Genomic DNA, 115,343 nt, shown 5'->3' with positions numbered 1-115,343 from the left:
AATTCCGGCGCTACCGCAGTGGTGGAAGGCGTGGGAGACCACGGATGCGAGTATATGACCGGAGGCCGTGTCGTCCTGCTGGGACCGACTGGAAAGAATTTTGCGGCGGGCATGAGCGGCGGAATCGCCTATGTTCTGGATGAGAAACGGGATTTGTATAAGAGACTGAATAAAGAAATGGTTTCTTTTGAGGAAGTGACGAATAAATACGATGTTCTGGAGCTGAAGGAAATGATAAAGGAACATGTGGCTTACACCAATTCGGAAAGAGGAAAAGAGATTCTCGACAACTTTGGTGAGTATCTGCCGAAATTCAAGAAGATCATGCCTCACGATTACCGCCGTATGATGAATACCATTGTCCAGATGGAGGAGAAAGGCTTAAGCAGCGAACAGGCACAGATTGAAGCATTTTATGCGAATACGAAGAAGTGAGCCGAAAGGAGGAAAAGCATGGGAAAGCCAACAGGATTTTTAGAATATGACAGAGAGACAGGAAGGGCGGCAGATCCCAAGAACCGGATTAAGCATTATGACGAATTCCACTTTCCGCTCTCGGAAAAGGAACAGAAATGCCAGGGGGCCCGCTGTATGGACTGCGGCGTGCCGTTCTGCCAGTCGGGAATGATGATGGGGGGAATGGTTTCTGGCTGCCCCTTAAACAATCTGATTCCGGAGTGGAACGATCTGGTCTATACGGGAACATGGGATCAGGCCTATAACCGCTTAAAAAAGACCAACAGTTTTCCGGAGTTCACCTCCCGGGTATGCCCCGCGCCATGTGAGGCGGCCTGTACCTGCGGATTAAACGGAACTCCGGTCGCTATCAAGGAAAATGAGGGAGCCATAATACGGCGGGCGTATGAAACGGGGATTGCCGGCCCTAACCCGCCGAAGATCAGAACCGGGAAACGGGTGGCAGTCATCGGCTCCGGCCCGGCCGGTTTAGCGGCCGCGGACCAGTTAAATAAGCGGGGCCACAGCGTAACGGTATTCGAGCGGGAAGACCGCGTCGGGGGCCTGCTGATGTACGGTATCCCCAATATGAAGCTGGAAAAATGGGTGATCGACCGCAAGGTGGATGTGATGAAAGAGGAAGGAATCTCTTTTGTCACGGGAGCCGATGTGGGGAGGAACCACAAGGCAAAGGATATCCTAAAGGATTTTGACCGCGTGATACTGGCCTGCGGCGCGTCCAATCCCCGCGACATTAAAGTGCCGGGAAGAGATTCGGAGGGAATTTATTTTGCAGTGGATTTCCTTAAATCCACCACGAAGAGCCTGCTGAATTCCAACTTAAAGGATCAGTCGTACCTGTCGGCCAAAGGAAAGCACGTGCTTGTCATCGGAGGCGGCGATACGGGAAATGACTGTGTGGGAACCGCCATCCGCCATGGCTGCGCATCGGTTCTTCAGCTGGAAATGATGCCGAAGCTTCCGGAAAAGAGGACGCCCGACAACAGCTGGCCGGAATGGCCCCGTGTTGCGAAGACGGATTACGGCCAGGAGGAGGCCATCGCCGTGTTTGGCACCGATCCGAGAATGTACCAGGCGACAGTGAAGGAGTTTGTTAAGGATAAGAATGGCAGAGTGGCGAAAGCCGTGCTCCTGTCACTGGAGCCGAAAAAGGATGAAAAGTCGGGCCGGATCATAATGGAACCGGTAGCCGGAAGCGAGAAGGAGGTAGCTGCCGAGCTGGTACTGATTGCCGCCGGATTTTTAGGGAGTCAGAGCTATGTGGCGGATGCCTTCGGCGTGAAGCTGAACGCAAGGACCAATGTGGAGACTGAGGCTGGAAAGTATAAGACGAACGCCCGGCACGTGTTTACCGCGGGAGATATGCGGAGAGGCCAGTCGCTGGTGGTCTGGGCCATCCGGGAAGGGAGAGAAGCGGCGAAGGAGGTTGATGAGAGCTTGATGGGGTATACGCTGCTGGAGTAAATGGCGAGGGGGTACGCCACCTTCCCCTTCCCACCCACAGCTTCCCGGCGGGGCGGCGGCTGTGTACTGGTGGCCGGGAGGGAGAGAGTACCGAAATAGGGGCGGTGGGGGAAGGTGGGATTACCAGGTGGCGCGGTGGAGTTTGGCGGGATCCCAGGGGGCGGCTTTTTCGGGTGAGGTGGTTGAGGGCGCAGGGTGACCAAGGGCTATGACGGTGATGGGGGATACCTTGGGTGGGAGGTTTAGGGTCTGTGTCAGCAGCTTTTGCCATGGGGAGTGGGGGAGAACTCCGCACCAGACTGCGCCAAGGGCCAGGCTGTGGGCGCAGAGAAGAATGTTCTGGGTGGCGGCGGCACAGGCTTCGCAGAGGAAATCGTTAGTTCCTTCTATATTATGGTCGCCGCAGACGACGATTCCACAGGCGGCTCCGGCCAGCATACGGGCGTGTGGATTGGCGTCGGAGAGTTCGGCGAGGAGGTTCCGGTCTTCCAGGAGAAGGAAGTGCCAGGGCCTTTTGTTTTTTGCACTGGGCGCGCACATTCCGGCGTACAGGAGTGTGTTTAGAGCATCAGGGGTTATGGGAGCATCCGTGTAATGGCGTACGCTTGTACGGGTTTTAACTGCGGTGATGGTGTCCATGGCGCATGAGGAAAGGGAAGGGCTGGGAGCGGCCGGGCTGCCTGATGGCTGGGCCGGGGCGTCGAGGGACATTGTGACAGAGACGGGCAGGGGAAGGCCGCAAAAACCGAGGGATTTTTGCAGAGCTTTGTCGATAAGCATAATGTAACAGCCGCTGCCGCGGGAGAGGAGCCTGCTCCGGTAAGGGATTCCGTTTATGGTTCCCTGGACGTAAATGGTGCCTTTGGGCTGCTGGAAAATCTCTCTGGCAGAGAACGGCAGGGGCAGATAAGTGAGTCTGCCGGCGGTGTCTTTGAGGATTTCTGCATGGAAGGTTTGCATAATGTTCTCCTTATTAAAAGTATCCGGCTTTTGCCTGGCAAAAACCGGATAGGTGAAATGGTTATTTTATTGGTTCAGGGCATGGCAGGCGCGGAGCAGGGCTTCAGGACTGCCGCCGCGGATAGCCGGGATGATCTGCTTAAGCTGGTCGTGAGGTAAATCCCACCAGCGGACAGCCTCCAGCTGGGTGATGATGTCCTGGCTGTAACGCTTCCTGATTGGCTTTGCCGGGATCCCGCCTGCGATGGTATAGGGTTCCACGTCTTTGGTTACGACAGCTCTCGCTCCGATGATTGCTCCGTCGCCGATTTTGACGCCGGACATAATGACAGCCTCGTAACCGATCCAGACATCATTTCCAATGATGATATCGCCCTTGTTGTCCCATGATTCTGTGACTTCCGAGATGGGAGTGCCCCATTCTTCAAAGAATAAGGGGAACGGATACGTGGACAGGGACGTCATCGTGTGATTTGCACTTGTAAATATAAATCTGGCTCCACAGGCAATGGAACAGAAGCTTCCGATGACCAGGCGGTCTCTGTTGATCGGGTAGTGGTAGAGTACGTTGTTCTTTTCGAAATCGACCGGATCGTTTACGAAATCGTTGTACATCGTATAGGCACCGACGGAAATATTGGGATCTTTGATGACCGCGTTTAAATAAACGGTCTGCCGGTCTCCTGTTCTTGGATATATGGTTTGTGCCGGAATAGACATTGTGATTCCTCCTTTATGGATCTGGTGTTTTGGTGTCCCTCTGCTATTCCGGCCGCTGCAATGCATCGTTTCATCTGTGTGGACAGCCTCCTTTTCTTTTAGAGCCTGCTCTGGTGTCAGGCAATGCTTTCCTTTATTTTAAGCGATGAGGGGGGAACTGTCAAATCCATGTTGGGGGAAAATAATAGCGGGAAATCTTTATTTTTCTAAAGATTTCCCGCTATTATTTTCCGGCCTTTATGCCGGGAACCGCGGTCTGTGGTATGAAACGAGTGGAGCTTATACGTTGAAACGGAATAGGACAACGTCCCCGTCTTTTACGACGTATTCTTTTCCTTCCATTCTGACAAGGCCTTTTTCTTTGGCGGCCGTATAGGTGCCGCAGTCGAGAAGATCCTGGTAGTTTACAACCTCGGCCTTGATGAAGCCGCGCTCGAAGTCGGAGTGGATCTTGCCGGCAGCCTGAGGCGCCTTGGTTCCTACTTTAATGGTCCAGGCTCTCGTCTCTGTGGGGCCTGCTGTTAAATAGCTGATGAGGCCCAGGAGGTGGTAACTGGCGGCGATCAGTTTTTCGAGACCGGACTCTGTGAGGCCTAAGTCCTCTAAGAACATCTTGCGCTCGTCTTCCTCCAGTTCGGCGATCTCCTGCTCGATCTGGGCACAGATGACGAAGACTTCGCTGCCGTTTTCTGCGGCGAAGCTGCGGACTTCTTTTACATATTCATTGGAAGCGCCGTCGTCAGCCAGGTCGTCTTCGCTTACGTTGGCGGCGAAGATAACCGGCTTGTAGGTGAGAAGATTTAAGGTGGAAACGAATTCCTGAGCATCGTCATCTTCAAACTCCATGCTGCGGGCCAGCTTGCCATCCTCTAAGTGAGCCTTCACTGCCTTTAAGATATCCAGCTCTTTTGCGAGAGATTTGTCGTTAAAGGCACTCTTTGCCGTCTTGGAGATTCGTCTCTCCAGAATCTCTAAATCGGAGAAGATAAGCTCTAAATCGATGGTTTCAATATCTCTTAAAGGATTCACGCTGCCATCCACATGGATGACATTGCCGTCCTCGAAGCAGCGGACAACGTGAACGATGGCGTCCACTTCTCTGATGTTGGAAAGGAACTGGTTACCAAGGCCTTCACCCTTGGAAGCGCCTTTCACGAGCCCTGCGATGTCCACGAATTCGATGACTGCGGGCGTGATCTTTGCTGAGTCATAGAGCGCAGCCAGCTTTCCGAGACGTACATCCGGCACGGGAACCACGCCTACGTTTGGATCAATCGTACAGAACGGATAGTTGGCCGATTCTGCGCCGGCCTTTGTAAGAGAGTTGAATAATGTGCTTTTACCCACATTCGGCAGTCCGACAATACCTAATTTCATAATTCATTACCTTCCTCTATTTTATTAAACATTTTTAAGGTTGATTTTTTCCTGCAACTAATATAGAATAGCATATTATCCATAAAAATAAAAGAGTCAAACTGAACTCACGCCAGTTTTTGTCGAATTATGGTCGAATATGTCGGGCGAATATGTTTGATTTTTGGCATATCACGGGGTAAAATAAAGAAAACATGAAAGGAGAAAACAATGGCAAATACGGCAGATATTAGTTTTGTGCATTTGGGTATTACGATTGACCATTTGCAGAACAGTATCTCGATATTTGGATTCCGCATAGCGTTTTACGGGATTATCATAGGAATTGGAATACTGGCTGGTCTCTGGGTTGCGACGAGCGACGCGAAAAGGAGGGGACAGGACCCGGATATTTATCTGGATTTTGCTCTGTATGGAATTATCTTTTCTATTATAGGAGCTCGTATCTATTATGTCATTTTTGACTGGGAGAATTACAGGGACAACCTGATTTCAATTTTAAACTTAAGGGCAGGCGGACTGGCCATATACGGCGGCGTGATTGCCGCGGTCATAACGCTGACTGTTTATACAAGGAAGAAAAAGCTTTCTTTCTTTTCAATGGCTGACAGCGGCTGCCTTGGACTGATAACCGGACAGATTATAGGAAGATGGGGAAACTTCTTTAACTGTGAGGCGTTTGGCGGATACACGGACAGCCTTTTTGCCATGAGAATCAGAAGAGCGCTGGTCAACGAGAGCATGATATCTCAGGACCTATTAAACCACCTGATTGTGAAGGACGGTGTCGAGTATATACAGGTGCATCCGACCTTCCTCTATGAATCAGTCTGGAATTTAGGCGTGTTAGTATTCATGCTATGGTATCGCAAACGTAAGAAGTTTAATGGGGAAATGCTTCTTATTTACCTGCTGGGATATGGTCTGGGGAGAGTCTGGATCGAAGGGCTCAGGACGGACCAGCTTATATTCTTTAACACAGGAATTGCAGTATCTCAGGCATTGTCATTGGTATTAGTAGTGATATCAGCTCTGGTGCTCATCTGGAAACACAGACAGATACGATTAAAGAGCAAAGGAGAAGACTGATATGATTTCAAAAGAAGAGTTGATCTGTAAGATTGAAGAGGCAAGAGATAAATTAAACAGAAGTATAGACACCGAGCAGGACAGCAGCACTGTTTATAAGAGAAGTGTAGAGCTGGATCAACTGATAGAACAATATATAGTAGCCGGGTATTAGAGACACGGCATATTTAGAGGCGGTAACGAAACCATTCGTTGCCGCCTTATTTTTTTATTCTTTTTTAGAAAATATCCTTGCTATTTCCTTACAAATGTACTAAAATTAATCTACAAGTGGTGGAAAGTGGTACAAAGTGGTAGAGAATGGAGGAAGAGTGGTGTAAACTCTCTCTCTGACGTACAAGCAGGTGATTAGTATGTTCATGGGCGAATACAATCATACAGTCGATGCAAAAGGGCGTTTGATCGTCCCATCGAAGTTCAGAGAACAGCTTGGTGAAGAGTTCGTCGTGACGAAGGGCTTGGATGGCTGTTTATTTGTGTATGATAACGAAGAATGGAAAGCCCTCGAAGAAAAATTGAAAAGCCTGCCGCTGACCAACACAAACGCCAGAAAGTTTAACAGATTCTTTCTGGCAGGTGCATCTTCCTGTGAAGTGGACAAACAGGGAAGAATTCTTCTTCCGGCTGTGCTCCGTGAATTCGCAGGCATCGAAAAAGATGCAGTGCTTGTGGGTGTAGGAAGCCGCATTGAAATCTGGAGCAAGGATGCGTGGACAGCAGCCAATACATACGATGATATGGAAGAAATCGCTGAGAATATGGAAGGACTTGGAATATGATGTTTGAACACAAGTCAGTGCTGCTTTACGAAACCATTGACAGCCTGAATGTAAAACCAGATGGAATTTATGTGGATGGAACGCTTGGGGGCGGCGGACATGCTTTGGAAGTATGCAGACGCCTCGGGGAATACGGAAGATTAATCGGAATTGACCAGGATGCAGACGCCATCGCGGCGGCATCGGAACGGCTTCGTGACTATGAAGACAGAGTTACGATCGTGAGAAGCAATTACGAAGAGATACAATCGGTACTAAAGGATTTAGGAATCGAAAAGGCAGACGGCATTTATCTGGACCTTGGAGTATCCTCTTATCAGCTGGACACACCGGAACGGGGATTCACCTACCGGGAGGACGACGCTCCGCTGGATATGAGGATGGATCAGAGAAACACACAGACGGCCGCCGATATTGTGAATACGTACAGCGAGTTTGATTTATACAGAATTATCCGTGATTACGGAGAGGATAAGTTCGCAAAGAATATCGCAAAGCATATCGTGAGGGCCAGAGAGACAAAACGGATTGAGACAACAGGAGAATTGACAGAGATTATTAAGGAAGCGGTTCCTGCGAAAGTTCGCGCAGTGGGCGGCCATCCTTCGAAGAAGACATTCCAGGCAATTCGGATTGAACTGAATCAGGAGCTGGAGGTCTTAAATAATTCTATTGATACGATGATCGACTTATTGAAACCGGGTGGAAGGCTGGCTGTTATCACCTTTCATTCGCTGGAAGACCGGATCGTAAAGATTCGCTTCCGCAATAATGAGAATCCCTGTACGTGTCCGCCGGATTTTCCAGTCTGTGTCTGCGGCAAAGTCAGCAAAGGCCGGGTAATCACCAGAAAACCGGTTGTACCGTCAGAAGAAGAGACCTGCGGGAACAAGAGATCGAAGAGTTCGAAACTTCGAGTATTTGAGCGGAATTAAAAAGGGAGGAAAAGAGCATGGCTGCTAGAAAGAATGTGCATTCTTACCGTAGTGCTGCCTACGTACAGGGGAATACTGTCCGTAAGCTGGAACCTGCACGCGTACCGGTAAGACGTTCACCAGATGAAGTACGCCGTCCGGCAGTGAACCACAGAGTCAGACGGAATCGTGAAAAAGCCTTACAGATGGATTTGCCTTATGTTATTATGCTGACCATCGCAGCAGTCTGTACGCTCTGTTTATGTGTAAATTATCTCCATCTTCAGTCTTCCATCACGACGAGAATTCATACGATCGAGAGCCTGGAGTCGGAGCTGGAGATGTTAAAGACTGAAAACGATGCCCTGCAGACGAATATTAATACTTCCGTTGATTTGGATCATGTGTACAAGGTTGCTACAGAGGAACTTGGCATGGTCTACGCTAATAAGAATCAGATTCTTCAGTATGATAAGACGGAAAGTGAGTATGTAAGGCAGAATGAAGACATCCCGAAACACTAACAGGCAGAAAAATAGAAAAACCAAGATATTTCCAAGATATATGCAGGAAAAGCTGGCGATTACCGTCCTGGTAGTTACGCTGGCTTTGTTTGCATTGGTTATGGTCCTGTACGATTTAATGACCAATAAAAAGGACGATTTTAATCAGATTGTGCTGTCGCAGCAGGAGTACGACAGCCGTACCATACCATTCCGGCGGGGCGATATTCTGGACCGCAACGGAACGTATCTGGCGACGAGTGAAAAAGTGTATAATTTGATCCTGGATCCCAAGCAGATTATGTCGGATTCCAACGCCTACTTAGAGGCATCAGTGAACGCTCTGGTAGACTGCTTCGGTTATGACCGGACGGAGATGATGAATCTGATCAACGAGAAAAAGGACAAGTACTATATCCGTTACGCCAAGCAGCTGACTTACGACCAGAAAGAAAACTTCGAGAAATATAAGGAAGAAAAACGGGAAGAGTTTAAGAAGGCTGGAGAGGGAAAGGGCATCCGCGGCATCTGGTTTGAGGATGAGTATAAGAGAATTTACCCGTATAACTCCGTGGGCTGCAATGTGATCGGCTTTGCCAGAGACGACGGCATGGATGGAAGCGGCGGCATTGAGCAGTACTATAATTCCACGCTGATGGGAACCAACGGCAGGGAGTACGGCTATTTAAATGACGACTCCAACCTGGAGCGTGTGATCAAGCCGGCATCCAACGGCAATACGGTCGTATCCACCATCGATACAAACGTTCAGAAGATCGTTGAGAAATATATCACGGAGTGGGAGCAGGAGGTCGGAAGCAAGCGGGTGGGCGTCATCGTCATGGATCCCAATAATGGCGAGGTCCTGGCCATGGCCAATGATAAGACCTTTGATTTAAACAATCCGAGGCAGCTCCGCCCGGAGTACACCGATGATGTGGTGAAGCAGCTTGGCATTCAGGAAGCCATAGACGATTACCACAGAAAGAATAAGGACGCGGAGCCTCTGACGGAGGCCAACGTTTATGCCCACTATTCCAATGATGAGATCATGTCCTTCGGAAAACAGGTGGCGTGGAATCAGACATGGCGTAATTTCTGCATCAGCGACGGCTTCGAACCTGGTTCTACCGCCAAGATATTCACCGTGGCGGCGGGCCTGGAGGAAGGCTCCATCACAGGTAATGAGACGTATACGTGTAACGGAAAGCTGGAGATCGGCGGATGGCCGATCAGCTGTGTAAACCGGTACGGTCACGGCGATCTGACGGTGGAGCAGGGCCTTATGAAATCGTGTAACGTCGTTATGATGCACATTGCCCAGAAAGTAGGAAAACAGAAATTCTATAAATACCAGCAGCAGTTTGGCTTCGGTTCCAAAACCGGAATCGATCTTCCTGGCGAGGCGGACAACAAGACGCTTATGTACAACGCGGAGACAGCCGATCCGGCTTCCCTCGCAACCAATGCCTTCGGCCAGAACTTTAACTGTTCCATGATCCAGATGGCGGCGGCGTACTGTTCCGTCATAAACGGCGGCTCCTACTACGAGCCCCATGTGGTGAAACAGATATTAAACGAGCAGGGATCTATTGTGAAGAAGATGGATCCGGTTCTGGTCCGCGAGACTGTTTCGGAATCTACCACGAAGTTTATCAACGAAGCGCTCTATAAGACGGTAAACGCCCAGGGCGGTACCGGATCTGCCGCTAAGGTAGAGGGTTATAAAATCGCGGGTAAAACAGGAACGGCCGAGAAGGTCGGACGTGACAAGAAAAACTACGTCGTATCCTTCTGTGGCTATGCGCCCGCCGATAATCCACAGGTTCTCGTATATGTGGTAGTGGACGAGCCGCACGTAGAGGAACAGGCTCACAGCACGTATGCCAGCGGAATCTTTCAGAAAATTATGACTGAGATTCTTCCTTATTTAAATATATTCCCGGATACAGATATCACGCCGTCACTTCCGGAAGGCGGACAGGCAGAACTGCCTTCAGAGGAGGGGATCAGCAGTTCCACAGAGGGTTCCACGGAAGAAGGAACAGAAGAAAGCACGGCAGTGGGTACACTGGAAAATGGAGAGACAATTCCGCCGGAGGCTCTCGATCCTTCGGAAGAAGCGGTAATCGGTCCGAGCGAGGAGGAAGGCTACGGTCTGCCGGGCGCGCTGCCTGGACAGACGAATCCGGCACGGATCCCGACGACCGCCTCCTCGTCCACAGAAGCTTCCGAAACGGAGACAAAGGAAGAATAAAAGCGCAGGAATTTCATATACTGTAACAATGATGACGGTGGAGCAGCGTATGAATTCTAATAAAACACATCACAGAGAGAAGATAGCCATCCTGTTTTTCCTGTTATTTCTTGCCATGACAGGACTAATGGGGCGGCTGTTTTTTCTTATGATTTTCAGATCCGCCCATTACAGTGCCATGGCGGAGGACTTGCATGAAAGAGAGAGAACGATCAAAGCGGCCAGAGGCAATATCGTTGATGCTAATGGAACCGTCATCGCCACCAACAGGACCGTCTGTACCATTTCGGTCATCCATAATCAGATAGAGGAACCGGATCAGGTGGTGGCAGTTTTAAGCAAAGAATTGGGAATCGAGGAAGATTCTGTCAGAAAAAAGGTAGAAAAATACAGTTCCAGGGAGATTATTAAGACCAATGTGGACAAAGCCCTGGGGGACCAGATCAGGACGTACCATCTGGCCGGGGTGAAGGTGGATGAGGACTACAAACGGTACTATCCCTACGACAGCCTGGCATCCAAGGTGCTGGGATTTACAGGAGGGGATAACCAGGGAATCATAGGTCTGGAGGTCAAGTACGAGGATTACTTAAAGGGGATGAACGGGAAGATTCTGACCATGTCTGACGCGGCGGGTATTGAGATTGAAAATGCGGCTGAGGACCGGATCGAGCCCATCGCCGGGCAGGATCTGCATGTGAGTCTGGACGTAAATATCCAGAAGTACTGCGAGCAGGCGGCGTACCAGGTGATGGAGAAGAAGGGCGCGAAGCGGGTCTCCATCATTGTCATGAACCCGCAGAACGGAGAGATCATGGCTATGGTAAGCGCTCCGGAATTCAACCTAAACGACCCGTTCACGCTTCCGGAGGACCCGGGAGATGTGAGTGCCAAGGAGAAGCAGGAGCTGTTGAACCAGATGTGGCGTAATCCCTGCATCAACGATACTTACGAGCCCGGCTCCACGTTTAAGATCGTGACGGCCGCCGCGGGGCTGGAAGCGGGAGTGGTGAATCTGGAAGACCATTTCTCCTGTCCCGGATTCCGGATCGTGGAGGACAGGAAGATCCGGTGTCACAAGGTGGGGGGGCATGGTTCCGAGACATTTCTGCAGGGAATGATGAACTCCTGCAACCCGGTTCTGATTGATGTAGGCCAGCGCCTGGGAGTGGATAATTACTACAAGTATTTTGAACAGTTTGGACTGAAGGGAAAGACGGGGATCGATCTGCCCGGCGAGGCCGCCACCATTATGCATAAGAAAGAGAATATGGGGCTGGTGGAGCTGGCCACAGTCTCCTTCGGCCAGTCCTTCCAGATTACTCCCATGCAGCTGATTACCACGGCTTCGGCCATTGTAAACGGCGGCAATCGGGTGACGCCCCACTTTGGTGTGGGTGCCGTCAGCGCCGACGGCGAGGTGATTCACAACTTTACCTATCCGGTGAAGGAAGGGATCGTCTCTGCGGAAACGAGCGAAACCATGCGCTATATTCTGGAAAAGGTCGTCTCCGAGGGCAGCGGAAAAAAGGCGTATCTGGAGGGATACCGCATCGGCGGAAAAACGGCCACTTCGGAAAAACTTCCGAGGAGCTTAAAGAAGTACATTTCGTCTTTTATCGGCTTTGCACCGGCGGATAATCCGTCCGTAATTGCCCTGATTACCATCGATGAACCGCAGGGAATCTACTACGGCGGAACCATCGCGGCGCCTGTCATTGCTGATATTTTTAAGAATATTCTGCCTTATCTGGGAATTGAAGCAACAGAGGAAAAAACTGTTTCCTCGTTTCGATTCTATAGTTGATTATTCAGGAAAAAAGACGTATACTACTAACTGTGCTACATTCCGCCGAGCAAAGCGAGGGGGATTAACCGCTGTCGAAAGTACGAATACATAAAATATTGAGGTGTGACATGATTAACGAGACGATACTGGCGATTATCATAGCGTTTGCCATAAGCGCGATACTGTGCCCTATAGTAATACCATTTCTCCACAGATTAAAATTTGGTCAGCAGGTCCGGGAAGAGGGACCGGAAAGCCATTTGAAAAAGCAGGGCACTCCCACTATGGGCGGTCTGATCATATTGACCAGCATTATCATTACTTCTCTGTTCTACGTGAAGGATTATCCGAAGATCATACCGATTCTGTTCATGACCGTTGGTTTTGGTATCGTAGGTTTTTTGGATGATTATATTAAGATCGTCATGAAACGCTCCGAAGGGCTTAAGCCTTTACAGAAGATAATCGGACAGTTTATCATTACGGGCGTCTTTGCATACTACCTTCTCAATTCCAGGGCAGTGGGAACGAGCATGCTGATTCCATTTACCGGAGGCTTCGAAAATGGCCTCTATATCGATCTTGGTATATTCTTCGTGCCGTTTCTGTTCTTTGTTGTGCTGGGAACCGACAACGGTGTGAACTTCACCGATGGACTCGATGGACTCTGCACCAGCGTGACTATCCTGGTGGCCACCTTCTTAACCGTGGTGGCCCTGGGAGAGAAGATGGGGATCAGCCCGATCACAGGCGCGGTCGTAGGCAGCCTGCTGGGCTTCCTGCTGTTTAACGTCTACCCGGCCAGAGTGTTTATGGGAGACACCGGTTCCCTGGCGCTTGGCGGTTTCGTGGCGTCCAGCGCCTATATGATGCAGATGCCGATCTTTATCGCGATCATTGGATTTATTTATCTGGTGGAAGTTCTGTCAGATATTATACAAATTACGTATTTTAGAAAAACAGGCGGAAAGAGATTCTTTAAGATGGCGCCGATCCATCACCATTTTGAGATGTGCGGCTGGTCCGAGACCAGGGTTGTTGCCGTTTTCTCTATTGTGACGGCGATTCTCTGCCTGCTGGCATACCTTGGACTGTAAAGAAGGAGAGTAACCTATGAGTCAGAAAATATTAGTTGCAGGGAGCGGAAAGAGTGGAATTGCCGCTTCCAGAATGGCACTCGATACAGAACACGAAGTGATTCTCTACGACAGCAATGAGGCGCTTGACGCGGAGGCGGTCCGGGGACAGTTTAAAGAGGACGAGACAATTGAAGTGCTCCTTGGAGAGCTGACGAAGGAGGCGTTAAAGGACGTGGAGCTCTGCGTTATCAGTCCTGGTATCCCGCTTGATGCCCCGTTTGTCGAGGTGCTGAAGGCCTGCGAGGTCCCGATCTGGAGTGAGATCCAGCTTGCGTACCATTATGCCAGGGGAAAGCTGGCAGCCATAACGGGGACAAACGGAAAGACGACGACGACCTCTCTGGTCGGGGAGATCATGAGCGCGTACTATAAAGAGGTGTTTGTAGTAGGAAATATCGGAACACCGTATACGTCCACCGCGCTCCGCACGACAGACCAGTCTTATACGGTCGCGGAGATCAGCAGCTTTCAGCTGGAGACCATCACAGATTTTAAACCCGACGTGAGCGCGATCCTGAATATTACGCCGGACCATTTAAACCGCCATAAGACGATGGACTGCTACATAGATGTAAAGAAAGGGATTGCAAAGAATCAGACGAAGGAGGATGCCTGCATCCTCAATTACGACGATCCGGTTCTGCGGCGATTCGGAGAGACTGTGACCCCGCGCGTCATCTATTTCAGCAGCAGGGAGCTTCTCTCTGAGGGCATCTGCCTGGATGGCGATATGATTGTAAGGAACCACGACGGCGTGCGCATGGAGATCATAAATATCCATGACATGAATCTGCTGGGCCGCCACAACCACGAAAACGTCATGGCGGCAGCTGCCATAACCATGGAACTGGGAGTGCCGCTTGAGACGATACAGAGCGTGATCAGGGACTTTAAGGCGGTGGAACACCGGATCGAGTTCGTGGCAGAGAAGGCGGGGGTGAAGTACTATAACGATTCCAAGGGAACGAATCCCGACGCGGCGATCCAGGCGGTTAATGCCATGCCTGGCCCCACGATCTTAATCGCGGGAGGCTACGATAAGAATTCCGAGTATGACGAATGGATCAGATCCTTCGGCAAAAAGGTGAGATACATGGTCCTTTTAGGCCAGACGAGAGAGAAAATCGCCGAATGTGCCGCAAGACACGGCTTCACCAATGTCATGTATGCGGAAGACATGCAGGAGGCGGTCAGAGTTTGCGCATCCTATGCGAATGCCGGAGAATACGTGTTGTTGTCACCCGCCTGCGCCAGCTGGGGGATGTTTAACAATTACGAGGAACGGGGTGATGTTTTCAAGGAGTGCGTGCGCAGTCTGTAACAGGATGCGGCTATCGCTCACTAAAGTTTTGGCGAGGAGGAATGAGATGGCGGAAAACAGGCCTAACAAAAAGAAAAACAAACCGCGCCGTTTTTATGATTACAGCCTGCTGTTTACGGTGATATTTTTGACCGTGTTCGGTCTGGTTATGATATACAGTTCCAGCTCCTACGCTGCCCAGATAAAGTATGATGATGCGGCCTATTTTATGATGAGACAGGCGAAGATTGCACTGGCCGGCTTTGTCATTATGCTGATTATCTCTAAGATGGATTACCACTGGTACGCAAGATTTGCCGTTCTGGCCTACGTCCTTTCCTATGTGCTGATGATTGCCACTGCACTGTTCGGTATCGAGAGAAACGGTAAGAAGCGCTGGCTCGGAGTGGGCGGTGCCTCCATTCAGCCAACAGAGTTTGTAAAGATCGCCCTGATCGTCATGCTGGCATCCATGATCGTACAGATGGGCAAAAATATCAACGAAAAGAGAGGCGTGCTGCTGGTGATTGTCACCACGCTGCCTATCGCCGGAATTGTAGCAGCCAACAACTTAAGTTCCGGTATTATCATTGCAGGAATCGCGTTTGTCATGCTGTTTGTGGCATGTAAGAAAAAATGGCCGTTTTTTGCCTGCGGATTCGCGGGCGTGGGGGTGCTGGCGTTTGCCGGTCCCATTGCAACCGCCCTGGAGAAGATCGGTCTTTTAAAGGAGTATCAGTTAAGCCGTATCTTCGTCTGGCTGGAGCCGGAGAAATACCCGTCCACCGGCGGCTATCAGGTGCTTCAGGGGTTATACGCCATCGGTTCCGGCGGACTGGTGGGAAGAGGCTTAGGGGAGAGTATCCAGAAGATGGGATTCGTACCCGAGGCGCAGAATGATATGATTTTCTCCATCATCTGTGAGGAATTGGGGCTCTTCGGAGCCGTGTCGGTGATCCTGATTTTTTTGTTCATGATCTACCGTTTTATGCTGATTGCAGACAACGCGCCGGATTTATTCGGTGCCCTGCTGGTCGTAGGTGTCATGGGGCACATTGCGATCCAGGTTATCTTAAATATCGCCGTAGTTACCAACACCATTCCCAACACCGGAATCACGCTTCCCTTTATCAGCTATGGAGGTACGTCGGTTTTGTTCCTGATGATGGAAATGGGCATGGTTTTGAGCGTTTCCAATCAGATACGTCTGGAAAAATGATAACCTTTTTCCCGCTTTTTACATAGGATAGTATATAAGAAGCCACGGGAGGTATCGGATTGTCGGTCATAGAAGTCCAGGGGCTTACGCCCTTAGAAGGTGAGATAAAGATCCAGGGTTCCAAGAATGCCGTTCTGCCTATGATGGCGGCGGCAATTCTTCATAAAGGCACGACAGTGATAGAAAATGTCCCCAGGATACAGGATGTGTTCTGTATGCTGGGGATACTTGACAGTATCGGCTGTAAATGCCGTTTGGAAGGAAACCGGCTGAAGATTGATGCATCCGTAGTTACAGAGACGGAAATACCGAAAGAGTTTGTGAAGAGTATGCGCTCCTCGATCATTGTTTCAGGGCCGCTGTTAGGACGGATGAAGAGAGCCGTTACCAGTTTTCCCGGCGGCTGCTCTATCGGGGAAAGACCCATTGACCTGCATTTGACGGCGCTTGACGCGCTGGGGGCCCGGGTAGAAGAGGATGGAGAGGAGCTTTTAGTCACTGCCAATGAACTGACGGGAGCCGATATCTACTTCCCGTTTCCCAGCGTGGGAGCGACCGAGAATGCCCTCATGGCCGCCGTTCTGGCGGATGGCGTGACAGTGATTCACGGCGCTGCCAGGGAGCCCGAGATCGAAGAACTGTGCCTGTTTTTAATCGGCATGGGAGCCAGGATCCACGGGGTGGGAAGTTCAACACTGGTTATTGAAGGGGTACTTAGCCTGCATGATTCCATATTTACCGTAACCGGCGACAGGATTGTGGCCGGCACTTATCTTTGTGCGGCCATGGCCGCGGAGGGCTGTGTGACCCTGACGGGAATCCGGCCATCCCATATGGAGGCGGTGCTGCGCTGTGCGGAGGAGATGGGAGCCGCCATACAGAGGTATGACGACCGAATTTCCGTGACCATGACAGGGCGCCCGGCAGAGTATTCGGTTGTGACGGGTCCTTATCCGCAGTTTCCGACGGATTTACAGTCGCCAATGATGGCGGTGATGGCCGCCGCTGAGGGAACCGGCCGTATGGAAGAAACTGTATTTGAGGGAAGATTTGGCACTGTAAAAGAATTGCAGAAACTTGGCGCAGATATTATAATAGAGGATAACAGGGCAGAGATCCGCGGGCTGTACCCTTTAACGGGCGCAGTCGTGAGGGCCAGGGATTTACGCGGCGGCGCCGCACTGGTGGTCGCGGGTCTGGCCTCCCGTGGTGTGACACAGATTACAGACTGCAGCCACATCGAGCGGGGGTATGAAGATATCTGCCGGGACTTAAAGAGCCTTGGCGCTGTGATTAGAGGAATGGAATGATAAGACCAGAAAAAAGCAAACGAAGAATCGTAATCGGAATTGTGGCGGCGGTTATCGTCTTACTGGCGGTAATCTTAATGTCCATCCGGATTACAGAGATTACAGTAACGGGGAATAAACAGTATACCGCCGATGAACTGCGCGGTCTGCTGTTTCAGGATAAGTGGGACCGGAATACGATTTACTGCTTTTACAAAGATCATTTTAAGGAACATGAACAGATTCCGTTTGTAGAAGACTATAAAATCGTATTCCAGAGTCCGACGAGGGTGGAAATCATCGTTTACGAGAAAAGCGTGGTCGGATACGTCTCCTATATGGGAAGTTATATGTATTTCGACAAGGATGGTATCATCGTGGAGAGCTCCAGCAATAAGCTCCCGGGAATTCCATGGGTAACAGGACTGAGGTTCGGGCATATCGCCCTGCATCAGCCCCTTCCCGTGGAAAACACCAGGATCTTCGATGAGATCCTGAATCTGACGCAGCTATTGTCGACGCATGAGATTACGGTGGACAGGATCCAGTACGATACTCACGGCAACGCCAGTTTAATCCTGGGGGACATCACCGTTTATCTCGGAAGCAACGACCAGATGAACGGCAAGATTTCCGAGCTGAAGGATCAGCTTCCCGTGCTGACCGGCCTTGCTGGGACTCTGTATCTCGATACATATGACGAGGCTGAGACGGCCACATCGTACCGGTTTGTAAAAAATAAATAAAATTTCCATTCAGAACTTATAATTTTGTTGAAAAAGTGGTTGATATTTTCGGTAAAATCAAATATTATATTAGATAGGTCTATAGAGTAAGCTGTTTATGGTTAAAGGAGGATATAATCTTGTTAGAGATTAAGATAAATGAGGCGGATAATGCTGCAAGAATTCTGGTAATTGGTGTGGGCGGTGCCGGAAACAACGCAGTAAACCGTATGATTGATGAGAGTATCGCCGGTGTAGAATTCATCGGAATTAATACAGACAAGCAGGCACTTCAGTTTTGCAAGGCCCCTACGGCTATGCAGATCGGAGAGAAACTGACAAAGGGACTCGGAGCAGGCGCTAAGCCTGAGATCGGAGAGAAGGCTGCCGAGGAGAGTTCTGAGGAACTGGCTCAGGCCATGAAGGGCGCGGACATGGTGTTCGTTACCTGTGGTATGGGCGGTGGAACAGGAACCGGTGCGGCTCCCGTTGTTGCCAAGATTGCAAAAGATATGGGGATTCTGACAGTCGGTGTTGTCACAAAGCCGTTCCGCTTTGAGGCAAAGACACGTATGTCGAATGCGATCGCAGGTATCGAGCGCTTAAAAGAGAGCGTTGATACCTTAATTGTGATTCCCAACGACCGTCTGCTTGAGATTGTGGACAGGCGTACCACCATGCCGGATGCGTTAAAGAAGGCGGATGAAGTCCTTCAGCAGGCAGTACAGGGCATTACAGACTTAATCAACGTTCCAGGTCTGATTAACCTGGATTTCGCCGATGTTCAGACCGTCATGACGGACAAGGGCATCGCACATATCGGTATAGGCAAGGCAAAGGGCGACGAGAAGGCTCTCGATGCTGTGAAGCAGGCCGTATCCAGTCCGCTGCTGGAAACCACTATCGAGGGTGCCTCCCACGTTATCATCAATATTTCCGGCGATATCAGCCTGATCGAGGCCAACGAAGCGGCCAGCTACGTTCAGGAGATGGCAGGAGACGAAGCCAACATCATCTTCGGCGCCATGTATGACGAGACTGCTCAGGATGAAGCCAGCATTACTGTTATTGCCACCGGCCTCGATATGGGGAATGAGACTCCTGTCGGCAAGGTCATGACAAGCTTCGGCGGCAGTGCAACCGGCTATACGAGACCGCAGAAACCGACAGCACAGCCGGCGCAGAACCAGAATCCTAACCCGAATCAGGAAGCTGCGGCAACCGCGCCTGCTTACAATCCGAATTATAACCCGAACTACGGCAATCCAAACTATGGAAACCAGGGATACAATCCAAACTACAACAAGCCAAATTATGGCGGACAGGCCGGTGCACCAGGTGCTTCCCAGGGTGCCGGACAGCCTTACAGACCAACCGTAAACAGAGAAGTTCAGATCAATATTCCGGATTTCTTAAAGAACAAGAGATAAGATGCTGTGCTGCGCCGCGTCGTAACACAGGATTAAAAAATGGGGGGGGGGCTGCAGATGGCCTTAGCAAAGCGCTAGGACTACCTGCAGCACCCCTTGTTTTAAACGGAGGAGATACTTTATGTCGGAAGAAAAGAAAAACCAGGGTGAAGACTGGGAGATGTCGGAAGAGTATTATAAGAGCGGGGAAGGGGAGAAAGAGCTGTCCCTGGAAGACTTTATTACCGAAGAGGATTTGCAGACGGATGGGATGAAGCTTCAGTCCAATCACGACGAGCTCTTAAAGAAGACGGCGGAGGATGTGCACCGTGTGATGGAGCTGACTTTGCAGGGAAACAACATCGAGAAGATTTCGGAAATGACAGGGCTGGATAGTCAGTATGTATACAATATCCTGGTCTGCGCGCAGGGCTTCCGCGAGGACGATGAGATCGCGGTGGCTCATCTCGTGCTTGGATAGTATCGCTTTGTGTGAGTTTTATAATACGACGGAGAAAGAGGGGGAAAGTGCGATGATGAAGAAGATGTGCCCGGTCTGTGACCTTCCTGTAAACGCGGGGAATTACTGTCCGCGCTGCAGAAGGGTGATCAGGAATCCCTATACGCAGAACGTGGATTACTATCTCAATGAGAGACATCCGGAGTATGAGACGGAGTGCGGCTTCCATAATCCATATCTGGAGGCGGATCACCACGAGGAAAGTGGTAATCCTGCCAGAACGGCTTATGGCAGTTCGGCTGGCCGTCCGGTTCAAGGCCGTCCGGCCCAGGGGCGCCCGGTTCAAGGTGGTCCGGTTCAAGGCGGTACAGCTCCCAATAAGCCTGTTCAGAGGCCTTTTTCGGGCGCAGCAGCTTCCGGTGGAGGACGGACGCCAGGAACGGCGTCGAAGCAGGGACAGACAAGAACATCAGAGCAGGCAGGAACGGGCAGTATAAGCGGATCATACGGGAAACCGGCAGTAGGTTCCGGGGCGTACCGTACAGCCACAGGCGGTTATGGAGCGGGAAGCCGTCCAACAGGAACCGGAAGTATGAAGCCGGAGGGGAAGAAAAGCAACGCAGGAAAAACCGTTCTGATTATGGCTGCTGTCGGTCTTGTCACCATTGCCATGGTTGCCTTTACAAACTTGGAAGGCTACTTAAGTGATTATCTCAAAGGAGCTGCGGAGACGACGGAGGCATATAATTATGACTATGAATCTGATTTTACGGAGCTGGATGATGAGGACGTGATAGAAGCGGGCGAACCGTGTATGGCTTACTACCATTTTCCGGCGGATGGCGTTTATGTGAGTGAGCAGCTGCTGGCTGCTGTCGAGAGTTCTGACTTTGGCTATAAACTTGATTCCGACGAACTCTATACGGATAATTACTTATATTACGATACGTCTTATTTTGAAAGCATTAGAAGCCTCTATCTGGAGGATAACCTGAGTGAAACGCGGGACGACGAATACACAGACCAGTATCTCGATGTGAACTATGACACTGCGACCAATGAACTTCATGATTATACATCCAGACTTTACAGCAGCGAAGCCTCACTGGCCTTTCTGGAGCGTTTCCTGACTGCGACAGAGGAGAGCAGCGGAATTGCGACGGAAGACCGGAAGGCCGATGAGATTATGGAGGAAGCCAGAGATATTGTGAAGCAGGAGCAGAGCAGCTATATCTATGAAGGGCTGTTTGTCATCGAAATTTACAGATATGAGGGGGAAGAAGCCCTTTATGTCTATGCATCGTATAACGATCCTGAGTTGGGTTCAGAGTTGTAGGTAAGGGGGATCGGAACTGTAACTTGGGAAGATATGGTGTCAGGAATGATATGATATTTTCTTGACAATGTAACCGGATTGTGATATAGTATCATCAATCGTAAGAGGGAGTAGCTTCCAGCCCCGGGGCTGGATAAGATTGCGTCAGAACGATAAAGGAACCTTTATCCGCATACTTATGAAATGTGCAAGACTTTTATTGATAACCAGATGGCTGTCAGTAAAGGTCTTTTTTTATTACATAGGAAAGCTTGCTTTATGGGACTTCATAGTCTGCATAAAGGAAACGCGGCCGCGTTTTCCGTGCCCTTTACGAGAGAAACCAGAAAAACGACAGAAAGAAAGGCGGAGAAAATATGGAAACATTTGATCCCAGCAAGAAACCAAAGTTGAATAAGATTACAGGTCTGCTCAAGAAATCAGGAGTGATAGCGGTCTTGGTGATAGCGATTCCTGTCATAGGGATTGGCTCTGTTTATAACATTCAGGAACAGGAGCAGGCGGTGCTTACAACCCTCGGATCGGCGAAGACGGTCGCGGAGCCCGGGCTGCATTTTAAGATTCCGTTTATTCAGCGGGTACAGAAGGTGAATACCACCATACAGGGCGTGGCTATCGGTTACGATCCATCGGATAACCAGTCGGAGGAAGCGGACTCTCTGATGATTACCAGTGATTACAATTTTGTAAATGTGGACTTCTTCGTGGAATATAAGGTAGTGGATCCGGTGAAGGCCGTGTATGCGTCTCAGGACCCATTCACCATTTTGCAGAATATCAGCAGAAGCTGTATCCGTACCGTTATCGGAAGCTACGATGTGGATTCGGTGCTGACGACCGGAAAAAATGAGATACAGTCCAGGGTGAAAGAGATGATTATGAATAAGCTGGAACAGCATGATGTGGGACTTTCCGTGGTGAACGTCACAATCCAGGATTCCGAACCGCCGACAGCGGAGGTGATGGAGGCGTTTAAAGCCGTGGAGACCGCCAAACAGGGCAAGGAAACAGCGATTAATAATGCAAACAAGTACCGCAATGAAAAGCTTCCGGAGGCTACGGCGCAGATGGATAAGATTTTGCAGGAGGCAGAGTCCTCAAAGGTGCAGCGAGTCAACGAGGCTAACGCGGAGGTGGCGAAGTTCAACGCCATGTACGAGGAATACAGCAAAAATCCGGAAGTGACAAGAAAGCGCATGTTCTATGAGGCTATGGAGGATGTGCTGCCGGGAATGAAGGTGATCATCGACGGTACCGGCAAGACGGATACGATCCTGCCTTTAGACAGCTTTACGGGCACAGCAGGAGCTGCAGCGTCCCAGAGTGCGGGAAATAACGCGACGGGACAGAATTCACTGGGAAACAGTGCAGGAGAACGTACAGGAAATGATGGAAAAAGCGGCATGAAGCAGGGCGGTTCGGGAACTCAGAGCACGGGAAGCCAGACAGATCATGGGGCAGAGGAGGCAGCAGAATGAAAAAAACATTGAAAAAAGTGACAGGAACTATTGCAGGACTGGCCGTCATTATAGTATTATTAGGTTCAGTTGTAGTAACGAATGAAAATGAGTATAAGCTGATCCGGCAGTTCGGCCGGGTGGAGCGGATCATTGATACCGCGGGAGTTACACTGAAGCTTCCATTTATTCAGACAGCGGACACGCTGCCGAAGCAGATCCTCTTGTACGATCTGGCGGCGTCTGACGTGATTACCATGGATAAGAAGACCATGTTAAGCGACAGTTATGTGCTGTGGCGCATTACGGATCCGCTCAAATTTGCGCAGACGCTGAATTCTTCCGTAGCGAACGCGGAGGGGAGAATCGATACAGTGGTTTATAACTCCGTTAAAAATGTGATCAGCAGCATGAGCCAGAATGAGGTAATCAGCGGCCGGGATGGAGAACTGTCCCAGGCCATTATGACAAACGTCGGCGACAGCATGGCTGAATACGGAATCCAGCTTCTGGCCGTAGAGACAAAGCGGCTGGACCTGCCTGCCGATAATAAGGCGGCGGTTTATGAGCGTATGATTTCAGAGCGCGACAAGATCGCAGCGACCTATACCGCAGAAGGCCAGGCCGAGGCTCAGAAGATCAGAAATACAACAGACCGCGAAATCGCCATCAGCATTTCCGATGCGAAAGCACAGGCGGCGGCCATTACGGCGGATGGTGAGGCCGAGTACATGAGAATTATGGCGGAGGCGTACCGCGATCCGCAGAAGGCTGATTTTTATTCCTACACCAGGTCGCTGGAAGCGGCGCGGGCTTCTCTAAAGGGAGACAGTAATACGCTGATTCTGCCCGCAGATTCGCCGATCGCCCGAATTTTTATGGGGCAGTAAGGGCGGATATTACGAAAGACAGGAGATTTACGATATGAAGATCAAAGACATACTGGGGCAGGGAAAGCCCACGTTATCCTTCGAGGTGTTTCCTCCGAAGACGGAAGATAAGTACGAGTCCGTAGAAAAGGCAGCGGCTGAGATTGCAAAGCTGAATCCGGCCTTTATGAGTGTGACGTACGGAGCAGGAGGCGGTACGAGCCAGTATACGGTGGACATCGCCTCCACCCTGCATCATGAGTACCAGGTGACGGCGCTGGCCCACCTTACGTGTGTCTCCTCCACAAGAGAAAAGGTGCACGAGGTGCTGGAAGAGTTAAAGGCCGCGGGAATTGAGAATGTCCTTGCTCTGCGCGGTGATATCCCGAAGGAAGGGCCTGTGGCATCGGATTACCGTTTTGCCTCGGAGCTGATCCGGGAGATCAAGGCCTGCGGCGATTTCTGCATTGGAGCGGCCTGTTATCCGGAGGGCCATGTGGAATCGGTCAGCAAAACCATCGATATGGACTATCTGAAGCAGAAGGTGGAAGCCGGATGTGACTTTGTGACTACCCAGATGTTCTTTGACAATAATATCTTATATAATTATCTGTACCGGATCCGGGAGAAAGGGATTACGGTGCCTGTCGTGGCGGGAATTATGCCGGTGACGAATGTAAAGCAGATCATCCGCAGCTGCCAGCTCTCAGGAACGTATTTGCCGTCACGGTTTAAATCGATTGTGGACCGGTTCGGAGATAATCCTGCGGCCATGAAACAGGCGGGGATCGCCTATGCTACGGAGCAGATTATCGATCTCATTGCCAATGGAGTGGACGCGATTCACGTGTATTCCATGAATAAACCGGATGTGGCGGCAAAAATAAAGGAGAACCTGTCGGAAATTCTGTAATGGATTGGTGCAGGTCCCGGTGAGAAGTGGAGTGATATGCATGGAAATTAACCGGAGAGAGATTCGAAGGTATCTGGGATATGGCAGACAGGAAGCGGATGAGAAGGTTTCGAAGCTGATTGAAGAATGTGTGGAGGAGCTGGAGGCGGCAGCGTCGCCGAAAAGTATATACAGAGTATACCCTTTCGTGCCTTTGCCGGAGGAAGAACTGGATTTTACGGTGTTTCGGACGAAGAGCCGGAGCCTCAGCCGTAATTTGAAGGACTGCGAACAGGTCATTTTATTTGCCGCTACCCTTGGGACGGAGGTGGATTCCCTGATTCGTAAGTACACGAAGCTTCAGATGAGCAAGGCAGTGACAATGCAGGCTGCGGCCACCGCCATGATTGAATCGTACTGTGACGAGGTGAATACGGCACTGAAAGAGTCCTTTGAGAAAAAAGGGCTCTATCTGCGGCCCAGGTTCAGCCCCGGATACGGAGATTTTCCCCTGGAATGCCAGAGGGATATCATCTCCGTTTTAGAGACGGCCAAGAGGATTGGAATTATGCTTACAGACAGCCTTTTGATGACTCCTTCCAAATCCGTGACCGCGGTGATGGGAGTGAGCCCGAAGCCTCATCGCTGTGAGGTGAGGGGCTGTGAATTATGTTCGAAAACAGACTGCGCGTACAGGAGAGGATAAGGGATATGACAGAGTTAATGGAAGAAATCAGGAAGAGAATCGTATTTTTCGACGGCGGCACGGGAAGCCTTCTGCAGGCTAATGGACTGAAGCCGGGAGAACTGCCGGAGACGTGGAATATCCTTCAACCGGAGATTGTGACAAAGCTGCATTACGATTATCTGGAGGCGGGAGCCGACATCATCAAGACGAATACCTTTGGTGCCAACGGGCTGAAATTTAACAATTCCAGTGAATATGGGCTGGACGGGATTGTGACAGCGGCCATGGAAAATGCGAAGAATGCTGTCGGGAAAGCCGGAAAAAAGAGCTTTATCGCTCTTGATATCGGACCTACGGGAAAGCTTTTGAAGCCGCTTGGTGACTTGGGATTCGAGGAGGCGTACGGGCTGTTCTCTGACGTCGTTAAAATCGGTGCGCGCGAGGGTGCTGATCTTGTTTTGATAGAAACTATGAGCGACAGCTATGAGGTAAAGGCGGCCGTTCTGGCTGCTAAGGAAAACTGTGATCTTCCTGTCTTCGCTACGATGATTTTTGACAGCAAGGGCAATCTTCTAACGGGAGGAACCGTGGAATCCACAGTGGCTCTGCTGGAGGGCCTGGGCGTGGACGCTCTGGGAATCAACTGTGGTCTGGGTCCGCTTCAGATAAAGGGGATCCTGGCGGATATCATGAAGGCAGCATCCGTCCCGGTGATTGTTAATCCAAACGCCGGACTTCCGAGGAGTGAAGGCGGTAAGACCGTCTATGATATCGATGCGGATGAGTTTGCAGAGACCATGAGAGAGATCGTGGAGATGGGAGCCTGTGTCGTGGGCGGCTGCTGCGGGACGACGCCGGAGCATATCAGGAAGACGGTTGCGCTCTGTAAGGATTTTCCGGCACGTATGCCGGAGAAAAAGGACCGGACGGTCATTTCTTCTTATGCGCAGGCGGTTGTGATTGACAAAAATCCTGTGATTATTGGCGAGCGCATCAACCCGACGGGAAAGTCAAAGTTTAAACAGGCGCTGCGGGATCACAATCTGGAGTATATTCTGCGCGAAGGCGTGACGCAGCAGGACAACGGCGCCCACGTGCTTGACGTGAACGTGGGCCTGCCGGAGATCGACGAGACTGCCGTGATGGAGGAAGTGGTGCAGGAGCTGCAGAGTATCATCGATCTTCCGCTTCAGATTGATACTTCCAATATTCAGGCCATGGAGCGGGCTATGCGCGTCTATAACGGCAAGCCGCTGATTAACTCTGTCAATGGGAAGAGGGAAGTGATGGAGGCGGTCTTTCCGTTGGTGAAGCGGTACGGCGGCGTAGTGGTTGCTCTGGCGCTGGACGAGGACGGGATTCCTGAGACTGCCGACGGACGGTTGAAGGTGGCGGAAAAGATCTATGCGAAGGCGGCGGAGTATGGGATTGAGAAAAAAGATATCATCATCGATGCGCTCTGCATGACGGTCAGTTCCGACAGCAAAGGCGCGATTACCACGCTGGAGACGGTGCGGCGGGTGCGGGATGAGCTGGGAGGAAAGACGATTCTCGGTGTCTCCAACATTTCCTTTGGGCTTCCGCAGCGGGAGATCGTCAATGCGGCATTTTTCACCATGGCGCTTCAGAATGGGCTGAACGCGGCGATTATCAATCCTAATTCTGAGGCTATGATGCGCTCGTATTACAGCTTCCGGGTGCTGGCGGATTTAGATCCACAGTGCAGTGAGTATATAAGCGTCTACAGCGGGCAGGTGGCGACGCTGGGGCAGACGGTACGTCAGGGCAGCGGAGCCGGGAAAATGGATGGGAGCGGCACTGCACTGACGGCCTCCCTTGCTGAGAGCATTGAGAGAGGCTTGAAGGAGAGCGCGCACCAGGCGGTTACGGAGCGTTTGAAGACGTCGGAGCCCCTTGTTATTATCAATGATGAGATGATTCCGGCTTTAGACCGTGTTGGAAAAGGATTTGAGAAGGGCACGGTGTTCCTTCCGCAGCTTTTGATGAGCGCGGAGGCGGCTAAGGCGGCTTTTGAAGTCATCAAGGAGCAGATGGCGAAGTCGGGGAAGGAACAGGAAAAGAAAGAGCGGATTATCCTGGCTACGGTGAAGGGGGATATCCATGATATTGGAAAGAATATCGTTAAGGTGCTTCTGGAGAATTATGGGTATGATGTGATTGATTTAGGCAAGGATGTGCCTCCAGAGCTGGTGGTGGAGACGGCGGTTGAAAAAGAGGTAAAGCTGGTGGGACTCAGCGCGCTTATGACGACTACGGTGCCGAGTATGGAAGAGACCATCAGACAGCTCCGAGTGGCGGCTCCCTGGACGAAGGTGATGGTGGGAGGCGCTGTGCTGACGGAGGAGTACGCGAGGACGATCGGGGCGGACCGGTATTGCAGGGATGCGATGGCGTCGGTGAATTATGCGGAGGAGTTGTTTGTGGGGGTGTAGTTGGCAGCTGGGAGCGGGAAGAGATTAGCAGCAAAAAGAACAGTTGTATTCAAAAACAGCTGTTCTTTTTTTGTCCCATATAATATTATGATTTCAATCCTCGATTCTCTGCTTATATAAGAGAATCGCCGTATGTTAGTTTAACACAAAAATAAAAAAAAATCAAAACTTCCATAATATTATATGTGAATAATATAATAATAAATATTGACAATAATTAATATAAGAACTATAATGAAATTATTAAAAATGTACAATATAAGAAAAAGGAGTATAATATGGGAAAAGGAGATACGCTTAATAGAAAAGAAAAAGTGGTAAAAAATATTAGAGAAAACTATCAGTCTTTAGAAGGAATGATCTCAAAACAACTTTTCATGGGAAATGATTTGCACGGCCCAACGACAGGAACATTTCGAGAGGAGATTTGGGCTGAGTTGTTTGCCCAGATGTTGCCTAAGAAGTTTGTCATAGAGCAATCCGCATTCATTATTGATTCGAAAGATGGGATATCCAAAGAAATAGATTTAGTGATCATGGATGAAATGTATACCCCTTATATATTTCACTATGGCAAATTAAAGTTTATACCGATAGAAGCAGTCGCTGCAGTAGTAGAATGTAAGAGTCAGAGTATAGATCCTGAATCAATAAAAAAATGGGGAGATGAACTGAGTAAATTATATACTGCTACTGAATCTGTTGCTCGTTTAGCGACACAGATTACAACAGGCCCGACCCTTACGCAGATGTCTACGAGACCGATAAGAATATTGTGCGCTTTGGATCAGAGTATCCCGAGGGAAATTGAAAGTATTTTTGACTTTGTATTGTTGGCGGCGAATAAGAGTAATAATATCGAAAACACATATATTAAGGTGACGTCCAATACAACATTTGATAATTTGTATAAATGGTTTAAGGACTTGAATTTTTATGGATTTAGTGAAGAGAAAATGGATCAATATATTGAGAATAACAAAAATAAAATTGATAAAGCTGCATTGGAAAAAATAAAGATGGAAGAATATCAGGTATTGGACAAGGATAAGAAGCCGATATCACTTATGACGTTTAATTTTCAGTTAAACCAACTGCTTATGTTAATCAATAATCCTATGTTGTTCCCCCATCGGGCATATGTAGGGCTATTTAACGAGGATTAGGGAGGAAAATAATGGCAGATAGGATTGTTACGCTATCCATAGATAAAGTTCAAACATTTTTGTTTGATACCATTCATGAACATACGCAAAAGAGTCAGATGAACAGCGGCACATTAAACAGTATTATTTCTTCGTCCAGGATTATATCTGAGAATTTTTTTCGAAAAGTAGGATTGAGCGGGGCTGAAGGAATCTTTTCCGGTAAAGTAAAGGAAATCTTATTACAATGCTCGGGCGTTTGTATTTTTACGACGGAGCTGGAAGATGAAGAGATAAAGGAATGTTTGAAAGAACTGTTTACGTATTATTATAAAGAATACAGCGGTAAGCTCTTAATAAAATATTTGAGTTTTGAGTATAAACTTTCTTCTGATCGTGATAAATTGCAGATGATTAAAAAATGCAAGAAACTGCTAAAAGGAAAAGGCTGTTTGAATGAAGTAATAAGAGAAAACTGCCAGATAATCTTCGAACCTCAGACCAGTGCAGATATAAGCATATGGATTGAGGGAAAAGAATATCCGATGTTTGAAGAAAATATTAATAAACTTTATTCAGAGAGCTTATTGGATAATGAACGATACTTTCGCATAGCTGTTATAAAAGCGGATTTGGACGGAATGGGTCAATTATTTGAAAGAATAAGCGATTTTAAGCATTATAGGACTATTAGTGAAATTCTTTCGAGATACATATGTCTGGATTCTTTGGCGGATAAAACGGAAAAATTTAAGAAAAATGATGGCAGTTTTAAACTGTATCCGTTGTATATTGCAGGTGATGATATTTTATTCGCAGTCCCGGCTCCCTACATAATGGATGGCGTTAATTTGTGCAAAGCTATCTTGAGAGAGATAAATGAAAAAATAGATGAGTTGGGAATCGAGACTGCTGGCAATGAAAAGCTTTTCATATCAATGAGTATTGGAATTGATTTTACCTTTAACAGAGAGCCGATTCGATATTATTATGAGCGCGTGCAGAGACAGCTGGATTTTGCGAAAACGGCAGATTTCACAGATATGGATCAATTACAGCCATATATTCGTATTTGCCTGAATGAATATGTATTTTTTGATTCCATTGATAAAGAGGCAAAACCGCAATCATGGTCCCACTTTATTCATGACCTTAAAATCTTGAAGAGTGCAGAAAGTGAAGGCTTTAAAGTCCATCACTTTTTATATGGCTTATTAAACAAAATTACAGATTCAGAGGTCAGAAAAAACAGGGTAAAATATAGCAATGCAGTCTTTTATCATTTCATTCCGTCTTATTTCGAAAGCAAGACAAAATTGGGTATATGTGAATTACTGCTGATTGATATGCTGTTGAAGCAGACGTTGGAAAAAGAAGGAAGGAGTCAGTTTATTAGATTTTATGATAAAGACGGTAAAGTAAAGGAAAAATTCGAAAAGTATATCCGGTTACTGCTCCTTTTTTCAGATGAACGTTATCAAATGACTGATCATTTATCCGACACCAAAGGAATTACGTTTGATGACAATGAGATAAAAAGGATCAGAACGAGTGTATTTAACAGGGGACTGCGATATCTGTATCAAGAGAATCTTTTGAAAGCTGTTTCAGATAAAGCAGATGATTTTAGAAAAGTTAAAAATATGCGGAAACTATTTGTAGTTGATACAAAATATAAGAATTCCAAAGGCAGAGATGTGCAGGTATATCAGACACTGCGCCTGTCGAAATCACTTCTTCATCGAATGAAATCAGTGGGAGTGAATCCGAAGGTGAATGCGGAAATGATAATGCTAAATATCGGTGAAACCAGGGAAAAGTATGAGCAGTTAGCGGATGAACGCAGAATTGGCTGTAAGCCGCCGCCATCTTTATATTTTGATGAAAAAAGCTTTTTAAAATTAGCGTATTCAACAAAATTGTGGAATGAAGACTATATTGACACACTGTTGATTTTTAATGTTCTTAATGAACGGTTAATAAAATATAAAACGCTATATTCTGTAAAAGGGAAAAATAACGGAGGAAAAAGAGCGTATGGAAAGAATTGATATAAGAATAACAACAAAAACAAACCTGTTTATCGGCGATACACCATCGACCTTTGAGATCGGTGGGATTGATGCAGTAACAAAAACAAATTATCAGGGCTTTCCAATGATTCCGGCTTCTTCATTTAAAGGAGTTTTAAAGAGAATTATGCGGGATATGGAAGCTTCTGGTAATCCGCAGGCTAAGAATATAGAAAACGTGTACAGAAAGTACTTGAGTAAGCTTTGCCAGGAAAACGAGGAGCGAATGAAAACACTGAATAATAACATAGAGGAAGAACGGATTGCCAGAATGGCAGAACGTTTCAAGAAGGCGATAGAAGACGCTTCCGTGGAGTATTTATTTGGAATCATGGGTTTTAATGATACTCCGAAACTAATCTTTCAGGATTTTATTCCGGTAGAAGAGATGGCACAGGAAAACTATTTCTCAATTGATTCCAAAAATACGATTATTGATTCTGCCTTAGATAATAGCTTGAGATCACTTCCGCGAATTTATAAAACCGTCAGACCAGGAATTGTTTTTAGCGGAAATATTTTAACTCACCGTATGGAACTCCTGGAAACAGATGAGGTTGAAGAATTTATAAAAAGTGCGGTCTTAGAGTTTAATGATGGTATTTACCGGTTGGGAAATTCAGGGAGCCGGGGCTATGGCAGGATTGAGACTGAGATTGTTTAGGGGGACTTTCATATATGGCTGACATAGAGGTATATAGAGTTAAGATGGATTTATCCGGGGAACTTACTCAAATTCCAGATTCTCAAAAGCTTTTTGGAGCTTTGATTTATATGTATGCAGAATATACAAATAATGATTTGGCATCTGAGTTTGTTTCAAAAGTAAAAGAGAAGAAGTTTTATTTTGCACTTTCTGATTTGCTGCCAGATAATTATTTGCCGGTTCCACAAGCATTTTTATTGGATAAGCTGGCGGCAAGCAGAGAAAAATTGGACAAAAAAGTATATAAAGAATTGAAAAAGCGGCGCTATATAGAGAAAGAATATTTACTGGATACGATGCAGAAACGAGCAGGGGCAGAAAGGGCCTATCCATATATAACGATTAAGGATTCTCAGCAGATTCATGCTTCTATTGATAGTCTAAACTATGGACTGGCGGGTTTGGACCCTAATGTATACTCGGTTCCGCAAATCAGGGCAGTGAAGATTGAACAGGACGGAGATAAATCAGGGAGCCTGGTGAAGAAGTTTGAATTTTACCTGGCTGTTGAAGCGTGTGAAGAGGTATCCGTTTTTTTACAGATTTTGCAATTGGCCCGGCAAAATAAGAGACCATTTTTCTTAGGACCGCGTGCTTCACAAGGTTTAAATATATTTTATGTGGGAGAAATATTTTATAAATCCTGTTTCTACCATCAGACTGGAAAGCATTATTTGAATCTGGGAATGCTGCTGCCGGACAAAATTGATTATCAGGAGTCCAGTTTACAACTCTTTACTTCGGAACGGCGTCCCTATAATAAGCGTGAAGGATGGGATAATTCTTACCGAAGCAGGTTCATCAGTTTTATTCAGGCTGGAAGCGTTATTGACGTAGAAGAAAGCATATACGAGGCAGGACGTTCCATTTGCAATCCTGAAGATGAAAAAACTATTATTTTCGGCAATTCTTTTATGTATCCGATGGAAGGAGAAGGAAGTGGTGTATACGAAAAATATTGAGAAATATTATTGTAAACTGAAAACGCGTTCAACAGTAGCTCTTTCCCCCAGAGGACAGAATGGTTACTATGAAGGGTTACAGTTCAATTGGGCGGATTTTGGTAAAGAAGGTGAGGTAAAAAACTTTAATATTATCTATCCATTTTATCAGTATGGCTGTTATAAGAATTATGATCCTGAGCATACACAGTACTATATACCGGGATCTTCTGTAAAAGGTGCCATTGGTTCCAGTGAGTTGGGAATAGACGATATGGTGGTAAATTATAAGGATATCGAATTAAAAAAACTTTACAAATTGCAGCATCGGCCACCGATGGGGAAAGAGAATGAAAACAATAAGAAAGTAAAGCTGGAAGAGTTTTTCCCAAAGTTATCAGTCGAGATGCTGAAGGAAGGCGTAACACTAATTGGTGATGCTTTTTGCAGGGAGGATCCTGAGCATTTTTTGTTGAATACCAGACGGAATACGGATAAAAAATTGTTGCAATTGTATACAACATTAGATGAAATTATTGAGAATGGTTTGATTGATGCAGAAGGGGAGGATAGTAGCAAAACAAAAGAGAGATTAGAGAATGTAAGAAAAAATATACAAAATACGAAATATGAAGCTCAATATTTAGAAAGCAATGCCGCCTTTATCTTTTTAGGTGGTTTTAAGGGGCTGCTGCTATCAAAGATTTATGCGGAAACGGAGACGTTAAATGGTGGTATCTACATTGATCGAAAAAATGAATTGCCACACGGCCTTGTAAAGATTTCATTGGAACGGAGGTAAGATGACGGATCAGCGGAATGCTCATTTTTCACTTGTCTATACACCGCTTTTGATACAGTTAAAGTGTCATGAAACGGCTTTGTTACCAGAATATTTAGGATCAACGCTGCACGGAATTATGGGCTGGGCCCTATTATCTCATAAAGAGGTGTATCGCTATTTATTTGAAAATCGCAGCTTTGGAGGTGCGAAGCAGGATATTATAAATCCTTATATTATTGAACCGCCGAGATATCATGGAATATATAGGGTTGGAGATGAGCTGTGCTTTCAATTTGTACTGTTGGGGGATGCTGTTCAGTATTGCACGACGGTGGTAAAAATTTTGTCCAAGATCCGATGGTTTAGAGTGGGGGCGGAGAGAAAACTTTTTGAATTGTCAGAGATACGGCACGGTCAGACACTTCAACTGATCTGGAAGAATGGTGAGACAGAATGGAAACATGCGGTAAGTCAATTGGTTCCAGGTACATTTCAGAATAAAAGTACATATTGTTCAATCCATTTTTTAACGCCATTAAGGATAAGACGTAACGGCAACCTGTTATTAGATATTGATTTTCCAACTATTATGAGAAATATAACGAGAAGAATGAGCGAGTTAACTGAACGGTATGGGGGATATGTGGATTTAGAGGAGATTGATACATTACAATGCCTTATGGAAATGGTGCAGGAAGTATCATCGGGGTTATATTTGAATAAAATAGACAGATATTCAACAAGAAGAAATGTGAAAATGGATTTAAGCGGATTAATGGGAGCCATGACTTTTAAAGGAGAATTATCGGCATTTACTTCATGGCTGAATGCGGCATCAATTTTACATATAGGCAGGAATACTACGTTTGGGTGTGGTAAGATTGATGTCGTGTTTGGAGCTATGGAAAAATCCTAAAATGAGATTGATTTACAGCAGGTGCGAATGTCAAGTGACCATGAAAATACTGGGGGATTCGCACCTGGAAAGATGTGAAAGTGATGATAAATAATGTCAAAATTTAATTGTTTTGTCGGAGATAACGTGTTAGAATAGAAATGTAGTGGATTTTTAGTTATGTTGATGCAAAATATGCTGTTGATTTTGTGCATAATTGCGGTCGCCACTTATGTAGTGGCGTGGATTGAAATTTCGTGGTTGTGTTCCCGGCCTCGTCCGTGGCCGTCGCCACTTATGTAGTGGCGTGGATTGAAATTGCTGTGCCAGAAAGTAAGCACACGGTGCCAGAGGTCGCCACTTATGTAGTGGCGTGGATTGAAATTTCGTCAAATCCCTGTGTCATTGCCTATTCCTCCCGTCGCCACTTATGTAGTGGCGTGGATTGAAATCTAAACCATACCCAATAGCCCTTGCCTGATCTGGTGTCGCCACTTATGTAGTGGCGTGGATTGAAATTCTGCACAACTTATAAAATTAATATTACCAATAGTCGCCACTTATGTAGTGGCGTGGATTGAAATATGATTAAGATATTCGAAGATGGGAAGAAGAGGGTGTCGCCACTTATGTAGTGGCGTGGATTGAAATATTTAAATAGTGATTTAGGTGGGAAGGCCGATATCGTCGCCACTTATGTAGTGGCGTGGATTGAAATAATTACGTCACCCGGAATGATACCAAGGATACATGTCGCCACTTATGTAGTGGCGTGGATTGAAATTCTGTACTCGTGTCATGTGATCTTGATATCATGTGTCGCCACTTATGTAGTGGCGTGGATTGAAATCCAATGACATCTTATGCGGGACAGTGGCAAAAAGGTCGCCACTTATGTAGTGGCGTGGATTGAAATCGATCCGTGCCACCTGCTCACCGACGGGATACGGGTCGCCACTTATGTAGTGGCGTGGATTGAAATCCTGGGAGTTGCAGCTCCTGGGGTTTCGTATTCTGTCGCCACTTATGTAGTGGCGTGGATTGAAATTCGTCATGGGTTTCTGATCCTGATACGGTCAACACGTCGCCACTTATGTAGTGGCGTGGATTGAAATACCCTCGCCAACGACTTCCCCAAACTTGATATTTTGTCGCCACTTATGTAGTGGCGTGGATTGAAATAATACTGCCTTTGTGGCAGGATATGGAGTGATCCGTCGCCACTTATGTAGTGGCGTGGATTGAAATAGTTGAAAACGGAGCGAGCCGGATTTACTGCATGTCGCCACTTATGTAGTGGCGTGGATTGAAATGAAGCTTGTAATTGAGGAAGGGAATGCGGTCAGGGTCGCCACTTATGTAGTGGCGTGGATTGAAATCCGTCTCTCCTGAAGATTGCATACCAGCGCTTCCGCGTCGCCACTTATGTAGTGGCGTGGATTGAAATCAGATATAGATCTGGACAGAGCAAAGTGAGCGGTTGTCGCCACTTATGTAGTGGCGTGGATTGAAATGTTCCTTGCAATCTGTAATGCCTGCAAATCGGTAGTCGCCACTTATGTAGTGGCGTGGATTGAAATCAGTTATAGATAACCCAGTCATACCGCTCTGTATGTCGCCACTTATGTAGTGGCGTGGATTGAAATACCAGCAGTCCAACAAACGATATCACCGTTTTTGTCGCCACTTATGTAGTGGCGTGGATTGAAATTTGAAAATCTGCCCACGTATCATATTCACATCTACGTCGCCACTTATGTAGTGGCGTGGATTGAAATCATGTAACCGGAACATTTCCAACCATCACCGTAAGTCGCCACTTATGTAGTGGCGTTAATTGCAATTTGGATTAACTTGGTACTAGGAGCAGCAATATCTGTCGCTTCAACTACAGCAGTAAAATTTTAATAAAAAGGAGGGTATTATATCTGATCATTGCATGATAGTCATTACAGATATGTGTAGATTGAAATAGTATAAGCACAGTTATTCGATTCAAAAGTTTCTAGTGCCTCGAAAGTCCGAAGACGGATTGAAATGATGAATAAAGGCTCAATATACGGTGAATGTCTAACACTAATACTGATCCAGTAATACGATTTATCATGTTATCAACTAACCAATAGTGCCATTTTTAAACTGAATATTTTCCAATAAAGGAGGTATCCCATGTACCTTGCCCATATAAGCCAAGACAAGACTCGCAAACAATCTGTCAATGCCCACTGCCATGGAACCGCCAAGCTTGCAGGCGATTTCGCCTCCGCCTTTAATTGCAGAGAATGGGGATTTGGCTGTGGCCTGATCCACGATATCGGAAAATATTCCGACAAGTTCCAAAAACGTCTTCAAGGTGGAAGTATCACGGACCATGCGACTGCAGGGGCACAGGAACTATATAAAAGAAAGAATATCTATGCGGCATATTGCATTTCCGGCCATCACTCGGGGTTGTTAAATGGCGGCACCCGTGCGGACTGTGCTGGAGAAGCTACCCTCATGGGACGGCTGAAGAAAGGTCTTGAAGATTACCATGCTTTTGAGAAAGAGATAGAGATTCCGGCGTTTCCGGTGCCTGCCTTGCAGCCTTTAGGAGAATTTGGCTTTACCGCTTCATTTTTTATCCGTATGCTGTTTTCGTGTCTGGTGGATGGGGATTATCTGGATACAGAAAGCTTCATGGCTGAAAATCCAGTACCACGTGGGACGTATGATACCATGGCGGATTTATTCCAGCGTGTACAGGATTCTATATCGCCCTGGCTGACCAATACCGACAGAAATACGGTTAATGGAAGACGAACAGAGATATTGAAGGCATGTTTGGAAACGGGAAAGGAGCCATCAGGACTTTTTCAGTTAACCGTACCTACCGGCGGGGGCAAGACGGTTTCTTCCCTGGCATTTGCCCTTCAACATGCCATAAAGTATGAAAAACAGCATATCATATATGTGATTCCATACACGAGTATCATTGAGCAGAATGCGGCAGTCTTTAAACACATTCTGGGGCCTGATAATGTATTGGAAGATCATTGCAATGTGGTGTTTGAAAGTGAAGAGGAACTGATGCAGTCCCAGCTGGCTGCAGAAAATTGGGACAAGCCTGTGATTGTAACAACCAATGTTCAATTCTTTGAATCATTATTTTCAAATAAAACATCAAAATGCAGAAAGCTTCATAATATCGCCAACAGCGTGATTATTTTTGATGAGGCGCAGATGCTGCCGGTGAGATATTTGCAGCCGTGTATACGGGCGATTACAGAGCTGATTGTTAATTATCGTTGCAGTTCCGTGCTGTGTACCGCAACGCAGCCGTCGTTACAGCAATTTTTCCCGGAGACGATGAAATGCAAAGAGATTTGCCCGGATGTGAGAGGACAGTATGAGTTCTTTAAGCGAACGGATATTCAGGAAATAGGAAAAATTTCGGAAGAAGAGCTGGCATCTCTTTTGAGACAGGAAAATCAGGTGCTTTGTATATTAAACAGCAGGCGACAGGTGCAGCGCGTTTATGAGGCTGTAAAAGGAGAGGGGACGTATCATCTATCTACGCTGATGTATCCGGAGCATCGAAAAAAGCTTTTACAGGAAATAAGGGATCGCTTAATCGATGGAAAGGCGTGCAGGCTGATTGCTACCAGCCTTGTCGAAGCAGGAGTGGATTTTGATTTCCAAACGGTGTACAGGGAACTGGCTGGCATTGACTCTGTTATTCAGGCGGCGGGAAGATGTAACCGTGAGGGGAAAAGAAGCAGAGAAGAATGTCATACGATGGTGTTCACTCTGGGTAAGACAGAGGGGATTCATCTCCCGGCAGAATTAAAGCAGCCTATTGCCGCCGCGGAGCAGACGGCAGAGAAATATGATGACATTGCGTCACTGGAGGCAATTCATGAGTATTTCAAACGCCTGTATTATTATAAAGGCGACAGGGGATTAGATGTAAAGGGGATCGTGGATCAATTAGAAAAGGGCGGGCGTACCGGCCTGTTTCCTTTTGCAGATGTTGCAAAAGCGTTTTGCTTAATAGAAGATGGCAGCACAAAGACGATTTTGGTTGATAGGGAACCGGAAGCACAGGATATTGTTGCGCGAATACGCCGTGGGGAACATTCCCGCCAGCTTGTCCGGGAGGCGGGTCATTACTGTGTGAATGTATATGAACAGGATTTTGAAAAATTAAACGGTGCAGGTAAATTGGAAGCGCTTGATTTAAAGTTCTATCGTTTGAGAAATTCAGATCAGTATACAGAGGAAATGGGTCTGGTTCTGAATGTTGAAAGAGGGGAGGCGGTTTTCTTATAATTTTGAAAATAGGAGAACGCGATTGGAAGGAGGACAAACATGAGCCGTGGTGTACGGGTACGGGTTTGGGGAGATTTGGCCCTTTTTACCCGGCCGGAGATGAAAGTAGAACGATGCAGTTACGATGTGATCACGCCTTCGGCAGCGAGAGGGATATTGGAAGCAGTCTACTGGCATCCCGGAATGAAATGGGTCGTTGACAGGATTTATGTGAAAAATCTAATTCGGTTTACCAGCATACGCCGAAACGAGGTGAAAAGTAAGGTTTCAGCCAGCAGTGCTTTAACAGTAATGAACGGAGGAAATAAGCCGCTGTTTATCAGCAGCCGCCAGGAGATCGTACAGAGGGCAGCAATTTTGCTTCGGGATGTAGACTATGTTATCGAGGCACATTTTGACATGACAGAACATGCCAGCGATGAGGATAATCCGGGGAAATTCAAAGATATTATCATGCGGAGGCTGAGACGGGGAGAATGTTACCATACGCCGTACTTCGGCTGCCGGGAATTTCCTGCTAAAATTGAACTCTGTGAGGACGATACTGTGGCGACGGAATATCAGGGCGTGGAAAAGGATTTAGGTTATATGCTCTATGATTTTGATTATACCAATCCGGAAGATATACAGCCAATGTTTTTCCGGGCTGTATTAAAGGACGGAGTGTTGGATGTTCGGGATCAGGAGGTGGTGCGATGATCCTGCAGTCTTTGGTAACATATTATGAGAGTTTGGAGCAAAAGGGGAAAATAACCAGTCCGGGCTGGTGTTCGGCAAAGGTGTCTTTTGGTTTGGAGCTTTCGGAAGAAGGAGAGCTGATCCGTGTTATTCCTCTGAAAGAATCTGTTGAGAGGGGGAAGAAGACGGTCGAAGTGCCTGCGATCAGAAGGGTTCCGCAGATGGTAGCCCGTTCTTCTGGGGTTTCGGCCAACTTCCTCTGTGATAATTCCAGTTATCTGCTTGGAATTGATAATAAAGGAAAGCCGGAACGTTCTCTGGAGTGTTTTGAGGCGGCAAAAGAGAAACATCTGGAGATTCTGGAAGATGTGGACAGCAGGGCAGCCAGGGCGGTGACTCTATATTTTAAAACCTGGAAGCCGGAAAAAGCCATGGGACATGCTGCGCTGTCGGAGGTATTGGAAGAAATTCTGGCAGGGGGGAATTTGATTTTCTTTGTTGGAGACGAGTTTGTTCAGGAGGACCCTGCTATCAAAGCGGCCTGGGAAACATACAGCCAGCAGCCAGGAGAAGGAACGGAAGGAATCTGCCTTGTGACAGGAAAACAGGCAGAGATTGCGAGGATTCATGGAACAATAAAAGGCGTACCAGGCGCCCAGTCCAGCGGGGCCGCATTGGTATCGTTTAATGCACCGGCTTTTGAATCGTATGGAAAAGAGCAGAGTTATAATGCGCCGGTCAGTACGTATGCAGCTTATGCGTATACGACAGCTTTAAATTATCTTCTTTCGGATCGGGATCATATGACTTTGATTGGAGATACGGCGGTTGTCTATTGGGCGGAAGATGGAGAAGAGGCGTATAACCGGACATTTTCTTTTATGATGGAGCCGACGGCAGATAATCAGGAGATTGTAGACGGGGTGTTCAAAAACCTGGCGGCAGGCAAGGCGGTGGATGTAGATGATGTGGAAGAAAGCCTCTCCATGGACCAGAAATTCTATATACTGGGACTGTCTCCGAATGCGGCCAGGCTGTCGGTACGATTTTTCTATCAGGACAGCTTTGGAAATATTTTGCGGCATGTGAAAGATCATTACGACAGGCTGCGTATTGTGAGGCCGGCAGGCGACCGTATGGAGTATCTGGGAGTATGGAGACTGCTGTCTGAGACGGTGAACAAGAAGTCAAAGGATAAGAAACCGGCTCCCAATATGGCGGGAAGTCTGTATCGGGCTGTTATTTCGGGAAGCAATTACCCGGAAAGCATGTATCAGGCAGTGATCGGAAGAATACGGTCGGAACAGGATGACAGCGACAGCCACAGTTATAAAATTACGCGGGGAAGAGCCGCCATGATCAAGGCGTTTCTGTTAAAAAACAGAGGAGGCAGTGAGGAGGAAATTACCATGGAACTGAATGATAACAGCAATGATGTTGCATATATACTGGGTCAGGAATTTGCTGTGCTGGAGGCCATACAGGAGGATGCCAATCCAGGAATTAATGCGACCATTAAAGATAAGTACTTTAATTCTGCGTGTGCAACTCCGGCATCCATCTTTCCGATTTTGTTTAAACTGAAAAACAGTCATTTACGGAAGATGAATCAAAAAGGCAAGGAAATTTACTATGAAAAAATGCTTGGAGCCCTTCAGAGTAAGATAACGGAAGTACCGAAACGGTTGAATTTAGATGCCCAGGGCAGGTTTATATTGGGATATTATCATCAGACCCAGAAAAGATATGAGAAAAAGTCAAAGGAGGAAGTGTAAGATGGCAGATGTAATCAAAAACCGGTATGAGTTTGTAATCTTATTTGATGTAGAAAATGGGAATCCCAATGGTGACCCTGATGCGGGAAATCTTCCCAGAATTGATCCGGAAAGTGGTTATGGAATCGTGACGGATGTATGCTTAAAGCGCAAGATTCGCAATTACGTGGAGACCGTGAAGGAGGACAGCGAAGGCTATCAAATATACATTAAAGAAGATGTTCCCTTAAACAGAAGCGATAATACTGCCTATGAATACCTGGGGACTGATGATAAGGGAATAAAAGATTTAAAGAAGAAAGATCCGGAGGTGGATCGGAAGATTTGTGATTTCATGTGCCGTAATTTTTTTGATATCCGTACGTTTGGCGCGGTGATGACAACCTTTGTAAAGGCTGCGTTGAACTGCGGACAGGTTCGGGGACCGGTGCAGCTGGGATTTTCCAGAAGCATTGATCCGATTGTCAGTCAGGAAGTGACGATTACCAGAGTAGCGATTACCACGGAAAAAGATGCCGAAATGAAGAGTACGGAAATGGGACGAAAGAATATTGTACCCTATGCGTTGTATCGGACGGAAGGATACATATCGGCGAACTTAGCGAGAAAGGTCACCGGTTTTTCAGAAGAGGATCTGGAACTTCTGTGGGAAGCAATTATCAATATGTTTGAAATCGATCATTCTGCGGCCAGAGGAAAGATGGCTGTTCGGGAACTGATTGTCTTTAAACACAGCAAAGAGTTAGGCGACTGCCCGGCTTATAAGCTGTTTGATGCGATAGAGGTGAAGAAACATGACGATGTGGATTATCCCAGAAAATACAGCGATTATACGATTACCATCCATGAGGAGCAGATCCCGGAAACAGTAGAAGTCTTAAGGAAAATATAATGGACTATAAGGAAGAGGATTATCTGATGCTTTCAGGAATCCAGCATTTTGCATTTTGCAGGAGACAGTGGGCACTTATTCACATTGAACAGCAGTGGCAGGAGAATGAGAGAACGGTGGAAGGGGAACTGCTCCATGAACGTGCCCATGATACCTGGGCCACGGAGAAGCGGTCTGATGTGATTATCAGCCGGGGATTGCCGGTGCAGTCCAGAATGATGGGGATATCCGGGAGTTGTGATATTGTAGAGTTTCACAGAGCGGAGGAGGGCGTTCCGCTTTACGGGCACAGGGGACTATTTCGGGTTTACCCGATCGAGTATAAGAGAGGAAAGCCGAAAGATATTCCCATCGATATGTTACAGCTTACCGCGCAGGCCATGTGTCTGGAGGAAATGCTTTCTGCGGAAATAACGGAAGGCGCCATTTATTACGGTGAAATACGGCACAGAGAGAAGGTTTTGTTCACAGAGGATTTGAGAACTCAGGTAAGGAAGTATTTTCAGGAAATGCATCAGCTTTTTGATAAGCAATATACCCCTAAGGTAAAATGGTCCAAAAGCTGTAACGCCTGTTCTTTGAAGGATATTTGTATGCCGAAGCTGGGGAAAATTCCTTCTGTGAAAGAATATGTGCGTGAGAAAATTATGGAGGAGGAAACGCCTTGAAAAAACTGTTAAATACTTTGTACGTGACTTCTCCGGATAGTTATCTCTCATTGGATGGCGAAAATGTAGTGATTCTGGATAAAGAGCAGGAGTTGGGGCGGATTCCCCTGCATAATCTGGAATCGATTGTCTGCTTTGGCTACAAAGGGGTCAGCCCGGCCCTTATGGGCGGCTGCGCGATGCGTGATATTTCTCTGTGTTTTATGACACCTCAGGGGAAATTCCTGGCGAGAGTAACCGGCAGTGTCAGGGGAAATGTTGTTTTACGAAAGAAGCAGTACGAAGCTTCTGAAAATGCTGATTTTAGCCTGGGAGTGGCAAAGAATTGTATTCTTGGTAAGATTTATAATGGGAAATGGGTTCTGGAGCGCGCCACTCGGGATCATGGATTACAGGTCGATGTGGAGGCGCTTAAGCGTGCATCTGCATTTATGCAGCAGTCATTAAACTATGTTTTGGAGTGTACGGACATGGCTCAGCTTAGGGGATATGAAGGAGAAGCGGCCAGTGTTTACTTTAGAGTCTTTGACCAATTGATCTTACAGCAGAAAAAAGATTTTAAGTTCTCCGGGAGAAATAAACGGCCGCCGTTAGACAATGTAAATGCCATGCTGTCATTTGTATATACTCTTTTAACAAATATGGTGGCTTCTGCGCTGGAAACGGTTGGGCTTGATCCCTATGTGGGCTTCATGCATACGGATCGGCCAGGGAGGGCGTCGCTGGCTCTTGACCTGATCGAAGAACTCCGTCCAGTGCTCGCAGATCGTTTTGTATTAGGGCTGATCAATCGAAAAATGGTTAGCGGTAAAGATTTTTCTAAGAAGGAAGATGGCGCTGTTATTATGACGGACCAGGCCAGAAAGCAACTACTGACAGAGTGGCAAAACAGAAAAAAGGAAGTTATCACACATCCTTATTTAGGTGAAAAGGTGGAGTGGGGGATGATTCCGTTTGTTCAGGCAATGCTGCTGGCACGATATTTAAGAGGGGATTTGGATGAGTATCCGCCATTTTTCTGGAAGTAGGAGGCGTTTTTCAAGATGTTAGTGCTGATTACCTATGATGTAAATACCGAGACCGCTGAGGGGAAAACAAGGTTGCGTAAAGTTGCAAAGCAATGTGTAAACTATGGTACCAGGGTACAAAATTCAGTTTTTGAATGTATTGTGGATAATGCCCAGTGCGTGATGTTAAAAGCGGTGTTGAAAGATCTGATTGATGTGAATGTTGACAGTCTGAGGTTTTATTATTTGGGTAACAAACATGACACGAAGGTGGAACATTTTGGTGTAGAGAAGGGAGTAAATGTAGAAAAACCTCTTATCTTTTAGAAGCGAATTTATGGTGCGAACCGGAAGTGATCATAAATTCCCTGGGAGGTTCGCACCGGAAATTTTGCAGTTGTGCAGGGAGTATTGGGAAATTGGTTATATTGAATTGATGAAAAGTGTGCAAAATGTATATAATTATTGATGGTTGTATGGTATAATATGTGCGGATTTGCAGTCTCCGCTAGCGATAGCGGAGTGGATTGAAATACAATCAGGGCAATGCTTGCCACAGCCATGTCCGTCTCCGCTAGCGATAGCGGAGTGGATTGAAATCGTAATCACAGCTAACGTACCGCTCATCTGTCCAGTCTCCGCTAGCGATAGCGGAGTGGATTGAAATTCTGCGTTGGAAACAGCTATTGACTGGAAGGAAGGTCTCCGCTAGCGATAGCGGAGTGGATTGAAATCAGCGTTGCATTTACCGGGACGTAAACGCCAATCAGTCTCCGCTAGCGATAGCGGAGTGGATTGAAATATATGGACTGGAGAGAAAACCGGCAACTCATGCAGGTCTCCGCTAGCGATAGCGGAGTGGATTGAAATTTTTGGTGTCTCAGCCTCCCATTCCGGGAGCGGCGTCTCCGCTAGCGATAGCGGAGTGGATTGAAATATCAGGATATGGCAGGCGTTGATGCAGGCCGATAGTCTCCGCTAGCGATAGCGGAGTGGATTGAAATTATCGTCTGTTTGATATCTGCCATATTCCCCGGTAGTCTCCGCTAGCGATAGCGGAGTGGATTGAAATGAACCAGTAACCGAGCACCGGCCGGTTGCCTGGGTCTCCGCTAGCGATAGCGGAGTGGATTGAAATAGTAGCAACAAAGCCGACGGGAGAACCATTTCCGTCTCCGCTAGCGATAGCGGAGTGGATTGAAATTCCCGGCTCCCTTGCCGCGGCATATACCATACCGTCTCCGCTAGCGATAGCGGAGTGGATTGAAATAAATCCTGCGCAAGGTCCTGCGTGTTATGCCAGGTCTCCGCTAGCGATAGCGGAGTGGATTGAAATAATTCATATTCCTGTCGATTTCTACACGCCTTACGTCTCCGCTAGCGATAGCGGAGTGGATTGAAATATTTAAGGGATCATAAGTTTTAATTGGTGTAATAAGTCTCCGCTAGCGATAGCGGAGTGGATTGAAATTCGAATACACTGACATCGAAGGAAAGCTTAATCAGTCTCCGCTAGCGATAGCGGAGTGGATTGAAATTCCAGTTTGATGTTTACGATGTCCGGATCAGACTGTCTCCGCTAGCGATAGCGGAGTGGATTGAAATCCCTCGACAGTCAGGCAGTTGCTCCCGGTTCCGTAGTCTCCGCTAGCGATAGCGGAGTGGATTGAAATTCCGTTTGAGCCTCCAGTAAGATTTAAGCCACGGGTCTCCGCTAGCGATAGCGGAGTGGATTGAAATTATGTGCGAAATAAGGTCTATTAACCAAACAAAGTCTCCGCTAGCGATAGCGGAGTGGATTGAAATGGGCCGGTACAAGTAGACGATCCGAACGGTGATGTCTCCGCTAGCGATAGCGGAGTGGATTGAAATATAAAATATATTGACAATAGCTAAGAAATCTAAGTCTCCGCTAGCGATAGCGGAGTGGATTGAAATAATTTAGAATATGCCAGTGCTACTGGCGAAGAATGTCTCCGCTAGCGATAGCGGAGTGGATTGAAATACCGAGAAGGAGGAGCCCAGTGTGGCAGGATATGAGTCTCCGCTAGCGATAGCGGAGTGGATTGAAATACGACAGCCGGCGCGGTAAAGACCGGTGAGGTCGAGTCTCCGCTAGCGATAGCGGAGTGGATTGAAATACATTGTAAGTCCCACGCGGGTAAGGCTTATGTGTCTCCGCTAGCGATAGCGGAGTGGATTGAAATCAGCGGAGTTCCCCCTCCGTCCGCCCGACCACAGTCTCCGCTAGCGATAGCGGAGTGGATTGAAATCATTATTTTTTGTCTTTATACTTGTTTGCGGTAAGTCTCCGCTAGTGATAGCGGAGTGGATTGAAATACACCCGCAGCCATGAATATCTCAGCTTTGTAGACGCTTCCGCCATCGCTAGCTGTGTGTTTTAAAATCGTAAGATTATTGCAGAAATAAACCGTTGAGGGGACTCCATCAGTAATAGCAGAGTATATTAAATTTATGCAAAAAATCAGTTTACAGACGATAAAAGTAAATAGATAGGTTAAGGAGAGCAAAGAGTGAAGTACATTTTTATACATGGACTTGGACAGGGGCCAGATAGTTGGAATAAAACAGTTTCTAGCATGAGAGAACAGGAAGAGATTCAATGTCTGAACGTATTTGCATTTAAAGAGGGATCAGAGATTTCATACAGAAAAGTATATAAGGCTTTTTCGACATATTGTAAGTCTATAAAAACGGAGTTTGGGCTTTGTGGTCTTTCTTTGGGCGCTGTGATTGCGTTAAATTATGTGGTGGAGCATCCGGGAAGGGTAAAGTCGCTGGTCTTGATAGGGGGACAGTGCGTGATGCCGAAGGGGCTTTTAAGATTGCAGAATATGATATTTCGGTTGATGCCGAATGGTATTTTTAAGAAAATGGGGGTAGGTAAGAGAGAACTGATTCAGTTGACAAAATCTATGATGGCATTGGATTTCAAAGAAGATTTGGATAAAGTGGATTGCAGGACGCTGATCGTTTGCGGGGAGAAGGATCGGGCGAACAGAGGGGCGGCTGAAATGATGGCAGAGAAGATTCATGGGGCGAGAATAGAGATATTGGAAGGCTGCGGGCACGAAGTGAATGTGGAGGCGCCGGAAAAACTGGCTGAAATTCTTGAGGCGTTTTACGAAGAAAAGTAGGATGGGAACCTGACAGGAACCGTGGTGTATGGACAACAACGAGCAGGTGGTGAAAGACCGTGGTATACTGACATCCGGGAGCATAAAAAGTCAGGATGAATCTGCGATGACAGGATAGAATAGGGCTATACGGAAGGAGATGAGAGGATGAACTGGATCAGCGGCTTGCAGAAGGCGATTGACTATATTGAGAGTCATCTGACAGAAGAACTGGAAGCGGCGGATATTGCGGCACAGGCAAATTATTCACCGTACCATTTTCAGCGGGTATTTGGAATTTTGTGCGGATACTCTCTGGGGGAATATATCAGGATGAGGCGGCTCACACTTGCCGGTAGTGAACCAGTACAGCGTTGCATAAGTTCCAGTGAATTCTGCACTCGCTATTCACGTCAGGATCACGCCCACGAAGCTAGACGTAGGGTCCGCTACGCCGTCGCTTCGCGGACGCGCTCCTGACGCAAATATCAAGCACATAATTCACCGAAACTTACGCAATGCTGTACTGGCGTCTACTGATATAAAGGTGATTGATGCGGCTCTTAAGTATGGCTATGATTCGCCGGAGAGTTTTGGAAGAGCGTTTTCGCGTTTTCATGGGATAACGCCAGTACAGGCCAAATCGGGCAGAGCAAAGTTAAAATCCTTTTCACGCCTTTCTGTAAAAATTATTTTAGACGGAGGCAGTACCATGAAGTACAGAATTGAAAAGATGGGTGAGTTAGAGGTTATCGTAAAAAAGATAAATTTTCCTGTGATTTGGAGACCAGCAACAGGCAGCTGCCAGAGTTTTAGGGAGAGTGCTGGAGAGATAAGACTATGCTTGAGCTGTTTGAACGTATACGGCAAATAATTAGTACCGTGCTAGTTTTATTTATCCATGAGATAATAACTCCAGAAAACTACAAGTTTTTTAAAGGAGCTATCTTATGGATAAGATCACCCATCAGATCCGTGCAGAGCACTGGACCAAAGTCCTAAATGAATGTATAAACAGCGGTATGTCCAAAACTGCTTGGTGCAGAGTCAATGGGATTTCAGAAAAGCAGTTATTCTACTGGCAGAGGATTCTGCGCAGGGAGGCTTTCGAGAATTCCAAGGCCTCATTACCGACAACCGCCGCATCACACCCGTCGCTGGTGCCAACGACTCAGGGGACGGTCTCTTTTACCGAAATCAAACTCCCTTCATCTCCCCGGAGCGCGAATCCGGTTTTCCATCCGGATCTCGTGATTCGAAAAGGGGAGATTATCCTGGAAATATCGAATTCCGCTTCGTATGCTCTCCTTTCCCGGATCGGAGGGTTCCTGAATGCTGAATAATGCTGCCGGATTCCAAAAGATTTATATCGCTGCCGGATTTACAGATTTACGGCGCGGGATCGATGGTTTGGCTTCCATTGTCAAATTTAACTTCCAGCTTAATCCGTATGAAAAGGACATTCTTTTTCTCTTCTGCGGTAGACGCAATGACCGCATAAAAGGGCTTGTATGGGAAGGTGATGGATTTCTTCTCCTTTACAAAAGGCTGGAGCTTGGCGGTTTCAGCTGGCCCCGTACAAAAGAAGAGGCACTGGAGATCACCCCGGAACAATATCAGGCATTGATGCAGGGGCTGGAGATTGTCTCCAAACATCCGATCCAAGAAGTGCAGCCACAGGATCTTCTGTAAAGCATTGTGCAAAACGGAGAAAACAAAAAATCGTTCCACCGTTGCAGCCTCGGGCAAATCGGCAGTTATCCACAACCAGGCTTTAATGCATTCATTCAATGATGGAGTGCCTGTCTGCAGCAGGCTGCTGTGTGGATAAGTACTCTAAAAAGCTAAAAAACTCTTAGTTTTTCGGCTTTTTAGAGTGTTTATCCTATGGTGAAAATGACGGGGCCTGTTTTTGTGTAGCTCGCTTTTTCTTTTGTTTTGCGGTACAATCGCTACAGGAAAACAAAGGAGCACCGAACATGTCAACGAATTACTCACCAGACGAACTGAACCGTTTCAGCAAAGAAACGCTCGTGGCAGTGATCCTGTCCATGCAGGATCAACTGAGCCAGCTAAATGCAAACATGGAGCGCCTGATCGAGCAGATCGCTGACGCGAACAATAAACGCTATGGGCGTTCTTCTGAAAAACTGGATGTCATTGCAGGACAGCTTGAGCTGGAACTCATCTTTAACGAAGCGGAAGTTCTGACAGAAACGCTTTATGTTGTTGAACCCGCCGAGGAGGATGTGATCCAGGTCAGAAGTAGGAAACGGAAAGGGAAACGCGAGGAAGATCTAAAGGATCTTCCGGTTGAAGTGGTCTCTCATACCCTTTCGGAAGAAAAACTGCGGGAACTCTTTGGAGACAACGGATGGAAACAGCTTCCGGATGAAGTCTATAAAAGAGTGCGTGTCCAGCTAGCCGTGTACACAGTCGAAGAGCATCATGTGGCTGTCTATGCCGGCAGGGACAATCAGACCATCGTCAAGGCGGATCGTCCAAAAGACCTGCTCCGCAACAGCATCCTGACTCCAACCCTTGCGGCAAGTATCATGAATGCCAAGTATGTAAATGGACTTCCTTTATATCGAATCAGTCAGGAATTCCTGCGGAATGATATCCACATCTCCAAGCAGGTGATGGCGAACTGGATGATCCAGTGTGCGGACCGGTATCTGGGGATTCTTTATGACTACCTGCATAAAGAATTGTACCGTTTCCATGTGCTGCAAGCCGATGAGACACCCGTTATGGTATCAAAAGACGGACGCCCCGCAAACAGCAAGAGCTATATGTGGATCTACCGTACCGGCAAGGTATACCAAGACACGCCGATCATCCTGTATGAATATCAGCGTACCCGGAAAGCAGACCATCCGAGAGAATTCCTGAAAGATTTTGCAGGTGTGGTTGTCTGTGATGGCTATTGCGCTTATAGGAAGCTGGACCGTGAAAATCCGGATATTATTTTTGCAGGGTGCTGGACACATGCGAGACGATATTTCTCAGACGCATTAAAAGCGCTCCCGAAAGCGGCACAAAAAGCCGCGAACGATACGGTTGCGTATGAAGCCCTGAAGCGGATCGGCGCCATCTACCATCTGGACAACCAGTTATCTGATCTGAAACCAGATGAACGGAAGAAACAGCGGCAGATGACGGTCAAACCTCTGACAGAGGCTTTCTTTGCATGGGCAAAAGAGATTCAGTCATCCGGACGTCTTTCCAAAGGGAAAACACTGGAAGGAATCAACTACTGTATCAATCAGGAAGAAGCACTGAACGTGTTCCTGAATGACGGTGAAGTTCCGCTAGATAACAACGTAACAGAAGGAGCACTCCGCAGTTTCTGCCTGCACAAACATGCATGGAAGCTGATTGATAGCATAGATGGCGCAAAATCCAGTGCGATCATCTACAGCATAACGGAAACAGCAAAGGAGAACCACCTGAATCCGTTCCGTTATCTGACGCACATCCTGACCGTATTGAAGGACCATCAAGATGACACGGATTACCGCTTTATTGAGGAACTGCTTCCATGGTCCGATCAGTTACCGGAAATCTGTCGGAGCAAATCTAAAACAACGAATCTGTAAACCGGACCGCCGGAAATGGCGGTCAAAAAATGGAACAGTACGCATGGTTTGCTGTATACGACCAATGGTTGACAGTGTGTGGAAATAGAGATAACGGAGGACACAATGTGGTGGGATAATGACTATACTTTTCATGGCAAGACAGACAGTTATGAATTAATGTTCAATTCGCCGTTTGCAGGTAAAGAAAATGTAGCTTCTTTTAGTAAAGATAAAATGAATGAACTCAAACAATATATTGAGCAGTTAGACCAGAAGCACCAAGTGGGCCTTGTTAAAGAGGATGATTTGACTTCGTATAATAACCCAGATTTCCTGTGGTTATCTTACGAGTTGAATCGGATGAGGTTAAGGTATAATACTTCTCAAAGAAATCCGTATACAAGAGAAGTCTTGCCGGGGCACAGCCAGATTCCGTATGTACATATCTGTCTGAATGCTTTGGCGATGTCTGTATCTTCGCTATATCCGAAATCCACATTGAATGAATACAAATCAAGTTTAAAAGAACATTATGTTGTAGAGTTTGAACTTCCGTTTCTGAAGAAATATATGGAATTCTTAAGCGGCTTGTTTGATGACAATCCGCAGATAATAGATAAGAACAAAAGAGTTGTGTATCAGTTCAAGGCTCCAATTTATAGAAAAAGTCCATTTGCGGCTATGTTCGATTACAGACATGAGATTCCTGCAGTTATTTTTCACCAGTCAGTGTTGATGCTGTTATTGCATGAATTAGCACATATCGGCAATGGACATCTTAAACTCATTGCTAGTGACAATGCCTACGGGTTATCGCAGGATGTTCTTCGCGGATGTGAGAACGATGCGGATTGTACGGCGCTGTGCTGGCTGCTTGGCAGCAGAATATTAGATGTTGAGGGAACCTGCTTGGAAATTTCAGCAGATGATTATATAAAGGAACTCGCCTTAGCTATTTGTTCTGTATATATGTTGCTTTCATGGTCTTATGATAAGGATCATAGAAAGTGGAATGTAGAATCAATAAATAAAAAAGCTCATTTTCCCGCTTCAGTTCGTGCGTATAATATGCTTAATCTTGCGTACTCAAGATTGCTAAAAATCGGTGAATGGTGTGAACGGGATGGCATTGTCACATCGGATAAAGTGAAGATTGACAAGGCCTTTACAGAAAAAGCTTTTTCTCTTGGTATGGAAATGATAAGAGCATTTGATAGAACTTTCTTTATGAAACACGCCCATACAGAAGAAGTCTGTGAGCTTTTTGATAAAGGTGAAGCCAGGGAAGTGTACCAGATGGTGGTGCAGGAACAATCTGAAGGAAGTGTGGATGTCGGCATTGCAGACACATTCTATATGATTGGCTGCACGAAAGAAGCCCAGGCAGAATTGAAAAAGATTCATGAATTATGGCCGGAAGTTCGAAGCAGATTACAGAAGGTAAATCCATATTGCCAGTTGGCCGCAGTAGAGCCTTGGAATGAACTGCCGGAGCAATTGATAATATAATGTATATAAGAAACTGATAAATACATTCACGGTGAATTCGTTGAAAATCAATGGGCATCCTGTCTGATGCCTGCTTTGCCCTACCCGGATAGAGGAGCGCTTCCAATGTTTCGTTGGATGTATCCTCGCCGACCGGCCAGTTGATGCTAAGCGCTTTAGCCAGGTTCAACACTTTCTGCACCGTGCTTTTTGAAGGGAGTTTGATTTCGGTAAAAGAGACCGTCCCCTGAGTCGTTGGCACCAGCGACGGGGGTGATGCGGCGGTTGTCGGTAATGAGGCCTTGGAATTCTCGAAAGCCTCCCTGCGCAGAATCCTCTGCCAGTAGAATAACTGCTTTTCTGAAATCCCATTGGCTCTGCACCAGGCAGTTTTGGACATACCGCTGTTTATGCATTCATTTAGGACTTTGGTCCAGTGCTCTGCACGGATCTGATGGGTGATCTTATCCATAAGATAGCTCCTTTAAAAAACTTGTAGTTTTCTGGAGTTATTATCTCATGGATAAATACAACTAGCACGGTACTAATTATTTGCCGTATACGTTTGAACGGAATCCGAAGGAAGGGATCTTTGGAGATGCACTGCTTGGGCTTTGCCTGAGTGAAAATCCGCAAACGAACGAATTTGTCTATGCGATCGGCATGATGTATGATGGAGGAACGGTTGCAGAAGAATTAAGCGTGGAGAAGATTCCGGCACACACCTGGGCGGTCTTTGAATGTGTTGGTCCTATTCCCGGCGCTTTTCAGGAAATGCAGCATACGGTCTATTCTGAATTCTTCCCCAGCAGCGAATACCAGCCCTGCAGCGGACTTGATATTCAGGTTTATCCGGCGGGAGATATGCAGTCGGATAAGTATGTGTGCCAGCTATGGATTCCAATTGAGAAGAATTCATAAAATGGCTGTAATTTTGGTAAACAGTGGAAGCCAACGGAAATTAGGAGAAAAACAGGATGATTCATCTCAGCAAAGAGGAGTTGACAGAGACGCTTTTTGTGATCGCCTCGATTGTGGGGAGGTGCGAGAATGCACAGACTAAATTCAGAGAAGGCACCTCTCAGCATACGCTTCTGAAAAACAGAATAAGGGCGCTTTATCTCTCAAAAGAACTGGTTGATACAGAACTTTTGCGAATGGGGGAGCGACAATCCGCGGTGAGTTGTGAAGAGACGGGGAAATACAAAGCACTGGACAATTGCGAAATATTGGGAGAAAGCTCTTTAATGGAGGAACTGAAATCAACGGTTCCTCCAATTGTTTCCATCATCAGTAAATGTGAGAAGGCCCAGTCGAAATACGAGAAGGGGACGGCACAGTTTAGGCGGTACGCAAAGATAATCCATGCAATGAAGATCTCAAAGGCTTTATTGGAGGACCGGCTGGAGACTTCAGCCGTGTCGGAGACTTCAGCCATGCCGAAGAATTCAGCCGAGCGAAAGTAAAAAATTTACAGGTTTTATAAAATTATCTCCGTTGAAGATTGTCCCTCCTCTTACTTATAATAGACTTATCAGGCAGTAAGAAGTTTTGACATAAGGAAGCTATGAAAGCTGGAGTGTGTTTGAAAATTCATATCCGCCATCTGCAGGCACCACTTCGCGGTTTATTTGGCCCCAATTTGGTCAGCGTAGCCCACTACGCTTCCTTCATGGGGACCAAATCTCCCACAAAGTGTAACGCAAAGCTGACGATAAGAAATTCTCAAACACGCTCCAGGGTAAGGGGACAAGCAACAGATCAAGAGGACAAACGAGAGGGAGGTTTTACAATGAAGAAGAGATGGATTACTCTGACGCTGACGGCGGCCGTCATGGCGGGACTTTGCGGTTGTGCGGGGAACAGCGGCACTTCCGGAGCGGGTGACACGGCCGGAGCGAAAACGGAGGCGGAGACGGCTACCGCGAAAGCAGAGACCGTGGCACAGACAGCCAAAGAGGAGAAGAAGGACGAGATAACGCTGCAGTTCTGGGAGATGAACTACGGAAGCGACGACGCTTACTTAGAGACCTGCGAAAAACTGATTGCACAGTATGAGAGCGAGAATCCAGGCGTGAATATCGAGGTTACGGTACAGCCGTGGGATAATTATTACCAGCTGTTTTTAACCGCAGTCAGCTCTAATGCGGCGCCGGACGTGGCCAGTGTGGCTCTGGATCTTCCGGATATGTACGCCAGAATGGGCGAGGCTCTGGAACTTAATGACGTAGTGGCGGAGTGGAAACAGGATGGAACCATTGATGACTATGGGGAAGCCACAATGAAATCATTTACTTACGACGGAGATCAGATCGCAGTTCCTTATATGGTGGGATACAGAGGAATCTTTTACCGCAGCGATTATTTAAAGGAGTGCGGAATCGAAAAGGTTCCGGAGACCTGGGATGAACTGCTGGCGGCGTGTGAGAAGATCAAAGAGGTTCGCCCGGATCTGACTCCTCTGGATTTCGCGGGAGCCGACATGGGACTGTGGCACTATTTCATGTGCTTCGCCATGAGTAATGACGCCGGAATCGTGAAGGAGGACGGTACGCCGGGAAGTACGGATGACAGATATAAGGCGGCCATCGATCTGTTTAAAACATTCAAGGAAAAAGGCTATGTGGCTGACGGTGTTCTGGGACATAAATCGGCGGATGCGGAGAAACTGTATTACAGCGGCAAGTCCGTGTTCTGGTTTACCAGCTTCCCGGCTTCCATCTTTGACTATCCGGAGATTCTGGAAAATACCGAGGTTTACAGCGCATTTAAGGGACCGGACGGAACCGCGGTCAGAACCTCCAGCTTTAGTGACGCTCTAATGGCATTCTCACAGACAAAGCACCCGGAGGAAGCGAAGAAGTTTGTAAAATGGTGGGCAGAGAACTGCAGCGCTTTATATACCGAAGGCGGATGCTGGGCTTATCCGGCGAAGAAATCCTTCTTCAGCGGTGAGACCTTTAACAACAAGGTTGCCCAGGGCGTGTTAAATAAGATCGTGCCGACCGCAGTACCGTGTACCTGGCCGATCGAGAACATTTTCCCGGGATTCTCTCAGGTAAATGGAGAGCAGACGATGAATTACAGCGCACAGGAGGCGCTTAATGGTAAGGTGGATACCGATGAAATCGCCAGAATTCAGGCAGAAAAGATCCAGGAAGCAATCGACATCGCAACAGAAGAGTAGTGACCAGAGAGGTCCGGCTTTTATAAAAGGCCGGACCTTCATTAAAAAAGGAGGGACTGCTGATGGAGAAAAACCGGAGAAGGTTTGGCCTTAAAATGCTGGTCATGCCGACGATCATTCTGTTGCTGGTCAGCTTTTATCCGCTGTTTAACAGCATTTATTTAAGTGTTACCAATACGAATATTTTAAAGAAAGGACAGACGGTCCGGTTTACGGGCGCTGCCAATTTTATCAAGCTGTTTTCGGACAGGACCATGGGGCCGTCCCTGGTGTATTCCCTGGAATATGCGTTTATCTGTGTGGCCGCCAGCTACGTGCTGGGACTCTTTCTGGCCGTTCTGCTGAATCAGAAGATTAAGGGAAGAGCGCTGTTTCGCGGTCTGATTTTGATTCCATGGGCGATACCGACCGTAGTCGCTACGGCGAACTGGCTGTGGATCTTAAATGACCAGTCGGGAATCGTAAATGTGATTCTGCAGAGACTGCATCTGACGGATGGGCCGATTCTGTTCTTTGCGGATCAGAGGATGGCGCGGATCACATGCATCGTGGTGGGAACGTGGAAATCGTATCCGTTTATGTGTATGTCGCTGCTGGCCGGGCTCCAGGGCGTTCCGGAGGATGTCTACGAATCGGCCAGGATGGACGGGGCCACGGGAATCAAGACATTTTTCTATATTACATTGCCGATGATCCGGAACGTGAGTATGGTGGTCGTGACTCTGATGTTCATCTGGGGCTTTAACAATTTTGATATTATCTATCTTCTGACGCAGGGCGGGCCGCTGGAGGCGACCTTTACGCTTCCGATCTATACATATAATACCGCGTTCTACCGGGGACAGATGGGGTATGCATCCGCCATTTCCATGATGACTCTTGTGATTCTTCTGTTCTTCTGCGCAGTTTACATGAAAATGCAGAAGGGAAAGGATGATGTATGAAAAATAAAAAGGGGATCATCTATGCGCTTCTGATCTTTTTCTGCGCGGCCGCCAATTTACCGGTTCTGTCCATGATTGGAACCGCGCTAAAACCGAGATCCGAGACGCTGTCAACCGTCTCGCTGTTCACGCTGCATCCCACGCTGGATAACTTTATCCATGTGCTTACCAGGACCTCTTTTGCACAGTCTCTCGTCAACACGATCTTCGTGGCGCTGATCGTGACGGCGCTGTGTGTGGCATTTTCTACGATGGCCGGTTTCGGACTGTCACGGTGCCGCGGCGTGCTTTTTGACGGGTATACAATGTTTCTAATTATCCTTCAGATGCTGCCGGCCATGCTGATTATGATTCCGCTGTATGTGACTCTCAGCCGGTTTCATCTGGTGGATACCCATTTCAGCCTTATCCTCATCTATACGGCCATCAATCTGCCGTTCGGTATCTGGACCCTGAAAGGGTTTTTCGATGATATTCCGACGGAGCTGGATGAGGCTGCCATGATCGACGGATGCAGCCGCTTTCAGGCGTATTGGAGGATCATCCTCCCGTTTTCCCTGCCTGGAGTGGCGTCGGTGGGAGTGTTTACTCTGATGAATGTGTGGAATGAGTATACGATCGCCAGTATTTTTATCCAGGATAAGAATCTGCGGACGCTGTCAGTGGGAATCCGGCAGTTTATGATGCAGAATACGACAGACTGGGCTTCCATGAGCGCGGCGGCAACCATCGCGGTTCTTCCGGTGTTCGTCATGATTATATTTGCACAGAAGTATTTGGTGGGCGGATTGACTTCCGGTTCCGTGAAAGGATGAGCAGATGAGAGAAAGTGTACTGATTTTGTGCCGCAATGAACGGGAAACGATCCTCTACGCGGCGGAGGAACTAAAACGTTATTTAAGCCTGGCCGGCGTGTCCGCCTGGACCTCGGTGCAGGAGACGCACAGCCCGTATATGAAGATACTGGAGCTGGCAGTGACACCGGAGGAGTTTTGGGGAAAGGAAGGGCAGTGTCTGGAGCGTTCTCCTCATTCCAGCCAGCGGGATACAGCGGAAAGTTCCTCTCACTCCGTTCGGCGGAATGCAGCGGAGAGTCCCTCTCATTCCGTTCGGCGGAATGCAGCGGAGACTCCCCCTCATTCCGTTCGGCGGAATGTAGACGCCTACGCCATCACAGTAACGGATCTCGGGGGATCCATAAAGGGGTCCAATAACCGCAGCGTGCTGCTGGGGGCCTACCGGTATTTAAAAGAGCTGGGCTTTGCATTTCTGAGGCCGGACCGGGAGGGGGAACGGATTCCGGCATCGGTGGGGCCCCACACGGTAAATATCAGGGAGGAGGCTTCCAGCCGGTACCGCGGAATCTGTATTGAGGGCGCTGTGTCATTTGAAAATATTATGCGCTTTGTGACCTGGCTTCCGAAGGCGGGCTTTAACACGTATTTCACACAATTTAAGATTCCCTATGAGTTTTTCAAGACGTGGTACCTCCATACAAATAATCCGTATTACGAGAAGGAACCGGTTCCCTCGGAAGAAGAGGTGGACGCATTTGTGAAAGAAATTCTCGTGCCCCATATAAAGAAGCTGGGGCTGATCTGGCAGGCGGGAGGCCACGGCTTTACGACGGGAGCGGCGGGGCTGCCCGGTACGGGATGGGATCCTATGGCGGAGGAGAAGGTGCCGGAGGAGCGCAGGGAGTATCTGGCGATGATAGACGGGAAGAGGGGACTGTTTCATGGCGTTCCCCTGAACACCAGCCTATGCTGCTCCAACCCGCTGGTGAGAGAATTGCTGGTTCGGGAGATCCTTCATTACATTCACGGGAATCCTCAGCTGGACATGGTCCATGTGTGGCTTGCCGATGACGGAAACAACAGCTGTGAATGCGGGGCGTGCGCAGCGAAACGGCCTTCTGACTGGTATATTGAGATTTTAAATCAGGTGGATGAGGCACTTTCAAAGGAAGGCAGTCCGGTTAAGGTGGTATTTCTGGCGTACTTTGATCTGTTGTGGCCGCCTGTCAGCGCGAAGCTTCTAAATCCGGAGCGATTTGTGTTCATGTTTGCGCCGATTACCCGATCCTACCGGGCACCGCTTCCGGTGGAAGAGACGCCGCTGATTCCGCCTTATAAACGGAATCAGTGCAGATTTCCGGTAAATGCGGGGGAAAATATGCATTACTGCAGTGCATGGAAACAGTTTTTTCCGGGGGACAGCTTTCTATATGATTATCACTATATGTGGAATCAGTTCCGGGACTGGGGAGATTACGGATCGGCGGAAATCCTATGGGAGGACCTGGTGAACCTGGAAGAGGCGGGCTTTGAAGGGTATGTGAGCTGTCAGCAGACCAGGGTATTTGCGCCTACGGGCTTTGGAATGTATGTGATGGCTGAAACGCTATGGAACAGGAGCTGTACCTTTGAAATGCTGGCGCGGAAGTATTTCCGCATGATTTACGGTGATCAGGCCGAGGCGGTGTTTTCCTACTGTAAGGAGCTCTCTGCACTGTCGTATATGGAGCAGCCGGAGAACGATAATCCGGGAGTGTGCGCGGAGGCTGTGGAAAAGCTGAAAGCGGCGGCCGATTTAATCAGAACTTACCGGCCTCTTTTTGAGAAGAATTTTGGGGATGAGAAGATACAGGACCGGCTGGCCTGGAAATATCTGTTATATTCCGGCAGAGCTGCCGAAATGTACATAAGTATGCTAAAATACAGGAGACTGGGAGCAGAGGATCGGGTTTCGGAGGAATACCGGAAGCTGAAAGAGTATCTGTGCAGGACGGAGGAAGAATGGCAGGAAGGCTTTGACGTCTACTGGTTTGTGAAGGACAGAGACAAAAAGTTCCTGGCCTCTGATACGTAAGAAAAGGGAGGGATCGTGCTTGGGGGATAGGAGAAAGCGAATCCCCGCGCTTCTCAGAAGAATTGGCTTGAAGAGAAGGCTGTTTATCGGTTTTGTGATCGTTTCACTTCTGCCGATGGCGGTGCTGGGGGTCATCATGGGCGTCAGGCTTTACCATACGATTATGGACAATTACGAGGAACAGTCCATACAGGCGCTGGGGACGATCCAGTACCGGATCGGAATCGTGACCGGAGCCAAGGAGGAGAGAATCAATGCGTTTGCCTCTGACGCTGATGTGGTCAAAAGTGTGCGCAAGCTGAATATGGATATCAGCCTTCTCGACCGGACTGCTCTGACAAGAGATCTGCAGGGCAGGCTGCTGGCTGAATTAAGCCAGATTAAGGGCGGTGTGCGCGCGGAAATCCTGGACCGGAACGGGGAGTACGTTACAGGGATTTTCGACGACCGCTATACGGCGCTCTCCGGCGAGGCGAGAGCCAGGGCGAAGGAGAGTCCGGACCGGCTGCATCTGTGGCACGGAACGGAGCAGGAGGGGGAAGAGATTATCGTTTTCTCCAGGCAGATTATTAATTATTTCAATGGAAGGACCACGGGATGGGTGCTTCTCTATGTGGGGACGGATGAGCTGAAGGAAGAGATGAAGACGGTGCAGACCGATGCGGTTATCGCCGTTTACGATGAGGAGGGCGGTCTGATCTGTTCCGGAGCGGGAAATGGGAGTATTGCCGATATTGCGGATGGAGATTTAAATGAGGCCGGATTCCGGGTATCGGGCTACCGGGATTCCGAGGATATGTGGAAGGCGGACTGGAAGCTGGAATCGGGCCGGTATCAGGTGCTTTTTCAGAATATGGCCGGTACCGGATGGGAGATTGCCATTTTTAAGGATTACCATGAACTGGTCCGGTCATTTGCCGGAATCGGGATTCTGGCTGCCGTTATCTGTCTGGTGAGCATGGGCATCATTATCTATCTGTCGCTTTTGATCACCAGGACCGTGGCGGAACCGGTACAGAACATCGCCGAGAGCATGAAGATCTTCAGCCAGGGAAACTTAAGCGTCAGGGTGACGGATGACGCGGCGGATGAGATCGGGATGCTGGGAAATGAATTTAATTCCATGAGCAATAACATCGAGCGTCTGACTCACGAGGTATATGAGGCCCGCATCAAGGAGAAGGAGGCGGGCCTAAGAGCCCTCGAGGCGCAGATCAATCCCCATTTCCTGTACAATACCCTCGATATGATTAACTGGATGTCATACCGCTCATCCAATCAGGATATCTGTAAGATTGTGAAGTCACTTTCCGACTTTTTTAAGCTGAGCTTAAACCATGGGAAGGAGCTTTACACAGTGGGGGACGAGGTTCGCCATATACAGAGCTATGTCACCATTGAACAGTATAAGAAGGCGGAAATTGATTTTGAGATTCATGTGGACGAGGAATTGAAGCCGTGCGTCTGCCCGAAGCTGATCGTACAGCCGCTGGTGGAAAACGCCATCCTTCACGGGATCGAGCCGAAACGGGGGCCGGGAACGATCATCATTTCCTTTGTCCGCCGGGAAAATGACATCGTGATCACGGTGAAAGACGATGGCGTGGGGCTGTGCGTGAAGCAGAGAGAAGGCGCCCGCTATCATCACGGCGGATATGGGCTGCAGAATATTAATGAACGGCTCGCCATGCTATACGGAAAGAAGTACTATGTGACAGTGAAAGAGAGAAAGGGAGGCGGCGTGATTTCCAGTGTCGTCATTCCCCTGATCGGATTGGAAGGTTTGGACGATGTATCTGATGATTGTAGAGGATGAAAAATTTATCCGTGACGGTATTCTGTATCTCTTATCCGAGGTACCGGGCATTACGGAAATCGACACGGCCTGCGACGGGGAGGATGCCTGGAGTATGATAACGGATTCAAGGCGGTTTCCCGATATCGTTCTGACGGATATCCGTATGCCTGGCATGGATGGGCTGGAGCTGAGCGATAAGATCCGGGAGCATTCCTCCGCCTCCAAAATCATTTTTATCAGTGGATATGAGGATTTTGCCTATGCGAAAAAGGCCATTTCCCTTGGGGCCAGCGGGTATGTGACGAAGCCGGTCGCCCAGGATGAGCTGCTGGAGCTGATTAACCGCGTGATGATACAGATCAGAAAGGAAGAGCAGTTTGACAGGCAGCAGGAGATATCGTGTTTTCATGAGAAACAGTCGGATGCGCTGCTGGGAGATATCTTAAGCCAGATAAGAGATAACCCGGGCGGCGTGTCCTTAAAGGCGCTGTCGGAGAGCTGGGGCGTGTCCCCGTCCTATATCAGCATTCTCTTCAAGGATAAGACCGGCCATAACTTTAAGGATTATCTGCTGGACTGCAGAATGAAGCGGGCGAAGGAGCTTTTGGCGGCGGGAAGCCAGGCTGCTGAGATCTGCGAGAACTTAGGATACAGCGATTACGATTATTTCAGCAAAAGCTATAAGAAGTATTATGGCGAGTCGCCGGCGGAATACCGGAAAAGGATTCATTTATAGGCTGCGTTTTCCGTGCCTCTGCGAAGATAACCGCAGGGGCATTTAAACTTGCAACAGACAGACATGTTGTGCTATAATGGGGAAAGCTTAATACATTGGAGGTATTACAACATGAAAAAGATTATTTTGACGGGGGACCGGCCAACGGGTAAACTTCATATAGGCCATTATGTGGGCTCCTTAAAACGCAGGGTGGAGCTGCAGAATTCCGGTGAGTTTGATGAGATATTTATCATGATCGCCGACGCGCAGGCTTTGACTGATAATGCGGACAACCCGGAGAAGGTGCGTCAGAATATTATTGAGGTGGCTCTGGATTATCTGTCCTGCGGCCTTGACCCTGCAAAATCGACTCTGTTTATACAGTCACAGATTCCGGAACTGACGGAGCTGTCCTTTTATTATATGAATCTGGTTACCGTTGCCAGGCTTCAGAGAAACCCGACTGTGAAGTCGGAGATCGCCATGAGGAATTTTGAAGCCAGCATCCCGGTAGGCTTTTTTACGTATCCCATCAGCCAGGCGGCGGATATCACGGCATTTAAAGCGACTACCGTGCCGGTAGGCGAGGACCAGGAGCCGATGATCGAACAGACGAGAGAGATCGTCAGAAAGTTTAACTCTGTCTATGGGGACGCTCTGGTGGAGCCGGAGATTCTGCTTCCTGACAACCAGGCCTGCTTAAGACTTCCGGGAACCGACGGAAAGGCGAAGATGAGCAAGTCTCTGGGCAACTGCATCTATTTATCCGATACCGAGGCCGATGTGAAGAAGAAGGTCATGAGCATGTATACCGATCCGAACCACATTCAGGTTTCCGATCCGGGACAGATCGAGGGCAATACGGTCTTTACGTATCTGGATGCTTTCTGTAAGGCAGATGCGTTTGAGAAGTATCTTCCGGATTACAAGAACCTGGATGAGCTGAAGGATCACTACAAACGCGGCGGACTGGGCGACGTGAAGGTGAAGAAGTTCTTAAACAGCGTTCTTCAGGAGGAGCTGACCCCGATCCGTGCCAGAAGAAAAGAGTACGAGGCCAACATTCCTTTTGTCTATCAGATATTAAAGGAAGGCAGCGAGAAGGCGGAGCGCGTGGCGGCGGATACGCTGGCCGGCGTGAAAAGGGCCATGAAGATCAACTATTTTGATGATATGGAACTGATTGCCGCACAGGCGGAGAAGTATAAGAATCAGGAGTCATAATGTGGGAAGAAGTTCAACCGTTTTATAAAATGCGGCAGCGTTTTTATAAGGCGGTTGAATTATTTTAGGAAAGAAAGGAAGTAAAACAATGAAAAATGTGATATCGCTTCGTGAGGTAGTGGACTGTGATGCGTTTTTGAAGGAGAAGTGCTTAAATTTCAGGATTCATCTGCGGGATGCGTGCGGAAAACAGTCCTGTTGGATTGAGCCTTTGAGTGAGTGTGGATGTGACGGACAGTACGAGGAGCTGTACGCGGCTTTGGAGGAATTCTTTGGAAAACTGCGTTACAAGCTGGAGTACAGCGACGATAAGCTGAGTTTCTGGCTTTTCAATGAATAGGAGCAGCAGGCCATGAAATCGCGTTATAAGGGAATTGTGTTTATCGTATGCTCGGCGTTCTGCTTCGCGCTGATGAATCTGTTTGTCAGGCTGTCGGGAGATCTGCCGTCCATTCAGAAAAGTTTTTTCCGGAATCTGGTGGCATTTTTCTTTGCACTCATTCTGATGAAACGGGATCACGTGGGCTTTTCCGGTAAGAAGGAGAATCTGTGGCAGCTGATTCTGCGTTCCACGTTCGGTACCATCGGAATTCTCTGTAATTTTTATGCGGTGGATCATCTGGTGCTGGCAGACGCCTCCATGCTTAACAAGATGTCGCCGTTTTTTGCGATTCTGTTCAGCTTTCTGATTTTAAAGGAAAAGGTAAAGCCGGCTCAGGCAGTCATCGTGGCGGGCGCATTTGCCGGAAGCCTCTTTATCATCAAGCCGTCTCCTCTCAACATGGAGCTTGTACCGGCTCTGATCGGGCTGCTGGGAGGCATGAGTGCGGGAGCCGCCTATACCTTTGTGCGGTCGCTGGGGATCCGTGGGGAGAAGGGGCCGTTTATCGTCTGTTTCTTCTCCGGATTCTCCTGTCTGGTGACGCTTCCCTACCTTCTGGTGCGGTTCCATGGGATGACGTGGGCACAGCTGGGATTTCTGCTGCTGGCAGGCCTTGCGGCGGCGGGCGGCCAGTTTGCGATTACCGCGGCGTACTGTCATGCCCCGGCCAGGGAGATCTCGGTCTACGATTATTCCCAGATTATCTTTTCCGCCGTACTGGGCTTTGTTATATTCGGCCAGGTACCGGACCGGTTCAGCGTGTTGGGGTATGTGATGATCTGCGTGATGGCGGTGGTGATGTTTCTTTATAACAACAGACGGACGCAGGCGCACACCTGACGCAGATATCAAGCTTCCGCATTGCCATAGCTTTATTCGGCACTGCGAATGAGGGGAGCGTACACGGCAAAGATTCAGGATGAGGTAAACCGGATTTTCCCCAATCTCTTCCACCGCGTTTTCAACGTCACTCTTCAGGCTGTCCAGGTAATCTGCTTTAGGGACAACTCCAAAGAGCGTATCCGCCGTTTCTCCGTAAAGGGTGATGCCAGCCTTCCTGATTATGGTGAAATGAATATCCTTTATCCCTATGTGTTCGCGCTGCAGAATGGGACGGAATTGGATTATGGAGCTGTTCAGGCAAGGCAATTCGATGCGAAGTGTCCGGATGGCGGAAGAGTGTGCGTTCATGGAGAGGTAGTGGAGTAAGGCGGTATAGGAAGCTCATCATTGATTTTACAATAGAAAATATATCCAAATTTCAGCATAATAAAACGATAATAATAATCAATACTGATTATTGACTTTTCCAATTCCTGGATGCTATAATGTTTTTGTAAGTTAGATGCAACTAACTTATAATTTCCCTATAAATGAACCATATTACTTATGGATAAATTGGCAGAAAGGAGACATAAAAATTATGTCATTAATTGGAAAAGAAATCGGAGAGTTTAAAGTACAGAGTTTTGTAAATAATGAATTTAAAGAGGTAACGAAGGAGGATGTGCTGGGAAAATGGGCTGTATTTTTCTTCTATCCTGCGGATTTTACCTTTGTGTGCCCGACGGAGCTTGAGGATCTGGCGGACAAGTATGAGGACTTCAAGAAGATCGGATGCGAGATTTACAGCGTCTCCTGCGATACTCATTTCGTGCATAAGGCATGGCATGACGTTTCGAAGACCATTAAGAAGATTCAGTATCCGATGCTGGCGGATCCGACCGGCACACTGGCCCGTGACTTCGATGTGATGATCGAAGAGAATGGCCTGGCGGAGCGCGGTTCCTTTATTATCAATCCGGAAGGCAAAATCGTGGCCTATGAAGTGATCGCCGGAAATGTGGGCAGAAATGCCGATGAGCTCTTCCGCAGAGTGCAGGCTTCCCAGTTTGTGGCGGAGCATGGCGACGAGGTTTGCCCGGCTAAATGGAAACCGGGTGCTGAGACGTTAAAGCCAAGCCTGAACCTGGTTGGGCTTCTGTAATATGACTGGGCAGTATGACGTCATCGTCGTGGGAGCGGGGCCGGCCGGATTATCGGCCGCCCTCTACGCGGCGAGGGCAAAATACCGGGTCCTCGTCCTGGAAAAGGAGAAAATGGGAGGACAGATTACCATTACATCGGAGATCGTCAATTATCCCGGCGTGGAGAAGACGAACGGCACCGAGCTGACGGAACAGATGAGAAGACAGGCGGAAGCCTTTGGCGCAGAATTTGCCATGGCGGAGGTTAAGGGGATCGATCTGGCCGGGGAGATCAAGACGGTGAAGACTGACAAGGGAGAGTACCAGGCTCCCGGCATCGTTCTGGCGGTGGGAGCCAATCCCAGAAAGCTGGGTTTTGCGGGCGAACGGGAATATCAGGGGCGCGGCGTTGCCTACTGTGCTACCTGTGACGGCGAATTTTTTACGGGAATGGATGTCTTCGTCATCGGCGGAGGATTTGCGGCGGCGGAAGAGGCCGTATTCCTGACGAAGTACGCAAGAAAGGTTACGATCATCGTCCGTGAGGAAGATTTCACCTGTGCGAAGGCCGTAGCGGACAAGGCGAAAAATCATGAGAAGATCGAGGTACACTACGAAACGGAGATTTTAGAGGCGGCCGGAGACGGACTGCTTCGTCGCGTTCGTTTTAAGGACAACGCATCCGGGAAGGAGTGGAGTTACGAAGCACCGGAAGGAACCTCCTTCGGGATTTTTGTATTTGCCGGATACGTCCCGGATACGAAATGGCTGAAGGGTCTGGTGGAGCTGGATGGACAGGGCTATATCATCACCGACCGGGACCAGAAGACGAGTGTGGATGGCGTCTACGCGGCCGGGGATGTCTGCGTAAAGAATTTGCGTCAGGTGGTGACCGCTGTCTCGGATGGAGCCGTGGCCGCGACTTCCCTGGAACGGTACGTTTCGGAGATATACGAAAAAACGGAGCTGGCCGGATGGAAAGCGGATATAGAAGAAAAGCGGACAAAGAATGTGGAACATGCCTCGGTTTCTGGCTTAAACGATGGTGTATTGATTACCAGGGAGATGAAATCCCAGCTTGCGGACTTATTTTCCGGGCTTCAGAATAGAATAGTCGTTGAGGGTGTCCTCGACGGCAGTCCCATGGCGGATGAAATGGAGCAGTTTCTTGAAGAACTCGGCGATATTTCGGATATGGTGGAATGCAGATCCCGCCGTGAATCGGATAAGGGCAAAGAGGATGAAGAGTATCCGGTGCTCCGCATCATAAAGGAGAACGGAGATGAGACCGGGATTCGCTTCTATGCGGTTCCGGGCGGCCATGAGTTCAATTCCTTTGTTCTCGCAATCTATAACGCGGCCGGGCCGGGGCAGCCGATTACGGACGAAGAGAGAACCCGGATCGGGAAGCTGAAGGGACCGGTGAATATAAAGATTGCGGTTTCCCTGTCCTGTACCATGTGTCCGGCTACGGTTATGGCGGCGGGCAGAATCGCCGCGGAACATGGTGGTGTGGAGGCGTGGGCCTACGATCTGGCCCATTATCCGGAGATGAAAGAAAAGTATCAGATTATGAGTGTGCCGTGTACGATCATCAATGACAGGAAGGTGGTATTCGGCAGAAAAACAGTGGATGATCTGCTGACGGTTCTGGAGGAATCCTAAAAGGAACGGGCAGATGAAAGGAGAATGAATATGGACTATCTGGAAATAGAAAAGGTTATCGGACGGGAAATCATTGACTCAAGGGGAAATCCTACCGTGGAGGCAGAGGTATGGCTCGCTGACGGAACCATCGGAAGAGGCGCGGCGCCGAGCGGTGCGTCTACCGGTGAATTTGAGGCTCTGGAGCTGAGAGATAAAGATAAGAAACGTTTTGGCGGAAAAGGCGTGAGGAAGGCTGTGGAAAATATTAATACGGTCATATCCGGTGTCCTGACAGGCATGGATGCGTCGGATATTTACGCGGTCGATCACGCCATGATCCAGGCGGACGGAACGAAGGACAAATCAAAGCTGGGCGCCAACAGCATTCTGGCGGTCTCCATCGCCTGCGCGCGGGCCGGGTCCATATCCATGGGAATCCCGTTATACCGTTTTCTGGGCGGAATCTCAGGAAACAGGCTTCCTGTGCCGATGATGAATATCTTAAACGGCGGCGCTCATGCGGCGAATACCGTTGATGTACAGGAATTCATGATTATGCCGGTCGGCGCTCCCACATTCCGTGAGGGACTCCGCTGGTGTACCGAGGTATTCCACTGTCTGGCGTCTATTTTAAAAGAGAAAGGCCTGGCTACCTCTGTCGGTGACGAGGGTGGTTTCGCTCCGGACTTAGGAAGTGACGAGGAAGCCATCGAGCTGATCTTAGAGGCGGTAAAACGCGCCGGGTATGAACCGGGACACGATTTCGTTCTGGCTATGGATGCGGCTTCTAGTGAGTGGAAGAGCGGAAAAAAGGGCGAATACCTGCTTCCGAAATGCAAGAAGCATTTTACTTCGGAGGAACTGATCGGACACTGGAAACAGCTCTGTGAGAAGTACCCGATCTGGTCCATCGAGGACGCTCTCGACGAGGAGGACTGGGAAGGCTGGAAGAAGCTGACGGCCTCTCTGGGCAGCAAAGTACAGCTGGTCGGCGACGACCTTTTCGTAACCAATACAGAGAGACTGAAGAAGGGAATCGATTCCGGATGCGGCAATTCCATTCTGATCAAGTTAAATCAGATCGGCTCCGTGTCGGAGACGTTAGAGGCCATCAAGATGGCTCATAAGGCTGGATATACGGCGATCGCTTCCCATCGTTCGGGTGAGACGGAGGACACGACCATTGCAGACCTTGCGGTGGCTCTTAATACGTGCCAGATTAAGACAGGCGCGCCCAGCAGAAGTGAGCGTGTGGCAAAGTATAACCAGCTTCTCAGAATTGAGGAAGAGCTGGGCGAGACGGCTGTTTACCCTGGAAGAAATGCATTCTGCATCAAACGGTAAAATGCGGTCAGTAAATTAGAAAATAAAGAGAACGGCTGACAGAAGACATCTCCTGATTCCGATAAGACGGAATGGAAGAGGCGGCTTCTGCCTGCCGTTCTTTTTATGGATCGTCCTGATGAATGCGGCTGAGTGAAGGCTGCATCTGCATTTCAATGTGACATTTGCCGCAGACTATGGTAAAATGAAAGGAAAATTGGTTGAAATACAGAAGTTGGAGGCACTATGGTCTGGATTTATCGCGCTTTTTTTGAACCGGGGACAGGGGGCAATAAGAGGGAGACTGAGCATGAGCAGGGACTTTTGCTCCTGCGGAGAGCCTTAAGGGAACAGTATGGGATTGATTGTGGTGATAGCCGGAAACCGGATCTGATGGAGGGAGCGCACGGAAAGCCATACTTAAGGGAGTATCCGCAGATTCAGTTCAATATCAGCCACTGTATGGGACTGGCCGTGCTTGCCGTCGGGGATTGCTCCGTGGGAATCGACGTGGAATATGTGCGGCCGTACCGGGAGCCGCTTTTAAAGAGAGTGCTTTCTGAGGCGGAGCTCCGACAGATGGAGGCAGTGGGAGAAGCCGGGCGGGAGGAGCTGTTCTTCCGGTTCTGGACTCTGAAGGAAAGCTACGTGAAGGCTGTGGGATGCGGTATTACTGTGCCTCTGCAGGACATTTCCTTTCAACTTGGTGATGACGGGGGAATTACATGTGAAAAGACCGGATGGAAGTTCCGTCAGTGGATTCTGGCAGGGGGGTATGTGTTATCGGCCTGTGTATCGGGGGCTGGGGAAATTCGTCTGGCAGAACAGGAGGAACGGCCTTGAACGGTGAGAAAAAGGACTTGCGTTACAGCAGAACGGACAGGCTCCTGCAGGAGGCATTTTTAGAGCTTTTGAAGGTCAAATCCGTCGATCGGATTACGATCAGGGATTTGACGGAACGGGCGGGGATCAACCGCTGTACGTTCTACCACCATTACCAGGATGTCTATGATCTGCTGGAACAGATCGAGGATGGGGTCATGGAGCACGTGCTGGAAATGATGCGGGGCTTCCATCCGAACCGGGAAGAGGATGTCAGCCGCCGTTATTTTGAGTGTTTCTGTCAGTATATCTATGAAAACCGGACCGTATACTGCGTGCTGACCAATGGTCAGGAGAGCCGGTTCATCAAAAAGCTCCTGAAAATGATCTCGGAATACATGGCGGGATTATCCGGGAAGGAGAATGACGGTGACAAGCTGAGCCGTGAGTATGCGGTTGCCTATTCCATCGGAGGTGTGGTGGGCGTCCTGCATAAGTGGATGAAAGAGGATTTTGAAAGCCCTCCCGAGGTGGTGGCCGGATTTATCAGCAGCGTATTTCTAAATGGGATGAAGGGTATTCTGTGAGAATAGTAGAAGTCAGGAAAGAAGAGGTTTCGGGAATGATACTCCCGAAACCTCTTCTTTCAAGTATCTGCATTCACTCATACGCTGCAGAAGCGTTTGTCTTTTGTGACACGGCGTAATGTTCGATATAGTGCAGTGCATCTCCTACCGTTGTAATCTCAAGTAAATCACTGATGTCCATCTCAATCTGAAAGTGCTCTTCGATGTCTCCGATCATCGCTATAAAATCCAGAGAGTCAAATTCTAAGTCTTCAACGAAGCGGGAATCTCTGGTGATGGATTCCGGGCTGACATCCACATACTGGGTGACGAGTTCCTTTAACTGCTTATACATATTCATTCCTCCCTGATCCGCCGCCGGAAACTGTCCGATGGTTTGAATTTGAGTCCAAGTTTAAGCAGATTTCCTTCAAATATCAAGCAACAGATTGGAAAAACTGTTGCTTAAACAACAGTTTTTGGAAAGTGTTGCATATTGTCTCCCCAGAAAATGATCCTGACGTAGAATAAAGAGTCCGGTTCCCCTGTGTTTCATTCCTATTGACTGAGTACCTCTGCGTTGATGCCCATAATTCTCAGATGTCCGTCTTCCGCTAAGGAAAAGAAGAGACCGGGTGATCCGGATTCGCTGCCTACGAAGATGCCTGCCTGTGACGGTGTCAGACGATCGGGATCGGCACCGGCGACCGCCTGAAGCATGGCGTCTGTAAAAATGTCGTCCTTCTGGGCCTTCAGACCGGCGGCATCCATGACATCCAGCCCCTCCGTGTTGGCTTCTGTCGTCACGTAAACGGGATAGGCGCAGAGCCGGGTCAGCGCTTCGATATCGCGCTCTGAGAAAATATGCTGAATCTGTTTGGCAAAGCCTTTATAGTCCGATTCTTCCAGGGACGCGGCCTGGCTGCCGGGGACTTCGGTATTTGCGTCTGCTTGGCGGGGGCTGTCGGAGTCTATGCTGTCGGAGTCATCGCTGCTGGAACTGCCGCTGCCAGAGCTGCCGCCGCCGGAGCTGCCGCTGTCGGACTCTCCGGACCTCTCCTCGGACTGATTCTCCGCAGACATGCGCTGAGTCATCAGCTGTATCTTTTCGGCGGAAGCACTGCCGTTTCCGGCCTTCTTCACTTCCGACTCCCTTAGATCGATCGTCACCTCATCTCCGGCCAGCAGATCTCCCAGTTTTATCTCCGTCAGTTCTTCTGTGTCGACGCCGTAATAGTATAACTGGGCGTGGGAGCAGTCGATAAAGCAGCGTTCCCCGAACAGGGAATCGCCGCTTGCGCCGCCATTATCCGCATCCTTCACGTAAAGTCCGTTCCGGCCTTCATCGGTTTCCAGAACAATGGCATTATTGCCGAGATAGAGCGGGTCTTCTTTAGGCTGGCAGCCCGTCAGGCACAGCAGGGCCGCGGCGGCCGCAGCGGCAGTCAGTAAACGGATATTTATCATGGGGCAGATTCTCCTTTGTAATGACAGGTTTGATCAGTTTATCTGATCCGTTACCTTCATTTTAAGGTCTGTCCATACCGATGTCAACCGAAGGTTTTCGGGAGGACTGTTTTAATGGGAACCGGCTCTCTGAGATCATGAGTCCGGCCAGCGTCAGCACGATTCCGCATATGGACTGCCAGGTGATGACCTCGTGCAGGAAGATTAAGGAAGTGACCACCGTAATCACCGGAACCGCGTAAATGTAGACGCTTGTCTTTACGGAGCCCAGTGCCCGTACCGCGAAGTTCCAGGTGACAAAGCAGAGCGCGGAAGCGCCGAATCCCAGGAAGAGAATATTGAGCGCGTTCTGCATCAGCATGAAACGGGCCGGAGCGATCCGGAAAGGCAGGAAGAACAGCGCCGGGACCATGAAGAGGAGGCCGTAGAAAAAGGTTCTGCGGGTGCTCTCGATGGTTCCGTACCCATAGCTTCCGATCTTTTTCGTGAGTATGGAGTAGGCCGCCCAGGTGATGGCCGCCGCCAGGGCCAGGAAATCTCCTTTGGGGCTCAGCTGTACGCCGGTATCCTTTTGGAAGCTTAAGAGGGAGATTCCAAGCATGGCCGCCGCGAAGCCGGTTAAGAAACGGCGCCCGGGCTTTTCTCCCTTCATGAACAGCCAGTCGAAGAGGCTGGTGAAGAACGGGGCCACGGAGATGATAATGCTTACGTTGGCTGCCTGGGTCAGGGTCAGCGCGAAATTTTCCATGAGGAAATAGAGGGTGACGCCGCAGAGGCCGGCCGCTGCGAAGAGCAGCTCCACTTTTCTGTCTCCGGTATGGAGGAGGCGGGGGGCTGCGATCCACAGCGCTGCGTATCCGATAAAAAAACGGAAAAACAGGATTTCCAGCGGTGTAAAGGATACGAGCAGAACCTTGGTTGAGATAAAGGTGGTTCCCCAGATGAAGATGGTGACGGCGGCCGCAAGATGGCCCGTCATGTTAGACTTTTCTGACATTTGTTTATTCCTCCGTGCCGGCGGTGGTGTCCCTGCCGGATTCTGTAAATATTTTCTGATACTGCTTCGGAGTCAGCCCTGTGAAATCCTTAAAAAAACGGGTGAAATGACTCTGGTCGGTGAAACCGGCCCTGGCGGCCGCGTCGATGGGAGGTACCGCCTGCTCTAACAGCTTCTTCGCCTCTTCTAAGCGGATGGACTGGAGATAGCGGTACGGGGATACTCCCGTCTGCTTTGTAAAGGTATGGAGCAGCCACGATTTGCTCAGATGAATCTGTTCGGTCAGCTCTTCCAGCGTGATATTTTCGGAATAGTGTTCCTTTAGATATTCACACGTATCGGCGATGGCGCTGTCCAAAAAGACTCCGTTATGCTCTTCGTAAGGAGCGCTGTGCTCCTTAAGGATCTGCTCCAGCAGGAAAAAGAATGCTTCCTCTTTTTCAAAGGGGGACGCGTCGGTTACAATGGCATTGTAGACGTCGGCCAGCGATGTGGTGATATCGCTGTGATAGACTACATTTACGGTGAATTGTGGGACAAATTCTTTTCCCGTGATGTCGGCGGCCGCTTTTTTCATGACAGGCACGGGTATGTTTAACGCCCTGTAGTCCAGCAGCTCTCCGTTCATGGGAGAACAGAAGTGGTTGTCTTTGGGATTAAAGAGAATTAAATCCCCCCTCGACAGATCGTACTCGGATCCGCGGCACCACAGATGGCGGCAGCCGCCTTCTATAAAGCCGATGACGTAGCATTCGTGAAAATGATTGGGGAATTTCTGTACGATACCGCTTAGCTGGTATGCCTCGATACCGAGACAGCTGTCATAGAATATATGGCGTTGTTCCTGAGATGTTGTCATGCGTGCTCCTTTCAAACTTTTTTGATTTTATCACAATAAAGTAAAAAAGTCTTGTATGATGTTGCAAATCGAGGAGCCAAAATTCCTTAACTTTACAGGTTTACTTATGAAATCCTGAAAAACTGGAAAGAATTCTTAGAAAGACAGTGACAAAAGATTGAAAATTTGAGAGTAAACGGTAATATGGAGGAACTGCACATGAAGACAATGACAGATAATTTTATGATTTCTTTTTTACAGCGATTTGACGAGCACCCGTTTGATGTGAAGCTCCATGGGAAAACCCATCATATCGGAAATGGAAATCCGACCTTTGTGGTGGATTTAAAAGAGGATATCGAGGGGAAAGAGCTTTTGACGAGCACTTCCCTGGCGCTGGGCGAGGCTTATATGAAGGGAAATTTAGAGGTGGAGGGGGATTTGTTCGAGGCTCTGGACTCATTTTTGGGACAGATGGACCGATTTTCCACAGACCGGTCCAAATTAAAGAAGCTGATGTTTACATCCCAGTCAAAGAAGAATCAGGAGAAGGAAGTCACCTCCCATTATGACATCGGCAATGATTTTTACAGCCTGTGGCTGGATGAGACCATGAGCTATTCCTGCGGTTACTTTAAACATGAGAGCGACACCTTATACGAGGCGCAGTGCAATAAAGTGGAGCGTATCCTGGAAAAACTCTGTTTAAAGAAGGACATGACCCTGCTCGATATCGGATGCGGCTGGGGGTATCTGCTGATCCGGGCTGCGAAGGAGTACGGTGTAAAGGGGCTTGGAATCACCTTAAGCCACGAACAGCAGAAGGAATTCGAAGAGCGGATCGAAAAAGAGGGATTGACGGGACAGATTGAAGTAGCGCGGATGGATTACCGCGAGCTTGAGAAGAGCGGCAGACAGTTCGACCGGGTGGTCAGCGTCGGGATGCTGGAGCACGTGGGGCGGGCTAATTACGAGCTGTTCGTAAAAAATGTGGATTCCGTGTTAAAGCCGGGCGGGCTCCTTCTGCTTCATTATATCAGCGCGCTCAAAGAGTATCCGGGGGACCCGTGGATCAAGAAATATATCTTTCCGGGCGGCATGGTGCCGAGCCTTCGGGAAATAATCCATTTATTCGGTGACTACCGGTTCTACACCCTGGATGTGGAAAGCTTAAGACGCCACTACTATAAGACCCTGCGCTGCTGGGAACAAAACTTCAGCGGCCACAGGCAGGAGGTGGAGGAGAAGATGGGGACTGAGTTCGCGAGAATGTGGGAACTCTATTTAAGCTCCTGTGCCGCGACCTTCCACAACGGTATCATTGACCTTCATCAGATCCTTGTCTCCAAGGGTGTAAACAACGAGTTGCCCATGACGAGATGGTATTAACTGGAAATGAGGAATTCTCTCAAAAAAGTGGTTGCATTTTTAGTTGGCATATGCTAATATATATGCAGTTAGCAAACACTAACTACATGTGAATATTCTATACTGTGAGCACTTAGTGAGGTTTTTCACGAACTTAGTGCGAGCCATACCTGAGTACTTAACGAGGTTTTTCACGAGTTTAGTACGAACGTATACATTAACCCTCTGGGTTTTCCTTCATTGACCCGTGAAGGAATCATGACTCCTATGAGAACCGCCCCTGTTACCGCATGACAGAGGCGGTTTTTCATTTCGCGGGAAAGTTTGTACTATGAAACAAAAAGCCCTCACCAATGCTGTTAATAATATGGATTCCGCATATAAAAAGTTCTTTAAAGAACATACAGGATTGGATTTTGAGAGTGGGAAGGTCAAACTGCCTAAACTAAAGGAAGTAAAAGCAAAACTGCACAGGAGATTTGGGGGGGCAGATAAAATCAGCGACAGTTTCCCAGGTGCCGAGAGGCAAATAATATATTAGCGGAAGGGTTACGGCAAATAGCGTAAAACAAACAAAAATAGGGCAGGAACTGCCCGAATTAACGCTTGTGGAGATCGTAAGCTGCGAGAGTGCTGTGTGCCAGTGGCAAACATTTAGCACGGACCAAAACGGAGTGTAGATTGATGAGGCAAGAAGTCCATTAGCTTTAGACAATGGATAGTTCACTCTTGTGTATTGATATGCAGAAGAAATAATGATAAAATAGTGAATCAGTATGAGAAAGCAGGAATTGATTGCAGATATTCAGAAAGGAATGGCCAGAAAGGATAGAACCAGAAAGGATGGAATACAGATGAAAAAGGTACTGATGATGATTCAGGAATCGTGCCCTTACTGCCGGCAGGCATTGCGCATGATGGATGAACTGAAAGCGGAGCGACCGGAGTTTAAGGCAGTCGAGGTGAAAATTGTGGATGAGAACAGGGAGAAGGCGTTTGCAGATTCCCTGGACTACTGGTATGTACCGACGTATTTCGTGGATGGAGTAAAGATGCATGAGGGTGTGCCGACCGTGGACAAAGTGCGGAAGGTTTATGAGAGGGCGCTTGACCTGTGAGAGGAGGCCGGGAAGCGGGGAAATTTGCTGCTGACTGAGCGATCGTATGGTATGATTCCCGTGGACATCGAGTGACTGGATAGAAAGGTACATAATTGTGACGTTATATGAGTAAAGGGAAGAAAAACTGGCTGATGATCCTGATTTACGCGGGACTCATTGCTATGTGCCTCGGCATCGTCTGGTTTGTGGGAAAGATCTCCTCGCCGACAAAACCGGGCAGAGAAAGCAGCAGCGAGACGACGATGGTGCAGACCGAAGAATCGCAGGAAGAGGAACGTGAAGAGGAGGAGAGCGAGAGCGCGGAGGCGACGCCATCGGAGGCGGAGAAACAGGAAGAAAGCAGGCATCAGGAGGAAAACGGGAGATGGTACGGCGGCCGTACAGAGACGGACCGGCCGGAGATGGAGGAAGAATTGCCGGTGGAAGAGTATCGGCCGCCTTCCATAGTAACGGTCTCTGATATCCATTATTTCGCCCCATCCATGACCGATTACGGCGAGGCGTTCGACGAGATGGTGAAGCGGGACGATGGAAAGCTGGTTCCTTATATTTCCCAGCTGATGGATGTGTTTACGGAAGAGATGACGGAGACCCAGCCCGATGCCGTGATTCTGAGCGGTGATTTAACATTGAACGGTGAGAAGGGGGCTCATGAGGCGCTTGCGGAAAAGCTGAAAGTGCTTGCGGACCAGGGCGTGCGGGTCCTCGTGATTCCGGGAAATCACGATATCAATAATCCCAACGCTGCCTCCTATTTCGGAGCGGTGAGGGAGGTGGCGGAATCGGTCAGCGCGGAGGAATTCCTGGACATTTACCATGAATTCGGATACGACCAGGCGATCAGCAGAGATGGGACCTCCTTAAGCTATATCTGTGAACTTGACGAGAAAAACTGGCTGATGATGCTGGATTCCGCCCAGTATGAGCCGGTGAACCTGGTAGGAGGAAGAATACGGAGCACCACCGTCAAATGGATGGAGGAGCAGTTGGAAGCGGCGAAGGAACTGGGGATCTCAGTAATTCCCATTGCCCATCACAACCTGCTGAAGGAGAGTATTCTGTATCCTGTGGACTGCACCCTGGAAAACAGCGATGAGGTTATAAAACTGCTGGAACGATACCGTGTGCCGGTCTTTATCAGCGGACACCTGCATCTGCAGCGGACCAAGAAATACAAGCCTGAGCCGGGGGAACCGGAGGATGCCTACCATATCAGTGAGATCGTGGCAGATTCCTTTGCCATTCCGCCCTGCCAGTACGGAATCCTGTCATGGGGAGACGGCGGGCAGCTTCGCTATACGACGAAGGAAGCGGATGTGGAGCGTTACGCGGCGGCTCACGGCCTGACCGATGAAAACCTGCTGAATTTTAAGGAGTACGGAAACGATTTCCTGGTGGGTGTGATAAGCCAGCAGATCTATAAGAAGATGAGCAGTCTGCCGGAGGAGCTTATGCGTAAGATGGCGGAGCTGTACGGCCAGCTGAACCGTGATTACTGCGCCGGGACGCCCATCGACGTGAAAGAGATAAAATCAGATGAGGCATTCCGCTTATGGGAGCGTAACCTTCCGGACAGCCGGATGTTCGAGGAGATCGACGATATCCTGCGCGATACCAGGAAGGACCACAATACGTGGGATTTCCCGGGAGAGTGGTAAAAACTTCCTTTACAAATTATTTCATATCGTGCTATAATGATGAAATAAAATTACATGCGTGACAGGAACGGAGGAAGAGGAACCATGCAGGATCATATCAACGTTTCAGGAGTCCTGTGTTCTTCTTACGATACCTTTTTTGAGGCGGAAAAGAAGATTGCAGATTATATACTGGAGCACAAAAGTGAAATCATCGATATGACTGTCGCGGAGCTGGCTTTGGCAAGTGGAACCAGCGACGCGACGGTATCGCGTTTTTGCAGGCGCTGCGGATTTAACGGTTTTCATCATTTAAAGATTACTCTGGCGAAGGAGGTGGCGGAGGAACGCGGGAAATCCGTGGAGGTATCCAACGATATCAGCCGCGATAATATTGCGCAGTCCCTCCAGAATATCCTGGCCAACAAGGCGGCGGAGCTGACACAGACGGTGTCCATGATGGACCCGGTTCAACTGGGAAAGATTCTGGAATTGATTGAACATGCCCGCACGGTGCAGCTGGTGGCTGTGGGGAATACGATTCCGGTTGCCTTAGACGGCGCCTTCAAGTTCAATCAGCTGGGCATTCAGGCGGTATCAGGTACGATCTGGGAGACACAGATGGCGTTTACCTGCAATATGGGGCCGGAAGATGTGGTGATCATCATATCCAACTCCGGTTTTTCCAAACGGCTGATGACGCTCACCGCGGTGGCGAAGGAGAATCACTGCAAGATGATTGCGATCACCAACAACGCCGCCTCGCCGCTGGGGCAGGCCAGCGATTACCACATCACAACGGCGACCAGGGAGAAGCTGCTTTTGGGTGAGTTCTGCTTCTCACGGGTATCGGCCACTATGGTGGTCGAGATTCTCTATCTGTTCCTGGCTGTGAGCAAGAAGGATTCATACGACCATATCCGACGCCATGAGATCGCGATTTCCGAGGACAAGAATAACTGATCCGGCGGAAGCTGCGGGGAAGAGTATAGGAAAATGAATATGGAAATAAAAGAGTTTTACAGCTTGGAGGATAAAGCGTACTGGTTAAGCCAGATCAGGAAAAGCGACTGGCGGGCAGGACAATATCTGCATGATTTGTTGAGTGAAGATCGGTTAAAGGAGTTGTGCGGGGAGACGACGAGAGTATTTCTTTTGACGGATAACCGGCAGCTGGTATCATTCTGTACGCTGGCGGAGGTGGACGATGTGAGAAACACGGACCTTAGTCCATGGATCGGTTTCGTATATACGTTTCCTCAATACAGAGGGCACCGGTATATGGGAATTCTGCTGGAGTATGCATGTGAAGCAGCAAAAAATGATGGAGTGGGTCAGATTTATATTTCTACCGGCGAAACGGGATTATACGAAAAATATGGATATACCTTCTATCAGCTGATGAAGGACGAGAATGAAGAGGATTCCAGGGTATATAAAAGAGAGACTAAGTGAGAATTTCTCTTTCCAGCAAGCATTAAAAACAGGAGTGAGTGTCAGGGAGTATACGGTGAACATGCCGTACCGGACATTGGTTCCTGTTTTTTTGTGTGGCTCTCTTTACTTGCCTTCCCTGTAATTAAGGAAAATAGTTTTCGTGGAAGGAAAATATTATTTTTATGAAAGGAAAATATCGTTCTCATGAAAGGAAAATATCGTCCTCATAAAATGAAACAAACGATGATGCATGAAATCAGCAATTATTGGAAAAATACATAGTAAAAAAGTACAAAAAACATGCGGGGAAACAGGGAAAATGGACTGGGGATTTATGGAAATTGACGAAACTCTACAAGAAATAATATTTCTTGAAAAAATGTATTGACGAAAATGATAAATCATAATATAGTATAGCAGAGGGAAGAAATAAAATTTTATAATAACGAGGAGAGGTGACATATGATTTACACGGTGACATTTAATCCGGCTTTGGATTATGTAGTAAAAGTAAATCACTTCACGCTGGGAATGGTCAACAGAACCGTGCAGGAAGACATTTATTATGGGGGCAAGGGCATTAATGTATCGGCGGTACTGAAGACACTGGGCTTTGGGAGTACCGCGCTCGGGTTTGTGGCCGGATTTACGGGAGACGAGATTGAACGGGGAGTGAAAAATCTGGGATTCCAGTCCGATTTTATCCGGGTGGAGAACGGTATGTCCAGAATCAACGTAAAGCTTAGATCGGAAGAGGAATCGGAGATCAACGGCACTGGTCCGGAGATTACCGGAGCGGATGTGGAAAAGCTTTTTGAAAAGCTTGAGAAGCTTAAGGCAGACGATGTCTTAGTCCTGTCGGGAAGCATCCCGCATTCCATCGACGACGGAATCTATGAACGGATCATGGGGCGGTTAGACGGAAGGGGCATCCGCATCGTGGTGGATGCGACGAAGGATTTGCTGATGAATGTCCTTCCCTATCATCCATTTATGATTAAACCGAATAACCATGAGCTGGGAGAGATGTTCGGTACGGTGCCAAAGGATGAGGAGGAAATCGTATATTACGCCAGACAGCTGCAGGAAAAGGGCGCGGTGAATGTGCTGGTCTCCATGGCGGGGGATGGAGCCGTCTTAATTGCTGAAAACGGAGCGGTATTTTCCATGGGAGTGCCAAAGGGAACGGTGAAGAATTCTGTGGGCGCCGGGGATTCCATGGTTGCGGGATTCATCGCCGGATATCTGGAAAATGGAAATTACGAGCACGCTTTAAGGCTTGGAAGTGCCTGCGGAAGCGCCAGCGCATTTTCCGAGGGGCTGGCCTGTAAGGAAGATATTATGAAACTTTATGAGGAATTACGATAGGAGGGGTTCTGAGATGAGAATAACGGAATTATTGAAAAAAGAAAGCATCGAGCTCGGTGTAAAAGTCTCTGGCAAGGAAGAGGCCATTGATAAGCTGATTGGTCTGATGGCGGCCGGCGGAAGGCTGAACGACAAAGCCGGCTATAAAGAAGGCATTCTGGCCCGCGAGGCGCTGGGAAGCACTGCGGTAGGGGAGGGGATCGCGATTCCTCACGCCAAGGTGGCCGCGGTTAAGGAACCGGGACTGGCAGCCATGGTGGTGCCTGATGGCGTGGATTACGAAGCGTTTGACGGTTCGCTGGCCAATTTAATCTTCATGATTGCGGCGCCTGAGGGCGAAGCGGATGTTCATCTGGAAGCGCTGTCCCGTCTGTCCACGCTTCTTATGGATCCCGACTTTAAGAATGATTTGATCCATGCGGAGTCAAAAGAAGAATTTTTACAGCTGATCGACGACAAGGAATCCGAGCGCTATGAGAAGAAAGTGCGGAAAGAGGAGAAAAAAGCGGAGTATGCGGCGCCTAAGGTCCAGGAGCCTTTAAAGAGCGCAGCCGGATACCGTGTCCTTGCAGTGACCGCGTGTCCTACCGGCATCGCCCACACCTTTATGGCGGCTGAGAATCTGGAGCAGCTGGGAAAGAAGCTTGGCATTCCTGTCAAATCGGAGACTAACGGAGCCGAGGGTGCGGCCAACGTTCTGACAAAGGAAGAGATCGCCGCTGCCGACGGAATCATCATCGCGGCAGACAAGAATGTGGATATGGCCCGTTTCGATGGTAAACACGTAGTGAAGGCCTCTGTCTCCGACGGAATTCAAAAAGGTGAGGAACTGATTAAAAAGGCTGTGAGCGGCGAAGCTCCTGTCTACCACCATACAGGTGCCGCTGCTTCAGAGGAGGGCGGAGAGAGCGAGGGTATCGGCCACACCATTTATAAGCATCTGATGAACGGCGTCTCTCATATGCTTCCGTTCGTGATCGGCGGCGGACTTTTAATCGCTCTGGCCTTCCTGTTCGATGATTATTCCATCAATCCGGCTAATTTCGGTAAAAATACACCGATAGCGGCCTATTTAAAGACGATCGGCGAGCAGGCATTTGGTATGATGCTTCCGGTTTTGGCCGGTTATATCGCCATGAGTATCGCGGACCGTCCCGGTCTGGCGGTCGGTTTCGTAGGTGGTATGGTGGCAAAGATGGGAGCCACGTTTATGAATCCCGCAGGCGGGGACGTGAACTCAGGATTTTTAGGCGCGCTTCTGGCTGGTTTTATCGGCGGTTATATTGTTGTCCTGTTAAAGAAAGTATTTAAAAAGCTTCCGAAATCTCTGGAAGGCATCAAACCGGTTCTCTTATATCCGCTGCTGGGCATTTTCCTGGTCGCGGTGGCAACAACATTTATCAATCCGTTCGTCGGTGCGATCAATGACGGTCTGACCCATTTCTTAAACGGCATGGGCGGCACCAGCAAGGTGATCCTCGGAGCCGTTGTCGGCGGCATGATGTCCGTAGATATGGGCGGCCCGGTCAATAAGGCGGCATACGTGTTCGGCACGGCGCAGCTGGCGGAAGGAAACTTCGATATTATGGCCGCAGTTATGGCGGGCGGCATGGTTCCTCCCATTGCGATCGCATTGTGCAGCACATTCTTTAAAAAGAAATTTACGGAAAAGGAACGCCAGTCCGGTCTGGTAAACTATATCATGGGCCTGTCCTTTATATCCGAGGGCGCCATACCGTTTGCGGCATCAGATCCGCTGCGCGTGATTCCGTCCTGTATCATCGGTTCGGCCGTGGCAGGCGGGCTTTCCATGGCACTGAACTGCACGCTGCGCGCACCTCACGGCGGTATCTTTGTACTTCCGACGATCGGAAATCCGTTCGGCTATCTTGCCGCGGTTGTGATCGGATCGGTGGTCGGCTGTGTGATACTGGCGGCGCTTAAGAAGAATAAGGCTGGAGAAGAATAAGCCTGGTAAAAAATCGAAAAGGGAAAGATCAGTTGGGGAAAATACTGGTTTTTCCCTTTTCCCGTGCCATTTTGCCGGCAGGATGGTATAATTGACAGAAAAAGAGAGAAAACGGTTCTTTCACATCAGGAGGGAATCGTGTGGGAAGGCAGGAGGAAGATGGCTGAATTCGAAGAAAACGGAAGCATAATCAGATATGCGAGGCTGGAATGCCTTATGGTCGGAGGAACGGGATCAGAGGTGATGAAGCAGTACGGGAGCGGGTCCATTTGCAGCTTAAAGCAGTCCATCACAGGCAGTCCTTACTGGTTTTTCTGGTGGGATTAGGCGGAGAAAGGAAATGAGAGAATGCTAACAATAAAGCGAGTGAGCCTGGATATCCCGAGGGGACGCCGGATTCTGGCGGTCAGCGATATCCACGGCCATGTTCATTTTTTGAAAAAAGTGCTGGAAAAGGCGGGGTTCTGTGAGGATGACGAGCTGATAATCGATGGTGATATCATTGAAAAGGGACCGTATTCCTTAGAAACGCTCCGTTATGTCATGGAGCTTGATAAAAAAACTAACGTCCATGTGATTTCGGGGAATGTGGATTCATGGCAGCTGGAGCTGATTGGAAGCTGCGAACCAGAGCGGACAAGGGCACTGGCGGAATTTATCCGAACGGCAAAGAAACGATGGGGAGGAAGTCTTTTTCTGGATTTCTGTGAGGAAATGGGGATCGGGCATCCGCAGTCGGAAGCGGAGACAGCTGCTGCCAGGGAAAAGGTGATAGTCCACGGGCAGGCGGAACTGAAATTTTTATCAGAGCTGCCTTCCATTGTGGAAGCGGGCAATTTTATCTTTGTTCACAGCGGCCTTCCTGAGCGGTGGGAAGAGATGGATGGGCAGGAGGCCACTCCGGTTCTGAAGTTCGATGACTTTCGAAACAGGGGCGGAAGCTTCGACCGGTGCGTGGTGGCAGGCCATTGGCCTGTCTGTCTTTACCGCCATGAGGTGGCGGAATTCAACCCGTTTTTTGACCGGAACAAGAATATCATCAGCATCGACGGGGGCTGCGGACTGAAGCGGGATGGACAGCTTAACTGCCTGATCATTCCGGAGGCAGAGGGGACCATGGAAGAAGTCAGCTGGACCTCCTACGGGGGATTTCCGGAAATGACGGCTGTCGACAGCCAGCAGGAGAGGAAGGCCCGGATATCGGTCCAGTACACGGACAACCGTGTGGAACTTCTGCCGGGGCAGAGTCCGGGTGCGGGGCTGGTGCGCCTTCGCCACCTGACCACGGATACCGTGCTTGTCGTACCGGAAGACTATTTATATGAGCGGGATGGGACGCTCCGGTGTGACGATTTCTGCGACTATCATATGGAAGTAAAGGCAGGAGAGCGGGTGGAACTGGTGGAAACTGGCGCCATGGGAAGCCTCATTAAGAAGAACGGGGTCAGCAGCTGGTACCACGGAAGGCTGAAGCCGGTATAGAATAGGGGAGTAAACAATATGAGAGAAGCTGGTAAGAATCAAAGGGAAGGCGAAACCACGATCGATGAAACCACGATCAACGAAAACAGGGTACTGTCCGGCGCTCCTGTGATGGAAAGGGAGGTAACCGCACTTCTGGAAGAGATATCCTCGTGCCCGGAAACGGCAGCGGTGGCGGTTGGCGGCTCCAGGGCCACGGGAAAGGCCGACAAGAAGTCGGATTACGATATCTATGTGTATGTGGAAATGGAGATATCAAAAGAGCGGCGCAAGAGTATACTGGAAAAGTACTGCGGCGTCATGGAGATTGGGAATCACTATTGGGAGTCAGAGGACAACTGCACGCTGAACAATGGTGTGGACATCGATATTATTTATCGGAAGCTTCAGGATTTCGAGGGAGATGTGGCAGCGGTTGTGGAGCAGAACCGGGCTTCCAACGGCTATACTACCTGTATGTGGCATAATCTTGCCACGTGCAGGATCCTGTATGACAGGGGCGGAGCACTGGAAGCTATGAAGAAGCGCTTTGATGTCCCTTATCCGGAGGCGTTGAGGGCTGAAATCATTCGGAAGAACAGAGCCCTGCTAAGCGGCGTACTCCCGTCTTACGATGCACAGATACGGAAGGCAGCGTCCAGGAGAGACCTTGTCAGCATCAATCACAGGACAACGGAATTTCTGGCCAGCTACTTCGATATTATTTTTGCCATGAACAGGCAGACCCATCCGGGGGAGAAACGGCTGGTGAGTCTCTGCAAAGACAGATGCGAAAATTTGCCGGACCGGTTTGAGGAAAATCTGAACCATTTATTTTCCGTTATGTACGATCCTGATGGGGCTGTCAATGATGTGATCGCCTGTATGTTGATAGAACTGGACCAGGCTTTGCTGAAGGCAGAAAATGGGAAGACGTATATATAGACCACAGACGAATCCGGGAAATTTAAAAATCCCGGGCGGCGCTGAATGCATGCCCGGGATTATACGTTCCTGTGTTCTTTCTGGTGTGTTCCATCTATTTTTAATTAAGAGGTGAATTCCTTCATTTCTTCGATCTCTTTTTCCTGAGCACCGATGATGTTCTGGGCGAGAGTCCTGATCTCCTCGTAATTGGTGTACTCGAGGATGGATTTGGCCATGTCAACCGCCATCTGGTGATGCATGATCATGCCCTCGGCAAACGCATGATCGAGGCTGTCGGTGCCTGACTTACTCATGGAATGGTCATGCTCCAGCATCTTGTCGTATTCGTCCAAATAGGCGCTTTCCTGGTCTGCATCGTTGTGGCCTTCCGCCTCATACTTTTTGATCAGATCCTTCATCTGCTGAATCTCTTCTGTCTGAGTGGTTTTGATGTTTTCGGCCAGTTTTTTCAGCTTTTCATTGCTTCCGCCGTATTCGAGGTAGCTGTCGGCCATTTCGATGGCGGACTCATGATGAGGAATCATGCCGTTTAAAAAGTCGATGGATGCATTTCCTGTCTTGGGAATGTTCTCCATGTCATGCATCATGTCCATCATGATCTCATCCTGGCGCTGTAAGTAGCGGTTGGTGTCGTCGTCAGAGGCTGCGTCACTGCCGCCGTGACCGCTATGGTCCATACTGTTTTTACTTTCCGCCGAACCGGACGATTGTTCCGCGGTCTGGCTGCTGCTTTCCATCTCCGCCGGTGCGGGCGGAATCGGCGCCTTTTTTCTGCTTCCGGCCGCGGCAAAGGCGGCTATTGCAAGGATAACGATGGCGGCAATGATTCCAGTCGCCCAGTATTTCATATTTTTGTTCATAATCCCATTTCCTCCATTTCTTATCGGTAATCTTAGTATGAGGTAGTGATGGAAGGTTTATGCACGATGGAAAATCTAATCTTGTGCAGGAATGGATGGTCTGGTAAAATAAGGATAAAAAGGAGGCGTCTTCTATGCGGACCGAACAGGAAATGTATACAATGATAATCGATACGGCAAAGGCGGACGGCCGCATTCTCGCCGTTTATATGAATGGATCCCGGGTGAATCCGGAGGCGGAAAGGGATATTTTTCAGGATTATGATATCGCTTTCGTCGTGAAGGAGACGGAAAGCTTTCGGAAGGACAGAACGTGGATCGACCGGTTTGGAGACCGCCTTTACATGCAGTATCCGGAGGAGAACGACGAGTTTCCCTCGGATGTGGAAAACTGCTACGGCTGGCTCATGCAGTTTGCGGATGGAAACCGCCTCGACCTTCATGTACAGACGCTTTCCTACTCCCTGCAGATGATGGAGGAGGACCGGATGTTCCGGATTTTGTATGATAAGGCGGGCTGTCTGGCTGAAGCCCCGGAACCGACGGCGGAGCAATACCGGGTGAAACGGCCGGAGGAGAGCCAGTTTCTCTTTGTATGCAATGAATTCTGGTGGTGCCTGAACAATGCAGCGAAGGGACTGTGGAGAAAAGAGGTGCCGTATGCGCAGGACATTGTGAATCTCCATGTGCGCCCCCAGCTCATTACGCTTCTGTCCTGGAAGGCCGGGATTCAGACGAATTTTACCTGCAGTGCGGGGAAATCCGGAAAGTATCTGAACCGCAGCTTATCACAGGAGGACTGGGACCGGCTGATCCGGACGTACGCGGGCGGCAGGCTGGACGAGATGTGGGAGGCAGCCGATGCCATGTGCGTGCTGTTTCATGAGACAGCCCTGGCGGTGGCAGAACAGCTGGGATTTCGGTACGATGTGAAGGAAGCGGAGGCGAGCCTGGGGTTTTTCCGCCATGTTAAGGGACTGCCGGAGGATGCGAAAGAGGTTTTGTGAGTTTGTAAGTTTTATAGGATTACAAGTGATTTTTCCGCTGCTGAATAAGGATTTTGTCTGATCTGAAATTATAATCAGAGCGGAAAATCTTTCTGCTTTATAACTTTGATATAATGTTCACGATATCAAAGAATCGTTTTATATTTCTTGCAATTTCTACCCATATATGGTAATCTGTTACATACAATCAACAGTGTTGCTGGTTTATTCAAATGATTCAAAATATTTTCGCATATTCTTAGTAACGGCATATCGCCGGAGTAATTCCAAAAAGTAAAATTTAATATAGTAAGTTATAACGGCAGATTGCGTAAAATTGGCTCCTGTACTTGTATTTTACACAGTATTTTTATATAATCATACTGAAGGCCCCATAGCCTCTCTGCGTTGTAAAAGAAACAGGAGGTGTGCATATGGGGAAAAGAGATATAACATTAGCCAGGTATTTTGAAGACGAGGACCGGTATGCGGATTTGATTAATGGTTTTGTGTTTCGTGGCGAACCAGTCATATCCGGCGAGAATATTTTAGATAAAAATACTCGGATAACAGGGATTCTCGGAAATCTTAAAAAGCAGTTTGCAGTTCAAAAATATCGAGATGCAGTAAAAAGAGTTGTTCTTGGAGTGAATTTTGTAGTAATAGCGTTGGAACATCAGGATCAGATTCACTACAGTATGCCAGTGCGTGTAATGCTTGAGGACGCAGCCGGATATGATGAGCAGATGAGGAGAATCCAGAAGAAGAACCAAAAGGTTAAGGGACTGGATAAGGGGGAGTTTCTTGGCAGTTTCAGGAAGGAAGACAGGTTAAACGCTGTTTTTACCATTGTTCTGTACTATGGTGAGAAAACATGGGATGGTGCAAAGGACCTTTATTCGCTTATTAATTTCGATGAAGTTCCGGAAATGCTGAAAGATCTGTTTAACAATTATCGTCTTCATATTCTGGAGGTCAGACGTTTTAAAGATATCGACCAGTTTAACACTGATTTGAGGGAAGTATTCGGATTTATTGGCTTTTCCGGAGATAAAACTGCGGTACGTAATTATGTCGCAGAAAATCAGGACAGCTTTGAACACCTGAGCGAAGATGCCTATGATGTAATTGCTGTCATGGCTCATTCGAAAGAACTGGAAGACGTAAAGGAAAGGTACAGAGAGAAAGGCGGGAAGATTAATATGTGTGAAGCCATACGGGGAATGATTGAAGACGGCAGACTTGAGGGTAAACTTGAGGGAAGGCGTGAAGGTGAATTAAAGGCAAAGCAGATTGTTGCCAGAAATATGTATTTACGTGGAATGTCAGAGGAGGATACAGCCGGCCTGTGTGAGGAAGACATAGAATTGGTAAGACAATGGTTCCGTAAGTGGAGAAAACAGGACACGCGGTAACGCAGAGGATTAAATTTGTCATTAAGGAGACATAAATTATGAAAACATATAATTGGGGAATCATAGGAACAGGATTAATTGCGCGGGAGATGGCGTCGGCCCTGACTGCGTGCCGCGGCGCCGTCTATGGTGTCTGCGGAACGAGCAGAGAGAAGGCGGAGCACTTTGCGGCGGAGAACAGGGTTTTTCACGCGTTCGCGGACGCAGATGCACTGCTTTCGGATGAAAATGTGGATATTGTATACATAGCAACGCCTCACAACATGCATTTTGAATTCATCAGGCGGTCGGTCCTGGCTGGAAAACATGTTCTCTGTGAGAAGGCCATTACGGTGTCGTCCGCGGAGATGGAGCAAGCGGCTGCACTGGCTGAGGAAAAGGGCGTGGTGGTTATGGAGGCCATGACGATTTTCCATATGCCTCTCTATAAAAAGCTTAAGGAGATCGTAGCTTCGGGGGCGATCGGGCCGGTGAAGACGATTTCCGTCAATTTTGGAAGTTGTAAGCCCTACGATGTGACCAGCCGGTTCTTTTGTAAAGACCTGGCCGGGGGAGCGCTTCTCGATATCGGAACGTACGCCGTGTCCTTTGCTAGGTATTTTCTGGATGAGAGACCGGATACCGTTCTGTCAGCCGTGAAGCGTTTCGAGACCGGAGTGGACGAACAGTCCGGAATCGTGTTCATGGGCGAGAACGGGCAGATGGCGGTTATCGCGCTCTCCATGAGGGCCAAGCAGCCAAAACGCGGCGTGGTAGCCGGAGAACTGGGATATATCGAGGTCACGGAGTATCCGAGAGCGGACCGGGCTGCCATCGTCTATACGGCAGACGGACGGAGAGAGGAGATCGCCTGCGGCGACAGCAGGAAGGCGCTGGAATACGAGGTGGAGGATATGGAAAAAGCCGTATCAGGGCACCTTGTGTCAGAGAGCATGGCCCTTTCCAGGGATGTTATGTGGCTTTTAAGCGGTGTGCAGAAGCAGTGGGAAGAGCGGGATGAACAGGCTGGAACACAGAAGTAAGGGCAGAATATGGAGGACAAAATAATGTATCAGTGCTGTATTTTTGATTTGGATGGAACGATTATCAATACACTGCATTCTTTAAAGAAGACGGTGAATGAGACGATAAAACAGTTTGGCTACGGCCCTATTGATGAGTATCACGTCAGGTATTTCGTAGGAGACGGTTATAAGAAGCTGGTGGAACGGACGCTGGTTTACTGTGGGGATACAGAGCTTACGCACTACGAGGAAGCGCTGACGGTCTATGACGAGATGTTTAAGAAATACTGCTTATATCAGATGGAACCGTATGCAGGGATACCGGAATTTTTAAAGATGCTGAAGGAAAAGGGAATCAGGATCGCGGTGGTGACAAACAAAGCCCATGACCGCGCCGTCGAGTGTGTTGAGACCGTCTATGGTCCTGGCTTTTTCGATAAGATAACCGGGGAGGGAAAGGGCATGAAGTGTAAGCCGGACCCTGAGGGCGTCCTTAAGACGGCGGAGGAATTCCATGTGAAGCCGTCGGAATGCCTCTACTTTGGAGATACGAACACCGACATGAAGACGGGAATCAACGCAGGCATGGACACCGTGGGTGTTCTGTGGGGATTCCGGGACAGGGCAGAGCTGGAAGCATTTAAGCCGAAATACATCATCAGCCATCCGGATGAAATCAGATCACTGTTTAACGAAACAAACGAGAATTCTCCCGCCTCTGTGGGGGAAAGATGAAACAAATAAACAATGAATAAAATTAAAAAAAGACAGGAAACTAAAGAGAGATGCTCTGAGCTGAAAGAGAGGTCTCTCTTTTTTCTGCCCTTTACCGGGTGTCGTGCTCCGGTGCAGGACGCCTGGCCAGCCGGCTCAGAAACGATATTTTACGGGATAACTCATCAATCCAAGGAGGAAACATGGCAAAGCACTGGAAATGGGGATTTGTGATACTGGCCGCTGTATGGGCCGCACTTTTCGGAAACATGCTGGGGTATGCCTGGAATGTGACGCATCAGGAGGAGCCAATACCTGAGGTGCCAATGGAACAGATCCAGAATACGAATATAAGCGAGGTGGCCCAGGAGACGATGGACCGGTTCTGGACGGTGGCCGTGTTTGGGGTGGATTCCAGGGAGGGAAAGCTTGGAAAAGGCACGCGGTCCGATATGGAGATGGTATTAAATATCAATCTGGAGACCGGAGAAATCCGAATGGTGTCGGTTTACCGGGACACCTACGTAAAGATTGATGAAAAGAATAAATACGATAAGATCAATCAGGCCTATTTTGAAGGCGGTCCGGCTCAGGCTATTTGGGCGCTGAGCGAAAATATGGACTTAAATATCGACGATTACGTTTCCTTCAGCTGGAAGGCCGTGGCAGATGCGATTAACCTGTTAGGAGGGATCGACGTGGAGATCAGTCCGGAGGAGTTTAAGGTCATCAATGGCTTTATTACAGAGACCGTGGAGTCCACAGGAGTCGGTTCCCACCATTTGAAGAAGCCGGGAATGAACCATTTGGATGGGGTGCAGGCCGTAGCGTATGCAAGGCTGCGGAAGATGGATACGGATTTTATGAGGACAAAACGGCAGCGGCTGGTGGCGGAGCTGGTGCTGGAGAAGTTAAAGCAGGCCGATTTGGGAACAGTGCGTCAGCTGGCATTTTCCATACTCCCTTCCGTGTCTTCCAGCGTGGGGATGAAGGATATTCTCTCTCTGGCGGGCACTGTGTCGAAATTCCATTTAACGGAGACCGAGGGCTTCCCATTTGAACTGAAGGATGCACTGGTGGGAAAGAAGGACTGCGTCATACCGGTCACTCTGAGAGACAATGTAATCCGTCTTCATCAGTTTTTATTTGACGAGGAGGACTATGTGCCGTCGAAACAGGTGGAGGAGATCAGTGAGCAGATCGAGCTTCACACCAGAAAAAGGTAAGTGCTCAGCCTCCGCTTCCGCAAAACCATAAAAAGTAAAAAAACACTTGAAAAAACAGTTAGCATATGCTAATCTATATGAAGTTAGCAATAACTAACTTGCGGCTTTCAAAAATCTGGATAGATAAAATAAGTTTACTCCGGGGATAATGAGAAAGCGGAAGGAGTGAAACGGATGTCAACAGACGCAATTATGTCATATATTTCAGAGTGCAGCCACGCAGGAAGGCTGGAGTTTCAGGTTTCCATCCAGTGCGCCCCCGTATTAAAGGGAATTAAGGCGTCTAATCTTGTGACCATGGCAAAGGGATCACTGCAAACCGTAAGAAGCGCCCTTGCAGGCACAGAAATTACTGCGGTCATGCTGGCAGCCGGCGACAGGACAGAGGTTCTGTTTCTGTACCGCTTCCCCATGCTGAAAGCACTTCTGGCAAATAAGGAAATCAGAAAATTTTTAAAATCCTGCGGATATGTACAGTTTGATCTGGCTTCCATTCTCATGGGATTAAAACGCAAATATACCGCGTATCTGGCCGGCAGCGGAGAATTTCCGCACGAACTGGGCGTTCTGCTGGAATATCCGGTCGAGGATGTCAAGGATTTTATCCGTTACAACGGAGAGAAATTCCTGTTTACCGGTTACTGGAAAGTATATCACAATCCTGCGCAGGCCAGGCTTAAATTTACCCGGTATGACCGGGCGAGAGAGGCCGCCATGCAGCAGATCATAAATGGAAGCCGCCTGTATGAAGTGGCGGTAAGAAAAGGAGAATAAAACATGAGCGATATTTATGTAGTATATTTTAGTTCAACAGGAAATACAGAGGAAATGGCAAAGCACGTTGCAGACGGAATCGAGAGAAAGGGTGGAAACCCGATACTTACAGAGATTGGAAGCGCAGATCCGGATCACTTAAAGGAGGCTTCCGCCTTTGCACTCGGCTGTCCTGCCTGCGGCGCAGAGGAGTTAGATGAGAGCATGGAGTCCTTAATCGAGGAGATATCCGGTTCTCTGGAAGGCAAGCACGTCGGGCTGTTCGGCTCCTACGGATGGGGCGGCGGCGACTGGATGCGCGAGTGGGAGAAGCGCATGGCGGAGCGCGGCGCGAAGATCGTCGGCGGTGAGGGCGTCATCGCTCTGGAATCCCCGGACGGAGACGCGGAGAAGCAGCTTAAGAACCTGGGAGAAGCGCTGGCGGAGCTTGGCGCTCAGGCTTAACCTGAGATTAAGATTAATAGTTGGCCGGCAGGAATCGTTTCATATAATTCCTGCCGGCCATTCTTTTAGGAGCATTTGGCAGTGCTTCCTACGGTGTATTTGGCCCCAGCACTACGAATGACTGCGGTTCCAGAACGATTTGTCCGTTCTCCCATCTGCCGCTGCCGATGGAGTAGATGGCAGACTTCTGACCGTCAGAAGGTACCGTGACCGTCTCGCCGGACGGATTGACCGCAACGGTCAGTGCGCCGCGGCGGTATACGAAGGGCATCGCTCCCTTTTTGGCATAGAGCGGCTCGAATACCGCGTCGGCCTGTAAATCTGCCTGATCATGGCGCAGGGCCAGCAGGGCTTTAACGGTGTGGAGCAGGGAATCCGGATTGGATTCCTGATTTTCCACGGTGGGCGCGTCGGAGGCTTCATCAACTGGGAGATAGAGGCTGTCTTTATCCGCATCGGAGAAGCCCGCATTTTTTCCGCTGTTCCACTGCATCGGTGTGCGGGAACCGGTTCGGAAGTAGCCGCCTTCCTTTGTCGCCAGCTCTAAATAGCGCATTCCGATCTCATCGCCGTAATAGAGATAGGGAACGCCCGGCATGGTAAAAATGAACGCAAAGGCCAGCTTCAGCTCGGTCTCATCCAGATTATAGCGGGGACGGAGTGTGTCGTGATTGCAGGTCAAAAGACAGAAGTAACCGTCCTCTTTCGAAGCTTCATATTTGGGCAGGTAATCGTCTAAGAACCTTGTAATATCTCCGTGGCTGTCCTTTTTGAAGAAGCTGTGGTCCTCCTGGCTCTCATAGTCGCGCATCAGGGTGCTGTAACCATTGCCGCGTCCATTTAAGAAGAAATCCATGTGGAAGCCTGCCTTCAGCGCGAGCCGTGGATTGCCCCATTCGGAAACCATGGCGGCTTCCGGATAGTCGCTGTCCAGCATTTCCCTGACATCTCGCCAGATGGCACAGGTGCCGGTCTTTTCCTCATCGTCGTTCTTCACCAGGGAGGCAGCCATGTCCACACGGAAACCGTCACACCCCCGGTCGAGCCAGAAACGCATGACATCCTTCATGGCCTCTCTGGTGGCGGCACAGTCCGGATGATCGGTGGGGAGCTGCCACGGCTCCTTCGGATCTAAGAAGCCGTAGTTTAAGGCCGGCTGGCATTTGAAAAAGTTGAGTACATAGACGCCGCTGCGTTCACTCTCTCCGCCGATATACGGAAAGCCCTTGGCGCCCTCGAAACAGTGATTGGTCCAGATGTAGCGGTTGGAGTATTCGTTGGTCTCCGCCTTCTGGCTCATGGTAAACCACTCGTGTTCCTCGGAGGTGTGGCCGGGAACGAGGTCCAGCAGCACGCGTATCCCCCTTTTGTGGGCCTCCTCAAACAGATGGTACAGATCTTCGTTGGTTCCGTAGCGGGGGGCTGTCTTCTTATAATCCCGTACATCGTAGCCCGCGTCCTTAAAGGGGGAGTCGAAACAGGGATTGATCCAAAGGGCATTGCAGCCCAAGTCCCTTATGTAGTCCAGCTTCCCGGTGATTCCCTGAAAATCACCGATCCCATCCCCGTTGGTATCCTGAAATGACTGGGGATAAATTTCGTAAAATACTGCGTCTTTTAACCATTGCGGCATGACCATTTCCTCCTTTTAATGTAACAGTTCAGATGGCTCATTCATAATTCCTGTCAACGATGCTATTGACATCTGCTATATTAATAATATACTATAAAAAAGAAAGAAAATCTTGCAAAATAATACCGGATAGTAACACAATTCTATGATAATGGGGAGGATAAATGGAAATGGAGAGAACGGGGCTTAAGACTGGGAGCACAGGCGGGCGGATGCCGGACTATAAAGAGAAGACAAATCACGGGGATGCGCTGATGCCGGTCCGCTATTACCACTGTTCCGTGCCGAATTCGTACAGAAATCTCTCCCTGCACTGGCATGAGGAGATGGAGATCACCCTGATCCGGTCGGGGGCCATCTATTACGATATCGATTTTGAGACATTTTCGGTAGAGGAAGGGGATCTGCTTCTGATTTCTCCTCACATGCTCCATTCTGCCCATGAGATGCCGGGGAAGGACATGGTGTCGGACAGCCTCGTGTTTCATCTCGACTTCCTGGGCTACCAGGTTCCGGATGCCTGTACCCTGAAGTTCTTAAACCCGGTCCAGTCCGGGAAGCTGCGTTTCCTTCCGGTCGTGAAGCCGGGGACAGCTGGCTATGAGGAGATGAAGGCGTGTTTTGTCCTTCTTTTAAAATGCTTTAATGAGAAGCAGTATGGGTACGAGCTGTACACGAAGGAACTGCTCATGCGGTTTTTCCGCCTGCTGTACCAGTACGGATGTGCGGCGAAGCACGAGGGAAGTAACGGAGAATCCGGCGCCGAGGAGAAGTTAAAAGAGGTTCTTTCGTATATTCAGTCAAATTACAGGGAAACGTTATCCATAGAGGAGCTGGCATCGGTCTGCCATTTCAGCCAGACTCATTTTATGAATTTCTTTAAGCGGTATGCAGGCATGACCTGCATAGAGTATATCAACCATTACCGGATCACCAGGGCGGCGGCCGATTTGGTGGAGACGGAACGGCAGGTGATGGATATTGCGCTGGAAAATGGCTTCCGGAACATTTCTTATTTTAATAAGGTATTTAAGGAACGGTTTGGAGTGACGCCGGGGAGCTACCGGAAAAACAGCCTGGAAAACCTTTCCCTGTCCTGTAAAATGTGATATACTATGCAGATGGAATCAGATTGGAGACGTAATGAATGAAGAAAAATAGAAGAATCCCGCGGAAGTTCTGCATCGGAACCGTGATTCTGGCTATGATTTTAACGGGATGTGCCGGGCGGCAGATTCCCTCAGCGGAGCCGGAAGCAGAGGGCGGGAAGCTGAATGTGGTGACAACGCTGTTTCCTTACTACGATTTTACCAGGCAGATTGCCGGTGAGCATATTAACCTGACCATGGTGGTTCCGGCAGGCATGGACAGCCATTCCTTCGAGCCGACGCCGGCCGACATGATCACGATTCAGAACGCCGATGTGCTGATCTGCAACGGCGGAGCCATGGAACACTGGCTGGAGCGGGTCCTATCGGCGGTCGATACCTCCCACATGGCGGTCATGACGGGGATGGATTACGTGGATACCGTTCAGGAGGAGATTGTGGAAGGCATGGAAGAGGAGGCGCATGGCCACGACCACGACCATAGCGTTGACCACGACCACAGCCACGATGACCTTTACAGCCATGATCTGTATGACGACGACGGCCATGGAGAAGAGATCGAATACGACGAACATATCTGGACCTCGCCTGTGAACGCCATGAAGCTGGTGAAGGGCATCGAAGAGACCCTGGCTTTAGCAGATCCCGGGAACCGGGCGGCCTATGAAGCGAATGCGGAGAGCTATCTGTTGAAGCTTGAGAAGCTGGATCAGGAGTTTCGTGACGTGACAGCCAATGAAAAGAGGAACATGATAATCGTGGGGGATAAGTTCCCTTACCGTTATTTTGCGGATGAGTATGGTTTGCGCTACAGGGCTGCATTTTCCGGATGCAGTACGGATACGGAGCCAAGCGCCAAAACCATCGCTTACCTCATCGATAAGATGAAGACAGAACAGATTCCGGTCATCTACTATCCGGAGCTGACCAGCCACCGGGTGGCGGAGATCATCTCCGAGGAAACGGGCGCAGAACCGCTCTTACTGCATTCCTGTCACAATGTGACCAGGAGGGAATTTGACAGCGGTGTGACCTACTTAGACTTAATGGAACAGAATGTGATTAATTTGAAAAAAGGACTGGAATAAATGAATTCATTGATACAATGCAGCCATGCGGATTTCGGCTATGAAAACCAGGATGCCGTGGTGGACGTTACCATGGAGGTGAATCCCGGTGATTACGTCTGCATCGTCGGAGAGAACGGTTCCGGAAAGAGCACCCTGATGAAGGGAATGCTGGGACTCTTAAAGCCGACGAAAGGCACCATATCCGTGTCGGATGAACTGAAAAAGAGCGGGATCGGTTATCTCCCGCAGCAGACGGCGGCGCAGAAGGATTTCCCGGCTACGGTCGGGGAGGTCGTACTGTCCGGCTGTTTGAGCAGGCGCGGAAACAAGCCTTTCTATTCAGGAAAGGAAAAGGCGCTGGCGGAAAAGAACATGGAGCGGCTGGGAATCGCAGAGCTGGCAGGCCAGTGCTACCGCGACTTATCGGGCGGACAGCAGCAGCGGACCCTGATTGCCCGGGCCCTGTGCGCCACGGACAAGCTGCTGATCCTGGATGAGCCGATTACGGGCCTGGACCCTTCGGCAATCCTGGAATTTTACGAGATTATCCGAAAATTGAATCAAAAAGAGGGCGTGGCGATCTTAATGGTATCCCACGATATTACAAATGTGGTGAAGCAGGCGAAAAAGATTCTTCATTTAAAGAGAGAGGTGCTGTTCTACGGCGCGACGGAGGAGTATTTGAAGAGCAGCGCGGGCCACATTTATCTGGGAGGTGAGCTTTGATGGAAATGGTGAGTGAGATGCTTTCATACCCGTTCCTCGTCAGGGCCTTAGTGGGCGGAATTCTCGTCTCGCTCTGCGCGTCTCTTCTGGGTGTGAGCCTTGTGCTGAAACGGTATTCCATGATTGGGGACGGTCTGTCCCACGTGTCCTTCGGCGCGCTCTCCATCGCGGTAGCGGCCGGATGGTCCCCCTTAAAGGTATCCATCCCCGTGGTGGTTCTGGCGGCGTTCTTCCTTTTAAGGATCACGGAGCACGGGAAGATCAAGAGTGACGCGGCCATCGCCATGATATCGGCGGCGGCCCTTGCCATCGGTATTATCGTCACCTCCATGACGACCGGTATGACGACCGATGTGAGCAGCTACATGTTCGGAAGTATTCTTGCCATGAGCAGGACGGATGTCAGCTTAAGCGTGATCTTAAGCGTCGTGGTTCTGGGGCTGTTTCTGATCTGTTACAATAAGATTTTTGCAGTGACCTTTGATGAGAATTTCGCCAGAGCCACGGGCGTGAACGTCTCGTGGTACAATGTGCTCATTGCGATTCTGACGGCGATCACCATCGTCCTTGGAATGCGGATGATGGGAGCGATGCTGATTTCCAGCCTGATTATCTTTCCGGCGCTCACCTCCATGCGGCTCTTTAAGAGCTTCCGCGGCGTGGTGCTGTCCTCCGGCGTGCTGGGCGTGGTGTGCTTCTGTATCGGCATGGTGATGTCCTACCGGTTCTCCACACCGGCGGGAGCCAGCGTCGTTGTCGTCAATCTGGCGGCATTTCTGCTCTTTACAGGGGCAGAGTGGGCGCTCAAATTCCGAACCGGCGGAAAAAAGCCGGAATTAAGTGAAAATACGGAAGCAGAAAGGCAGTAGCAGCAAGATGGATGAGAAAAAATTAATTCATGCCCGGCGCCATGTGAGCCAGACACAGTTTATTGCATATGGATTTTTCTGCATTATCATAACGGGAACACTTCTTCTCATGCTTCCCTTTGCCAGCCGCGACGGACAGTCGGAGCCATTTTTAAACTGTCTGTTTACGGCTACCAGCGCGTCCTGCGTGACGGGCCTTGTGGTGGCGGATACCTGGAGCCAGTGGTCCTTATTTGGCCAGCTTGTCATACTGACCATGATTCAGATCGGCGGTCTGGGTTTTATCACGGTGGGCGTCTTCATCTCCATCGTTCTCCGCCGTAAGATCGGCCTGAAGGAGCGCGGACTCATGATGGAGAGCGTCAATACCCTGCAGATCGGCGGGGTGGTGCGCCTGGCGAAGAAGATTATCATCGGCACTTGTATCTTTGAGGGAACGGGCGCGGTGCTTCTGGCAATCCGCTTTATCCCCCAGTTTGGTTTCTTACGGGGACTGTTCTACGGTATTTTCCATTCCATATCGGCCTTCTGCAACGCGGGCTTCGACCTGATGGGAGGGCAGACACCGTACAGCTCTTTTGTAGCCTATTACGATGACTGGCTGGTGAATCTGGTCATCATGTCCCTTATTATTATCGGTGGTATCGGCTTTATCGTCTGGGATGATTTAAGCCGGAATAAGCTGCATTTCCGAAAATATATGCTTCAGACGAAGATTGTACTCGTCACCACCGCGATCCTGGTCTTCGGCGGAGGACTGCTGTTTTATCTGCTGGAGAGGAATCATCTTCTGGTGGGAATGAATACCAGCGGAAAGATCCTGACCTCCTTATTCAGCTCAGTGACGGCCAGAACGGCCGGCTTCAACACGACGGACACGGCGGCCTTAACCGATGGAAGCAAGCTGCTGACCATCATCCTGATGTTCATCGGAGGAAGCCCTGGCTCCACTGCCGGCGGCATCAAGACGACGACCCTGGTGGTCCTTCTCTTGTGCGTACATTCCAATATCAAGCAGACGTACGGGATCAATATCTTCGGCCGGAGGCTGGAGAACGACGCGGTCAAGCGTGCCGGAACGATTCTGACGATCAACCTTTTGCTGGCAGTCACGGCGTCGCTGGCCATCATGGCGATACAGCCGCTGGGATTTTCCGATATCCTGTTTGAGACGTTTTCCGCTATCGGTACGGTCGGAATGACCACGGGAATCACGAGAGCGCTCCATCCGGTATCGCGCTGCATCATCATTCTTCTGATGTACTGCGGCAGAATCGGAAGCCTTTCCTTTGCCCTGGCCTTTGTCCAGTCCAAGAGAAAGCCCCATGTACAGCAGCCTGCGGAGGCGATCAATATCGGGTAAGCCCGCAGCCGGTGCCTGTAAGTGAAGAGATCATGTATTCAATTCGCCTCGGCGAATTGGTGCGAGCGCCCGTCATGCCCCGCATGACATCATACACTGGGGCGCTCTGCACATCCGCCGGAGGCTTTAATATTCAGAAGTGGATTGCACCACCACTGAATAAAGATTGCTATAACCCGCCACCTTAGAGGTGAGGGAATCTGCTTATGAATGTTGAAATAATATGCTGCGAAGCAAAGGAGAATATCATATGAAATCAATTTTAATCATAGGAATGGGACGGTTTGGCCACCATCTCTGCGAAAATCTCGCCATGCTGGGAAATGACGTTATGGTGGTGGATCAGAAGGAAGAGGTATTAGAGGACCTGCTTCCCATCGTGACCAGCGCCAAGATCGGAGACTGTACCAACGAGGCGGTTTTACGAAGCCTGGGAATCGCCAACTTCGACATCTGTTTCGTCTGTATCGGAACGAATTTCCAGAGCAGTCTGGAGATCACCAGCCTTGTAAAGGAGCTGGGCGGCCGCCGTGTCATCAGCAAGGCGAACCGCGACATTCACGCCAAGTTCCTTCTCAGAAACGGCGCGGACGAGGTCATCTATCCGGACCGTGACATTGCAGAAAAGATGGCGGTCCGCTACAGCGCCAACCACGTATTTGACTACATTGAACTGACGCAGGAATACTCCATCTACGAGATCCCGCCTCTTCCGGAATGGATCCACAAGACCATCCGCGAGGCCGATATCCGCAACCGTTACCACATCAGCGTCCTGGGCATCAAACGCGAGGGAAAAGCCCAGCTTATGCCCCCGGCCGACTATGTCATTCAGGCGCAGGAGCATCTGATGGTAATTGGAAAAAAGGTGGATATTGACAATATCCTGGAAAAGATGAAATGATGTGCTCAAAGTTCGGGTAAATAATATCGCCGTCCCACCGGTCAGCTTCTGGTGGGGCGGCGTTTTTTGGTTTCACAGGTAGGTTCATCCTATGAAATAAAAACCCTCCGGGGGATGTGCCGGACTCTTTATTCTGTAACAGGAACCTTTGCTATAAGAATTTTAAGTTGCTGGACTGACCCTCGGTGGTGTAGGTGGCCATATTTTTCACATATTTGCCGGGGGAGACTCCCATGATTTTATGGAACACCTTGACGAAATGGGAGTAATCATTAAATCCGCATTCGTAACAGGCGTCTGTGATGGAGGCACCCTGTTTTAAGAGGATTCCGGCGTGCTGGATGCGGCGTGCGATGATGTAGTTCCACAGGGAGGTTCCGGTATAGTTCTTGAATATATGACTCAGACGGGAACCGCTGATATTCAGTGCGGCGGCGATCGTCTGTATGGATATATCATGGGTCAGATTGTTATTGACATAGCTCAGGGCCTGTCGGATTATCTCGGGGGATACGTCTCCCGCAGAGGCGGATTCAAAACGGATGGCCTCATTCGCGCAGAGGAGAATCCAGGAGAGACAGGACCGGATTCGGATATCATACCCGAATTCTTTTTTGTTTAAGCTGTTGATAATGGTATCCACACACGCTTCGTATTGCTGAAGCTGTCTGCTGTCCAGATGGCAGGGAGGGTCCGGAGTGAAATTCTGAAAACAGGCGAAGAGATCTGTTTCCGGGGTTGACAGGGAGGCGGCAAAGCTTTCTTCGAAATGGACAGGCATACGCTCATAGGGCGTCTCATCGCTGATGAACAGGCCGTGTATGTCATTCGGACAAATGAAAATCAGATCGCCGGGCATAAGGCGGAAGGTGACATCATTAATAAAATAGTCTACATTACCGCTTTTAAACAGCAGAAGCTCGTATGCGTTGTTGTGCATATGCAGGGTACGATCCTGCTTCTGGCAGGTGCGGTGATGGGAAATCAGCAGCTGGTTGATGGATTGTGTGGTGATTTCAAACATTGGAAGCTCTCCTTTCTGACGATATGCGCAGCATGATATGACATAAATATAGCATAAAAAACAATATTATGAAAAGAAAATTATGATATGATAAGTCATATGGTTAATATACACAAAAAAAGAAAGATGAAAGTGAAAAAGATGGACATAATAATGAACTCAAGAAATGATATGGTTCAGCTGTTTCTGGATTTTATAAGGCCGCTGAAAGCATTTTACAGTCCGAAGAGGGCATTTCTTCATGTGGGGAATACAGGGGCCCATTACGGTGAAAAGTCAGCCAGGATGGAAGGCTGGGCCAGGGTGCTCTGGGGATTGGGGCCGCTCTGGTCAGCGGATAACTCCGGGCTTCCCGCAGAACAGCAGGAGGAGATAAGGGAGTGGCTTGTACTCTATCGGAACGGTATCATCCATGGAACGGATCCCGGGGACAGCGAGTACTGGGCCGACATATTTGATTATGATCAGAAGATGGTGGAGGTGGCGGCGCTCGTATTTTCGATAACGGTCAACCGCAGGGAGCTGTGGGACGCGCTGACTGACGGCCAGAAGGACAACCTGTACCGGTGGCTGAGACAGATGAATGACTACGACATGCCGAAGAATAACTGGAGGTATTTCAGAATTCTCACGAATATGACTTTTCGGCTGCTGGGGCTGGAGTGGCGGGAAGATAGAATGGAGGAGGATTTTGCGCTGATCGAAGGCTCCTATACCGGCGATGGCTGGTATTACGACGGCAATCCGGGCCAGGTCGATTATTATGTGGCATTCGCGATCCACTATTACGGACTGATCTACGCGGAACATATGGAGGCGCTGGAGCCTGAGAGGTGCCGGATCCTTAAGGAACGCAGTACGAAGTTCTTTGATGATTTTGTCTACTGGTTTGCGAATAATGGGGAAGAGATTCCTTTTGGAAGGAGCCTGACCTACCGTTTTGCGCACAGCGGCCTGTTCGGAGCGATGGCCTACGCCAGACTCGATGTGGATTACGGCGTGCTTAAGAATCTGGTTTTAAGGAATATCGAGGTGTGGATGCGGCGTCCCATTTTCGATAACACGGGGATTTTGAGCATTGGGTACGGATATCCGAATCTTTTGATGAGTGAGAATTACAATGGATGCGGTTCCCCCTACTGGTGCAATAAGGCGTTTATCGTGCTCGGACTGAATGAGAACCATCCATTCTGGACGGCTGAGCCCAAGGCGTACCCTTATGAACCGGTGAAATATTTAAAGCACCCGCACATGATTGTTACCCATGATGACAACGATCACGTGCTGGCTTACGTGACGGGGCAGCATTTGGCGCTGGATCACGGCAGGGGCGCGGAAAAATACGAGAAATTCGTATATTCCAACCAGTTTGGCTTCAGTGTTGCGAGAGGGACCAGCCTGGAACAGGGGGCATTTGACAATACTCTGGCATTTTCCGTAAAGGGAGAGAACCGCTACTGCATGAGATACGGTCAGACAGACTTTAATTCGGATGAGGAAAAGCTTTCTGCAAAATACAGCCCGATGACCGGTGTGGAGGTAATAAGCACAGTGGTTCCCTGCTCCCCCTGGCATGTGCGGATTCACCAGATTACCAACTGCGTACCGGTAACGGCAGCAGACGGAGGTTTTTCCATTGCTCAGGAGCGGTGCTTTGAAGTGACGGAGGGAGCCGGGACGGGCAGACTGAAAGCGGAGAATATCGAAATCACGGAAGATTCTGCATTTGTAAGGGCTTCGTGGGGAGTAAGCGGAATTGTGGCCGAAACTGAGGGGACGGCAAAGCTTGTGACGCCGTTTCCGAATACCAATTTATTCTATAATCTCACGGTTATTCCAACCGTGACAGCGGAACTGGAACCGGGCAGCCATTTACTGATTACCAGTGTGTTCGCAGACCGCTTCGCCAGTGCCGGGGAAATGGCCGGGCAGAAGCCTTTCGTGAGTGTGGAAGAGGGAAGTGTTACGATTGCATACAGAGGCAGGACAGTGACTGTCCCCCTTTTATGACATAAGAAACAAGAGAAAGGAGAATGCAATGTATTTATCACAACAGGATGCGGCATGGGCTGCTGAGACAATGGAAAAAATAAAAAAGAAGATAAAGCCTGTGACAGAACGCAGCCGCGGCAAGATACCGTATACCACGGTGGACGGCGTCTTCGATGACCGGTCCGGAAGCCAGGATATCTCCTGGTGGACCAACGGCTTTTGGGGCGGTATGATGTGGCAGCTTTACGCTTTGACGGGTGATGAGCTCTACCGGGAGACGGCTGAGGAACTGGAGAGAAAGCTGGATGCGGTGCTGATGCGTGCAGACGGCCTGGACCATGACAATGGTTTTAAATGGCTGCCAACTGCTGTGGCGGACTACAGGCTGACGAAAAATACAGAGTCCCGGAACAGAGCCCTGCTCGCTGCCAATAACCTGGCAGGCAGATTCAATCTTGCCGGCAACTTTATCCGGGCATGGAATGACTGGGGAGAGGATGATCACCGCGGATGGGCGATTATCGACTGTATGATGAATCTCCCGCTGCTTTACTGGGCCTCCGAGGAGACGAAGGACCCCAGATTTCAGCAGATCGCTGTGGCGCATGCCAATATGGCGCAGCAATGTTTCGTGAGAGAAGACGGTTCCGTCAATCATATTGTGGAATTTGATCCCTTTACAGGAGAGAGGGTGCGAAGCTATGGGGGGCAGGGCTATGAGACCGGTTCTTCCTGGACCAGGGGACAGAGCTGGGGCTTATACGGCTTTGTGCTGAGCTACATACATACCGGTGACGGGCATTATCTTAACACGGCAAAGAGGATCGCCCATTACTTTATGGCCAACACGCCGGAGAACGGCCTGATTCCCGTTGATTTCCGGCAGCCGGCCGAATGCGCCTGGGAGGATTCCACTGCGGCGGCGATCGCGTCCTGCGGTCTGATCGAGCTTTCCAGGCACACGGAGGGCAGAGACAGCAGCCTCTATAGAAACGCCGCGCTGAAGATGTTAAAGGCCCTCGACGCGTCCCGCTGCTGCTGGGAAACGGAGAAGGATCATCTGCTGGAGCGGTGTACGGCGGCTTACCATGATAAAGAACATGAAATTGCCATTATTTACGGTGATTACTATTTTATTGAGGCAATATGGAAGCTTGCTGGTGAAGATTTGTTTATTTGGTAATACAAAAGTTGCAGTTACTGCCGATAATACGAATTATGTCATGTATTATCGGTATTTTCATGTCTAAAAAGGACGTGAGCTATTTAAAAATCTGATTATTCTGACTCTTTTATCTGGAAAACGCACTTCCTTTCTCGTGTAATGCAAGCTATTCCCCAATCTCGTAAAATTAAGTCCACCATAATTCGTATTATATTTCCAAAATCAAAATCTGGTTTTTCCAGGTAAAGATAAATGAAGAAAATGGAGGATTAAAAAATGAAGAAAAGAAGATTGGCAGCGGGTGTTATGGCGGCGGTTATGGCAGCAGGTATCGTTGCAGGATGCAGCAGTACAGGCGCCGGAGCCAAAGGAAGCCAGGAGGAGAAGGTGACCATTAAGGTTGCCCTGTGGGATTATTCCAATACCGAATATTACAAGACCATGTTTGATGCATTTACGGCAAAGTATCCCAATATTACCGTTGAACCGGTCGAATTCTCTGCGGATGAGTACGACAACACGGTGATCACACAGCTGGGCGGCAAACAGGACTTCGATGTTGTGTTCACAAAGGGAACACCTGCACTGAGCGCACTGGTGGAACAGGGACACGTTCTGGCGCTGGATGATCTTATGGGGAAGGACGCCTCTTTTCAAAAGGATGCGTATTCCGGTCTTGTGGACCAGCTTCAGCTAAACGGCAAGACGTATGGAGTTCCGTTCAGAAAAGACAATAATATGATTTTCTATAACAAAGACTTATTCGACAAGGCCGGCGTCCCTTATCCCGAGGACGGCATGACGATGAAGGAATACCATGAGCTGGCTGCCATAATGACGAGCGGAATGGGAAATGACAAGGTCTACGGCGCCCATGTCCATACGTGGCCCAGCAATGTGTCCGAGTTCGCCAGACGAGTCGAAGAATTTGACGTTCTCGATACGGACAGCTATGAAAATCTGGTGCCGTATTATAATGAGATTCTGGCCATGCAGGACGAAGAAGTTGTTCAGGACTACGGTATGCTGAAGTCCTCCAACATCCATTATTCCGGCGTATTCTATAACCAGCAGGCGGCTATGCTTCAGATTGGAACCTGGTTTATCAACATGTGCGTGGAAAATGTAAAAGACTTCAACTGGGGTGTCTGCAGCCTTCCAAATGACAAAGGAATCGGCAATGAGGCCGCGATTGGCGGCGTGACTCCGGTATCCATCGGGGCGTATGCAAAGCATCCGGAAGAGGCGTGGACCTTTATCAACTATATCTGCGGAGAAGAGGGGGCAGAGGTCCTTGCAAAACAGGGAATTGTCCCAGGCTACAACTCCGATCAGGTCAGCCAGATCTTTGATGATATTCCCAAAACATCGCCCAATGCTCCGGAAGGCTTATCAAAGTATATTGATATAGATAAGTATGTAGTGGAGCAGCGTATGGACAGGCTTGCCAAGGAAATTGATAACATTTACCAGGAACAGCACAGCGCCATCATGACAAAGAGTGTGACTGTGGAGGATGGTCTCCGGAAGATGGCAGAGAGAGTTAAGGAAGCGCAGTCCAAGTAACTGGAGAAAGGCGGACATATGAACAGAGAAAACAGCGCGGCCCAAATATCGAAGAAACGGTCTCTGGCCAGAAAAAAGAACTTAGTCGCATACTCATTTATCCTACCTAATTTAATCGGATTTTTCATTTTTACATTTATACCGATTGTCTTTTCCCTGCTGCTCAGTTTTTGCGAATGGGATTCCGGGAATCCGGTTAAATTCGTAGGTTTAAAGAATTTTATCACGATGTTTACCAATGATTCAAGCTTTTGGATTGCTTTGAAAAACACCCTTTATTATACGGTCGTGACAGTGCCTGTAACGCTGGCCTTATCGCTGTTTCTGGCCATTCTGATGAACAAAAACTTAAAGGGCCGGGTGTTTTTCCGCTCCGTTCTCTTCTTCCCGTACGTGGCTTCCCTGGTAGCCGTGGCAGTGGTCTGGATGGCATTATTCAATCCGGACCGCGGCCCGGTCAACGGGCTTCTGATGGCGCTCGGTGTGTCCAATCCGCCGAGATGGGCGGCGTCTACGACCTGGGCTATGCCGACGATCATCGGTTTGACCGTGTGGAAGGGGATGGGGTACTACATGATTGTCTATCTGGCCGCCCTCCAGGGCGTATCGGGGGATTTGTACGAGGCGGCTTCTCTGGACGGAGCAGGCAGATGGCAGCAGTTCCTCCACATTACGTGGCCCTGCGTAACCCCTACTACGTTCTTTATTTTGATGATGCTGATGGTATCCACCTTCAAATCCTATGATATTATGTATATCACGACACAGGGAGGACCCGGCGAGGCAACCAAGGTTCTGGCTTACCATATTTTCAACAGCGCGTTCGTAAGCTCCAGGTTTGGTTACGCCAGCGCGGTGGCCATGGTTCTGTTCGTCATTATCATGGGTGTGACACTGATTCAGTTTAAAGGTGAGAAACGATTTACAAGTTACTTATAAGGAGGCAGCAGTATGAAGCAGGCAGATAATAAAAATTCGGCTGTCTCTGCGGTTAAGACAGCGTTTATGTACGCAGCACTGATTATTATGGCAGTTATTATGCTTATTCCCTTTGCATGGATGCTGTCGGCATCCTTAAAGTTCGAGAAGGATGTATTCTCCTTTCCGATCGTATGGATACCGCCCGTTCCCCAGTGGAGCAACTATGCAGAAATATGGAAGAAGGTTCCGCTTCTGACGGGCTTTTTCAATACGACGAAGCTGACGGTATGCACCACCGTTTTGCAGCTGGTCACGTCGAGCTTTGCAGCTTATGCATTTGCGAAGCTGAGCTTTAAGGGGAGAGATACTATTTTCATGATGTACGTCATGACGATCTCAATACCATGGCAGGTTTATATGGTTCCCCAGTACAAGATGATGACGCTGTTCGGCCTGACCGACAGCCATCTGGGCATTATTCTGATGCATGCGTTTACAGCCATGGGCGTATTCCTGATGAGACAGTTTTTTATCGGAATCCCCAACGAACTGCTGGAGGCGGCGAGAATCGACGGTCTGAGTGAGTACGGAATCTGGGCGAGGCTGATGCTTCCGCTGTCGAAGCCGGCGATCGCCACTCTGTGCATTACCTCATTTACCTTTGAGTGGAACGATTTTATGGGGCCGCTAATCTATTTGTCTTCCCAGAAAAAAAAGACCATTCAGCTGATGCTGCGTATGTTTAACAGCCAGTATTCCTCCAACTATGCCCAGATTATGGCCGCGGCCACGGTTGCCCTGATCCCGGTCCTGATTCTGTTTATCTGTTTACAGAGGTACTTCGTGGAGGGCGTGGCGAGTTCCGGTATCAAGGGATAGAAGCTAATTCAGGAAAGAAAAGGAGACGGTATGAAATACTCTTTATTTACGGTCAGTGTACCGGAAATGACGCCGGAACAGGCGCTTAAGAAGATGAAGGAATACGGGTACGACGGTGTGGACTGGAGGGTGACGGATCTTCCAACAGATCCCGGGGCAGTAAAGGAGGCGCCGTCTTACTGGAAAAACAACTATTGTACGGTGGATATCGCCACGATAGATGAGAAAGCGCAGGAATTAAAGGCGCTGTCTGATCGGTATGGGATCAAGGTAAATGCCCTGGCAACGTATTTAAACTGCGCCGACAGTGAGGCCAGGATTGAGTCGTGTATGACGGCAGCCGTGAAGATGGGCTGTAACCGGATCCGCGTCAATTCTCTCCCCTATCATAAAGGGCAGAATTACCTGGAGACCTTTGAACAAGCGGCAGCCGGATTTAAAAAGGTGGAAGTGCTCGCCAGGAAGCATGGGGTAAAAGCTGATTTTGAAATGCACATGGGGACGATCACACCGTCCGCCAGCGCCGCATACCGCCTCGCCTGCCTTTTTGATCCGCGGTATATTGGCGTGATCTACGATACGGGAAATGTGATCTATGAAGGCTTCGAGGAGTATCAGATGGCCTTTGAGATACTTGGACCGTATCTCGACCTGGTACATATTAAGAATGCGTGCTGGGTGAAAAAGAACGTGGATGGAAACGAAAAATACGTCCCTGACTGGGCCCCGTTTACAGACGGATATGCCGATTTTGAACGGTGTTTTCAGGCGCTTAAAGCGGTGGGGTATGACGGCTATGTGACCTTTGAGGATTTCTCCTCCGCGGAAAGCTCAGAGCAGAAGCTGAAGACAGATATTGACTGTATCAGGAGAATCGTGGACGCCGTGGAGCGGCAGGAGGAGGGCGCGCATGATTAGGACATTCTGCACCCATGAGATCCGAAAGGTCCGGGAATTGAGCGGCAGCCTGTGGGAATTTTCGCCCTGTACAGGTGATCTGGCAGGCAGAAAATACCGGACGGCTGTTCCGGGCTGCTGGGAATCCATGCCTGATTTTTCCTCTTACAGGGGAGTCGGCGTGTTTTCCAGAGAGATTGAGACGGAAGGGGCGTTCCGGCTGGTATTCAAGGGCGTCAGTCATACGGCAAGGGTCTGTCTGGATGGAAGGGAGATAGGCAGCCATTATAATGCTTATACGCCATTCGCCGTGGCTGTCACAGATGTGATGGCCGGAAGGCACCTGCTGGAGGTCTATGCAGATAATACGTTCGGCGAGGCCAGCGCACTCCACATACCCAATGACTACATGAGCTACGGCGGCATCAGCCGCGGTGTCCTTCTGGAGGAATTGACGGATACGTACATTGAATACATTCACGCAGTCCCGGTCATGGAGAAGGACGGCTGGAAAGCCCTGGTTTCAGTGAAGGTTAAAAATTGGTCCGCGGCCGGGAAAGCATGCAGGCTTTATCTGGACTTGGCCGGGATTGCCTCTGAAGCCATGGAACTGACACTGGAGGCCGGCGGGGAGAAAACCGTGGACTTTCAATTGTCCGCGGCAGAGGCGGAGGCCTGGGAGATCAAAAACCCGAAGCTCTATACAGTCCGGGCCACGCTTTCGGATGAAAACGGAGCGTTTGACGACCAGATCGACCGCATGGGATTCCGCGAGATTAGGACGGAGGGCAAAGATATTCTTTTAAATGGGAAGAAGCTGCGTATCAGGGGGTTCTGCCGCCACGAGGACCATCCGATGTTCGGATGCGCCCTGCCCTATGCGGCGATCCAGCAGGATCTGGAGACGGCCATGGATTTAGGGGCCAATGCCATCCGTACCGCTCACTATCCCAACGACGAACTGTTTCTTGATCTGTGCGATGAGCAGGGAATTCTGGTATGGGAGGAAAACCATGCCCGGGGGCTGACGCTGGAGCATATGCAGAATCCGAATTTCGAGCGCCAGGCGGAAACGTGTATCGAGGAAATGATCACGGCTCATATCAATCACCCGTCTGTCATTATCTGGGGCATTTTAAATGAGTGTGCCAGTGATACGGAGTACGGCTATGAGTGCTATAAGAAGCAGTACGACTTGATTAAGCACATGGATTTTTCCAGGCCGAGGTCGTCTGCAAGCTGTAAATTTAAGACGGACATCTGTTTCGGGCTTCCGGAGATTGTCTCTTATAATCTTTATCCGGAGTGGTATCATGAGACGCCGGCCAGTGAGTATGTGAAGGATATCTATGACTGGGTTCAGCGTGAGAGCGAAGGAAGCGGCAAGCCGTTTCTGGTTACTGAGATCGGTGCGGGCGCCATCTATGGTTTCAGAAGCCACACTCTGTGCAAATGGTCGGAGGAATATCAGGCAAAGGCTCTGGAGGACCAGATTACGGCGGTTCTTGAGCAGGAAGGTTGCAGCGGTATCTTTATCTGGCAGCTCAGTGACGTGAGGGTCAGTGACGAGTGGTTCGCCAGCCGCCCCCGCACCATGAATAATAAGGGGATTGTGGATGAATACAGGCGGCGCAAGCTGGCCTATGATGTGGTAAAGCGGATTTACCACGCTTACGAAGATAAATGACAGGGAGAGCAGCAGGGGAAAAACGTGTTTAGAAAACGCGGTTTTCCCCTGCTGTTTTTTTAAAAGCCTGTTCCTCTTTCCTTTAAAAATTTCCGCATAGTTGGATTTATTTTCCTTATTGAGAATTATTTTCAATAAAGTACTTGATTTTTTATTTGGATTAGCATATACTAACTACTGTAAAGAAAATGAAATTGAGAATAATTTTCAAAATTAAGCAGAGGTGGTGAATATGATGCCTTTAACCATGGTAAGAACCGGCGAAGCACAGGTAATACGTAAAATCGGCGGGAACGAAGAGACGAAACGTTTTCTGGAGAATCTTGGTTTTGTAACGGGCGCAGTGGTCACCGTGGTATCGACGATCAGCGGAAATATGATAGTCAATGTCAAGGATTCCAGAATCGCAGTGAATCAGGATATGGCAAAAAAAATTATGGTTTAGTAGGAGGAAAAGAGGATGCAGACCTTGAAGGAAATTCCATGCGGCACGACCGTAACCGTGAAGAAGTTAAACGGAGAGGGCGCAGTCAAACGCCGGATTATGGATATGGGGATCACAAAAGGCTGTTCTGTATTTGTCAGGAAGGTTGCGCCGCTCGGGGACCCGGTGGAAGTAACGGTGCGAGGGTATGAACTTTCTTTGAGAAAACAGGATGCGGAACTGATTGTGGTAGAGTAAAAGATCAGGGAAGGGCGGACGCCCTATATTTTAAGAATGAGAGTTAGAGATGGCTAACTAAAGGAGGAACAAGAGTATGGCAATCCGTATTGCACTGGCAGGTAATCCAAACTGCGGAAAAACCACCATGTTTAATAACTTAACAGGCTCCAACCAGTATGTTGGAAACTGGCCTGGAGTTACGGTAGAGAAGAAGGAAGGGAAACTGAAGGGAAAGAAAGACATCATTATCACCGACCTTCCGGGAATTTATTCCCTGTCACCGTATACACTGGAAGAGGTCGTAAGCCGTGACTATTTAATCAATGAGAGACCGGATGCGATTATTAACCTGGTGGACGCCACGAATCTGGAACGTAACTTATATTTGACGACACAGCTGCTGGAGCTGGGGATTCCGGTTGTCATCGCCCTGAACATGATGGATCTGGCGGTGAAGAGCGGCGATAAGATCGACGAGAAGAAGCTGGCGGCAGCGTTTGGCTGTGAAGTGGTTGCTACCTCCGCCTTAAAGGGCGAGGGACTGACTGAAGTGGTGGACCGTGCGGTTCGTCTGGCAAATGCCAGGACCATTCAGGTGCCGAAGCATGAGTTTTCCAGAGAGGTGGAAGGCTATCTGGCCGATATCGCAGACCTCCTTCCCAATTCCGTTCCGGACCATCTGGCGCGCTGGTACAGCATTAAGCTGTTCGAGCAGGATGAGAAGGTCCTGGGTACGACCCCGCTTTCTGCCGATTCCTCGAAGCGCATCGTGGAAATCGTGAAGGATGCCGAGAAGCAGATGGATGACGATGCGGAGAGTATCATCACCAACGAGAGATACGAATACATATCGAAAATCATTACGGGCTGTTTAAAGAAGAACCGAAAGGGAATGACCGTTTCGGACAAGATTGACAGGATTGTAACGAACAGAATCCTGGCGCTTCCGATCTTCGTGGCCGTGATGTTTGTGGTCTATTACGTTTCCGTCACATCGCTCGGAACCATTGTTACCGACTTTACCAACGATACGCTGTTTGGCGCATGGATCCAGCCGGCCGTTCAGGGCTTGATGGAGACCGCAGGCGCTTCCGAATGGCTCGTTTCCCTGGTTGTGGATGGTATCATCGGAGGTCTGGCGGCTCCAATCGGATTCGCTCCTCAGATGGCGATTCTCTTCCTGTTCTTATCTGTCCTGGAGGACTGCGGATACATGGCGAGAGTTGCATTTATCATGGACCGTATTTTCCGCAGATTCGGATTATCGGGAAAGAGCTTTATCCCGCTGCTTATCTCTTCCGGATGCGGCGTTCCGGCCATCATGGCCACTAAAACCATTGAAGATGATAAAAACCGCCGTATGACCATTATGACATCGACCTTCGTTCCCTGCGGCGCAAAGCTTCCGGTTATCGCACTGGTAGCAGGTGCGATCATGGGTGGGGCCTGGTGGATGGCACCCAGCATGTATTTCATCGGAATTGCATCGGTTATCGTATCCTGTATTATTTTAAAGAAAACGAAAATGTTTGCAGGTGATCCGTCACCGTTCGTAATTGAACTTCCGCAGTACCACGTTCCGTCAGTGAAGACCGTGCTGCTTCACGTATGGGAGCGTGTATGGAGCTTCTTAAAGAAAGCGGGAACAATCCTGTTCCTCTGCTGTATGGTGATGTGGTTCCTGGCTACGTTCGGTGTGGAAAACGGCGCCTTCGGCATGGTTGAGGATATGGAAGCTTCCTTCCTCGCGATCATCGGCACCTTCCTCGCTCCGATCTTTGCGCCTCTGGGCTTCGGCAGCTGGCAGGCGGTTGCCTCCTCCCTTTCCGGATTTGTGGCAAAGGAGGGCATCGTCAGCACCATGGGTGTCCTTGCCAATATGGCGGAAGCGACGGAGAGTGACGCCGCTCTGTGGCAGTACGTTATGACTGATTTCTTCCACGGAAGCGCCCTTGCAGGATTTACCTTCCTAACCTTTAACTTACTGGATTCTCCGTGTCTGGCTGCAATCAGCACCATGGCGAAGGAGATGGGAAATAAGAGCTGGACCGCGTTTGCAGTTATCTTCCAGAATGTATTTGCTTATGCGGTATGCTTAATGATCTATCAGCTGGGATCATTCGCCATGGGCGGTGGTTTCGGTATTGGAACAGCCTCTGCTGTTATTGTTCTTGCTGTAACTCTGTATCTGCTGTTCCGTCCGGCTCCGAAGGCTGACAAAAAGACAGGAGCCGCAGCGGCCAGAATTTAAGCAGATGCACAGGGACCTGGAGGACGGACTACCAGGAGACTGAATAGAAAAGAGGGATACTTATGGTAACTTGGATAGCTGCCAATGCGGCGACAATTATGATATCACTGATATTACTCGTATTGACGGGACTTGCGATCCGTTCCGTGTATAAGAACCGGGGAACCTGCAGCTGCGGAAGCAAGAGCGGTTGCGGAGGACAATGCAGTTGCTGCCATGGCTGCGTTCCAGGCCATAAGCCGCGCTCATAACGGGGAGGTTGATAAGATGAATCAGGCTGATATCCTCGAAGAGAAACGCGCCTATGTGATTCGGGAATTAAAGAAAAACGGCTGCAGAATCACAAACCAGAGACAGATTCTGATTGATGTGATTCTGCAGGACGAATGCTGCTGCTGTAAGGAAATGTATTATCAGGCACTGGAAAAGGACCCCACGATCGGAATGGCCACTGTTTACCGGATGGTGAAGACCCTGGAGGAGATTGGACTGATCCAGAGAAAGAACCTTTACCGGATAGACGGAGACAGCGCCAGCGCCTGACGGGATCAAAAACCCGGGCAGGAGAAGCGCTGACGGTGCTCAATGAGAATAACAGGAACCGGCGTGGTACCCGTGCAGACAGCTGCAGGGCGCTGCGGCCGGTTCCTTCGTTTTCGGAATACGGACCGGGAGTGGACTTATGGAAAAAAATCGTATATGATAGAAGCGATACACACGGGATGAAATGGGGAGAAACTGCCATGTATGAGTCCGGAGAAAATTATCTGGAGACGATCCTGCGTCTGAGAGAGAAAAATGGGACGGTGCGTTCCATCGATATCGCCCACGAACTGAATTTCAGCAAACCAAGTGTGAGCCGTGCCATCGGAATCCTGAAGGAGGCAGAGGAAGACGCCTGCCGCATGGAACATATTATCAGTGAGGAAGTATTTTTGGGAATTAAAAGATTTATGAGCGAGCAGAGCCTGTAGGTTTCTGCTTTTCTTTATCTTTGAATGTAACTTTTTGAGAAAAACGGAGTCTATATAGGTGAAGACGGTTTCGAGTGAAGAAAAAACAAAGGAGAGACGTCCGTGGGAGTGAGATTTGAAGAAGTTTACCAGAGGCAGAAAAACGCGGTATACGGTTACCTTTCCTATATGACGAAGGATAAAGATACGGCGGAGGATTTGGCGCAGGAGACCTTTTTGAAGGTTTATCTGGGGCTTAAGGGCTTTAAGGAGGACTGCAGTGAAAAGACGTGGTGCCTGACGATTGCGCGGAACACCTTTCTTTCCTTTGCCAGAAAGAAACAGCCGGTTCTCCTGGAAGAGGCCGACATACAACGGCTGGAGGCCGGGTATGAGAGCGGACCGGAGGAGAAGCTTTTGAAGGAAGAAAAGGCAAAACTGATCCGGGAGGTGCTTTCTTCCTTAAATGCCGACGACAGGACGATCATCCTGCTTCGCGATTATGAAAAGATGGCGTACGCGGATATTGCCAGAGTGACAGGGCTTTCGGAAACCGTGGTAAAGGTCAGGCTTCACAGGGCCAGGCTTAAGTACCGGAGCCGGTATGAACAGAGAGGAGGTGACAGCTGTGGCATGTGATTACAGAGATCGGGTACTGGAGTATCTACGGGGCAATATCGAGGACCCGGAAGTGGAAAAGCACCTGGAGGAATGCGGGGAATGCCGCGCGCTGGTCGAGGGGTATCTGGAGAAAGGGAAGGAGCTGGACATACCGGAGGCCGGATATAGCGGTACGGATGAGGGGCTTAAGGAGCGGGTGGTCCATTTTGAAAAAGGAACCAGAAGGATCCTGGTGTTCACCCTGGTGGGATTCGTGCTGGGCTGGTTTTCCATCACTTATTTTACGGATTCCTTTCTTGTGACAAAGGTGATTCTGGCCATCCCGTACAAGGCCAGTGAGATGCTGCACAATCTGTTTCATGCGCAGCCCTACGGCTATTACAGCGGGAACGGCATGTTTACGGAGTTCAATGAATTCTTCCCGGGAAGAGGCCTTCTTACGTTTCTGGCGGAGCGGATTACGCCGGTTATGATCGGGGGCGCTGTCTATGGCAGCCTCGCCTATTTTACCGGAGATTCGAAGATCTTTACGCTGCGGCGCTATCTGAAATTTGCAGCCGTCTGGGCGGCTGTAGTCCTTCTGTGGACGGGGGCGCTGTTAAAGGCGGACACCGTAATGGCGGCAAAGGATGACCGTATGGAGGACGTAACCGGATTCTTTCTGGCGACCGAAATCCGGGGAAACGGCTACTATGAAGAGGATAAGCCGGGAGGGAATGACACCATTTTCCGCATTCTTCGGGATGCACTTTACCAGGACGGGAATCCCCTGGAACGCTTAAGCCCTGATGTGCGGGTACCCGAGGATGAACTGCAGCTTCAGATCTTTCTGGGAAAACACCGGCAGGATTCCATGATCTGTGAGGTAAATCCGAAGGAGCATTATCTGGTGACGGAGCACGGTACGGTATACCGGGTGCCGGAAGAATTCTCCAGATATATGGTTCGGTACCAGGAGGACTGTTTGGAGTCCTTATATGATGAATATGACGGGGAGGAGACGCTGACAGATGAAGAAATTGGCGGAATGGAGAATTAAAACGAAAAAAGACTGGATCCTTGCGTTCCTGTTTACGGCCCTGATGGTCTATGTGGTGGCGGTCCGCTTTTTTCACTGGAAGATCCTCAATTTTATGCAGAAGTTCATGCCGGATAAGATGAGTACCATGAACCTGCCGGAGGGATATGGAACAGTGCTGTTCTGCACTTTAGGCATGGCGGTGATCACGATGGCAGTGCTTGCGCTTGAACACCAGAAAAAGAAGTATATAGTGGCGGCGGGGCTGGCCGGATTCCTGATTGCCGACTGCGCGCTGGGCGGCTTCGTATTACACTGCCGCCTGATCGTACAGCGGGGGTATGAGGAACCTGCGGCTTCCGCCTGGATCGCCTTACGTGATGAGAATGAGAATGTGAATCTGGCGTCCGGAGACGAGACTCTGGCGCGGCTTCAGATGCTGGCATTTTCCCTGGAGAGGCAGCCGGCCGAGAGACAGGCGGAGCTGAAAAAGCTGGTGAGAGAAGGGAAGCAGGCCCGTTCGTTTGTCTGGTTCTCCTTTCCGGAGAAATATTTTCACGGATACGATCCCATATTTAATATAGAAGAAGGACTGATTTATATGGACCGCGGGGATCAAAATATGGTGTTTTACAAGGATAACGGTTTCATTGAGTGCGTAGAAGAACTGAAAAACACCATGATTGAGAAAAAATGATGAAGTACAATAAGGGTCTCCGGCTTGACTTTACAGGCGGTTTGTGACAAAATAGGTAGTTGTAATGAATGAAAAACCTGGAAAGAAAAGAGGTCCTTAAACGATATGACAAAGATTGATATTATATCCGGCTTCCTTGGAGCCGGTAAGACGACTTTTATTAAAAAACTGCTGGAGGAGGCCATCTCCGGAGAGCAGGTGGT

At 49.0% G+C, this 115,343-nt stretch carries 111 protein-coding genes, 2 pseudogenes and 2 CRISPR repeat arrays (2 of these 115 cut by a window edge); of the genes and pseudogenes, 101 read left to right on the top strand and 12 right to left on the bottom strand.

The genetic code is table 11. The features are described 5' to 3' along the window. Together gltB and M1L66_RS20985 are read left to right on the top strand one after the other, a co-directional pair. On the top strand, positions 1-435 hold the final stretch of the coding sequence (gene gltB, locus M1L66_RS20990; RefSeq protein WP_187019016.1) for a glutamate synthase large subunit. 4,125 nt of this gene lie to the left of the window's left edge; the window shows 435 of its 4,560 coding nt (coding positions 4,126-4,560); its start codon lies beyond the left edge, outside the window; the stop codon is at positions 433-435. Positions 436-453: 18 nt separating this feature from the next. Continuing rightward, complete coding sequence (locus M1L66_RS20985; RefSeq protein ID WP_434688003.1) at positions 454-1,941, top strand: glutamate synthase subunit beta; 1,488 nt, start codon at positions 454-456, stop codon at positions 1,939-1,941. A 120-nt stretch (positions 1,942-2,061) separates the two neighbouring features. Here M1L66_RS20985 and M1L66_RS20980 read toward each other — a convergent pair whose 3' ends face one another. From M1L66_RS20980 to ychF, 3 genes are all read right to left on the bottom strand, one after another. Then, positions 2,062-2,901, bottom strand: a complete 840-nt coding sequence (locus M1L66_RS20980) for a nitroreductase family protein (protein WP_434688000.1) — start codon at positions 2,899-2,901, stop codon at positions 2,062-2,064. 66 nt (positions 2,902-2,967) lie between these two features. Further along, the gene (locus tag M1L66_RS20975; RefSeq protein WP_434687998.1) at positions 2,968-3,621 is read right to left on the bottom strand and encodes a CatB-related O-acetyltransferase; all 654 of its coding nucleotides are present in this window, start codon (positions 3,619-3,621) and stop codon (positions 2,968-2,970) included. A gap of 279 nt (positions 3,622-3,900) precedes the next feature. Beyond that, positions 3,901-4,998 carry a redox-regulated ATPase YchF gene (gene ychF, locus M1L66_RS20970; RefSeq protein WP_434687996.1) on the bottom strand — a complete coding sequence of 366 codons (1,098 nt, stop codon included), beginning with the start codon at positions 4,996-4,998 and terminating at the stop codon, positions 3,901-3,903. A gap of 210 nt (positions 4,999-5,208) precedes the next feature. Between ychF and lgt the strand changes: the two genes are divergently transcribed. The 40 genes from lgt to M1L66_RS20770 all read left to right on the top strand — a co-directional run bounded on the left by lgt (position 5,209) and on the right by M1L66_RS20770 (position 51,669). Continuing rightward, positions 5,209-6,087 carry a prolipoprotein diacylglyceryl transferase gene (gene lgt, locus M1L66_RS20965; protein ID WP_002603388.1) on the top strand — a complete coding sequence of 293 codons (879 nt, stop codon included), beginning with the start codon at positions 5,209-5,211 and terminating at the stop codon, positions 6,085-6,087. Between the two features lies 1 nt (position 6,088). After that, entirely contained in the window at positions 6,089-6,241 is a 153-nt protein-coding gene (locus M1L66_RS20960; protein WP_187019023.1) for an aspartyl-phosphate phosphatase Spo0E family protein, read from the top strand. A 199-nt stretch (positions 6,242-6,440) separates the two neighbouring features. Beyond that, positions 6,441-6,866, top strand: a complete 426-nt coding sequence (gene mraZ, locus M1L66_RS20955; protein ID WP_002603390.1) for a division/cell wall cluster transcriptional repressor MraZ — start codon at positions 6,441-6,443, stop codon at positions 6,864-6,866. Continuing rightward, positions 6,863-7,801 carry a 16S rRNA (cytosine(1402)-N(4))-methyltransferase RsmH gene (gene rsmH, locus M1L66_RS20950; protein ID WP_187019025.1) on the top strand — a complete coding sequence of 313 codons (939 nt, stop codon included), beginning with the start codon at positions 6,863-6,865 and terminating at the stop codon, positions 7,799-7,801. The genes mraZ and rsmH overlap by 4 nt, the downstream gene beginning before the upstream one ends. Before the next feature lie 17 nt (positions 7,802-7,818). Next, complete coding sequence (locus M1L66_RS20945; RefSeq protein WP_187019027.1) at positions 7,819-8,304, top strand: cell division protein FtsL; 486 nt, start codon at positions 7,819-7,821, stop codon at positions 8,302-8,304. Beyond that, on the top strand, positions 8,282-10,540 hold the full coding sequence (locus tag M1L66_RS20940; protein ID WP_187019028.1) for a peptidoglycan D,D-transpeptidase FtsI family protein: 2,259 nt from the start codon (positions 8,282-8,284) through the stop codon (positions 10,538-10,540). Before M1L66_RS20945 ends, M1L66_RS20940 begins: the two co-directional genes overlap by 23 nt. Positions 10,541-10,589: 49 nt before the next feature. Then, on the top strand, positions 10,590-12,347 hold the full coding sequence (locus M1L66_RS20935; protein WP_002603394.1) for a peptidoglycan D,D-transpeptidase FtsI family protein: 1,758 nt from the start codon (positions 10,590-10,592) through the stop codon (positions 12,345-12,347). Positions 12,348-12,457: 110 nt separating this feature from the next. Further along, complete coding sequence (gene mraY / locus M1L66_RS20930) at positions 12,458-13,426, top strand: phospho-N-acetylmuramoyl-pentapeptide-transferase (protein ID WP_187019030.1); 969 nt, start codon at positions 12,458-12,460, stop codon at positions 13,424-13,426. Positions 13,427-13,442: 16 nt separating this feature from the next. Further along, entirely contained in the window at positions 13,443-14,789 is a 1,347-nt protein-coding gene (gene murD / locus M1L66_RS20925) for a UDP-N-acetylmuramoyl-L-alanine--D-glutamate ligase (protein WP_025531125.1), read from the top strand. Between the two features lie 46 nt (positions 14,790-14,835). Next, entirely contained in the window at positions 14,836-15,987 is a 1,152-nt protein-coding gene (locus M1L66_RS20920; RefSeq protein ID WP_002603397.1) for an FtsW/RodA/SpoVE family cell cycle protein, read from the top strand. A gap of 59 nt (positions 15,988-16,046) precedes the next feature. Further along, positions 16,047-17,297, top strand: coding sequence for a UDP-N-acetylglucosamine 1-carboxyvinyltransferase (gene murA / locus M1L66_RS20915; protein ID WP_187019032.1), 1,251 nt, complete (start codon positions 16,047-16,049; stop codon positions 17,295-17,297). Then, positions 17,294-18,022: a cell division protein FtsQ/DivIB gene (locus tag M1L66_RS20910; RefSeq protein ID WP_434687990.1), complete on the top strand. Its 729-nt coding sequence runs from the start codon at positions 17,294-17,296 to the stop codon at positions 18,020-18,022. The genes murA and M1L66_RS20910 overlap by 4 nt, the downstream gene beginning before the upstream one ends. A 119-nt stretch (positions 18,023-18,141) precedes the next feature. Further along, positions 18,142-19,431: a cell division protein FtsZ gene (gene ftsZ, locus M1L66_RS20905; protein WP_187019035.1), complete on the top strand. Its 1,290-nt coding sequence runs from the start codon at positions 18,142-18,144 to the stop codon at positions 19,429-19,431. A gap of 121 nt (positions 19,432-19,552) precedes the next feature. Next, on the top strand, positions 19,553-19,891 hold the full coding sequence (locus M1L66_RS20900; RefSeq protein ID WP_055656973.1) for a hypothetical protein: 339 nt from the start codon (positions 19,553-19,555) through the stop codon (positions 19,889-19,891). Between the two features lie 52 nt (positions 19,892-19,943). After that, positions 19,944-21,206, top strand: a complete 1,263-nt coding sequence (locus M1L66_RS20895) for a hypothetical protein (protein WP_434687987.1) — start codon at positions 19,944-19,946, stop codon at positions 21,204-21,206. Positions 21,207-21,562: 356 nt separating this feature from the next. Continuing rightward, positions 21,563-22,684: an FtsH protease activity modulator HflK gene (gene hflK / locus M1L66_RS20890; protein WP_434687985.1), complete on the top strand. Its 1,122-nt coding sequence runs from the start codon at positions 21,563-21,565 to the stop codon at positions 22,682-22,684. Continuing rightward, on the top strand, positions 22,681-23,553 hold the full coding sequence (gene hflC / locus M1L66_RS20885) for a protease modulator HflC (RefSeq protein ID WP_002603404.1): 873 nt from the start codon (positions 22,681-22,683) through the stop codon (positions 23,551-23,553). Before hflK ends, hflC begins: the two co-directional genes overlap by 4 nt. Before the next feature lie 34 nt (positions 23,554-23,587). After that, positions 23,588-24,445 carry a methylenetetrahydrofolate reductase [NAD(P)H] gene (gene metF, locus M1L66_RS20880; protein WP_187019042.1) on the top strand — a complete coding sequence of 286 codons (858 nt, stop codon included), beginning with the start codon at positions 23,588-23,590 and terminating at the stop codon, positions 24,443-24,445. A gap of 40 nt (positions 24,446-24,485) precedes the next feature. Then, positions 24,486-25,130 carry a vitamin B12 dependent-methionine synthase activation domain-containing protein gene (locus M1L66_RS20875; protein ID WP_434687982.1) on the top strand — a complete coding sequence of 215 codons (645 nt, stop codon included), beginning with the start codon at positions 24,486-24,488 and terminating at the stop codon, positions 25,128-25,130. Positions 25,131-25,135: 5 nt separating this feature from the next. Next, positions 25,136-27,565 (top strand): homocysteine S-methyltransferase family protein, encoded by a 2,430-nt coding sequence (locus tag M1L66_RS20870; RefSeq protein WP_434687980.1) that lies wholly within the window; start codon positions 25,136-25,138, stop codon positions 27,563-27,565. Between the two features lie 278 nt (positions 27,566-27,843). Further along, complete coding sequence (locus M1L66_RS20865; RefSeq protein ID WP_434687978.1) at positions 27,844-28,731, top strand: DUF6602 domain-containing protein; 888 nt, start codon at positions 27,844-27,846, stop codon at positions 28,729-28,731. 11 nt (positions 28,732-28,742) lie between these two features. After that, positions 28,743-30,761: a Cas10/Cmr2 second palm domain-containing protein gene (locus M1L66_RS20860; protein ID WP_434687976.1), complete on the top strand. Its 2,019-nt coding sequence runs from the start codon at positions 28,743-28,745 to the stop codon at positions 30,759-30,761. Then, entirely contained in the window at positions 30,748-31,446 is a 699-nt protein-coding gene (locus tag M1L66_RS20855; RefSeq protein WP_434687974.1) for an RAMP superfamily CRISPR-associated protein, read from the top strand. Before M1L66_RS20860 ends, M1L66_RS20855 begins: the two co-directional genes overlap by 14 nt. A gap of 14 nt (positions 31,447-31,460) precedes the next feature. Then, positions 31,461-32,450 (top strand): hypothetical protein, encoded by a 990-nt coding sequence (locus tag M1L66_RS20850; protein WP_434687972.1) that lies wholly within the window; start codon positions 31,461-31,463, stop codon positions 32,448-32,450. Next, positions 32,431-33,231: a hypothetical protein gene (locus M1L66_RS20845; protein ID WP_434687970.1), complete on the top strand. Its 801-nt coding sequence runs from the start codon at positions 32,431-32,433 to the stop codon at positions 33,229-33,231. The genes M1L66_RS20850 and M1L66_RS20845 overlap by 20 nt, the downstream gene beginning before the upstream one ends. A gap of 1 nt (position 33,232) precedes the next feature. Beyond that, a complete protein-coding gene (gene cas6, locus M1L66_RS20840; RefSeq protein WP_434687968.1) occupies positions 33,233-34,129 on the top strand; it encodes a CRISPR system precrRNA processing endoribonuclease RAMP protein Cas6 in 897 nt (298 codons plus the stop codon). Positions 34,130-34,330: 201 nt separating this feature from the next. Further along, positions 34,331-35,952: direct repeats of the CRISPR family, unit length 32 nt; unit sequence GTCGCCACTTATGTAGTGGCGTGGATTGAAAT. A gap of 325 nt (positions 35,953-36,277) precedes the next feature. Beyond that, positions 36,278-38,419, top strand: coding sequence for a CRISPR-associated helicase Cas3' (gene cas3 / locus M1L66_RS20835; RefSeq protein WP_434687966.1), 2,142 nt, complete (start codon positions 36,278-36,280; stop codon positions 38,417-38,419). Between the two features lie 39 nt (positions 38,420-38,458). Beyond that, positions 38,459-39,118, top strand: a complete 660-nt coding sequence (gene cas5c / locus M1L66_RS20830) for a type I-C CRISPR-associated protein Cas5c (RefSeq protein ID WP_434687964.1) — start codon at positions 38,459-38,461, stop codon at positions 39,116-39,118. Further along, positions 39,115-40,872, top strand: coding sequence for a type I-C CRISPR-associated protein Cas8c/Csd1 (gene cas8c / locus M1L66_RS20825; RefSeq protein ID WP_434687962.1), 1,758 nt, complete (start codon positions 39,115-39,117; stop codon positions 40,870-40,872). Before cas5c ends, cas8c begins: the two co-directional genes overlap by 4 nt. Position 40,873: 1 nt before the next feature. Next, positions 40,874-41,764: a type I-C CRISPR-associated protein Cas7/Csd2 gene (cas7c, locus tag M1L66_RS20820; RefSeq protein WP_187019053.1), complete on the top strand. Its 891-nt coding sequence runs from the start codon at positions 40,874-40,876 to the stop codon at positions 41,762-41,764. Further along, entirely contained in the window at positions 41,764-42,432 is a 669-nt protein-coding gene (gene cas4, locus M1L66_RS20815) for a CRISPR-associated protein Cas4 (RefSeq protein WP_434687960.1), read from the top strand. The genes cas7c and cas4 overlap by 1 nt, the downstream gene beginning before the upstream one ends. Continuing rightward, positions 42,429-43,460, top strand: a complete 1,032-nt coding sequence (gene cas1c / locus M1L66_RS20810) for a type I-C CRISPR-associated endonuclease Cas1c (protein ID WP_434687958.1) — start codon at positions 42,429-42,431, stop codon at positions 43,458-43,460. The genes cas4 and cas1c overlap by 4 nt, the downstream gene beginning before the upstream one ends. 15 nt (positions 43,461-43,475) lie before the next feature. Next, positions 43,476-43,766 (top strand): CRISPR-associated endonuclease Cas2, encoded by a 291-nt coding sequence (cas2, locus tag M1L66_RS20805; RefSeq protein WP_434687956.1) that lies wholly within the window; start codon positions 43,476-43,478, stop codon positions 43,764-43,766. Positions 43,767-43,940: 174 nt separating this feature from the next. After that, a CRISPR array of direct repeats spans positions 43,941-45,779; the repeat unit is 33 nt; unit sequence GTCTCCGCTAGCGATAGCGGAGTGGATTGAAAT. Between the two features lie 194 nt (positions 45,780-45,973). Further along, the gene (locus M1L66_RS20800) at positions 45,974-46,597 is read left to right on the top strand and encodes an alpha/beta fold hydrolase (protein WP_434687954.1); all 624 of its coding nucleotides are present in this window, start codon (positions 45,974-45,976) and stop codon (positions 46,595-46,597) included. 147 nt (positions 46,598-46,744) lie between these two features. Continuing rightward, positions 46,745-47,056, top strand: coding sequence for an AraC family transcriptional regulator (locus M1L66_RS20795; protein WP_434687952.1), 312 nt, complete (start codon positions 46,745-46,747; stop codon positions 47,054-47,056). 232 nt (positions 47,057-47,288) lie between these two features. After that, positions 47,289-47,450 (top strand): hypothetical protein, encoded by a 162-nt coding sequence (locus M1L66_RS20790; protein ID WP_434687950.1) that lies wholly within the window; start codon positions 47,289-47,291, stop codon positions 47,448-47,450. A gap of 76 nt (positions 47,451-47,526) precedes the next feature. Further along, positions 47,527-47,919: an IS66 family insertion sequence element accessory protein TnpA gene (gene tnpA, locus M1L66_RS20785; RefSeq protein ID WP_434687949.1), complete on the top strand. Its 393-nt coding sequence runs from the start codon at positions 47,527-47,529 to the stop codon at positions 47,917-47,919. Next, complete coding sequence (tnpB, locus tag M1L66_RS20780) at positions 47,909-48,268, top strand: IS66 family insertion sequence element accessory protein TnpB (RefSeq protein WP_110324528.1); 360 nt, start codon at positions 47,909-47,911, stop codon at positions 48,266-48,268. The genes tnpA (M1L66_RS20785) and tnpB overlap by 11 nt, the downstream gene beginning before the upstream one ends. Positions 48,269-48,555: 287 nt before the next feature. Next, the gene (gene tnpC, locus M1L66_RS20775) at positions 48,556-50,178 is read left to right on the top strand and encodes an IS66 family transposase (protein WP_434687946.1); all 1,623 of its coding nucleotides are present in this window, start codon (positions 48,556-48,558) and stop codon (positions 50,176-50,178) included. 105 nt (positions 50,179-50,283) lie between these two features. Next, entirely contained in the window at positions 50,284-51,669 is a 1,386-nt protein-coding gene (locus tag M1L66_RS20770; RefSeq protein WP_434694367.1) for a hypothetical protein, read from the top strand. Positions 51,670-51,973: 304 nt separating this feature from the next. Here the strand turns inward: M1L66_RS20770 and tnpA (M1L66_RS20765) are convergent. After that, positions 51,974-52,048, bottom strand: a pseudogene (gene tnpA, locus M1L66_RS20765) (IS66 family insertion sequence element accessory protein TnpA); the annotation flags it as partial. 152 nt (positions 52,049-52,200) lie between these two features. On the opposite strand from tnpA (M1L66_RS20765), the gene M1L66_RS20760 reads away from it, so the two are divergent. The 3 genes and pseudogenes from M1L66_RS20760 to M1L66_RS20750 all read left to right on the top strand — a co-directional run. Next, entirely contained in the window at positions 52,201-52,569 is a 369-nt protein-coding gene (locus tag M1L66_RS20760; protein ID WP_434687944.1) for a GyrI-like domain-containing protein, read from the top strand. A gap of 56 nt (positions 52,570-52,625) precedes the next feature. Further along, positions 52,626-53,114 carry a hypothetical protein gene (locus M1L66_RS20755; RefSeq protein ID WP_434687942.1) on the top strand — a complete coding sequence of 163 codons (489 nt, stop codon included), beginning with the start codon at positions 52,626-52,628 and terminating at the stop codon, positions 53,112-53,114. A 101-nt stretch (positions 53,115-53,215) separates the two neighbouring features. Beyond that, positions 53,216-53,332, top strand: a pseudogene (locus M1L66_RS20750) (hypothetical protein); the annotation flags it as partial. Here the strand turns inward: M1L66_RS20750 and M1L66_RS20745 are convergent. Further along, positions 53,276-53,401, bottom strand: a complete 126-nt coding sequence (locus tag M1L66_RS20745) for a DUF6783 domain-containing protein (RefSeq protein WP_434694294.1) — start codon at positions 53,399-53,401, stop codon at positions 53,276-53,278. The pseudogene M1L66_RS20750 and the gene M1L66_RS20745 overlap by 57 nt on opposite strands. A 39-nt stretch (positions 53,402-53,440) precedes the next feature. On the opposite strand from M1L66_RS20745, the gene M1L66_RS20740 reads away from it, so the two are divergent. The 15 genes from M1L66_RS20740 to M1L66_RS20670 all read left to right on the top strand — a co-directional run bounded on the left by M1L66_RS20740 (position 53,441) and on the right by M1L66_RS20670 (position 69,118). Then, positions 53,441-54,835 carry an ABC transporter substrate-binding protein gene (locus tag M1L66_RS20740; protein ID WP_434694292.1) on the top strand — a complete coding sequence of 465 codons (1,395 nt, stop codon included), beginning with the start codon at positions 53,441-53,443 and terminating at the stop codon, positions 54,833-54,835. A gap of 62 nt (positions 54,836-54,897) precedes the next feature. After that, on the top strand, positions 54,898-55,779 hold the full coding sequence (locus tag M1L66_RS20735) for a carbohydrate ABC transporter permease (protein ID WP_002603413.1): 882 nt from the start codon (positions 54,898-54,900) through the stop codon (positions 55,777-55,779). After that, positions 55,776-56,594, top strand: a complete 819-nt coding sequence (locus M1L66_RS20730) for a carbohydrate ABC transporter permease (protein WP_434687940.1) — start codon at positions 55,776-55,778, stop codon at positions 56,592-56,594. Before M1L66_RS20735 ends, M1L66_RS20730 begins: the two co-directional genes overlap by 4 nt. Positions 56,595-56,598: 4 nt before the next feature. Beyond that, on the top strand, positions 56,599-58,650 hold the full coding sequence (locus M1L66_RS20725; protein WP_434687938.1) for a DUF4838 domain-containing protein: 2,052 nt from the start codon (positions 56,599-56,601) through the stop codon (positions 58,648-58,650). Between the two features lie 19 nt (positions 58,651-58,669). Next, positions 58,670-60,466: a sensor histidine kinase gene (locus M1L66_RS20720; RefSeq protein WP_434687936.1), complete on the top strand. Its 1,797-nt coding sequence runs from the start codon at positions 58,670-58,672 to the stop codon at positions 60,464-60,466. Next, positions 60,441-61,184 carry a response regulator transcription factor gene (locus M1L66_RS20715; RefSeq protein ID WP_187019073.1) on the top strand — a complete coding sequence of 248 codons (744 nt, stop codon included), beginning with the start codon at positions 60,441-60,443 and terminating at the stop codon, positions 61,182-61,184. The genes M1L66_RS20720 and M1L66_RS20715 overlap by 26 nt, the downstream gene beginning before the upstream one ends. Before the next feature lie 111 nt (positions 61,185-61,295). Continuing rightward, a complete protein-coding gene (gene trpS, locus M1L66_RS20710) occupies positions 61,296-62,390 on the top strand; it encodes a tryptophan--tRNA ligase (RefSeq protein ID WP_187019075.1) in 1,095 nt (364 codons plus the stop codon). Between the two features lie 88 nt (positions 62,391-62,478). Further along, a complete protein-coding gene (locus M1L66_RS20705; protein ID WP_434687934.1) occupies positions 62,479-62,730 on the top strand; it encodes an RDAC family protein in 252 nt (83 codons plus the stop codon). A gap of 12 nt (positions 62,731-62,742) precedes the next feature. Then, the gene (locus M1L66_RS20700; protein WP_434687932.1) at positions 62,743-63,612 is read left to right on the top strand and encodes a DMT family transporter; all 870 of its coding nucleotides are present in this window, start codon (positions 62,743-62,745) and stop codon (positions 63,610-63,612) included. Positions 63,613-63,762: 150 nt separating this feature from the next. Next, a complete protein-coding gene (locus M1L66_RS20695; RefSeq protein ID WP_432764172.1) occupies positions 63,763-63,981 on the top strand; it encodes a hypothetical protein in 219 nt (72 codons plus the stop codon). A gap of 214 nt (positions 63,982-64,195) precedes the next feature. Next, positions 64,196-64,759 carry an alkyl hydroperoxide reductase subunit C gene (gene ahpC / locus M1L66_RS20690; RefSeq protein ID WP_320929967.1) on the top strand — a complete coding sequence of 188 codons (564 nt, stop codon included), beginning with the start codon at positions 64,196-64,198 and terminating at the stop codon, positions 64,757-64,759. Between the two features lies 1 nt (position 64,760). Beyond that, on the top strand, positions 64,761-66,404 hold the full coding sequence (locus M1L66_RS20685; RefSeq protein ID WP_434687930.1) for an FAD-dependent oxidoreductase: 1,644 nt from the start codon (positions 64,761-64,763) through the stop codon (positions 66,402-66,404). A gap of 30 nt (positions 66,405-66,434) precedes the next feature. Beyond that, entirely contained in the window at positions 66,435-67,730 is a 1,296-nt protein-coding gene (gene eno / locus M1L66_RS20680; RefSeq protein WP_434687928.1) for a phosphopyruvate hydratase, read from the top strand. Positions 67,731-67,955: 225 nt separating this feature from the next. Continuing rightward, a complete protein-coding gene (locus M1L66_RS20675) occupies positions 67,956-68,552 on the top strand; it encodes a 4'-phosphopantetheinyl transferase family protein (protein WP_434687926.1) in 597 nt (198 codons plus the stop codon). Next, complete coding sequence (locus M1L66_RS20670) at positions 68,549-69,118, top strand: TetR/AcrR family transcriptional regulator (RefSeq protein WP_187019085.1); 570 nt, start codon at positions 68,549-68,551, stop codon at positions 69,116-69,118. Before M1L66_RS20675 ends, M1L66_RS20670 begins: the two co-directional genes overlap by 4 nt. A gap of 73 nt (positions 69,119-69,191) precedes the next feature. Here M1L66_RS20670 and M1L66_RS20665 read toward each other — a convergent pair whose 3' ends face one another. The 4 genes from M1L66_RS20665 to M1L66_RS20650 all read right to left on the bottom strand — a co-directional run bounded on the left by M1L66_RS20665 (position 69,192) and on the right by M1L66_RS20650 (position 72,420). Further along, positions 69,192-69,452, bottom strand: a complete 261-nt coding sequence (locus tag M1L66_RS20665; protein WP_187019087.1) for an acyl carrier protein — start codon at positions 69,450-69,452, stop codon at positions 69,192-69,194. 203 nt (positions 69,453-69,655) lie between these two features. Then, complete coding sequence (locus M1L66_RS20660) at positions 69,656-70,564, bottom strand: hypothetical protein (protein WP_434687923.1); 909 nt, start codon at positions 70,562-70,564, stop codon at positions 69,656-69,658. Between the two features lie 61 nt (positions 70,565-70,625). Next, positions 70,626-71,561 (bottom strand): DMT family transporter, encoded by a 936-nt coding sequence (locus M1L66_RS20655; RefSeq protein ID WP_434687921.1) that lies wholly within the window; start codon positions 71,559-71,561, stop codon positions 70,626-70,628. 4 nt (positions 71,562-71,565) lie between these two features. Further along, a complete protein-coding gene (locus M1L66_RS20650) occupies positions 71,566-72,420 on the bottom strand; it encodes an AraC family transcriptional regulator (protein ID WP_002603429.1) in 855 nt (284 codons plus the stop codon). A 198-nt stretch (positions 72,421-72,618) separates the two neighbouring features. Here M1L66_RS20650 and M1L66_RS20645 point away from each other — a divergent pair, with 198 nt between their 5' ends. The 11 genes from M1L66_RS20645 to M1L66_RS20595 all read left to right on the top strand — a co-directional run bounded on the left by M1L66_RS20645 (position 72,619) and on the right by M1L66_RS20595 (position 83,705). After that, complete coding sequence (locus tag M1L66_RS20645; RefSeq protein ID WP_187019093.1) at positions 72,619-73,788, top strand: SAM-dependent methyltransferase; 1,170 nt, start codon at positions 72,619-72,621, stop codon at positions 73,786-73,788. Positions 73,789-74,098: 310 nt separating this feature from the next. Then, a complete protein-coding gene (locus M1L66_RS20640) occupies positions 74,099-74,308 on the top strand; it encodes a hypothetical protein (protein ID WP_434687918.1) in 210 nt (69 codons plus the stop codon). A 313-nt stretch (positions 74,309-74,621) separates the two neighbouring features. Continuing rightward, positions 74,622-74,885, top strand: a complete 264-nt coding sequence (locus tag M1L66_RS20635; RefSeq protein ID WP_187019620.1) for a thioredoxin family protein — start codon at positions 74,622-74,624, stop codon at positions 74,883-74,885. A gap of 107 nt (positions 74,886-74,992) precedes the next feature. Next, positions 74,993-76,546, top strand: coding sequence for a metallophosphoesterase (locus tag M1L66_RS20630; protein ID WP_434687916.1), 1,554 nt, complete (start codon positions 74,993-74,995; stop codon positions 76,544-76,546). Between the two features lie 84 nt (positions 76,547-76,630). Then, positions 76,631-77,488 carry a MurR/RpiR family transcriptional regulator gene (locus tag M1L66_RS20625; protein ID WP_025530610.1) on the top strand — a complete coding sequence of 286 codons (858 nt, stop codon included), beginning with the start codon at positions 76,631-76,633 and terminating at the stop codon, positions 77,486-77,488. 39 nt (positions 77,489-77,527) lie between these two features. Next, entirely contained in the window at positions 77,528-77,980 is a 453-nt protein-coding gene (locus tag M1L66_RS20620; protein WP_434687914.1) for a GNAT family N-acetyltransferase, read from the top strand. A gap of 444 nt (positions 77,981-78,424) precedes the next feature. Beyond that, positions 78,425-79,330 (top strand): 1-phosphofructokinase, encoded by a 906-nt coding sequence (gene pfkB / locus M1L66_RS20615; protein WP_434687912.1) that lies wholly within the window; start codon positions 78,425-78,427, stop codon positions 79,328-79,330. A gap of 13 nt (positions 79,331-79,343) precedes the next feature. Beyond that, positions 79,344-81,299, top strand: coding sequence for a PTS fructose transporter subunit IIABC (locus tag M1L66_RS20610; RefSeq protein WP_187019102.1), 1,956 nt, complete (start codon positions 79,344-79,346; stop codon positions 81,297-81,299). 159 nt (positions 81,300-81,458) lie between these two features. Then, on the top strand, positions 81,459-81,626 hold the full coding sequence (locus M1L66_RS20605; protein WP_434687909.1) for a hypothetical protein: 168 nt from the start codon (positions 81,459-81,461) through the stop codon (positions 81,624-81,626). A 21-nt stretch (positions 81,627-81,647) separates the two neighbouring features. Next, positions 81,648-82,781 (top strand): metallophosphoesterase, encoded by a 1,134-nt coding sequence (locus tag M1L66_RS20600; RefSeq protein ID WP_434687907.1) that lies wholly within the window; start codon positions 81,648-81,650, stop codon positions 82,779-82,781. Positions 82,782-82,799: 18 nt separating this feature from the next. Continuing rightward, positions 82,800-83,705, top strand: a complete 906-nt coding sequence (locus tag M1L66_RS20595) for a nucleotidyltransferase domain-containing protein (RefSeq protein WP_434687905.1) — start codon at positions 82,800-82,802, stop codon at positions 83,703-83,705. A gap of 104 nt (positions 83,706-83,809) precedes the next feature. Here M1L66_RS20595 and M1L66_RS20590 read toward each other — a convergent pair whose 3' ends face one another. Beyond that, positions 83,810-84,568, bottom strand: coding sequence for a DUF305 domain-containing protein (locus tag M1L66_RS20590; RefSeq protein WP_434687903.1), 759 nt, complete (start codon positions 84,566-84,568; stop codon positions 83,810-83,812). Positions 84,569-84,702: 134 nt separating this feature from the next. On the opposite strand from M1L66_RS20590, the gene M1L66_RS20585 reads away from it, so the two are divergent. From M1L66_RS20585 to M1L66_RS20555, 7 genes are all read left to right on the top strand, one after another. Further along, positions 84,703-85,575, top strand: coding sequence for an aminoglycoside 6-adenylyltransferase (locus M1L66_RS20585; RefSeq protein WP_187019111.1), 873 nt, complete (start codon positions 84,703-84,705; stop codon positions 85,573-85,575). 473 nt (positions 85,576-86,048) lie between these two features. Beyond that, the gene (locus M1L66_RS20580) at positions 86,049-86,969 is read left to right on the top strand and encodes a transposase (protein ID WP_434687901.1); all 921 of its coding nucleotides are present in this window, start codon (positions 86,049-86,051) and stop codon (positions 86,967-86,969) included. 38 nt (positions 86,970-87,007) lie between these two features. Beyond that, positions 87,008-87,991 (top strand): Gfo/Idh/MocA family protein, encoded by a 984-nt coding sequence (locus tag M1L66_RS20575; RefSeq protein WP_434687899.1) that lies wholly within the window; start codon positions 87,008-87,010, stop codon positions 87,989-87,991. A 24-nt stretch (positions 87,992-88,015) separates the two neighbouring features. Then, positions 88,016-88,708, top strand: coding sequence for an HAD family hydrolase (locus M1L66_RS20570; RefSeq protein WP_434687897.1), 693 nt, complete (start codon positions 88,016-88,018; stop codon positions 88,706-88,708). A 182-nt stretch (positions 88,709-88,890) separates the two neighbouring features. Then, positions 88,891-89,913 (top strand): LCP family protein, encoded by a 1,023-nt coding sequence (locus tag M1L66_RS20565; RefSeq protein WP_187019116.1) that lies wholly within the window; start codon positions 88,891-88,893, stop codon positions 89,911-89,913. A gap of 174 nt (positions 89,914-90,087) precedes the next feature. Then, positions 90,088-90,687 (top strand): DUF3793 family protein, encoded by a 600-nt coding sequence (locus M1L66_RS20560; protein WP_055657052.1) that lies wholly within the window; start codon positions 90,088-90,090, stop codon positions 90,685-90,687. A gap of 3 nt (positions 90,688-90,690) precedes the next feature. After that, positions 90,691-91,131 (top strand): flavodoxin, encoded by a 441-nt coding sequence (locus M1L66_RS20555; protein ID WP_002603445.1) that lies wholly within the window; start codon positions 90,691-90,693, stop codon positions 91,129-91,131. Between the two features lie 88 nt (positions 91,132-91,219). Here M1L66_RS20555 and M1L66_RS20550 read toward each other — a convergent pair whose 3' ends face one another. Then, the gene (locus M1L66_RS20550) at positions 91,220-92,764 is read right to left on the bottom strand and encodes an alpha-amylase family glycosyl hydrolase (protein WP_434687894.1); all 1,545 of its coding nucleotides are present in this window, start codon (positions 92,762-92,764) and stop codon (positions 91,220-91,222) included. Positions 92,765-92,928: 164 nt separating this feature from the next. Here M1L66_RS20550 and M1L66_RS20545 point away from each other — a divergent pair, with 164 nt between their 5' ends. The 6 genes from M1L66_RS20545 (at position 92,929) to M1L66_RS20520 (ending at position 98,805) form a co-directional block, all read left to right on the top strand. Then, entirely contained in the window at positions 92,929-93,873 is a 945-nt protein-coding gene (locus M1L66_RS20545) for a helix-turn-helix transcriptional regulator (RefSeq protein ID WP_243007847.1), read from the top strand. Between the two features lie 38 nt (positions 93,874-93,911). Continuing rightward, on the top strand, positions 93,912-94,961 hold the full coding sequence (locus tag M1L66_RS20540; protein WP_002603448.1) for a metal ABC transporter substrate-binding protein: 1,050 nt from the start codon (positions 93,912-93,914) through the stop codon (positions 94,959-94,961). Then, positions 94,962-95,669, top strand: coding sequence for a metal ABC transporter ATP-binding protein (locus M1L66_RS20535; RefSeq protein WP_187019119.1), 708 nt, complete (start codon positions 94,962-94,964; stop codon positions 95,667-95,669). It abuts the gene before it with no gap. Then, positions 95,669-96,538 carry a metal ABC transporter permease gene (locus M1L66_RS20530; protein ID WP_187019120.1) on the top strand — a complete coding sequence of 290 codons (870 nt, stop codon included), beginning with the start codon at positions 95,669-95,671 and terminating at the stop codon, positions 96,536-96,538. Before M1L66_RS20535 ends, M1L66_RS20530 begins: the two co-directional genes overlap by 1 nt. Positions 96,539-96,545: 7 nt before the next feature. Then, positions 96,546-97,901 carry a TrkH family potassium uptake protein gene (locus tag M1L66_RS20525; protein WP_055657067.1) on the top strand — a complete coding sequence of 452 codons (1,356 nt, stop codon included), beginning with the start codon at positions 96,546-96,548 and terminating at the stop codon, positions 97,899-97,901. Between the two features lie 250 nt (positions 97,902-98,151). Then, entirely contained in the window at positions 98,152-98,805 is a 654-nt protein-coding gene (locus M1L66_RS20520) for a potassium channel family protein (protein ID WP_055657071.1), read from the top strand. A gap of 151 nt (positions 98,806-98,956) precedes the next feature. Here M1L66_RS20520 and M1L66_RS20515 read toward each other — a convergent pair whose 3' ends face one another. Further along, complete coding sequence (locus tag M1L66_RS20515) at positions 98,957-99,829, bottom strand: AraC family transcriptional regulator (protein WP_434687890.1); 873 nt, start codon at positions 99,827-99,829, stop codon at positions 98,957-98,959. Positions 99,830-99,982: 153 nt separating this feature from the next. Between M1L66_RS20515 and M1L66_RS20510 the strand changes: the two genes are divergently transcribed. The 17 genes from M1L66_RS20510 to M1L66_RS20430 form a co-directional block, all read left to right on the top strand. Beyond that, positions 99,983-101,839: a DUF2264 domain-containing protein gene (locus M1L66_RS20510; protein WP_434687888.1), complete on the top strand. Its 1,857-nt coding sequence runs from the start codon at positions 99,983-99,985 to the stop codon at positions 101,837-101,839. Between the two features lie 28 nt (positions 101,840-101,867). Beyond that, a complete protein-coding gene (locus M1L66_RS20505) occupies positions 101,868-103,004 on the top strand; it encodes a glycoside hydrolase family 88 protein (protein ID WP_434687886.1) in 1,137 nt (378 codons plus the stop codon). Between the two features lie 258 nt (positions 103,005-103,262). Next, positions 103,263-104,552 (top strand): ABC transporter substrate-binding protein, encoded by a 1,290-nt coding sequence (locus M1L66_RS20500; protein WP_187019127.1) that lies wholly within the window; start codon positions 103,263-103,265, stop codon positions 104,550-104,552. A gap of 18 nt (positions 104,553-104,570) precedes the next feature. Beyond that, positions 104,571-105,491 carry a carbohydrate ABC transporter permease gene (locus M1L66_RS20495; protein ID WP_434687884.1) on the top strand — a complete coding sequence of 307 codons (921 nt, stop codon included), beginning with the start codon at positions 104,571-104,573 and terminating at the stop codon, positions 105,489-105,491. A 12-nt stretch (positions 105,492-105,503) separates the two neighbouring features. Further along, positions 105,504-106,352, top strand: coding sequence for a carbohydrate ABC transporter permease (locus M1L66_RS20490; RefSeq protein ID WP_002603458.1), 849 nt, complete (start codon positions 105,504-105,506; stop codon positions 106,350-106,352). 30 nt (positions 106,353-106,382) lie between these two features. Next, positions 106,383-107,270: a sugar phosphate isomerase/epimerase family protein gene (locus tag M1L66_RS20485; protein WP_434687881.1), complete on the top strand. Its 888-nt coding sequence runs from the start codon at positions 106,383-106,385 to the stop codon at positions 107,268-107,270. Then, complete coding sequence (locus M1L66_RS20480; protein WP_434687879.1) at positions 107,263-108,936, top strand: glycoside hydrolase family 2 protein; 1,674 nt, start codon at positions 107,263-107,265, stop codon at positions 108,934-108,936. Before M1L66_RS20485 ends, M1L66_RS20480 begins: the two co-directional genes overlap by 8 nt. Positions 108,937-109,168: 232 nt before the next feature. Further along, on the top strand, positions 109,169-109,381 hold the full coding sequence (locus M1L66_RS20475; protein ID WP_002603461.1) for a FeoA family protein: 213 nt from the start codon (positions 109,169-109,171) through the stop codon (positions 109,379-109,381). Positions 109,382-109,396: 15 nt separating this feature from the next. Beyond that, positions 109,397-109,618 carry a FeoA family protein gene (locus M1L66_RS20470; protein ID WP_025530593.1) on the top strand — a complete coding sequence of 74 codons (222 nt, stop codon included), beginning with the start codon at positions 109,397-109,399 and terminating at the stop codon, positions 109,616-109,618. 76 nt (positions 109,619-109,694) lie between these two features. Next, positions 109,695-111,851, top strand: coding sequence for a ferrous iron transport protein B (feoB, locus tag M1L66_RS20465; protein ID WP_434687877.1), 2,157 nt, complete (start codon positions 109,695-109,697; stop codon positions 111,849-111,851). 62 nt (positions 111,852-111,913) lie between these two features. Beyond that, complete coding sequence (locus M1L66_RS20460; protein ID WP_434687875.1) at positions 111,914-112,102, top strand: FeoB-associated Cys-rich membrane protein; 189 nt, start codon at positions 111,914-111,916, stop codon at positions 112,100-112,102. Positions 112,103-112,118: 16 nt separating this feature from the next. Then, positions 112,119-112,394, top strand: a complete 276-nt coding sequence (locus M1L66_RS20455; protein ID WP_002603465.1) for a transcriptional repressor — start codon at positions 112,119-112,121, stop codon at positions 112,392-112,394. A gap of 35 nt (positions 112,395-112,429) precedes the next feature. Then, on the top strand, positions 112,430-112,825 hold the full coding sequence (locus M1L66_RS20450; RefSeq protein WP_434687873.1) for a metal-dependent transcriptional regulator: 396 nt from the start codon (positions 112,430-112,432) through the stop codon (positions 112,823-112,825). Between the two features lie 102 nt (positions 112,826-112,927). Continuing rightward, positions 112,928-113,443, top strand: coding sequence for an RNA polymerase sigma factor (locus tag M1L66_RS20445; protein ID WP_187019136.1), 516 nt, complete (start codon positions 112,928-112,930; stop codon positions 113,441-113,443). Next, the gene (locus M1L66_RS20440) at positions 113,433-114,464 is read left to right on the top strand and encodes a zf-HC2 domain-containing protein (RefSeq protein ID WP_187019137.1); all 1,032 of its coding nucleotides are present in this window, start codon (positions 113,433-113,435) and stop codon (positions 114,462-114,464) included. Before M1L66_RS20445 ends, M1L66_RS20440 begins: the two co-directional genes overlap by 11 nt. Then, positions 114,436-115,140 (top strand): hypothetical protein, encoded by a 705-nt coding sequence (locus M1L66_RS20435; RefSeq protein ID WP_187019139.1) that lies wholly within the window; start codon positions 114,436-114,438, stop codon positions 115,138-115,140. The genes M1L66_RS20440 and M1L66_RS20435 overlap by 29 nt, the downstream gene beginning before the upstream one ends. Before the next feature lie 105 nt (positions 115,141-115,245). Continuing rightward, positions 115,246-115,343, top strand: partial view of a CobW family GTP-binding protein gene (locus tag M1L66_RS20430; protein ID WP_434687870.1) — the 5' portion only. It continues 1,267 nt past the right edge of the window; the window shows 98 of its 1,365 coding nt (coding positions 1-98); its start codon is at positions 115,246-115,248; the stop codon falls past the right edge of the window.

Origin of the sequence: Hungatella sp. SB206 (genome assembly GCF_051132295.1) — a bacterium.
GTDB lineage: Bacteria > Bacillota > Clostridia > Lachnospirales > Lachnospiraceae > Hungatella > Hungatella effluvii.
This window is presented reverse-complemented; position numbering and strand designations above follow the sequence as displayed.

What these genes read in the sequence shown, in the direction of transcription:
- M1L66_RS20985 (WP_434688003.1), top strand. Translation starts at nt 454, where the DNA reads ATGGGAAAGCCAACAGGATTTTTAGAATATGACAGAGAGACAGGAAGG.
- M1L66_RS20980 (WP_434688000.1), bottom strand. Translation starts at nt 2,901, where the DNA reads ATGCAAACCTTCCATGCAGAAATCCTCAAAGACACCGCCGGCAGACTC.
- M1L66_RS20975 (WP_434687998.1), bottom strand. Translation starts at nt 3,621, where the DNA reads ATGTCTATTCCGGCACAAACCATATATCCAAGAACAGGAGACCGGCAG.
- ychF (WP_434687996.1), bottom strand. Translation starts at nt 4,998, where the DNA reads ATGAAATTAGGTATTGTCGGACTGCCGAATGTGGGTAAAAGCACATTA.
- lgt (WP_002603388.1), top strand. Translation starts at nt 5,209, where the DNA reads ATGGCAAATACGGCAGATATTAGTTTTGTGCATTTGGGTATTACGATT.
- M1L66_RS20960 (WP_187019023.1), top strand. Translation starts at nt 6,089, where the DNA reads ATGATTTCAAAAGAAGAGTTGATCTGTAAGATTGAAGAGGCAAGAGAT.
- mraZ (WP_002603390.1), top strand. Translation starts at nt 6,441, where the DNA reads ATGTTCATGGGCGAATACAATCATACAGTCGATGCAAAAGGGCGTTTG.
- rsmH (WP_187019025.1), top strand. Translation starts at nt 6,863, where the DNA reads ATGATGTTTGAACACAAGTCAGTGCTGCTTTACGAAACCATTGACAGC.
- M1L66_RS20945 (WP_187019027.1), top strand. Translation starts at nt 7,819, where the DNA reads ATGGCTGCTAGAAAGAATGTGCATTCTTACCGTAGTGCTGCCTACGTA.
- M1L66_RS20940 (WP_187019028.1), top strand. Translation starts at nt 8,282, where the DNA reads ATGAAGACATCCCGAAACACTAACAGGCAGAAAAATAGAAAAACCAAG.
- M1L66_RS20935 (WP_002603394.1), top strand. Translation starts at nt 10,590, where the DNA reads ATGAATTCTAATAAAACACATCACAGAGAGAAGATAGCCATCCTGTTT.
- mraY (WP_187019030.1), top strand. Translation starts at nt 12,458, where the DNA reads ATGATTAACGAGACGATACTGGCGATTATCATAGCGTTTGCCATAAGC.
- murD (WP_025531125.1), top strand. Translation starts at nt 13,443, where the DNA reads ATGAGTCAGAAAATATTAGTTGCAGGGAGCGGAAAGAGTGGAATTGCC.
- M1L66_RS20920 (WP_002603397.1), top strand. Translation starts at nt 14,836, where the DNA reads ATGGCGGAAAACAGGCCTAACAAAAAGAAAAACAAACCGCGCCGTTTT.
- M1L66_RS20910 (WP_434687990.1), top strand. Translation starts at nt 17,294, where the DNA reads ATGATAAGACCAGAAAAAAGCAAACGAAGAATCGTAATCGGAATTGTG.
- M1L66_RS20900 (WP_055656973.1), top strand. Translation starts at nt 19,553, where the DNA reads ATGTCGGAAGAAAAGAAAAACCAGGGTGAAGACTGGGAGATGTCGGAA.
- M1L66_RS20895 (WP_434687987.1), top strand. Translation starts at nt 19,944, where the DNA reads ATGATGAAGAAGATGTGCCCGGTCTGTGACCTTCCTGTAAACGCGGGG.
- hflK (WP_434687985.1), top strand. Translation starts at nt 21,563, where the DNA reads ATGGAAACATTTGATCCCAGCAAGAAACCAAAGTTGAATAAGATTACA.
- hflC (WP_002603404.1), top strand. Translation starts at nt 22,681, where the DNA reads ATGAAAAAAACATTGAAAAAAGTGACAGGAACTATTGCAGGACTGGCC.
- metF (WP_187019042.1), top strand. Translation starts at nt 23,588, where the DNA reads ATGAAGATCAAAGACATACTGGGGCAGGGAAAGCCCACGTTATCCTTC.
- M1L66_RS20875 (WP_434687982.1), top strand. Translation starts at nt 24,486, where the DNA reads ATGGAAATTAACCGGAGAGAGATTCGAAGGTATCTGGGATATGGCAGA.
- M1L66_RS20870 (WP_434687980.1), top strand. Translation starts at nt 25,136, where the DNA reads ATGACAGAGTTAATGGAAGAAATCAGGAAGAGAATCGTATTTTTCGAC.
- M1L66_RS20865 (WP_434687978.1), top strand. Translation starts at nt 27,844, where the DNA reads ATGGGAAAAGGAGATACGCTTAATAGAAAAGAAAAAGTGGTAAAAAAT.
- M1L66_RS20860 (WP_434687976.1), top strand. Translation starts at nt 28,743, where the DNA reads ATGGCAGATAGGATTGTTACGCTATCCATAGATAAAGTTCAAACATTT.
- M1L66_RS20855 (WP_434687974.1), top strand. Translation starts at nt 30,748, where the DNA reads ATGGAAAGAATTGATATAAGAATAACAACAAAAACAAACCTGTTTATC.
- M1L66_RS20850 (WP_434687972.1), top strand. Translation starts at nt 31,461, where the DNA reads ATGGCTGACATAGAGGTATATAGAGTTAAGATGGATTTATCCGGGGAA.
- cas6 (WP_434687968.1), top strand. Translation starts at nt 33,233, where the DNA reads ATGACGGATCAGCGGAATGCTCATTTTTCACTTGTCTATACACCGCTT.
- cas3 (WP_434687966.1), top strand. Translation starts at nt 36,278, where the DNA reads ATGTACCTTGCCCATATAAGCCAAGACAAGACTCGCAAACAATCTGTC.
- cas5c (WP_434687964.1), top strand. Translation starts at nt 38,459, where the DNA reads ATGAGCCGTGGTGTACGGGTACGGGTTTGGGGAGATTTGGCCCTTTTT.
- cas8c (WP_434687962.1), top strand. Translation starts at nt 39,115, where the DNA reads ATGATCCTGCAGTCTTTGGTAACATATTATGAGAGTTTGGAGCAAAAG.
- cas7c (WP_187019053.1), top strand. Translation starts at nt 40,874, where the DNA reads ATGGCAGATGTAATCAAAAACCGGTATGAGTTTGTAATCTTATTTGAT.
- cas4 (WP_434687960.1), top strand. Translation starts at nt 41,764, where the DNA reads ATGGACTATAAGGAAGAGGATTATCTGATGCTTTCAGGAATCCAGCAT.
- cas2 (WP_434687956.1), top strand. Translation starts at nt 43,476, where the DNA reads ATGTTAGTGCTGATTACCTATGATGTAAATACCGAGACCGCTGAGGGG.
- M1L66_RS20795 (WP_434687952.1), top strand. Translation starts at nt 46,745, where the DNA reads ATGAACTGGATCAGCGGCTTGCAGAAGGCGATTGACTATATTGAGAGT.
- M1L66_RS20790 (WP_434687950.1), top strand. Translation starts at nt 47,289, where the DNA reads ATGAAGTACAGAATTGAAAAGATGGGTGAGTTAGAGGTTATCGTAAAA.
- tnpA (WP_434687949.1), top strand. Translation starts at nt 47,527, where the DNA reads ATGGATAAGATCACCCATCAGATCCGTGCAGAGCACTGGACCAAAGTC.
- tnpB (WP_110324528.1), top strand. Translation starts at nt 47,909, where the DNA reads ATGCTGAATAATGCTGCCGGATTCCAAAAGATTTATATCGCTGCCGGA.
- tnpC (WP_434687946.1), top strand. Translation starts at nt 48,556, where the DNA reads ATGTCAACGAATTACTCACCAGACGAACTGAACCGTTTCAGCAAAGAA.
- M1L66_RS20770 (WP_434694367.1), top strand. Translation starts at nt 50,284, where the DNA reads ATGTGGTGGGATAATGACTATACTTTTCATGGCAAGACAGACAGTTAT.
- M1L66_RS20755 (WP_434687942.1), top strand. Translation starts at nt 52,626, where the DNA reads ATGATTCATCTCAGCAAAGAGGAGTTGACAGAGACGCTTTTTGTGATC.
- M1L66_RS20740 (WP_434694292.1), top strand. Translation starts at nt 53,441, where the DNA reads ATGAAGAAGAGATGGATTACTCTGACGCTGACGGCGGCCGTCATGGCG.
- M1L66_RS20735 (WP_002603413.1), top strand. Translation starts at nt 54,898, where the DNA reads ATGGAGAAAAACCGGAGAAGGTTTGGCCTTAAAATGCTGGTCATGCCG.
- M1L66_RS20730 (WP_434687940.1), top strand. Translation starts at nt 55,776, where the DNA reads ATGAAAAATAAAAAGGGGATCATCTATGCGCTTCTGATCTTTTTCTGC.
- M1L66_RS20725 (WP_434687938.1), top strand. Translation starts at nt 56,599, where the DNA reads ATGAGAGAAAGTGTACTGATTTTGTGCCGCAATGAACGGGAAACGATC.
- M1L66_RS20715 (WP_187019073.1), top strand. Translation starts at nt 60,441, where the DNA reads ATGTATCTGATGATTGTAGAGGATGAAAAATTTATCCGTGACGGTATT.
- trpS (WP_187019075.1), top strand. Translation starts at nt 61,296, where the DNA reads ATGAAAAAGATTATTTTGACGGGGGACCGGCCAACGGGTAAACTTCAT.
- M1L66_RS20705 (WP_434687934.1), top strand. Translation starts at nt 62,479, where the DNA reads ATGAAAAATGTGATATCGCTTCGTGAGGTAGTGGACTGTGATGCGTTT.
- M1L66_RS20700 (WP_434687932.1), top strand. Translation starts at nt 62,743, where the DNA reads ATGAAATCGCGTTATAAGGGAATTGTGTTTATCGTATGCTCGGCGTTC.
- ahpC (WP_320929967.1), top strand. Translation starts at nt 64,196, where the DNA reads ATGTCATTAATTGGAAAAGAAATCGGAGAGTTTAAAGTACAGAGTTTT.
- M1L66_RS20685 (WP_434687930.1), top strand. Translation starts at nt 64,761, where the DNA reads ATGACTGGGCAGTATGACGTCATCGTCGTGGGAGCGGGGCCGGCCGGA.
- eno (WP_434687928.1), top strand. Translation starts at nt 66,435, where the DNA reads ATGGACTATCTGGAAATAGAAAAGGTTATCGGACGGGAAATCATTGAC.
- M1L66_RS20675 (WP_434687926.1), top strand. Translation starts at nt 67,956, where the DNA reads ATGGTCTGGATTTATCGCGCTTTTTTTGAACCGGGGACAGGGGGCAAT.
- M1L66_RS20665 (WP_187019087.1), bottom strand. Translation starts at nt 69,452, where the DNA reads ATGTATAAGCAGTTAAAGGAACTCGTCACCCAGTATGTGGATGTCAGC.
- M1L66_RS20660 (WP_434687923.1), bottom strand. Translation starts at nt 70,564, where the DNA reads ATGATAAATATCCGTTTACTGACTGCCGCTGCGGCCGCCGCGGCCCTG.
- M1L66_RS20655 (WP_434687921.1), bottom strand. Translation starts at nt 71,561, where the DNA reads ATGTCAGAAAAGTCTAACATGACGGGCCATCTTGCGGCCGCCGTCACC.
- M1L66_RS20650 (WP_002603429.1), bottom strand. Translation starts at nt 72,420, where the DNA reads ATGACAACATCTCAGGAACAACGCCATATATTCTATGACAGCTGTCTC.
- M1L66_RS20645 (WP_187019093.1), top strand. Translation starts at nt 72,619, where the DNA reads ATGAAGACAATGACAGATAATTTTATGATTTCTTTTTTACAGCGATTT.
- M1L66_RS20640 (WP_434687918.1), top strand. Translation starts at nt 74,099, where the DNA reads ATGAAACAAAAAGCCCTCACCAATGCTGTTAATAATATGGATTCCGCA.
- M1L66_RS20635 (WP_187019620.1), top strand. Translation starts at nt 74,622, where the DNA reads ATGAAAAAGGTACTGATGATGATTCAGGAATCGTGCCCTTACTGCCGG.
- M1L66_RS20630 (WP_434687916.1), top strand. Translation starts at nt 74,993, where the DNA reads ATGAGTAAAGGGAAGAAAAACTGGCTGATGATCCTGATTTACGCGGGA.
- M1L66_RS20625 (WP_025530610.1), top strand. Translation starts at nt 76,631, where the DNA reads ATGCAGGATCATATCAACGTTTCAGGAGTCCTGTGTTCTTCTTACGAT.
- M1L66_RS20620 (WP_434687914.1), top strand. Translation starts at nt 77,528, where the DNA reads ATGGAAATAAAAGAGTTTTACAGCTTGGAGGATAAAGCGTACTGGTTA.
- pfkB (WP_434687912.1), top strand. Translation starts at nt 78,425, where the DNA reads ATGATTTACACGGTGACATTTAATCCGGCTTTGGATTATGTAGTAAAA.
- M1L66_RS20610 (WP_187019102.1), top strand. Translation starts at nt 79,344, where the DNA reads ATGAGAATAACGGAATTATTGAAAAAAGAAAGCATCGAGCTCGGTGTA.
- M1L66_RS20605 (WP_434687909.1), top strand. Translation starts at nt 81,459, where the DNA reads ATGGCTGAATTCGAAGAAAACGGAAGCATAATCAGATATGCGAGGCTG.
- M1L66_RS20600 (WP_434687907.1), top strand. Translation starts at nt 81,648, where the DNA reads ATGCTAACAATAAAGCGAGTGAGCCTGGATATCCCGAGGGGACGCCGG.
- M1L66_RS20595 (WP_434687905.1), top strand. Translation starts at nt 82,800, where the DNA reads ATGAGAGAAGCTGGTAAGAATCAAAGGGAAGGCGAAACCACGATCGAT.
- M1L66_RS20590 (WP_434687903.1), bottom strand. Translation starts at nt 84,568, where the DNA reads ATGAACAAAAATATGAAATACTGGGCGACTGGAATCATTGCCGCCATC.
- M1L66_RS20585 (WP_187019111.1), top strand. Translation starts at nt 84,703, where the DNA reads ATGCGGACCGAACAGGAAATGTATACAATGATAATCGATACGGCAAAG.
- M1L66_RS20575 (WP_434687899.1), top strand. Translation starts at nt 87,008, where the DNA reads ATGAAAACATATAATTGGGGAATCATAGGAACAGGATTAATTGCGCGG.
- M1L66_RS20570 (WP_434687897.1), top strand. Translation starts at nt 88,016, where the DNA reads ATGTATCAGTGCTGTATTTTTGATTTGGATGGAACGATTATCAATACA.
- M1L66_RS20565 (WP_187019116.1), top strand. Translation starts at nt 88,891, where the DNA reads ATGGCAAAGCACTGGAAATGGGGATTTGTGATACTGGCCGCTGTATGG.
- M1L66_RS20560 (WP_055657052.1), top strand. Translation starts at nt 90,088, where the DNA reads ATGTCAACAGACGCAATTATGTCATATATTTCAGAGTGCAGCCACGCA.
- M1L66_RS20555 (WP_002603445.1), top strand. Translation starts at nt 90,691, where the DNA reads ATGAGCGATATTTATGTAGTATATTTTAGTTCAACAGGAAATACAGAG.
- M1L66_RS20550 (WP_434687894.1), bottom strand. Translation starts at nt 92,764, where the DNA reads ATGCCGCAATGGTTAAAAGACGCAGTATTTTACGAAATTTATCCCCAG.
- M1L66_RS20545 (WP_243007847.1), top strand. Translation starts at nt 92,929, where the DNA reads ATGGAAATGGAGAGAACGGGGCTTAAGACTGGGAGCACAGGCGGGCGG.
- M1L66_RS20540 (WP_002603448.1), top strand. Translation starts at nt 93,912, where the DNA reads ATGAAGAAAAATAGAAGAATCCCGCGGAAGTTCTGCATCGGAACCGTG.
- M1L66_RS20535 (WP_187019119.1), top strand. Translation starts at nt 94,962, where the DNA reads ATGAATTCATTGATACAATGCAGCCATGCGGATTTCGGCTATGAAAAC.
- M1L66_RS20530 (WP_187019120.1), top strand. Translation starts at nt 95,669, where the DNA reads ATGGAAATGGTGAGTGAGATGCTTTCATACCCGTTCCTCGTCAGGGCC.
- M1L66_RS20525 (WP_055657067.1), top strand. Translation starts at nt 96,546, where the DNA reads ATGGATGAGAAAAAATTAATTCATGCCCGGCGCCATGTGAGCCAGACA.
- M1L66_RS20520 (WP_055657071.1), top strand. Translation starts at nt 98,152, where the DNA reads ATGAAATCAATTTTAATCATAGGAATGGGACGGTTTGGCCACCATCTC.
- M1L66_RS20515 (WP_434687890.1), bottom strand. Translation starts at nt 99,829, where the DNA reads ATGTTTGAAATCACCACACAATCCATCAACCAGCTGCTGATTTCCCAT.
- M1L66_RS20510 (WP_434687888.1), top strand. Translation starts at nt 99,983, where the DNA reads ATGAACTCAAGAAATGATATGGTTCAGCTGTTTCTGGATTTTATAAGG.
- M1L66_RS20505 (WP_434687886.1), top strand. Translation starts at nt 101,868, where the DNA reads ATGTATTTATCACAACAGGATGCGGCATGGGCTGCTGAGACAATGGAA.
- M1L66_RS20500 (WP_187019127.1), top strand. Translation starts at nt 103,263, where the DNA reads ATGAAGAAAAGAAGATTGGCAGCGGGTGTTATGGCGGCGGTTATGGCA.
- M1L66_RS20495 (WP_434687884.1), top strand. Translation starts at nt 104,571, where the DNA reads ATGAACAGAGAAAACAGCGCGGCCCAAATATCGAAGAAACGGTCTCTG.
- M1L66_RS20490 (WP_002603458.1), top strand. Translation starts at nt 105,504, where the DNA reads ATGAAGCAGGCAGATAATAAAAATTCGGCTGTCTCTGCGGTTAAGACA.
- M1L66_RS20485 (WP_434687881.1), top strand. Translation starts at nt 106,383, where the DNA reads ATGAAATACTCTTTATTTACGGTCAGTGTACCGGAAATGACGCCGGAA.
- M1L66_RS20480 (WP_434687879.1), top strand. Translation starts at nt 107,263, where the DNA reads ATGATTAGGACATTCTGCACCCATGAGATCCGAAAGGTCCGGGAATTG.
- M1L66_RS20475 (WP_002603461.1), top strand. Translation starts at nt 109,169, where the DNA reads ATGATGCCTTTAACCATGGTAAGAACCGGCGAAGCACAGGTAATACGT.
- M1L66_RS20470 (WP_025530593.1), top strand. Translation starts at nt 109,397, where the DNA reads ATGCAGACCTTGAAGGAAATTCCATGCGGCACGACCGTAACCGTGAAG.
- feoB (WP_434687877.1), top strand. Translation starts at nt 109,695, where the DNA reads ATGGCAATCCGTATTGCACTGGCAGGTAATCCAAACTGCGGAAAAACC.
- M1L66_RS20460 (WP_434687875.1), top strand. Translation starts at nt 111,914, where the DNA reads ATGGTAACTTGGATAGCTGCCAATGCGGCGACAATTATGATATCACTG.
- M1L66_RS20455 (WP_002603465.1), top strand. Translation starts at nt 112,119, where the DNA reads ATGAATCAGGCTGATATCCTCGAAGAGAAACGCGCCTATGTGATTCGG.
- M1L66_RS20435 (WP_187019139.1), top strand. Translation starts at nt 114,436, where the DNA reads ATGAAGAAATTGGCGGAATGGAGAATTAAAACGAAAAAAGACTGGATC.